General features: G+C 58.8%; 106 protein-coding genes (1 of these 106 cut by a window edge). 59 read left to right on the top strand and 47 right to left on the bottom strand.

The window, feature by feature from the left end; translation table 11 throughout:
- A protein-coding gene (locus tag HY2_RS00530; RefSeq protein ID WP_034823600.1) for an NAD-glutamate dehydrogenase crosses the window boundary here: on the top strand, positions 1-4,546 show its 3' portion. The gene continues 179 nt to the left of window position 1, outside the view; only the last 4,546 of its 4,725 coding nucleotides appear in the window; its start codon lies beyond the left edge, outside the window; the stop codon is at positions 4,544-4,546.
- 101 nt (positions 4,547-4,647) lie between these two features.
- Here the strand turns inward: HY2_RS00530 and HY2_RS00525 are convergent, their stop codons facing one another.
- Positions 4,648-7,380, bottom strand: a complete 2,733-nt coding sequence (locus HY2_RS00525; RefSeq protein ID WP_034823598.1) for a M1 family metallopeptidase — start codon at positions 7,378-7,380, stop codon at positions 4,648-4,650.
- A 122-nt stretch (positions 7,381-7,502) separates the two neighbouring features.
- On the opposite strand from HY2_RS00525, the gene HY2_RS00520 reads away from it, so the two are divergent.
- The 3 genes from HY2_RS00520 to mtgA are packed head-to-tail and all read left to right on the top strand — an operon-like array spanning position 7,503 to position 10,360.
- Positions 7,503-8,177 carry a glutathione S-transferase family protein gene (locus tag HY2_RS00520; protein ID WP_034823596.1) on the top strand — a complete coding sequence of 225 codons (675 nt, stop codon included), beginning with the start codon at positions 7,503-7,505 and terminating at the stop codon, positions 8,175-8,177.
- Between the two features lie 3 nt (positions 8,178-8,180).
- Positions 8,181-9,293, top strand: a complete 1,113-nt coding sequence (gene queG / locus HY2_RS00515) for a tRNA epoxyqueuosine(34) reductase QueG (protein ID WP_051594568.1) — start codon at positions 8,181-8,183, stop codon at positions 9,291-9,293.
- Positions 9,293-10,360 (top strand): monofunctional biosynthetic peptidoglycan transglycosylase, encoded by a 1,068-nt coding sequence (gene mtgA / locus HY2_RS17070; protein ID WP_081814855.1) that lies wholly within the window; start codon positions 9,293-9,295, stop codon positions 10,358-10,360. Before queG ends, mtgA begins: the two co-directional genes overlap by 1 nt.
- A 37-nt stretch (positions 10,361-10,397) precedes the next feature.
- On the opposite strand, the gene HY2_RS00505 is transcribed toward mtgA, so the two are convergent.
- A complete protein-coding gene (locus tag HY2_RS00505; protein ID WP_051594567.1) occupies positions 10,398-11,930 on the bottom strand; it encodes a mechanosensitive ion channel family protein in 1,533 nt (510 codons plus the stop codon).
- Between the two features lie 15 nt (positions 11,931-11,945).
- The gene (locus tag HY2_RS00500) at positions 11,946-12,863 is read right to left on the bottom strand and encodes an SDR family NAD(P)-dependent oxidoreductase (protein WP_034823593.1); all 918 of its coding nucleotides are present in this window, start codon (positions 12,861-12,863) and stop codon (positions 11,946-11,948) included.
- A gap of 101 nt (positions 12,864-12,964) precedes the next feature.
- Between HY2_RS00500 and HY2_RS00495 the strand changes: the two genes are divergently transcribed.
- The 4 genes from HY2_RS00495 (at position 12,965) to HY2_RS00480 (ending at position 15,372) form a co-directional block, all read left to right on the top strand.
- Positions 12,965-13,615, top strand: a complete 651-nt coding sequence (locus HY2_RS00495; protein ID WP_034823591.1) for an HAD-IA family hydrolase — start codon at positions 12,965-12,967, stop codon at positions 13,613-13,615.
- Complete coding sequence (locus HY2_RS00490; protein ID WP_034823589.1) at positions 13,602-14,195, top strand: hypothetical protein; 594 nt, start codon at positions 13,602-13,604, stop codon at positions 14,193-14,195. The genes HY2_RS00495 and HY2_RS00490 overlap by 14 nt, the downstream gene beginning before the upstream one ends.
- 3 nt (positions 14,196-14,198) lie before the next feature.
- The gene (locus HY2_RS00485; protein WP_034823586.1) at positions 14,199-14,492 is read left to right on the top strand and encodes a 4a-hydroxytetrahydrobiopterin dehydratase; all 294 of its coding nucleotides are present in this window, start codon (positions 14,199-14,201) and stop codon (positions 14,490-14,492) included.
- 106 nt (positions 14,493-14,598) lie between these two features.
- Positions 14,599-15,372, top strand: coding sequence for an SDR family oxidoreductase (locus HY2_RS00480; RefSeq protein WP_034823585.1), 774 nt, complete (start codon positions 14,599-14,601; stop codon positions 15,370-15,372).
- Positions 15,373-15,388: 16 nt separating this feature from the next.
- Here the strand turns inward: HY2_RS00480 and HY2_RS00475 are convergent, their stop codons facing one another.
- Positions 15,389-15,625 (bottom strand): hypothetical protein, encoded by a 237-nt coding sequence (locus HY2_RS00475; protein ID WP_034823798.1) that lies wholly within the window; start codon positions 15,623-15,625, stop codon positions 15,389-15,391.
- Between the two features lie 230 nt (positions 15,626-15,855).
- On the opposite strand from HY2_RS00475, the gene HY2_RS00470 reads away from it, so the two are divergent.
- Positions 15,856-16,227: a VOC family protein gene (locus HY2_RS00470; RefSeq protein WP_034823584.1), complete on the top strand. Its 372-nt coding sequence runs from the start codon at positions 15,856-15,858 to the stop codon at positions 16,225-16,227.
- A gap of 6 nt (positions 16,228-16,233) precedes the next feature.
- On the opposite strand, the gene HY2_RS00465 is transcribed toward HY2_RS00470, so the two are convergent.
- Positions 16,234-16,719 (bottom strand): hypothetical protein, encoded by a 486-nt coding sequence (locus tag HY2_RS00465; protein ID WP_034823581.1) that lies wholly within the window; start codon positions 16,717-16,719, stop codon positions 16,234-16,236.
- Between the two features lie 88 nt (positions 16,720-16,807).
- Positions 16,808-18,052 carry an MFS transporter gene (locus HY2_RS00460; protein WP_081814842.1) on the bottom strand — a complete coding sequence of 415 codons (1,245 nt, stop codon included), beginning with the start codon at positions 18,050-18,052 and terminating at the stop codon, positions 16,808-16,810.
- Positions 18,053-18,212: 160 nt separating this feature from the next.
- Between HY2_RS00460 and HY2_RS00455 the strand changes: the two genes are divergently transcribed.
- The 4 genes from HY2_RS00455 to HY2_RS00440 are packed head-to-tail and all read left to right on the top strand — an operon-like array spanning position 18,213 to position 19,920.
- Complete coding sequence (locus HY2_RS00455; RefSeq protein WP_034823579.1) at positions 18,213-18,506, top strand: YggT family protein; 294 nt, start codon at positions 18,213-18,215, stop codon at positions 18,504-18,506.
- Positions 18,507-18,509: 3 nt separating this feature from the next.
- On the top strand, positions 18,510-18,791 hold the full coding sequence (locus HY2_RS00450; RefSeq protein WP_034823578.1) for a DUF167 family protein: 282 nt from the start codon (positions 18,510-18,512) through the stop codon (positions 18,789-18,791).
- Positions 18,788-19,675 (top strand): bifunctional methylenetetrahydrofolate dehydrogenase/methenyltetrahydrofolate cyclohydrolase FolD, encoded by an 888-nt coding sequence (gene folD, locus HY2_RS00445; protein ID WP_034823577.1) that lies wholly within the window; start codon positions 18,788-18,790, stop codon positions 19,673-19,675. Before HY2_RS00450 ends, folD begins: the two co-directional genes overlap by 4 nt.
- A complete protein-coding gene (locus tag HY2_RS00440; protein WP_034823576.1) occupies positions 19,672-19,920 on the top strand; it encodes an HNH endonuclease in 249 nt (82 codons plus the stop codon). Before folD ends, HY2_RS00440 begins: the two co-directional genes overlap by 4 nt.
- Here the strand turns inward: HY2_RS00440 and HY2_RS00435 are convergent.
- Entirely contained in the window at positions 19,917-20,657 is a 741-nt protein-coding gene (locus tag HY2_RS00435) for a LytTR family DNA-binding domain-containing protein (protein ID WP_051594566.1), read from the bottom strand. The two genes, HY2_RS00440 and HY2_RS00435, sit on opposite strands and share 4 nt — an antisense overlap.
- 165 nt (positions 20,658-20,822) lie before the next feature.
- On the opposite strand from HY2_RS00435, the gene HY2_RS00430 reads away from it, so the two are divergent.
- From HY2_RS00430 to odhB, 8 genes are all read left to right on the top strand, one after another.
- Positions 20,823-21,242, top strand: a complete 420-nt coding sequence (locus HY2_RS00430) for a DUF2141 domain-containing protein (protein WP_034823575.1) — start codon at positions 20,823-20,825, stop codon at positions 21,240-21,242.
- A gap of 22 nt (positions 21,243-21,264) precedes the next feature.
- Positions 21,265-21,822: a DUF2306 domain-containing protein gene (locus HY2_RS00425; RefSeq protein ID WP_233346658.1), complete on the top strand. Its 558-nt coding sequence runs from the start codon at positions 21,265-21,267 to the stop codon at positions 21,820-21,822.
- 69 nt (positions 21,823-21,891) lie between these two features.
- Entirely contained in the window at positions 21,892-23,061 is a 1,170-nt protein-coding gene (locus HY2_RS00420; RefSeq protein ID WP_034823573.1) for an alkaline phosphatase D family protein, read from the top strand.
- Between the two features lie 34 nt (positions 23,062-23,095).
- Positions 23,096-24,346, top strand: a complete 1,251-nt coding sequence (locus tag HY2_RS00415; RefSeq protein ID WP_034823571.1) for an MFS transporter — start codon at positions 23,096-23,098, stop codon at positions 24,344-24,346.
- Between the two features lie 124 nt (positions 24,347-24,470).
- Entirely contained in the window at positions 24,471-25,667 is a 1,197-nt protein-coding gene (sucC, locus tag HY2_RS00410; protein ID WP_034823569.1) for an ADP-forming succinate--CoA ligase subunit beta, read from the top strand.
- Between the two features lie 17 nt (positions 25,668-25,684).
- Entirely contained in the window at positions 25,685-26,587 is a 903-nt protein-coding gene (gene sucD / locus HY2_RS00405; protein WP_034823567.1) for a succinate--CoA ligase subunit alpha, read from the top strand.
- Positions 26,588-26,752: 165 nt separating this feature from the next.
- Positions 26,753-29,761: a 2-oxoglutarate dehydrogenase E1 component gene (locus HY2_RS00400; protein ID WP_034823565.1), complete on the top strand. Its 3,009-nt coding sequence runs from the start codon at positions 26,753-26,755 to the stop codon at positions 29,759-29,761.
- 29 nt (positions 29,762-29,790) lie between these two features.
- A complete protein-coding gene (odhB, locus tag HY2_RS00395; protein ID WP_034823563.1) occupies positions 29,791-31,332 on the top strand; it encodes a 2-oxoglutarate dehydrogenase complex dihydrolipoyllysine-residue succinyltransferase in 1,542 nt (513 codons plus the stop codon).
- Here odhB and HY2_RS00390 read toward each other — a convergent pair.
- Positions 31,329-32,033, bottom strand: coding sequence for a class I SAM-dependent methyltransferase (locus HY2_RS00390; protein ID WP_051594565.1), 705 nt, complete (start codon positions 32,031-32,033; stop codon positions 31,329-31,331). The genes odhB and HY2_RS00390 overlap by 4 nt on opposite strands.
- Positions 32,034-32,201: 168 nt before the next feature.
- Between HY2_RS00390 and HY2_RS00385 the strand changes: the two genes are divergently transcribed.
- Positions 32,202-32,546 carry a chorismate mutase gene (locus HY2_RS00385; protein WP_051594564.1) on the top strand — a complete coding sequence of 115 codons (345 nt, stop codon included), beginning with the start codon at positions 32,202-32,204 and terminating at the stop codon, positions 32,544-32,546.
- Here HY2_RS00385 and HY2_RS00380 read toward each other — a convergent pair.
- Positions 32,507-32,887 carry an Hpt domain-containing protein gene (locus HY2_RS00380; protein ID WP_051594563.1) on the bottom strand — a complete coding sequence of 127 codons (381 nt, stop codon included), beginning with the start codon at positions 32,885-32,887 and terminating at the stop codon, positions 32,507-32,509. The two genes, HY2_RS00385 and HY2_RS00380, sit on opposite strands and share 40 nt — an antisense overlap.
- Positions 32,888-33,068: 181 nt before the next feature.
- Between HY2_RS00380 and HY2_RS17235 the strand changes: the two genes are divergently transcribed.
- Together HY2_RS17235 and HY2_RS00375 are read left to right on the top strand one after the other, a co-directional pair.
- Positions 33,069-33,212, top strand: a complete 144-nt coding sequence (locus HY2_RS17235; RefSeq protein WP_155836531.1) for a hypothetical protein — start codon at positions 33,069-33,071, stop codon at positions 33,210-33,212.
- Between the two features lie 75 nt (positions 33,213-33,287).
- Positions 33,288-35,537, top strand: coding sequence for a coiled-coil domain-containing protein (locus HY2_RS00375; RefSeq protein WP_034823558.1), 2,250 nt, complete (start codon positions 33,288-33,290; stop codon positions 35,535-35,537).
- 10 nt (positions 35,538-35,547) lie between these two features.
- On the opposite strand, the gene HY2_RS00370 is transcribed toward HY2_RS00375, so the two are convergent.
- The 3 genes from HY2_RS00370 to HY2_RS00360 all read right to left on the bottom strand — a co-directional run bounded on the left by HY2_RS00370 (position 35,548) and on the right by HY2_RS00360 (position 38,910).
- Positions 35,548-36,441: a DMT family transporter gene (locus HY2_RS00370; protein WP_034823552.1), complete on the bottom strand. Its 894-nt coding sequence runs from the start codon at positions 36,439-36,441 to the stop codon at positions 35,548-35,550.
- A gap of 29 nt (positions 36,442-36,470) precedes the next feature.
- Positions 36,471-38,012, bottom strand: a complete 1,542-nt coding sequence (locus tag HY2_RS00365; RefSeq protein ID WP_034823551.1) for a 2-isopropylmalate synthase — start codon at positions 38,010-38,012, stop codon at positions 36,471-36,473.
- 127 nt (positions 38,013-38,139) lie between these two features.
- Positions 38,140-38,910, bottom strand: a complete 771-nt coding sequence (locus HY2_RS00360) for a TVP38/TMEM64 family protein (protein ID WP_051594562.1) — start codon at positions 38,908-38,910, stop codon at positions 38,140-38,142.
- A gap of 138 nt (positions 38,911-39,048) precedes the next feature.
- Between HY2_RS00360 and bioB the strand changes: the two genes are divergently transcribed.
- Positions 39,049-40,050, top strand: a complete 1,002-nt coding sequence (gene bioB / locus HY2_RS00355) for a biotin synthase BioB (protein ID WP_034823784.1) — start codon at positions 39,049-39,051, stop codon at positions 40,048-40,050.
- Here the strand turns inward: bioB and HY2_RS00350 are convergent, their stop codons facing one another.
- From HY2_RS00350 to HY2_RS00340, 3 genes are all read right to left on the bottom strand, one after another.
- A complete protein-coding gene (locus HY2_RS00350) occupies positions 40,051-40,824 on the bottom strand; it encodes an SDR family NAD(P)-dependent oxidoreductase (RefSeq protein WP_034823550.1) in 774 nt (257 codons plus the stop codon).
- 90 nt (positions 40,825-40,914) lie between these two features.
- Entirely contained in the window at positions 40,915-41,505 is a 591-nt protein-coding gene (locus tag HY2_RS00345; protein ID WP_158533968.1) for a fatty acid desaturase CarF family protein, read from the bottom strand.
- Between the two features lie 202 nt (positions 41,506-41,707).
- Entirely contained in the window at positions 41,708-42,070 is a 363-nt protein-coding gene (locus tag HY2_RS00340) for a YbaN family protein (protein ID WP_034823548.1), read from the bottom strand.
- A gap of 168 nt (positions 42,071-42,238) precedes the next feature.
- Here HY2_RS00340 and HY2_RS00335 point away from each other — a divergent pair, with 168 nt between their 5' ends.
- The 3 genes from HY2_RS00335 to msrA all read left to right on the top strand — a co-directional run bounded on the left by HY2_RS00335 (position 42,239) and on the right by msrA (position 50,089).
- Positions 42,239-47,215 carry an alpha-2-macroglobulin family protein gene (locus HY2_RS00335; RefSeq protein WP_034823547.1) on the top strand — a complete coding sequence of 1,659 codons (4,977 nt, stop codon included), beginning with the start codon at positions 42,239-42,241 and terminating at the stop codon, positions 47,213-47,215.
- A 3-nt stretch (positions 47,216-47,218) separates the two neighbouring features.
- The gene (gene pbpC / locus HY2_RS00330; RefSeq protein WP_034823546.1) at positions 47,219-49,276 is read left to right on the top strand and encodes a penicillin-binding protein 1C; all 2,058 of its coding nucleotides are present in this window, start codon (positions 47,219-47,221) and stop codon (positions 49,274-49,276) included.
- A gap of 159 nt (positions 49,277-49,435) precedes the next feature.
- Complete coding sequence (msrA, locus tag HY2_RS00325) at positions 49,436-50,089, top strand: peptide-methionine (S)-S-oxide reductase MsrA (protein WP_034823545.1); 654 nt, start codon at positions 49,436-49,438, stop codon at positions 50,087-50,089.
- Here msrA and HY2_RS17670 read toward each other — a convergent pair.
- Positions 50,086-51,804 carry an ArnT family glycosyltransferase gene (locus tag HY2_RS17670; protein ID WP_034823544.1) on the bottom strand — a complete coding sequence of 573 codons (1,719 nt, stop codon included), beginning with the start codon at positions 51,802-51,804 and terminating at the stop codon, positions 50,086-50,088. The genes msrA and HY2_RS17670 overlap by 4 nt on opposite strands.
- 261 nt (positions 51,805-52,065) lie before the next feature.
- Between HY2_RS17670 and HY2_RS00315 the strand changes: the two genes are divergently transcribed.
- The 3 genes from HY2_RS00315 (at position 52,066) to aguB (ending at position 57,314) form a co-directional block, all read left to right on the top strand.
- Positions 52,066-55,383, top strand: a complete 3,318-nt coding sequence (locus HY2_RS00315; protein WP_034823543.1) for a TonB-dependent receptor — start codon at positions 52,066-52,068, stop codon at positions 55,381-55,383.
- Positions 55,384-55,471: 88 nt separating this feature from the next.
- Entirely contained in the window at positions 55,472-56,455 is a 984-nt protein-coding gene (locus tag HY2_RS00310) for an agmatine deiminase family protein (RefSeq protein WP_034823542.1), read from the top strand.
- A 19-nt stretch (positions 56,456-56,474) separates the two neighbouring features.
- Positions 56,475-57,314 (top strand): N-carbamoylputrescine amidase, encoded by an 840-nt coding sequence (aguB, locus tag HY2_RS00305; RefSeq protein ID WP_034823781.1) that lies wholly within the window; start codon positions 56,475-56,477, stop codon positions 57,312-57,314.
- Here the strand turns inward: aguB and HY2_RS00300 are convergent, their stop codons facing one another.
- Entirely contained in the window at positions 57,315-57,869 is a 555-nt protein-coding gene (locus HY2_RS00300) for an EF-hand domain-containing protein (RefSeq protein WP_158533969.1), read from the bottom strand. It lies immediately after the preceding gene.
- A 199-nt stretch (positions 57,870-58,068) separates the two neighbouring features.
- Here HY2_RS00300 and HY2_RS00295 point away from each other — a divergent pair, with 199 nt between their 5' ends.
- Entirely contained in the window at positions 58,069-60,519 is a 2,451-nt protein-coding gene (locus HY2_RS00295) for a sensor histidine kinase (protein ID WP_233346094.1), read from the top strand.
- A 117-nt stretch (positions 60,520-60,636) separates the two neighbouring features.
- Positions 60,637-61,509, top strand: a complete 873-nt coding sequence (gene yghU, locus HY2_RS00290; protein ID WP_034823540.1) for a glutathione-dependent disulfide-bond oxidoreductase — start codon at positions 60,637-60,639, stop codon at positions 61,507-61,509.
- A gap of 6 nt (positions 61,510-61,515) precedes the next feature.
- Here yghU and HY2_RS00285 read toward each other — a convergent pair whose 3' ends face one another.
- Both HY2_RS00285 and HY2_RS00280 read right to left on the bottom strand, forming a co-directional pair.
- Complete coding sequence (locus tag HY2_RS00285; protein WP_051594561.1) at positions 61,516-62,307, bottom strand: class I SAM-dependent methyltransferase; 792 nt, start codon at positions 62,305-62,307, stop codon at positions 61,516-61,518.
- A 25-nt stretch (positions 62,308-62,332) separates the two neighbouring features.
- Positions 62,333-63,304 (bottom strand): oxidoreductase, encoded by a 972-nt coding sequence (locus tag HY2_RS00280; RefSeq protein ID WP_034823775.1) that lies wholly within the window; start codon positions 63,302-63,304, stop codon positions 62,333-62,335.
- Between the two features lie 156 nt (positions 63,305-63,460).
- On the opposite strand from HY2_RS00280, the gene HY2_RS16505 reads away from it, so the two are divergent.
- Complete coding sequence (locus tag HY2_RS16505) at positions 63,461-64,060, top strand: tetratricopeptide repeat protein (protein ID WP_051594560.1); 600 nt, start codon at positions 63,461-63,463, stop codon at positions 64,058-64,060.
- Here the strand turns inward: HY2_RS16505 and HY2_RS00270 are convergent.
- On the bottom strand, positions 64,054-64,608 hold the full coding sequence (locus HY2_RS00270; protein WP_034823535.1) for a bactofilin family protein: 555 nt from the start codon (positions 64,606-64,608) through the stop codon (positions 64,054-64,056). The two genes, HY2_RS16505 and HY2_RS00270, sit on opposite strands and share 7 nt — an antisense overlap.
- Before the next feature lie 266 nt (positions 64,609-64,874).
- On the opposite strand from HY2_RS00270, the gene HY2_RS00265 reads away from it, so the two are divergent.
- The gene (locus HY2_RS00265) at positions 64,875-65,456 is read left to right on the top strand and encodes a GH25 family lysozyme (protein WP_162173269.1); all 582 of its coding nucleotides are present in this window, start codon (positions 64,875-64,877) and stop codon (positions 65,454-65,456) included.
- 73 nt (positions 65,457-65,529) lie between these two features.
- On the opposite strand, the gene ilvC is transcribed toward HY2_RS00265, so the two are convergent.
- The 5 genes from ilvC to miaA all read right to left on the bottom strand — a co-directional run bounded on the left by ilvC (position 65,530) and on the right by miaA (position 70,992).
- Positions 65,530-66,549 (bottom strand): ketol-acid reductoisomerase, encoded by a 1,020-nt coding sequence (gene ilvC / locus HY2_RS00260; protein ID WP_034823533.1) that lies wholly within the window; start codon positions 66,547-66,549, stop codon positions 65,530-65,532.
- 52 nt (positions 66,550-66,601) lie between these two features.
- Positions 66,602-67,258 carry a hypothetical protein gene (locus HY2_RS00255; protein WP_034823531.1) on the bottom strand — a complete coding sequence of 219 codons (657 nt, stop codon included), beginning with the start codon at positions 67,256-67,258 and terminating at the stop codon, positions 66,602-66,604.
- The gene (ilvN, locus tag HY2_RS00250) at positions 67,255-67,827 is read right to left on the bottom strand and encodes an acetolactate synthase small subunit (protein WP_034823529.1); all 573 of its coding nucleotides are present in this window, start codon (positions 67,825-67,827) and stop codon (positions 67,255-67,257) included. Before ilvN ends, HY2_RS00255 begins: the two co-directional genes overlap by 4 nt.
- A 262-nt stretch (positions 67,828-68,089) precedes the next feature.
- Entirely contained in the window at positions 68,090-69,868 is a 1,779-nt protein-coding gene (locus tag HY2_RS00240; protein ID WP_034823525.1) for an acetolactate synthase 3 large subunit, read from the bottom strand.
- A gap of 173 nt (positions 69,869-70,041) precedes the next feature.
- Complete coding sequence (gene miaA, locus HY2_RS00235; protein WP_034823523.1) at positions 70,042-70,992, bottom strand: tRNA (adenosine(37)-N6)-dimethylallyltransferase MiaA; 951 nt, start codon at positions 70,990-70,992, stop codon at positions 70,042-70,044.
- A gap of 53 nt (positions 70,993-71,045) precedes the next feature.
- On the opposite strand from miaA, the gene serB reads away from it, so the two are divergent.
- Positions 71,046-71,966, top strand: coding sequence for a phosphoserine phosphatase SerB (gene serB / locus HY2_RS00230; protein WP_233346092.1), 921 nt, complete (start codon positions 71,046-71,048; stop codon positions 71,964-71,966).
- Positions 71,967-72,001: 35 nt separating this feature from the next.
- Here the strand turns inward: serB and HY2_RS00225 are convergent, their stop codons facing one another.
- The 4 genes from HY2_RS00225 to hflK form a co-directional block, all read right to left on the bottom strand.
- The gene (locus tag HY2_RS00225) at positions 72,002-73,459 is read right to left on the bottom strand and encodes a Do family serine endopeptidase (protein WP_034823521.1); all 1,458 of its coding nucleotides are present in this window, start codon (positions 73,457-73,459) and stop codon (positions 72,002-72,004) included.
- 81 nt (positions 73,460-73,540) lie between these two features.
- Positions 73,541-73,738 (bottom strand): DUF2065 domain-containing protein, encoded by a 198-nt coding sequence (locus tag HY2_RS00220; RefSeq protein WP_034823520.1) that lies wholly within the window; start codon positions 73,736-73,738, stop codon positions 73,541-73,543.
- 18 nt (positions 73,739-73,756) lie between these two features.
- Entirely contained in the window at positions 73,757-74,647 is an 891-nt protein-coding gene (gene hflC, locus HY2_RS00215; protein ID WP_034823518.1) for a protease modulator HflC, read from the bottom strand.
- A complete protein-coding gene (gene hflK / locus HY2_RS00210; protein ID WP_034823516.1) occupies positions 74,647-75,777 on the bottom strand; it encodes an FtsH protease activity modulator HflK in 1,131 nt (376 codons plus the stop codon). Before hflK ends, hflC begins: the two co-directional genes overlap by 1 nt.
- Positions 75,778-75,875: 98 nt before the next feature.
- On the opposite strand from hflK, the gene HY2_RS00205 reads away from it, so the two are divergent.
- A complete protein-coding gene (locus HY2_RS00205; protein WP_034823767.1) occupies positions 75,876-77,054 on the top strand; it encodes an Mrp/NBP35 family ATP-binding protein in 1,179 nt (392 codons plus the stop codon).
- A 13-nt stretch (positions 77,055-77,067) separates the two neighbouring features.
- Here the strand turns inward: HY2_RS00205 and HY2_RS00200 are convergent, their stop codons facing one another.
- Positions 77,068-77,976 (bottom strand): SMP-30/gluconolactonase/LRE family protein, encoded by a 909-nt coding sequence (locus HY2_RS00200; protein ID WP_034823514.1) that lies wholly within the window; start codon positions 77,974-77,976, stop codon positions 77,068-77,070.
- Positions 77,977-78,043: 67 nt separating this feature from the next.
- Complete coding sequence (locus tag HY2_RS00195) at positions 78,044-78,580, bottom strand: dihydrofolate reductase (RefSeq protein ID WP_034823512.1); 537 nt, start codon at positions 78,578-78,580, stop codon at positions 78,044-78,046.
- Positions 78,581-78,732: 152 nt separating this feature from the next.
- Here HY2_RS00195 and HY2_RS00190 point away from each other — a divergent pair, with 152 nt between their 5' ends.
- Positions 78,733-79,401: a hypothetical protein gene (locus HY2_RS00190; protein ID WP_034823510.1), complete on the top strand. Its 669-nt coding sequence runs from the start codon at positions 78,733-78,735 to the stop codon at positions 79,399-79,401.
- A gap of 80 nt (positions 79,402-79,481) precedes the next feature.
- A complete protein-coding gene (locus HY2_RS00185) occupies positions 79,482-79,838 on the top strand; it encodes a carboxymuconolactone decarboxylase family protein (protein WP_034823508.1) in 357 nt (118 codons plus the stop codon).
- A 9-nt stretch (positions 79,839-79,847) separates the two neighbouring features.
- On the opposite strand, the gene HY2_RS00180 is transcribed toward HY2_RS00185, so the two are convergent.
- On the bottom strand, positions 79,848-80,642 hold the full coding sequence (locus HY2_RS00180) for a thymidylate synthase (RefSeq protein WP_034823507.1): 795 nt from the start codon (positions 80,640-80,642) through the stop codon (positions 79,848-79,850).
- Positions 80,643-80,846: 204 nt separating this feature from the next.
- On the opposite strand from HY2_RS00180, the gene HY2_RS00175 reads away from it, so the two are divergent.
- Entirely contained in the window at positions 80,847-82,385 is a 1,539-nt protein-coding gene (locus tag HY2_RS00175) for a TadE/TadG family type IV pilus assembly protein (protein ID WP_146617135.1), read from the top strand.
- Here HY2_RS00175 and recF read toward each other — a convergent pair.
- From recF to HY2_RS00150, 5 genes are all read right to left on the bottom strand, one after another.
- Positions 82,382-83,494: a DNA replication/repair protein RecF gene (gene recF / locus HY2_RS00170; RefSeq protein ID WP_034823503.1), complete on the bottom strand. Its 1,113-nt coding sequence runs from the start codon at positions 83,492-83,494 to the stop codon at positions 82,382-82,384. The two genes, HY2_RS00175 and recF, sit on opposite strands and share 4 nt — an antisense overlap.
- A gap of 27 nt (positions 83,495-83,521) precedes the next feature.
- Positions 83,522-84,643 carry a DNA polymerase III subunit beta gene (dnaN, locus tag HY2_RS00165; protein WP_034823501.1) on the bottom strand — a complete coding sequence of 374 codons (1,122 nt, stop codon included), beginning with the start codon at positions 84,641-84,643 and terminating at the stop codon, positions 83,522-83,524.
- 195 nt (positions 84,644-84,838) lie between these two features.
- Positions 84,839-86,305 carry a DnaA ATPase domain-containing protein gene (locus tag HY2_RS00160; RefSeq protein ID WP_158533971.1) on the bottom strand — a complete coding sequence of 489 codons (1,467 nt, stop codon included), beginning with the start codon at positions 86,303-86,305 and terminating at the stop codon, positions 84,839-84,841.
- 545 nt (positions 86,306-86,850) lie between these two features.
- A complete protein-coding gene (gene rpsT, locus HY2_RS00155; protein WP_034823499.1) occupies positions 86,851-87,114 on the bottom strand; it encodes a 30S ribosomal protein S20 in 264 nt (87 codons plus the stop codon).
- Between the two features lie 140 nt (positions 87,115-87,254).
- Positions 87,255-88,037, bottom strand: coding sequence for an enoyl-CoA hydratase (locus HY2_RS00150; RefSeq protein ID WP_034823498.1), 783 nt, complete (start codon positions 88,035-88,037; stop codon positions 87,255-87,257).
- Between the two features lie 257 nt (positions 88,038-88,294).
- Here HY2_RS00150 and HY2_RS00145 point away from each other — a divergent pair, with 257 nt between their 5' ends.
- The 8 genes from HY2_RS00145 (at position 88,295) to HY2_RS16490 (ending at position 97,135) form a co-directional block, all read left to right on the top strand.
- Positions 88,295-89,656 (top strand): ABC1 kinase family protein, encoded by a 1,362-nt coding sequence (locus HY2_RS00145; RefSeq protein ID WP_034823497.1) that lies wholly within the window; start codon positions 88,295-88,297, stop codon positions 89,654-89,656.
- Between the two features lie 22 nt (positions 89,657-89,678).
- Positions 89,679-90,098 carry a GFA family protein gene (locus HY2_RS16500; protein ID WP_051594558.1) on the top strand — a complete coding sequence of 140 codons (420 nt, stop codon included), beginning with the start codon at positions 89,679-89,681 and terminating at the stop codon, positions 90,096-90,098.
- 131 nt (positions 90,099-90,229) lie between these two features.
- Positions 90,230-90,706 (top strand): PaaI family thioesterase, encoded by a 477-nt coding sequence (locus tag HY2_RS00135; protein ID WP_034823496.1) that lies wholly within the window; start codon positions 90,230-90,232, stop codon positions 90,704-90,706.
- A 264-nt stretch (positions 90,707-90,970) separates the two neighbouring features.
- Positions 90,971-92,452 (top strand): histidine--tRNA ligase, encoded by a 1,482-nt coding sequence (gene hisS, locus HY2_RS00125; RefSeq protein ID WP_034823493.1) that lies wholly within the window; start codon positions 90,971-90,973, stop codon positions 92,450-92,452.
- Positions 92,449-93,579 carry an ATP phosphoribosyltransferase regulatory subunit gene (locus HY2_RS16495; RefSeq protein ID WP_051594557.1) on the top strand — a complete coding sequence of 377 codons (1,131 nt, stop codon included), beginning with the start codon at positions 92,449-92,451 and terminating at the stop codon, positions 93,577-93,579. Before hisS ends, HY2_RS16495 begins: the two co-directional genes overlap by 4 nt.
- Complete coding sequence (gene hisG, locus HY2_RS00115; protein ID WP_034823491.1) at positions 93,576-94,286, top strand: ATP phosphoribosyltransferase; 711 nt, start codon at positions 93,576-93,578, stop codon at positions 94,284-94,286. Before HY2_RS16495 ends, hisG begins: the two co-directional genes overlap by 4 nt.
- Before the next feature lie 432 nt (positions 94,287-94,718).
- Positions 94,719-95,906 carry an aspartate aminotransferase family protein gene (locus HY2_RS00110; protein WP_034823489.1) on the top strand — a complete coding sequence of 396 codons (1,188 nt, stop codon included), beginning with the start codon at positions 94,719-94,721 and terminating at the stop codon, positions 95,904-95,906.
- On the top strand, positions 95,894-97,135 hold the full coding sequence (locus HY2_RS16490; protein ID WP_081814836.1) for a S41 family peptidase: 1,242 nt from the start codon (positions 95,894-95,896) through the stop codon (positions 97,133-97,135). The genes HY2_RS00110 and HY2_RS16490 overlap by 13 nt, the downstream gene beginning before the upstream one ends.
- Positions 97,136-97,158: 23 nt before the next feature.
- On the opposite strand, the gene HY2_RS00100 is transcribed toward HY2_RS16490, so the two are convergent.
- A complete protein-coding gene (locus HY2_RS00100) occupies positions 97,159-97,827 on the bottom strand; it encodes a cytochrome b/b6 domain-containing protein (RefSeq protein ID WP_034823758.1) in 669 nt (222 codons plus the stop codon).
- A 116-nt stretch (positions 97,828-97,943) separates the two neighbouring features.
- On the opposite strand from HY2_RS00100, the gene HY2_RS00095 reads away from it, so the two are divergent.
- Together HY2_RS00095 and HY2_RS00090 are read left to right on the top strand one after the other, a co-directional pair.
- Positions 97,944-98,450, top strand: a complete 507-nt coding sequence (locus HY2_RS00095; RefSeq protein ID WP_051594555.1) for a helix-turn-helix transcriptional regulator — start codon at positions 97,944-97,946, stop codon at positions 98,448-98,450.
- Positions 98,451-98,517: 67 nt separating this feature from the next.
- Complete coding sequence (locus HY2_RS00090) at positions 98,518-99,342, top strand: carbon-nitrogen hydrolase family protein (protein WP_034823487.1); 825 nt, start codon at positions 98,518-98,520, stop codon at positions 99,340-99,342.
- A gap of 36 nt (positions 99,343-99,378) precedes the next feature.
- Here HY2_RS00090 and HY2_RS17065 read toward each other — a convergent pair whose 3' ends face one another.
- The 5 genes from HY2_RS17065 to HY2_RS00070 all read right to left on the bottom strand — a co-directional run bounded on the left by HY2_RS17065 (position 99,379) and on the right by HY2_RS00070 (position 103,033).
- The gene (locus tag HY2_RS17065; RefSeq protein WP_112063269.1) at positions 99,379-99,717 is read right to left on the bottom strand and encodes an excalibur calcium-binding domain-containing protein; all 339 of its coding nucleotides are present in this window, start codon (positions 99,715-99,717) and stop codon (positions 99,379-99,381) included.
- Positions 99,718-99,799: 82 nt separating this feature from the next.
- The gene (gene nspC, locus HY2_RS00085; protein ID WP_034823485.1) at positions 99,800-100,945 is read right to left on the bottom strand and encodes a carboxynorspermidine decarboxylase; all 1,146 of its coding nucleotides are present in this window, start codon (positions 100,943-100,945) and stop codon (positions 99,800-99,802) included.
- Between the two features lie 53 nt (positions 100,946-100,998).
- On the bottom strand, positions 100,999-101,394 hold the full coding sequence (locus tag HY2_RS00080) for an acyl-CoA thioesterase (RefSeq protein WP_034823483.1): 396 nt from the start codon (positions 101,392-101,394) through the stop codon (positions 100,999-101,001).
- A 70-nt stretch (positions 101,395-101,464) separates the two neighbouring features.
- The gene (locus HY2_RS00075) at positions 101,465-102,679 is read right to left on the bottom strand and encodes a saccharopine dehydrogenase family protein (protein WP_034823481.1); all 1,215 of its coding nucleotides are present in this window, start codon (positions 102,677-102,679) and stop codon (positions 101,465-101,467) included.
- 162 nt (positions 102,680-102,841) lie between these two features.
- A complete protein-coding gene (locus HY2_RS00070) occupies positions 102,842-103,033 on the bottom strand; it encodes a hypothetical protein (RefSeq protein WP_034823479.1) in 192 nt (63 codons plus the stop codon).
- 212 nt (positions 103,034-103,245) lie between these two features.
- On the opposite strand from HY2_RS00070, the gene argF reads away from it, so the two are divergent.
- Positions 103,246-104,184: an ornithine carbamoyltransferase gene (gene argF / locus HY2_RS00065; RefSeq protein ID WP_034823477.1), complete on the top strand. Its 939-nt coding sequence runs from the start codon at positions 103,246-103,248 to the stop codon at positions 104,182-104,184.
- Positions 104,185-104,187: 3 nt separating this feature from the next.
- Here argF and HY2_RS00060 read toward each other — a convergent pair whose 3' ends face one another.
- A complete protein-coding gene (locus HY2_RS00060; protein WP_034823475.1) occupies positions 104,188-105,501 on the bottom strand; it encodes an MFS transporter in 1,314 nt (437 codons plus the stop codon).
- A gap of 225 nt (positions 105,502-105,726) precedes the next feature.
- Here HY2_RS00060 and HY2_RS00055 point away from each other — a divergent pair, with 225 nt between their 5' ends.
- Complete coding sequence (locus tag HY2_RS00055) at positions 105,727-106,377, top strand: TerB family tellurite resistance protein (RefSeq protein ID WP_034823474.1); 651 nt, start codon at positions 105,727-105,729, stop codon at positions 106,375-106,377.
- A 65-nt stretch (positions 106,378-106,442) separates the two neighbouring features.
- Positions 106,443-107,378 (top strand): radical SAM protein, encoded by a 936-nt coding sequence (locus HY2_RS00050; RefSeq protein ID WP_034823472.1) that lies wholly within the window; start codon positions 106,443-106,445, stop codon positions 107,376-107,378.
- On the opposite strand, the gene HY2_RS00045 is transcribed toward HY2_RS00050, so the two are convergent.
- Positions 107,375-107,587 (bottom strand): hypothetical protein, encoded by a 213-nt coding sequence (locus HY2_RS00045; RefSeq protein ID WP_034823470.1) that lies wholly within the window; start codon positions 107,585-107,587, stop codon positions 107,375-107,377. The two genes, HY2_RS00050 and HY2_RS00045, sit on opposite strands and share 4 nt — an antisense overlap.
- Positions 107,584-107,931, bottom strand: a complete 348-nt coding sequence (gene yidD, locus HY2_RS00040; RefSeq protein ID WP_051594554.1) for a membrane protein insertion efficiency factor YidD — start codon at positions 107,929-107,931, stop codon at positions 107,584-107,586. Before yidD ends, HY2_RS00045 begins: the two co-directional genes overlap by 4 nt.
- A 173-nt stretch (positions 107,932-108,104) precedes the next feature.
- Between yidD and HY2_RS00035 the strand changes: the two genes are divergently transcribed.
- Together HY2_RS00035 and HY2_RS00030 are read left to right on the top strand one after the other, a co-directional pair.
- Entirely contained in the window at positions 108,105-109,037 is a 933-nt protein-coding gene (locus tag HY2_RS00035; RefSeq protein WP_034823469.1) for an Hsp33 family molecular chaperone HslO, read from the top strand.
- Positions 109,038-109,092: 55 nt separating this feature from the next.
- Positions 109,093-109,746: a CDP-alcohol phosphatidyltransferase family protein gene (locus HY2_RS00030; protein WP_034823468.1), complete on the top strand. Its 654-nt coding sequence runs from the start codon at positions 109,093-109,095 to the stop codon at positions 109,744-109,746.
- Positions 109,747-110,137: 391 nt separating this feature from the next.
- Here the strand turns inward: HY2_RS00030 and HY2_RS00025 are convergent, their stop codons facing one another.
- Positions 110,138-110,611, bottom strand: coding sequence for an NUDIX domain-containing protein (locus HY2_RS00025; protein ID WP_034823467.1), 474 nt, complete (start codon positions 110,609-110,611; stop codon positions 110,138-110,140).
- 261 nt (positions 110,612-110,872) lie between these two features.
- Here HY2_RS00025 and HY2_RS00020 point away from each other — a divergent pair, with 261 nt between their 5' ends.
- From HY2_RS00020 to HY2_RS00005, 4 genes are all read left to right on the top strand, one after another.
- A complete protein-coding gene (locus HY2_RS00020) occupies positions 110,873-111,862 on the top strand; it encodes a calcium/sodium antiporter (RefSeq protein ID WP_034823466.1) in 990 nt (329 codons plus the stop codon).
- Positions 111,859-112,611 carry an SDR family oxidoreductase gene (locus HY2_RS00015; protein ID WP_034823465.1) on the top strand — a complete coding sequence of 251 codons (753 nt, stop codon included), beginning with the start codon at positions 111,859-111,861 and terminating at the stop codon, positions 112,609-112,611. The genes HY2_RS00020 and HY2_RS00015 overlap by 4 nt, the downstream gene beginning before the upstream one ends.
- Positions 112,612-113,634, top strand: a complete 1,023-nt coding sequence (locus HY2_RS00010) for a threonine aldolase family protein (protein WP_034823464.1) — start codon at positions 112,612-112,614, stop codon at positions 113,632-113,634.
- A gap of 152 nt (positions 113,635-113,786) precedes the next feature.
- Positions 113,787-114,455: a DUF2959 domain-containing protein gene (locus HY2_RS00005; protein WP_051594553.1), complete on the top strand. Its 669-nt coding sequence runs from the start codon at positions 113,787-113,789 to the stop codon at positions 114,453-114,455.
- Positions 114,456-114,472 lie beyond the last annotated feature (17 nt).

The following is a 114,472-nucleotide window of genomic DNA, read 5'->3' as shown; positions in this document are numbered from 1 at the left end:
GGATGCTCAGGGTGCAGAGGGAAGCCTGTCCCGCTCTGTTCTGGAGGCTGTCGGGCCGGACATGCCGTTCCTGGTAGACTCGCTGCTTGGCGAATGCGCTGCGCAGGGCTTTGAAGTGCGCACCTTGTTCCACCCGATTGTGCACACGGGGCAGGGGCGGATGATTTCCGTCATACAGGTGCACCTGCCAATGCTGACGGCGGATGAGGCCAAGCGTCTTGAGGCTGGTGCGCGCCGGGCACTGTCTGACAATGCGCTTGTGGTGGACGATTTTGAACCCATGCGCCAGCGCATGAAATCCGAAGTGGAGCGCGTGGCAGAGCTGGAGCACCTCAAACCGGCAGACCGCGAAGAGGCTGTGGCGTTTCTGAAATGGCTGTCCAAGGAGCATTTCGTCTTTCTGGGGTGCCGTGAATATGAATTCGAGACCGATCCGGACGGGCATGTTCTACCCGAAGAGCCGATCATGGTTGAGGGGTCCAATCTGGGCCTGCTGCGCGATGAGGATCTAAACGTCCTGTCGCGTGAGGCCGAACCTCTGGTGCTGACGCCCGAGATCGGCGCATTGTTGGCTGAACCTTTCCCGCTGATCGTCGCAAAGTCCACGCTTATGAGCCGTGTGCATCGCCGCGTTGCCTGTGATTATGTAGGCGTAAAAAAATATGACGCACAAGGACGGGTGAATGGCGAGGTGCGCTTTTTGGGACTATTTACCGCAGAAGCCTATGACGAACCCGCGCGCGCCATTCCGTTTATCCGACGCCGCGTCGCCAAGATTATCCAGGCATCTGGTGCTACGCCGGGCGGCCATACAGAGAAGGCCTTGGCGAACCTGCTGGAGACCTGGCCGCGCGATGAGTTGTTCCAGACGCAATCGCGTGTTCTGGGCCCGATCATTATGGGCGCGCTGCACCTGATCGGTCGTCCGCGCACCCGTGTGTTCATCCGGCGTGACCAGTTTGACCGGTATGTCACCGCCATTGTTTATATCGCACGGGAAGCCTATGACACCGCGCTGCGCCAGAGGATCACGGACGAACTCGTGAAAGCTTATAAAGGGCGGCTGACGCGCTTCCGTCCGTATTTCGATTCAGAGACGCTTGTGCGGGTACATTTTGAGATCTGGCTGAACCAGGGACACCCTGAGCCTGATACGCAAAGCCTTGAAGACCGTATTGCGAATCTGGCGCGCACGTGGGATCAGGGATTCCGTACTGCGTTGATGGGTGCAGACCTGTCCAGTGATGTGCACAAGGGCGCGCGGTCTTTTATCGGTGCTTTCAATGCGGCCTATCGCGAGGCCTTCAGCCCGGAAGAGGCGGTGCTGGACATTGCCGCTATGGCAGATTTGACAGCGCACCACCCAATTCTTGCCCGGGCCTTCCGGGAGGAAAGTGCCGAAGCTGATACGGTCCGTATCAAGATTTACGCCCGAAATGGTTCCATCCCTCTGTCGGCATGTGTGCCAATCTTTGAGAAGATGGGCCTCTATGTCGACTTCGAGACGGGATATCCGGTACGCCCACATGAAAAGCCGGTCGAGGATGCTCCGGAAACCTACTGGATACATGACCTGTCGATGCGGTCTGCCTCTGGTGCGCCGTTGCTGATTGAGGACATTCGCACGGCGCTGGAAGATGCCTTTGTTGCTGTCTGGAGCGGACGTGCGGAGAATGATGGCTTTAATCGTCTTGTCCTGTCTGCCGGGATGAACTGGCGCGAAGCTGCGCTGATCCGCACGCTGGCAGGTTATCGCCGCCAGAGCGGCATGGAGCAGCCACAGGATGTTCAGGAGACGGCGCTTTCCACGCATCCGCAGATTGCTCGACTGTTGCTGGAAATGTTTGATGCAAGGTTTGATCCCTCTCGAGGCATGACGCTTGAGGCGCGCACCGAGAAGGCGATGACACTGAGAGCTGACATTGAGGAGGCCCTGCGTAATGTGTCTGCCCTGGCGGATGATCAAGTTCTGCGCCGTCTGGCAGATTTGATCCCCGCCGTGCAGAGAACGAATTACTATCAGACACGCGAGGACGGCGAGCCGCATGACTTCATCAGCCTGAAGATTGCCAGCCGGGAGCTGGAAGACCTGCCGGAGCCGAAGCCCTATCGGGAAATCTTCATGTCCAGCCCCCGAGTTGAGGGGGTGCATCTGCGCTTCGGCCCGGTTGCCCGTGGCGGCCTGCGCTGGTCTGACCGGGCGTCTGACTATCGCACCGAAGTCCTTGGCCTCGTAAAGGCTCAGCAGGTGAAGAATGCGGTGATCGTGCCGGTTGGCTCCAAGGGCGGATTCTATCCCAAGCAGCTGGCTGACAGGTCTGATCGCAATGCCTGGTTCGAGAGCGGTCGCGATGCGTACAAGGAATTCATCCGCTCCCTTCTGGGGCTCACGGACAATCTGGTGCATGGTGATCTGGTGCATCCTGCCGACACAGTGATCTGGGACGGAGAAGACCCGTACTTGGTCGTTGCGGCGGACAAGGGCACTGCGACCTTCTCTGACACTGCCAATGCGATCAGCGAAGAGATGGGTCACTGGCTGGGCGATGCCTTCGCCTCTGGTGGCTCTGCAGGCTATGACCACAAAAAGATGGGCATTACCGCACGCGGTGGCTGGGAAGCGGTCAAGCGCCACTTCCGCGAGATGGGTCGCGACATCCAGACTGAGCCGTTCACGGTGATCGGTGTGGGCGATATGAGTGGAGACGTTTTTGGCAATGGCATGCTGCTGTCGCCGGAGATCCGCTTGGTCGCAGCATTCAATCACATGCATATCTTTATTGATCCCGAGCCGGACGATTCTGCGCGTAACCTTTCCGAGCGTGAAAGACTCTTCAACACGCCAGGTTCAAGCTGGGCCGATTATGATATGTCGCTTATTTCTGAAGGCGGCGGTGTCTTCGAGCGGAGTGCGAAGTCGATCCATCTGACGGATCAGATCAAGTCGCTGACGGGCCTTTCCAAGGACGCCGTGACTCCGGATGAGCTGATCCACACCTTGCTGAAATCCCAGGCAGACCTGCTCTGGTTCGGCGGGATTGGCACCTATGTGAAAGCGGCACATGAGAGCCACGCCCATGCAGGTGACCGCTCCAATGATGCCATCCGTGTTGATGCCAATGACCTGAAGGTGAAAGTTATCGGGGAAGGGGCCAATCTGGGCATGACCCAGGCCGCCCGGATCGAGTTTGCTCTGGCAGGCGGCCGGGTGAACACGGACGCAATCGACAACTCCGCCGGGGTCGATTCCTCTGACCACGAGGTGAACATCAAGATCCTGGCTGCTGAGGCGATCCGTCTGGGGCAATTGAAGTCAGAAGACCGCAACGCGTTGCTGGCGGAGATGACGGATGATGTGGCGGCGCTGGTGCTACGCCACAATTACAACCAGACCTTCGCGCTGACGCTAGCCGAGGCAACTGCCACATATGACCATGACGCGTTGGAGCGCCTGATGGTCTATCTGGAAGGGCGGGGGGTTCTGAACCGTGAGCTGGAGGTTCTTCCGGATACGGGAGAGATGAAAGTTCGCGCCGAGAACGGCCATGCCCTGACACGGCCGGAACTGGCCGTGCTGCTTGCCTGGTCCAAAATCACGCTATTTGACGACATCGTCGCCTCGGACATTCCGGATGATCCGTATTTCGAGCAGGTGCTGAAGGGATACTTCCCGAGCCCGATTGATGGCTATGACGAGGCAATGGAAAACCACCGCCTCAAGCGCGAGATTATCGCGACGATCATTGCCAATCTCGTGATTGACATGGCGGGGCCGGTGGCATTGCTGCGCCTGAGGGAAGTGTCGAATGCAGATAATGCCACGGTCACACGTGGCCTGGCAGCAGCCCATGCCGTACTGAATTTCGACAGCTTCCAGAAGGAAGTAGATGGCTTAGACAATACCGTTCCGGCTGAGGTGCAGACAGATCTGAGGCTACTGGCCTCCAGTGCCATGATCGAAGCTGCGGTCTGGTTTGCGCGAACCTATCCATCGCTTCATGTTGGCGAGATGGTTGCCAAGACCGAAGCACCGTTGAACGAGTTCAAGGTAGCCCTCGCCTCTATCCATTCGCCATTCCCGGCGGCGCGTATCGAGCGGACGGCCCGTGGGCTGATGAAACGCGGTGCGCCGGAGGATCTGGCACGCTGGGCATCGGCCATGGGCCATTTCGCGCAAGGCCTGCTGGTGGTCGATATGGCCGAGGGCAAACCCTATGGCGTGAAAGAAGCGGGAGAAGCCTTTTACATCATCGGTGATCAGCTACGCATTGACCGCCTGCGGGCCTCTGCCCGTGAGGGCCTGAAGAAGGGTGGTTACTGGGATCGTGTGGCAGGACGTCGGCAGATTTCCGAACTCCTCCGTATGCAGGCCGAGGCGGCAGAGACGGCGCTGGAAGTGGGTGGACCCCATAAGTGGCTGGATGAGCGCAGTGATGCTCGCAAAGTATTGCTGCAGGAACTGGCGGCACTGGGCAAGGACCGGACCTGGACCTTTGCGCGCTTTGCTTTGGCAGCGGATGCCGTGCGCCAGTTCATGCGTGGTTGACCTAGAGGCTTCAGTTCATAAACAAAAACGGCGCCTGTCTCGTGACGGGCGCCGTTTTCCTTTGGAGGGGCCCCTGCCCAGTGAAGGGCAGGGGACGGAAATCAGTTGTCTTCGAAGGCGGCTTTCACGTCTTCGGCTCTCTCTGCCTTAAGCGCGCTGCAGAGTTGGCTGCGCTCAATCCCCTGGGCCAGGGACCGTTCATAGCCGGGGATCTGATCGGCATGGGATTCGAAGAAGGCACGGGCCGCTTCGGTTTCTTCCGCCGTGCAGAAGCTGCCCGTTATACCCGCAATCTGAGGCTTCCGGATTTCCGGAATGAGTGGCAGGACATTGTCGAAGCTGGCCTGGAACAGGCTCCAGGCCGTCGCGCGATGCTCTCCATTATACATCGCGCTTGTCATGACGGTGTAAACCTCGTTTCCTGAAAAGCCATTGCCCTGAACAGCTTTCATGATGTCTGCCAGACCGCGTTCATCGCTCTCGCTGGCGATAGCGCGCAGGATGGTGGCGCGTTCGGTCTGGTTGGTGGAGTTCTGGAGATAGGTAAGGGCTGCGTCATAGAATTCCTGTCCACCTTCCTGCACGCCTACTATCATTGCGGCAGAGAGGTCTTCCGGCGCAATGGCTTTCGGGTCAGGCTCTCCATCCACGCCAACATAGGCTTTGGCGCGTTCCAACAGAACAGCACGTTCCTCCGGACGATCACCATAAGTCAGCAGCAGGCTGTAGAGTTCGTCGCGAAGCAGGATTTCCTTCGGATCCAGCGCTGTGGCCTGCTGGGATTCGAGACGATCTGCCCGCGGGCCGAAAACACTCTGTACCCATGCATGTAGGCTGGCCTTGTCCTCGGTGGCCAGCAGGCTGTCCAGGGTCGGGATTATATCTGCCGCCGTGGCGACGGCATAGGGGTGTCCGTCAACCGTCGCCTCGATCCCATCCAGAAGGTTCTGCGTGCTGATCTTGCCAGCCTTGAAACCAGAGGCGAGGGCATCGGCAAACATGATTTGCTCGCCGCCAGACAGCGTGGTGAGGTTTTCCGTCAGGGCGGCAAGGTTTTCAGGATTGGTGTCAAATCGCCAATAGCCGGTGCCACCCGCATTCGGCATGACCCAGTCTGCGCAAGCGCCATCCAGCGGGATCTCCGTAGTCTGACCGACCAGAATTTGCCGTACAACGCCATCGCCTGATGGGCTGCTTACGCGCGCGGCGAAGGGGATGTTCCAGGTTTGGGCATCCGCGTCGATTTGAGAGCCGAGGGGTGCATAGCGTTTCTGCGTGACCGTAATGAGGCCCGCATCCGGGGCTTCACAGGTCACTTGCACGTCTAGTGCAGGAATGCCTGGCTGGTTGATATAGCTAGTGAATGCATCAACCACGCCTGGCTGGCCGGAACCGTCTGCCAGGCTTTGCATGAAGTCATCCGCATCGGCGACACTGTCCGCAAACCGTTGCATGTGCAGGCGGATACCATCCCGGAAGGCGTCTTGCCCAAGATAGGTCTCGAACATGTTAAGCACGCTGCCACCTTTGCGATAGGTGATGGCGTCAAACGCATCCAGAATATCGCCATTGGCATTGATCGGGTTGCGGATCTGGCGGGCGGTAATGAGGCTGTCTGTTCCCATGGCGGTCAGGCCCGTCATGATGGGGGCGAGTTCCCAACCGCCTTCCGGATCAACGCCATTCATGGTTTTCAGGCTAATCCATGTCGCGAAGGCTTCATTCAGCCAGATGTCGTTCCACCATTTCGGCGTGACGAGGTTGCCGAACCATTGGTGGCCCAATTCGTGCGCATGCGTGGTATAGATGCCGCGGCGATGGCTGAGGCTGGTCTGATCATCAATCAGCAGGGCCGCTTCGCGATAGATGATGGCGCCCGCATTTTCCATGGCACCATAGGCAAAATCCGGAACGGCGATAAGGTCCAGTTTTCCATAGGGGTAGGGATAGTCGAAATAGGATTCCTGCCAGAGGACCATCTCATCGGTGATATCGACGGCGCCTGCCAGCTTTGCGCTTTTACCGATTGGGGCGAAGGCGCGGAGCGGGACAGGCTCGCTACGCAGTTTCGTGGCTGGAATGGGATCGCCGGTCACCATCTCATAGGGGCCGACGGCAAGCGCCAGCAGGTAGCTCTGGATCGGGCGGGTGGTGGCAAAGGTGTGACGGGTCCAGCCATCACCCAGTTCTTTCGTTTCTGTCTCTGCCCCGTTGGCAACCACGGCCATGCCAGCCGGTGCAGTGACGGTTACGGTCCAGGGAGTCTTGAAGCGCGGCTCGTCAAAAGAGGGAAGCATGCGACGGGCGTCGATAGGTTCCATCTGGGTCGCCAGATAATCCGTGTCGGACTGAACCGCTTTATAGAGACCGGCGAGGCCCATATTGTAAGGTGCGGTATAATCCAGCTCCAGCGTCACCTTGCCGACTGGCAGGGGATTTTCAAAGTCCAGGCGCGAGACACCGCCCGGGGCCTGATCCCCTGTAAAGGTCGCTGGAATGATTGTGCCATCAGCCAGAACAGCCTGCGCAAGCAAGATGTCCTGATCAACAGAGTGCAGCCAGATCCGGCTGTGCGGGGCATTGAGGTCAACATCAATCTCGACTGTCCCGGAGAAGCCTATTTCCCGTGGGTCTGTCTTCAGATCCAGGCGGTAAGCTGTCGGGGTCACTCCCGCTGGCAGCTGGCCGGCAGGCGGTGTCTGCTGGCTGACAGGCAGAACGACCGGTGTGGGCGTCAGGCTGGCCTTGGCACCGCTCGTATCATTTCCGCAGGCAGCAAGGGCAATAACCGAGGCAGCGCCTAACAGAGTAGCGCCAAATCGAGAAAATCTCATATCAATAATCCTGTTGTCTCTGGAATATTCTTTCAGTTGAAACACAAGCCGGAAAAAACCAAAAGTACCCGGCACATATGAATTTAACAGCGTCTTCAGCCCTGCTATGAGAAGGTGCGCACATGAAACGGCTTTACCATTGGCCTCTTGATCCGGCCGGCCGGCTGGTCCGCCTCGCCCTTGGCGAAAGGGGAGAGGCGTTTGAGACATTGGAATCCCTTCCTTGGTCGCCACATCCGGACATTTCCAGGCTGGCGCATGGTGCAGTAGCACCCGCAATTGTGGACCTGAATACAGAGCCGCGCATGTTCGCCTGTGGCACGCGGGCCATTTGTGAGCATCTGGCGGAAACAGGCGATGGGACGATGCTTTTGCCGGATGATGCGGCAGAGCGGGCCGAGGCCAGACGCCTGTGGGCCTGGGTGGAGGCGGCGTGCGAGGAAGTCACCGATACGCTGCTGACTGAGCGCGTGATGCAATGGGTGCGACGGGACCGCCAGCCGGACTCCGCGCGTTTGCGACGGGGTGCGCACGCCCTGCGCGGGCGGTTGACTTTCCTGAACGGGATGGTCGAGATCAATGGCTACCTGGCCGGACGACAAGTCTCTCTGGCAGATCTGGCTGCGGCCGCTCACTTGTCTGCCTATGACTATTTCGGCGATGTGGAATGGAACGCTGTGCCTGACCTCAAGGAATGGTATGCTCGGCTGAAATCGCGGCCCAGTTTCCGCCCTCTATTGACAGACCGTCTGAAAGCGGTGCGCCCGGTGGCGCATTACGCAGATCTGGATTTTTGAGTTTTGTCCGATCCCTTGCACATACGCGTCAAGGACCTGGCCCGGTCTCTTGGCTTCGATGCGGTGGCGATCACCCGCGCGGATGAGCCGTGGCAGGCAGGCGAGCGGCTGCAAGCTTTTGTCGAGGCAGGGCACCATGGCTCCATGGAATGGATGGAAACAACGCTCGAGCGGCGCAAGGCTCCCACAGCGATGTGGCCGGATGCCAAGTCAGCCGTCATTGTCGCGCTGAATTACGGGCCAGATCATGATCCGCTGGAGACGCTGCAACACAGGGCGTTGGGCAATATATCCGTTTACGCACGGGGGCGGGATTATCATGACACGCTGAAGAAGCGCCTGAAGCAACTTGCCCGTGAATTCGTGGCTGAGAGTGGCGCGGAGGTGAAAGTGTTTGTCGACACTGCGCCTTTGATGGAAAAGCCGCTGGCGCACAAGGCCGGGCTTGGCTGGCAGGGCAAGCATACCAATCTGGTCAGCCGCGAACTAGGGTCATGGTTCTTTCTGGGCGTGATGCTGACGGCAGCAGAGCTGGAGCCTGATCTGCCGGAGACGGATCATTGCGGCAGCTGCCGGGCCTGTCAGGATATCTGCCCGACAAACGCTTTCCCTGCCCCCTACACGCTGGATGCGCGGAGGTGTATTTCGTATCTTACGATTGAGCATTCCGGGCCCATTCCGCAGGAGTTTCGCGCGGCCATGGGCAATCGCATCTATGGCTGCGATGACTGCCTCGCCATCTGTCCATGGAACAAGTTCGCCGAGGCAGCCAGTGAAGCGGCGTTTCATGCGCGCGCCGAACTGAAAGTGCCGGGCCTTGATGAACTGGCCGCGCTGGAGGATGCGGGGTTCCGGGAAGTGTTTTCCGGCAGCCCCATCAAGCGGATCGGGCGCGACAGATTTGTGCGCAATGTCTGCATCGCGATCGGCAATTCGGGAGAGGGGTGGCTGATTTCCAGTCTGTTGCCTCTGCTGCGGGATGAGGCGCCTGTTGTACGGGGGGCGGCGGTGTGGGCGCTGGCGCGCCTTGATGCCGCCCGATTTGCTGAAGAAAAGGCGGCCTGGATGGATCGGGAGACCGATCCGGGCGTTCTGGCCGAATGGATGATGGATTGATGAGCGGGTTTCTGACCTTTCTGACATGGACCGCGCGCATATTGGCGGGCATTTTCGTTGCGTTCCACGTCTATGCCCTCGCGCTGATCTGGTTGCCGGTGCCGGGAACTGTGCTGATGATGCAGCGTGCCGCAGGCGGAGAGACAGTGCGGCGGGATGCCGTACCGCTCAGCCGGATTTCGCCGCATCTTGTCCGTGCCGTGATCGCCGCAGAAGATACGCGATTTTGCGGGCATGACGGCATCGATATGGAAGCCATCGAGAAAGCTCTTGAAGAGCGCCGCGAAGGCAAGGGCACGCGCGGAGCCTCCACGATCACGCAGCAGACCGCGAAGAATGTCTTCCTGTGGAATGGTGGCGGTGTGCCACGCAAGCTCGGCGACATGTGGTTGGGCGTTTTCATCGACCAGTTCTGGGGCAAGGCCCGGGTCATGGAAGTCTATCTGAATGTTGCCGAATGGGGCGATGGCCTGTTTGGTGCTGAAGCAGCCGCGCAGGCGCGCTTTGGCAAATCTGCGGCGGACCTGACCGAGCGTGAGGCGGCCTTGCTGGCAGCCGTTCTGCCGAGTCCGAACAAATGGCGGGTCGACCCGCCGGGGTCATATGTGAGCCGCCGGGCCGGCACGCTGCAGGCGCGCATGCGCGTGGTGCGCAGCCAGGGCCTCGCCGCCTGTGTGCTGGGCGCGTCAGAGCCACAGCCCGCACCGTCGCAACCGCCCCAAAACCAGCCAGCTCCTGAGCCGGAGCCTTTACCTGATTTGCCAGCTGCACCGGAAACCGGTCCGGAATCTGATGAGATCTCCGATCAGCAGGTGGATATGGCGCCGGAGCGTGATGCCGCTGACGGAGATGACTTCGACACCTTCCTGGAAGGTGCGCAGGAGCGGTTTGGCGAAGCGTCCGATGAGCCGGTTGTGACGGATGAAGAGCCAGAGCCTATGTCTCCGGAAGCAGAAGCGGCGCAATCGGAAGCCATGGATGGCGGACCGGTTGAGCTGCGCCCACGCGATGTCGAAGCGGAAGGCCTGACTGAGCCGGAACCGGATGACGATACGCCGGAATTCTGAGCCGTCCGCAAGGGCGGGAGCCTCAAGGTTTGTTGTGTTATTCCTTGCTGGTCTCTGTGTCTGGCTCTGTAGCGGGTTCAGGCTCAGGCTGTTTTGAGGCGGTACGTTTCGGCCTCGCGATCTCCACCTTCAGAGATGAGTCCGGCTCGATATACAGCTCTTTGCGGCGCAGCGGCACGGACATGCCATTCTCGGTGAAGCGCTTCCAGACTTCGCGCAGAATGTTCGAGGCGACATTGGCGGTGCCGTTTTGCGGGTCCACGATCCAGAAACGCATTTCCAGCACGATGCACTCATCAGTGAAATCCTTCACGAGGCAATTCGGGCTGGGCCAGCTGATGACGCGGTCTGTCGATTTGGCCGCCTCGATGACGATGTTGATCGCTTCCTCAAGGTCTGACGTATAGTCGATGCGCAGTTCCTTATGGATGCGCACGCGCTTGTTGGAAAAGCTCCAATTGATCACCGTATCGGTCATCAGCTTTTCGTTCGGGATCAGGAATTCCTTGCCTTCCTGGGTGGTGATGGAGGTGTAGCGTAGGCCGAGCGACTCCACGACGCCAAACGTCTCGCCCACTTCGATCACGTCCTGCGGCTTGATGGAGCGTTCGGACAGAAGGACGATGCCCGAGACGAAGTTCGACACCACTTTCTGCATGCCGAAGGCAAAGCCGAGACCGATGGCACCGGAGATGACCGTCAGCGCGCCGAGGGGGATGCCGAGCCCGGCCAGCGTCAGCAGCACAGCCGCGACGAGGAACACAATCTGAATTGCATTGCCGATCAGGATGCGGATGGAGGGTTCCACCTTGGGCAGGTGATTGACGCGTTTCTTCATCGACTTGGCGGCGCGGTTGGCCACGAATAGCAGCACGGCCGCAGTCATGATGGCCTGGAAGATGAAGACGGGGCTGATCCGCCGCTCGCCAAAGGGTGGGCCGATGCCGGACAGCCAGTTGATAACATCCGGCAAGACGCCCAGGGCAAAGAAGATCGCGAATGTCCAGGTCAGGACGGATGCATAGCCGCGCAGTTCTTCCGGCAGGAAACTCAAGGAGACACGGATCACCAGCCATGCAATGGAAAGCGACAGGGCTGTCCGGACAAGGATGAGCGGATGGTCAATCGTACCGAGCAGGGAGACTGCCAGCGCCAGCATGATGGACCACATGGCTGGCCGTACCGCCTTTTGCAGAACGTCTAGGCCTTCCCGGCGTGGCGGTTCCACGAAGCGGCGCAGGGTGACGGTCACCGCGCGCTTGACCAGAGGGGTCAGCAGCGCGCCCAGCGACAGCGCCGCAATGATGCAGGCGAACTGGATGGCTATGGGGTAGAGAATTTCAGGCTGTTGCGCCTTGGTCTGGAGCCAGCCTACCGGATCATCCAGAAACGGACGAACTGGCTCAAGCCATTTGAGGATTGGGTTGACGATGTCCTCCACGGGCGGAAGTATATCTTCGGTAGGCGCCGTGGCTTGCCCGGTTGCCTGCGTCGCCTCAACCGGACGACAATAGAGTTTCCCATCGCCGCCGGTGATGCACTTCTGATAGATGACGCCATCTTCTTCCAAGCAAGTCTCCGCCGATCAGACCGGATCGTAGGGGAAGACGCTGGCCGAGGCACCCATGTCGAAGAAATTCGCCTTCATGGCTGGCAGGGCCTGATCGAGTAGGCTTTCCGGGGTCCAGCCCTCAAGACGCGCTAGGGATTTTACCGGCCGGGGCTGGTCGAAGAGGAGCACTTCATTGCCTCGCACGGCAAAGATTTGGCCAGAGGTTTCCTTCGCCTTGTCGGCGCAGAGGGCAACGGCCAGCTGGGCGACCTGGTCTGCGCGCATGCCGTTCTTCATCCGCTCGACACGCTCGGCCCCGGCTTCGTCCTTCACCGGGATTGAGGCGATCATGCGCGTCCAGGCGAACGGTGCGATGACATTTGAACGGACATTCTTGCGGACACCTTCCATGGCAATTATACGCGACAGGCCAACAATGCCCATTTTGGCCGCGGCATAGTTTGCCTGGCCGATATTGCCGATCAGGCCGGACGTGGAGGTAAACAGCACGAAGTTGCCCTCTTCCTTCTCGCGGAACATTTCGATGGCGGCGCGGGTGACGTTGAACGTGCCACGAAGGTGTACGTCGATCACGCTGTCCCAGTCATCTTCGCTCATCTTGTGGAACATGCCGTCCCGCAGGATGCCAGCCGGGTTGATGATGGAGTGCAGATCTCCGTACGTATCCTTGGCCTGCTCGATCATGCCTTCGACGGCTTTCATGTCGGTGACGCTGTCAGAGTTCGAGACAGCCTCGCCACCGGCATCACGAATTTCCTTCGCGACCGTTTCAGCCGGCCCTGCGCTGCCTTCATCGGCGCCGGTCAGGCTGCTGCCCAGATCGTTGACGACGACTTTTGCGCCTTCGCGTGCGGCCAGCAGGGCTGTTTCCTTGCCAATGCCATTGCCCCCGCCGGTAACGAGGACCACTTTGCCTTCCAGAACGCCCATGGACGAAACTCCCTGTAATTTGTTGCAATCGCCGCCACCCTAGATGCGGGCTCGCAATGTTCAAGGTTTGAAAACGCTGCCGGCCCGGTTACAGGACATGCATGAGCAAGACATATAAAGCTATTATCTGGGATTTCGGGGGCGTTTTTACCTCCTCACCCTTCGACGCCTTCAATGTTTACGAGGCTGAGCGCGGACTGCCGAAAGATTTCATCCGCACCGTCAATGCCACCAATCCGCTGGACAATGCCTGGGCCAAGCTGGAGCAGAGTCTGGTCACGGCGGCAGAGTTCGATGCCATGTTCCGCGAGGAGTCAAAGGCGATGGGACATGAGGTGCCTGGCGGAGAAGTGCTGAAACTGCTCTCCGGAAGTTTGCGCCCGCGCGTGGTCAAGGCACTGGAAGTCTGCAAGCAGCATGGCAAGGTTGGCTGCATCACCAACAATGCCCCGGTCGGGAAGGGTGCCTCCATGACCAATGATGAGGCAAAGGCAGAGCAGGTGGCGAAAGTCTTCACCATGTTTGACCATGTGATCGAAAGTTCGAAATTGGGAATCCGCAAACCGGATCCGCGCATTTACGCTCTCATGTGTGAGGCGCTCGATGTCGACCCGGCAGAATGCGTCTATCTTGATGATATCGGACACAATCTGAAACCTGCCAGGGATATGGGCATGACAACGATCAAGGTGCTCAGCGAAGACCAATTGCTGGCAGACCTGCAGGCCGCCACAGGTTATGACGTGGTCTAGGGCTGCAGTCGGCGCACTGGCCGGGGTGGGGTTGGTGCTGCTGGGGGCATGTTCTCCGGAAAAGGGCAGGCCGCAGCCTGTGCTGCCGGAAGACAGCCTGACGCAACCCCCTCATGAACGTCAGCCGGTTGTGCTGACTGAGGCAGCCGCAGAGACGCGGGATGAATTATTGTCCTATGCGCAGGCGGGCTCTCTGACACGCCTGTCTCGCAAGGCCAATGAGTATGAGGATTTCGTCTCAAATTTTGGCGGCACACCGCATCGCGAATTCTGGGACCTGATGCGCCGAACAGGGGTGGACCCGAACCTTAGGCTGCAAGCACTTTTTGATCAGCCGCCAGGTATGCGGGAGATCGATGGAGAGATCTGGTTCGTCTGGCCGGATCTGGCGGCACGCGATGCGGGTGATTTGATCCCCGAGAAGCTGACCTTCCAGGAAAGGCGGCGTTTAATGGAACTGATCGGAGATGACGGGATTGAGAAGATACGCATGGGCGAAGGATATCCCGGAATGCGCACCGCCATCGCTGGCAATGGGCGCTGGATTTACTACGTCCTGGCACAGGATGGAGAGGATTAGATCATGACAGACAAGATTGGCGCAGATGCCGCCCTGGCAAAGCTGACGGGGTGGGCCAAGGGTGAAGGTGACCGCGACGAGATCACCAAGACCTTCAAGTTCGATAACTTCAAAATGGCTTGGGGGTTCATGTCCTCTGTTGCGATGAAGGCTGAACAGATGGACCACCACCCAGAATGGTTCAATGTCTACAACAAGGTGGAGGTCACACTGACCACCCATGATGTGGATGGGGTTTCGCCCAAGGATCTTGAACTCGCCCAGTTCATGGATGATCTGGCAGGCAAGCTCGCCTAATCCGTAGAGATCTGCAGCAAACTTCCCGTAGGGGCAGTCTAGGCGGCTTGCCAACGCGCTGATACGGGTAGGCATACCTATCAGATATCAGTTGGAGGAGCCGCATATGGGCCGTGTATCAGGAAAAATGGCGTTCATTACGGGCGGAGCCCAGGGCCTCGGCGAAGCCACAGCGCGCATGTTCGCGCGCGAAGGTGCCAAGGTCACCGTGACCGATATAAATGGGGCAGGGGCGGAAGCCGTCGCAGCCTCCATCAATGAGGCCCATGGAGACGGCACGGCCTTTGCCTGGCAGCATGACGTGACGGATGAGACCCGCTGGCAGGAAGTGTTGAAAGCAGCCCATAACGCTATGGGAGGGCTCAATGTGCTGGTCAACAATGCCGGGATCGGATCGCTCGGCTCTGTCGAAGACGAGAATTACGAGACGTTCAAACATGTCCAGACAGTGGACGTGGATTCCATCTTCCTGGGCTGCAAATACGGCATTCCCTTAATGCGCGATCATGGTCTCGGTTCGATCATCAACATCTCGTCGATTGCCGGTATCATCGCCAGCGCAAACTATGTGTCCTACAACACGGCAAAGGCTGCAGTACGCCATATTTCAAAATCGATTGCACTACATTGCGCCAAGACTGGTGGTCAAATCCGTTGTAACTCCGTGCACCCCGTATTCATCAATACGCCAATCCTTGACCGGACAAAGGAAATGTTCGGCGAGGAAGAGGCGCTGGCCAAACTGGGCCGTCAAATCCCGCTCGGCCGTGTCGGGGAGCCTGACGATATTGCCTATGCCGTGCTTTATCTGGCCTCGGATGAAAGCAAGCTGGTTACGGGCATCGAGCTGAAAGTGGATGGCGGCATCAGCGCCATGTAGCTTTCAGCACTTGCCTCTACGCCAGATGGCGTTTGCGCGCCATGCGGCGTTGGTGACGGGCTCTCAGCATTGGGGCGATCTTCCAGGATAGGGGGATCGCCACAATGATACTTAGCAGCACGGCCAGAGGGATAAAGATGGCTGCGTTTGCTTTCAGAATGGGAACGTACAGAACAGCCAGCAGGATCACGCCAAACAGCACGCCCTGTACCATCCCGTAAATGAGCAGGGATATTGCCGAACGATTGGTCATGGTGCCTTCCTCCATATGACTATGTTCAATTAATCCGTGAAACGGGTGCCGGTTCCGGGTGCAATAGGGCATGTCTGGCGGGCGTGGCATGGATACGCAGTATGCAGGTCCAGTGCGTTTTTCTGAGGAAAGCTGCCGGGCGGAATTCAACAGGTAATTTAACCGGCAGACTTGCTGCGAAATATGTTCATGATATGTTCCTATTTGTCCGCAGCAAGGAGGGACGATACATGATTGGATATGTAACGCTTGGCACAACAGACATGGCCCGCTCGGCCAAGTTCTACGATGCTATCGCGAAGGAAATGGGAACAGGCCGGATGATGGAAACAGATACCTACATCGCCTGGGGCACACCGGGCGGCTCAGCCGGTGTAGCCGCAACGCTGCCCTATGATGGCCAGCCTGCCAGTGTCGGAAATGGCACCATGGTTGCACTGGAGGCAAAGGACCAGGATCAGGTTCAACGCCTCTATGACATCGCCCTTGCCAATGGCGGAACGGATGAAGGTGCACCCGGCCCGCGCGGGGAGGGCGGTTTCTATGCGGCCTATTTCCGTGATCCGGATGGCAACAAGCTGAATGTCTTCACTATGGCATAGGCCGTTTTATTGGGCCTGCCTGGCGCGTGAATAACTGAGCGTGTTGCCACGGGCGAGGTAGCTGAGCACGAGTTTGCTGTCGCTGATCTCCAGCACGCTGTAACAGAGTGCTTCGCCATCTCCCGATGTGGTTTTGATCAACGGGATATCTTTTGTGGCAGTTGTTGCACCGCATGTCTCAACGATATCAAGATGCTCTGTGTTCAGAGTTCCTCCGCCATAGGTCATTTCGAGTTGGTCTCCGGTGATGATCATGCCCGCTTGCGGATCATCATCGGAAATCCAGCGTCCTGACAGAGCTTCCAGCTCTGGCTGGTCTGGTGCCGGGCGAGTCTCTTGTGACAGTGTGGGAGTATCCTGCCGGAGTGTCGGCGATTGCGAAGGCGATGTTTCAGTTGTTGCGGAGGCTGGCGCTGCCGGGGCCTGCTGACCGCAGGCGGCCAGCAGGGAGAGGGCCATCAGGCAGGCTGCGGCAATACGTGCTGCGGGCATGGGCAATTTCCATATTATACATGCTTTGTAGTCAATTTTTCAGTTGGACAAAGGCGCTCTTGCTATATGCGCGTCCCGCTCTTGGCGGTCATATGGGTGTCAGAGGCCGACGAGACGTCACCAGAAGGGCATAGATCGCTAATAAGCTCATTACGCCTGCAGCGGTGTAAAGCGGCAGGGATGGCAGGAGGGAGTAAAGGGTCGCGCCCACCAGCGGCCCGAAGATAAATCCCGAAGGCGGCGCGGCGGCCAGCAGGGCTGCAGCAGATCCCTGTTCATGGCGCTCCACCGAGAGGCTGCCCAAGGCATTGGCCGCCGGCACGGCAAGGGCCGCGCCGCAGCCAATCGTGAAAAAGCTGAGCGCAAGGCTCCAGAACGGGAAGAAGAAGTCCGCACAAACATAGCCGGTCGCAACAAAGGCCAGCCCCACGGGCAGAATCTTGCGCGGGTCCGGTCTGCGCGGCTGAACAAACCCAAATTGCATGATGATCATGCCTGCAGCGAGACAGGCAAAGGCAATCCCTGTGTGCAATACCACTGCCTCATCGGCAGTGCGGGTGGCGGTGCCGGTAAATTTGTAGCGGTCCTCGATAAACCAGCTCATCGTTTGCTGCACCATGCCGATGGCGAAGAAATAGCAGAACAGGAAGGCCAGGTGCGGGAAGACACGCGAGTCTCGCACGGCGAGTGGCTTGGGGCGTGTGCTTGATTTCGGGCGCTTGCGTGTCGGCGGCAGGGCAAAGGCCAGCAGCAGTCCGGCGGACAGATTGAAGATGATCGAGCCCCAGATCGGCATTAGTGCCCCATATGGGGCAAGCACTGTCGCCCCGGCCGGCCCGATGATGGAGCCAACACTCATGCAGGCCCCCAACATGCCGAGGCCGCCGGCGCGGGTCAGGGGCGTCGTCGCATCTGTCATCGCGGCCATGGCAGCAGGCTGCAGACCCGGCGCCAGCAGACCAAACCAGAGCCGGACAAAGGCGAGCAGAAAGAAGGTGGACAGACCGGTGACCAAACCTGCCAGTGCTGCCTTCAAGGCCAGTACGAATATCATGTTCGTGAGACCCATGGCGAACATGGAAAACACCATCACCCGCTTGCGCCCAAACCGATCTGCCAGGCGCCCCCAGGTCGGGATGAGAAGGGCGTAAAGCGCAGCAGACAGGGTGAGGATACCGGCAACTTCAATCTCGGTCAGGCCAGCCTTGCGCGCGAGTGGTGCGACAACCACAAAATTGATCGTCATGCCGGCGCCCATGGCTACCATGGCCATGCCGATAATTGCCTGCTGGAAGGCGCTGAGTGGCAGAAGAGGCTTGTCGGTATCTTTCATGCCTTGAATGCCCCTTGCTGCAGATCGCCTGTGTGTTTGGCGTTGAGCTGAATGTCAAACCCTACCCCTGTTCGAGGGAAAGGACAGGCCAATCTCTTGCGCAGGGTAGGGGCATCACCCTAAGTGAAGGCAATGAAAGAAATTATTGGAGCGTCGCCCTATGGCCGCCATTCTTGATCTGGTTCTGCTGATCCTTCGGATTGTTACATTTATTATTATTGTCCAGGCCGTGCTGTCCTGGCTGGTCGCGTTCAATGTGCTGAGCATCCAGAATCCGACCATTCGCAACATCTGGAGCGGTTTGGAGAGAATCACGGAACCGGTTTACCGTCCCATCCGCAACATCCTGCCGCCGATGGGCGGGCTGGATCTGACCCCGATGGTTGTGCTGCTCATCATTTTCTTCCTGGAACGCGTGATCATTCGGTACGGCTATTCTGTTGTTCCGCTATAGGTCATGCACCGGTTGACCGTTCGCGTGCAGCCAAACGCTTCGGCTGACCGGGTCGAGACCTGGGAAACCGATGCGGCCGGGCGAACCTATCTCAAAGTCCGCGTGCGCGCCGTTCCCGAAGGGGGCAAGGCCAATGCCGCCGTGGAAAAAGTGGTCGCGAAATGGTTGGGCGTCCCAAAGTCTGCGGTCCGGGTGGTGACGGGCGCGAAGAACCGGTTAAAAGGCCTCGAGATAGACGGGCCGCCCGATCTGGCGGCGAAACTTGCCGGGGATGCAGAGCCATGAGCGCCAGCGTGATTGATGGAAAAGCGATTGCGGCAGATGTCCGCGCCAGTGTGGCAAAGGCCGTCAGCCAATTGCCGGGCCAGCCTTCTCTGGCTGTTGTACTGGTTGGCGAAGACCCGGCCAGCCAGGTCTATGTCCGCAACAAGGTACGCCAGACAGAAGAGGCAGGCATGGTGTCTGTTCATCACCGCCTGCCTGAAACGGCCAGCCAGCAGGATGTCGAGAGCCTGATCACCGAATTGAACGCGGATGACAGCGTAGATGGTATCCTGCTGCAGCTGCCGTTGCCCAAAGGGCTGGATGCGGATGCCGCTATTGAGAAGATCGCCCCCGACAAGGATGTTGACGGCCTGACGGAAGTGTCCGCCGGGCGTTTGACCCTTGGTAAGCCGGGCTTGGTAGCCTGCACGCCGACGGGATGCGTCATCCTTGCAAAACGTGCGCTGGGGGCGGACCTCTCCGGCAAGCATGTTGTCGTGATCGGTCGCTCCATTCTGGTCGGCAAGCCGGCGGCGCTACTTTTTCTGGCCGAGAATTGCACGGTGACGATCGCACACAGCCGCACGAAAGATCTGCCGGCGGTGTGCCGTGCGGCCGATATTCTGGTGCCGGCTGTGGGCCGTCCGGGAATGGTCAAGGCGGACTGGGTGAAGCCCGGCGCGGCGATCATCGATGTCGGCATCAATCGCGTGGATGCGCCTGAGAAGGGTGAGGGCAAGACCAGGCTGGTGGGGGATGCAGACTATGCCGATTGTGCAGAAGTGGCGGGCCACATCACGCCTGTGCCGGGCGGTGTCGGCCCGATGACCATTGCCTGCCTGTTGCGCAATACGGTTCTGGCGGCTTGCGCCCGGCGCGGCTGGAACGTTCCGGAAGGGCTGTGAGCCAGTCCTTTCTGCCTCCTGATACGCCGCAATTCCGGCGGTTGTGGGAGGCGCAGGAAGGTTTGTGTGCCCTGTGCGGAAAACCCATGCCCGGCAGCCGGGCAGAAATGGCTCATGCCACGCTGTGGAAAAAATGGCGCCCGACCTATGATCACATCATCGCGCTAGCGCGCGGCGGGGCGGATCATGAAAGCAATCTGCAGCTGGCGCATGCCATGTGCAACAAGCGAAAGGGCATGGGCTAAGTGAGCCCTGCCGCGCGGACATTCGGCTGGTAGGTGCGTGAGACTGGCGCTTTCTTCCCGGATTTGAGCACCAAGTACAATTTGCCATTCTCACGCCGGGAATCGGCCACGCCCTGTTTTGCCACCCACCATGAGCGATGGGTTTGCAGGCCATTGTCCTCTCCCAATTCGCGGATCGCGTCGGCCAGGCGCATCAGAATGAGTTCCTCGCCGCGGTCTGTATGCACGCGCAGATAATGATCTTCTGAAGAAATGGCCCAAAGGTTAGCGCCGCGGAACCGCACCGGCAGGCGCTGAAGAAAGCCTGCGATCCGGTCTTCCGGTTCGGCACCTTCCAGTTCCGCCAAGCGGCGTGCGCGATCAAGCAGGAAGCCGCCGACAGTGATGACAAGGCTGACGGCAAAGACATAGCCGAATTGTATTGGCACCAAGGCAAGTGGAAGCGGGTTACCTAGCACCAGCATGAAAAGCATCAGCGTGATCGTAACCGGCACAGACAAGAGAGCCGAGGCCACGATGATCATCAGGGCAGGGTGGGCATTCTTCATCTTGGCGTGAAAGACAAACGGCACGACAAAGAGCGAAGAGACGGCGCCGACCAGCATGGTGATGAACCACATCAGGAAGCGTAGCCAGACACTGCCCCCGCTGCCGTAGACGCCGAACCAGGTGAAGCCGGCGGCCAGCAGCGTCACAATGGCGAGTGTCTTCAGTGTCTCCCTGAGGGCTACAGGCATACGGAATCTCTATGTATTTCACGCTTCGCGAATGACACTGGCCGCATTTGGCGAAGGTTTCCACCCTCTCCGCGCAATCCATGTGGCGGCCCTGAACCGGCCGGGCAAAGCTCATCTCCATCAACCCACACGGGGCATCGGCCCTCGATTTTATGGAGACCCAACATGATCCGCAACACACTGATTTCCGCCCTGTTTGTCTCATGCCTTCTGCCAGAGACGGCTGCGGCTGCTGACCTGTCTGTGGACATAAAGGGTATTCGCAAGGCTGAGGGTCAGCTGCATGTCGCGCTGTTTGAAGAAGCCGGCTGGGGAGACAATCAGGCTGCGCAGACAAAGGTAATCCCCTCAACGGGTGATGACGTGACCTTCGTCTTCGAAGGCCTGCAACCGGGCCGGTACGGCATCAAAATGTTTCATGATGTGGATGGGGATGGCGAACTGAAGCGCAGCATGATCGGCATTCCAGTGGAACCCTATGGCTTTTCCAATGACGCGCCAGTGCGCTTCGGCCCACCTGACTTTGACACTGCCGCGTTCGAGGTGACCGAAGACGGCGCCGTTCAGACCATCACGCTTCGCTAGGTCAAGACAGAGGAGACACGACATGCATAGCCCTGAACTGAGCTTGAGATCTCGCCTTTGGCGTATTCGTCTTGACCGCCCATCCAATCGTATTGTGATCGGTGTCGCGCTGCTTGCCTACCTGCTGATCAGCTGGATGATCCTGAAGGCAAATGGCAATCCGCCCATCCATTTGCATTTTGATGCAAGCCAGCTGGTTGATGCTTCCATAGCCATCAAGGTGCATGTCGCCGGGGCCCTCAGCGCTTTCGTCATCGGCACCATGCTGATGCTGGGTGTGAAGGGCAGGGGTCTGCACAAGACGCTCGGCTATAGCTGGGTGGGGGCGATGATGGTGACGGCTCTCAGCTCTTTCTTCGTGGTCGGGCTCAACGGGAATCATTTCAGCTGGATCCACGGTATCTCCGCCTGGACGGTGATTGGTCTGCCGATGGGGATTACCGCAGCGCGCAGGAAGAACATTGCGTCTCACCGCAAACAAATGACCGGCATGTTCGTTGGCGCGATGCTTGTGGCCGGATTATTCACCTTTCTGCCCGGGCGGATGATGTGGTCCATTTTCTTTACCAATGGAGCGTGATTGCCCTTACTGCCCTCTCCAAAGCCCGCTACTGATTACACAGGCGGTGAATTTTGGAGGAGGGCAGTCATGAAACGGATCATAGCTTTGGGGGTGGTTGCGGGGTTCGCAGCGTGTCAGGCGCCAGGGCCTATTTCCATTCCAGGCATCACGCGGGCACCGCAAAGTGCGGAAGAGGCTTTGGAGGCCTATTATAGAACTCTGCCGGATGATTTCTATCCCGTCGCGCCAGCGGGGCTGCCGCTGCCAGCAGAAGACACAGTTCTGTCCCGCATTCTGGTGGCGTCCTGTCATGATGAGGAACTTGGCGACACGCCGGCGCTGCGCAGTATTGCCAAGGAAGATGCAGACCTGTTCCTGATGATCGGGGATAATGTCTATGGCGACAGGGATGGTCCGGCATATGCCGTGAATGAGGCGACGCTCGATGAGCTGCGGGAGAGCTTTACCGATCTGGCAGCCCGCGATGATTTCCGCTCAGTGCGCGCCCACCTGCCGATGATGGTGGCATGGGATGATCATGATTATGGCGCGAATGATGCGGGGCGGGAGTTTCCCTTCCGCCGCTTGTCTGAGCGCATTCATGAGCGCTTCTGGGGCCTGGACAGCAAGGATGTGGGTGCATGGCCCGGCACCTATTATGCCCGCACATTCGGACCGGAAGGTAAGCGCACGCAGATCATCATGCTGGACACACGTTATTTTCGCTCTCCACTGACGCCAACGGATGAGCCGGGCGTTGTGGGCAAGGAGCGCTATGTTCCATCAACGGATCCCAATCAGGACATGCTGGGCAATGATCAATGGACATGGTTGGAGAACCAGCTGCAGAAGCCTGCAGATTTGCGACTGATCGTTTCTTCCATTCAGGTGCTGCCTACGGACGGGCATGGCTGGGAGGCATGGTCTCGTCTGCCGGCAGAACAGCAGCGATTGTATGATCTGATCACCGAAACTGCTGCAAATGGTGTCGTCTTTGTCTCAGGCGATCGCCACACCGCATTCCTCTATCGCAAGGATGGGATCCTACCTTATCCGGTCTATGAGCTGACGGCCTCTTCCCTCAACAAGGCATGGGCGGAAGACTCGCCAGAGAAAGACAGCGCCCAGATCGGCGCGGGATATCCGCCTGAGAATTTCGGTGCAATCAACATCGATTGGGAAACCGGGTCTTTAGACCTTGAAGTTAAGGACGAGGCAGGAGAGACGGTTCGTCATACAACCGCCAAATTCAGGTAGCTAAGCCACGGCACTGAAAAGGCTGCCGGTAGACATGACTGAAACGCGTAACGTACTTGCACTCATTATTGCTGTGATGATCCTGCAGATCGCAGGTGGGCTGATGAGCGTGCTGACACCTCTTGGCCTTGAGGCCCTCGGCACGCAGCCTCAGACAATCGGTATGATTGCAGCCCTTTACGCGTCCGGCTTCATGCTGGGGGCGTGGACTGCGCCGCGCGCCCTGGCCACCTTTGGCAATATTCGCCTGTTTGCTGCTGCCGCGGCGGTTACCTCTGCCGGGGCGTTGTCCCTGTCACTCTGGTATAATGAGGGCTTCTGGGCTGTCGTACGTGTCATACAGGGCGTAAGCTTTGCGTACATGTTTACCAGTGTGGAAAGCTGGCTCGGGGTTGCTGTGCCTGACAAGGCGCGAGGCAATGTCATGGGGATCTATCATACCGGTGCGAAGCTTTCGCTGATGATTGGTCCATTCTTTGTGGCCGGCCTGTCTCCGCTGGATAGCCGCGCCTATAGCTGGGCCGCATTGTTTCTGACCCTGGCGCTGGTGCCTGTCTGCCTGACCCGGCAGGAGCAGCCCGCGCCGCCGGGGCGCTCTGCCATGCCGCTCGGGCGGCTCTATACGCTTGCGCCTGCGGCCGTGATCGGTGTGGCGCTGTCCGGCGTCATCAATACCGGCATGACGGCGCTGATCCCTATTTACTTCGAAGGCTTCTCGATGGGTGGTGGTGGCACAACCGCAGCAGCTATCGCTGGCGCCGCAGCCTGGATGGGCGGTTTGATTGTGCAATGGCCCGCCGGACGCCTCTCAGACCGACTGGAACGCCGGATGGTCATTGCGGTTATGTGCGCCGTTTCCGGTCTCGCTGCTCTGGGTATTGCGGTGTTCGGCCGCAGTCTGGGAGAGACAGGTGTGATTATTGTTCTCAGCGTCTGGGGGGCTGGGTCACTGTCCTTCTATGGCCTATGTGTTGCTCACGCGATTGACCGCACGCCTAAAGCCGCCATTCCGCAGGTCATGTCCGGGCTTCTGTTTGTCTGGGCAGGCGGCTCTATTGTCGGGCCACTGTTATCCGGTTTCGCGATGCGCGGGGCAGGGCGGATGGGCCTCTTTGGACTGGCGGGAATCCTGCTTGTGATTCTGGCCATGATCATGGTTTGGCGGGTCAGCAAACGGGCTGCACCGGAGGAGGGGCAGCAAGAAGACTGGAGCCCGATCCTGCCAACACCGCTGGCCAGTGTGGAGCTCGACCCGCGCAATCCCGAACGGGATGCCGAAGCCTGAGTCTCTGAATAGATACCCAGCTGGTTGCGACTGCTGCTGAGACTGATATATAGCCACCACAATCAAACCGGGGTGGCTGGCATGCTGACCCCTCCACCAAGCCAGGGCAAACAAGGCAGTTTACATGAACATTCACGAATACCAGGCCAAGGCCGTGCTGAAATCCTTCGGCGCACCTGTGGCAGAAGGCGTACCCGTTCTTTCGCTCGACGATGTACAGAAGGCAGTTGATACCCTGCCGGGCCCGCTCTGGGTCGTGAAATCCCAGATTCATGCCGGTGGTCGCGGTAAAGGCAAGTTCGTGGAAGCCGAGGCTGGTGAAAAGGGCGGTGTCCGCCTGGCTTTCTCCAAAGAGGAAGTTTTGGAACATGCCAAGGCCATGCTGGGCCACCACTTGGTCACGGCGCAAACCAGCGCTGAAGGCAAGCAGGTCAATCGCCTCTACATCGAAGACGGCGCAGACATCGACCGCGAACTTTATCTCTCCCTGCTGGTTGATCGTGCCACAGGCCGTCCGGCTTTTGTCGCATCCACCGAAGGCGGCATGGACATTGAGGAAGTCGCTCACGAGACGCCGGAAAAAATCCTGACCCTTCCGATCGACCCAACCACGGGCGTGACGGACGCTGACGCCGCAAAGCTTTGCGATGCGCTGAAGCTGGAAGGCGATGCCCGCACGGACGGCATGAAACTCTTCCCCATCCTCTACAAGGCCTTCACCGAGAAGGACATGTCGATGCTGGAGATCAACCCGCTGATCGTCATGGAAGATGGCCATCTGCGCGTCCTGGACGCGAAAGTCAGCTTTGACGGCAACGCCCTGTTCCGTCACCCGGACATCGTGGAACTGCGCGACACGACTGAGGAAGACGAAAAGGAAATCGAGGCCTCCGAATGGGACCTCGCCTATATCGCCCTCGACGGCACCATCGGCTGCATGGTCAACGGCGCAGGCCTCGCCATGGCGACGATGGACATCATCAAGCTATACGGCGAAGAGCCGGCAAACTTCTGTGACGTTGGCGGCGGTGCCAACAAGGAAAAAGTGGCTGCTGCCTTCAAGATCATCATGAAAGACCCGAACGTGAAGGGCATTCTGGTGAATATCTTCGGTGGTATCATGAAGTGTGATGTCATCGCGGAAGGCGTGATTGCCGCCGTGAAGGAAACCAACCTGGCTGTGCCGCTGGTCGTGCGCCTCGAAGGCACGAATGTCGAGATGGGCAAGAAGATCATTGCCGAATCCGGCCTGAACGTCATCCCGGCCGACGATCTCGACGACGCCGCCCAGAAAATTGTGAACGCCGTTAAGGGCGCCTGAGGAATAAAGCTGAAATCATGTCCATTCTCATCGACAAGAATACCAAAGTCATCGTCCAGGGCCTGACCGGTAATACGGGCTCGTTCCACACGAACCAGGCGCTGGAATATTACGGCACGAAAATGGTTGCCGGTACGCATCCGAAGAAAGCTGGTCAGAAATGGGTTGCCGACAATGGCACCGAACTGCCGATCTTTGCGACGGCCGGTGAAGCCGCAGAAGCAACGGGCGCTAACGCCTCCGTCATCTACGTGCCGCCAGCAGGCGCTGCAGCAGCCATCGAGGAAGCCATCGATGCGGAGATCCCGCTGATCGTCTGCATCACTGAGGGCGTCCCGGTACTCGACATGGTGCGTGTTAAGGCGAAGTTGGAGAAATCCAAATCCCGCCTGATCGGTCCGAACTGTCCGGGTCTGCTGACACCGGAAGAGTGCAAGATCGGCATCATGCCGGGCAAGATCTTTCAGAAGGGCTCAGTAGGCGTCGTGTCCCGCTCCGGTACGTTGACCTATGAAGCCGTGTACCAGACATCTCAGGCCGGTCTCGGCCAGACCTCAGCTGTCGGCATTGGCGGCGACCCAGTCAAAGGCACCGAGTTCATCGACGTGCTGGAAATGTACCTGGCTGACGAAGAAACCAAGTCCATAATCATGATCGGTGAAATCGGCGGTACCGCCGAAGAGGAAGCTGCTCAATTCCTGATCGATGAGGCCAAGAAAGGCCGCAAGAAGCCAATGGTTGGCTTTATTGCAGGCCGGACTGCACCAAAAGGGCGTACGATGGGCCATGCCGGTGCTATCGTTTCCGGAGGTCAGGGTGATGCCGAGAGCAAGATTGCGGCGATGGAAGAAGCGGGTATCCGCGTGTCTCCGTCACCTGCGCGTCTCGGTACGACCATGGTCGAGGTATTGAAGGGCTAGCAGTCCGCACAACATATAAGCCAGGGCGGCCTTGGCGGGCCAGTCTGGCGAGGCCAGCATCTGTCCCCGTTCAGGCCGTCCTATAGATCATCAGCCCCGGTAGGAACCGGGCAAGTATTTTATCCCTATTGTATGGGGTTTGGGTCCTAGAGGACGGAAATTGAAATGGCAGACGACGGCAGCCCGGTAAAAGGTTCGCGCAGTTCAGGTAACAGCGCGATGCTGGAAACAGCCTTCCTGTATGGCGGCTCAGCCATGTGGCTTGAGCAGATGCAGGCGGCCTATGCAAAGGATCCCGCGTCAGTTCCCGAGAGCTGGCGCGACTTCTTTGCCGAGCTTGGTGATGATTCGAGCGACGCAGAGCGCAATGCTGGCGGTGCCAGCTGGAAACGTGGTGACTGGCCACGCCCGCTGAGTGATGAACAGGTTGCCGCTTTCGATGGCAACTGGGCTCTGGTCGAGCCTAAAATCGAGAAAAAGCTGAAGCAGGCAAAGCCTGGCGCGTCAGAGGCAGAAATTGCCCAGAACGTGAAGGATTCGATTCGCGCGATCATGATGATCCGCGCCTATCGTATGCGGGGTCACCTCGCCGCGCAGCTGGATCCGCTATCTCTCGATACGCCGGAAAAACAGCCTGAGCTTGATCCGGCAACCTATGGCTTCTCCAAGGAAGACATGGATCGCAAGATCTTCATCGATGGCTATCTCGGCCTCGATTATGCCTCCGTCAACGAGATGCTCGACATTCTGAAGCGGACATATTGCTCCACGCTCGGCATCGAGTTCATGCATATTTCCGATCCGGAAGAAAAAGCCTGGCTACAGGAACGCATCGAAGGCCCGGACAAGGGTGTTGCCTTCACGCAGCAGGGCAAGAAGGCCATTCTGGCCAAGCTGATCGAAGCGGAAACCTTTGAACGCTTCCTGCACAAGCGTTATCCGGGCACGAAGCGTTTCGGTCTGGATGGCGGTGAGGCGGCTGTTCCGGCGCTGGAGCAGATCATCAAGCGTGGCGGTGCCCTCGGTGTGAAGGAAATCGTGGTCGGCATGCCGCACCGCGGCCGCCTGAACATGCTGGCTGCCGTGATGGGCAAGCCTTACGAGCAAATCTTCCACGAATTCCAGGGCGGTAATACGCAAGGTGCGGGCGAGTTCGGCTCTGGCGACGTGAAATACCATCTCGGCGCATCTTCCGACCGCGAATTTGACGGTAACAAGGTGCACCTGTCCATGAATGCTAACCCGTCTCACCTGGAGGCGGTTAATCCGGTCGTTCTGGGCAAGTCCCGTTCCAAGCAGGAGATGCGTCACCGAGAAAGCGGCACGCTGAACCGCGCAACGGTTCTGCCTCTGCTGCTGCACGGCGACGCCGCGTTTGCAGGGCAGGGGGTTGTGTCCGAGTGTTTCGCCCTGTCAGGCCTGACAGGCTATCGCACGGGTGGTACCATCCACTTCATCGTGAACAACCAGATCGGCTTCACGACCAGCCCGATCTATTCGCGGTCTTCTCCGTACCCGTCCGATGTGGCTCTTATGGTTCAGGCCCCGATCTTCCATGTCAATGGGGATGATCCGGAAGCCGTGACCTATGCTGCCAAGGTGGCGACGGAATACCGCCAGAAGTTCCATAAGGACGTCGTCATCGACATGTTCTGCTATCGCCGCTTCGGGCACAATGAAGGCGATGAGCCGATGTTTACCCAACCGGTGATGTACAAGGAAATCAAGGGCCATCCGTCCACACGCGAAATCTATGCGGAGCGCTTGGTCAAGGAAGGCATTCTGACTTCTGAGCAGGTGGAGCAGCAGGTTTCTGATTTCGAAGCCTATCTCGACCGCGAATTCGAGGCCGGCAAAACCTTCAAGGCCAAAAAAGCCGACTGGCTGGATGGCGAATGGAAAGGCCTTGGCCTGCCGGATGATGACGAGCGCCGCGGCAAGACCGGCGTTTCCAAGAAACGTCTTCAGACGCTGGGTGAGAAAATCACCACGGTTCCGGAAGGTATCGACATTCACAAGACCTTGGCACGCGTCATTGATGCGCGGGCGACGGCCATTACTAAAGGTCAGGGTTTGGATTGGGCGACTGCGGAGCATCTGGCTTTCGCAACCCTGCTGGATGAAGGCTTCCCGGTACGTCTTTCCGGCCAGGATTGTGGCCGAGGCACGTTCTCGCAGCGCCACAGCCATATTGTCGACCAGACAAATGGCGACCGTTATACGCCTCTCAACCATTTAAGTGATGAGCAGGCGCATTACGAAGTAATCGACTCGCTTCTCTCCGAGGAAGCCGTGCTTGGCTATGAGTATGGCTATTCGCTGGCAGACCCGAACACGTTGACCCTGTGGGAAGCCCAGTTCGGTGACTTCGCCAATGGCGCGCAGGTGTTCTTCGACCAATTCATTTCCTCAGCTGAGCGTAAATGGCTGCGGATGTCGGGTCTGGTTGTACTTCTGCCGCATGGCTATGAGGGTCAGGGCCCGGAGCACTCGTCTGCCCGCCTAGAGCGTTTCCTGCAGATGTGCGCTGAAGACAATATGCAGGTCTGTAACCTGACAACGCCAGCGAACTATTTCCACGCGCTGCGCCGCCAGATCCACCGCGACTTCCGCAAGCCGCTGGTGATCATGACGCCGAAGTCTCTGCTGCGGCACAAGCTGGCGACATCTGCCCTGGATGATCTGGGGACGAAGTCTTCTTTCCACCGCGTTCTGTGGGATGATGCCGAGACGCCTGGCCGTGAAGGTAAGGTGAAGCTGGTCAAGGATAACAAGATCCGCCGCGTCGTGATGTGCTCGGGCAAGGTCTATTACGACCTCTTCGAAGCACGTGAGGAAGGCGGTCAGGATGATGTCTACCTGCTGCGTATGGAGCAATTCTATCCGGTGCCACGCAAATCGCTGATTGCTGAACTGAAGCGCTTCCCGCAGGCAGAACTGGTCTGGTGTCAGGAAGAGCCGCGCAATATGGGCGGCTGGACCTTCATTCGTGACGAGATTGAATGGTGTGCCAACCAGGCAGGCAGCAAGTCTTCGCGTCCGCACTATGCGGGCCGCCCACCGTCTGCGGCTACGGCTACTGGCCTTCTTTCGAAGCACAAGGCTGAGCAAGATGCTCTCGTTTCCACAGCCCTTGGCGCAGACCCGGTCGACGATAATATCGTCGCGACCTGATTACTGATTTTAATGAACGGACTGATTTCATGACCGATATCACAGTGCCCACACTTGGCGAGAGCATCACGGAAGCCACCGTTGGCCAATGGCTTAAAGCCAAAGGCGATCAGGTTAAGAAGGATGATGTGCTTGTAGAGCTGGAAACGGACAAAGTGTCCGTTGAAGTTTCTGCCACGGAAGACGGGGTTCTTTCCGAGATTATTGCAAAGGAAGGCGACACGGTTGAGATTGGCGCGATCCTCGGCAAGCTTGGCGAGGGCTCTGGCGCAGGCACGGCAAATGACAAACCCGATACGGCAGCCGATGCGTTGCCAGAACATGGCGGCCCGAAAGAGAAGGGCGGCGTACCCGGTAAGGAAGACAAGGGCGAACTGATGGACGTTGAAGTTCCAACAATGGGAGAGAGTGTTGCAGAGGGCACGCTCTCCACTTTCCTCAAGGCTCCAGGCGATGCCGTGAAGAAAGACGAAACGATCGCTGAGATCGAAACCGATAAGGTGGCACTGGAAGTGCCGTCTCCGGCAGATGGTGTGCTGGCTGAACTCCTGGTCGCCGAAGGCGATTCCGTGACGCCAGGCTCTGTCATTGCGCGCATTGATGCAGGCGCTTCTGCGCCAGAAAAATCTGCGGCGTCAGCGGCTTCCGCGCCAGCCGCCAGAACGTCTGCGCCAGCGGCTACGGGTGATCGCCCGGTTGCGCCGTCTGTACGCCGCATCTCTTCGGAAGCGGGCGTCAATCCGTCAGACATTCCGGGCACCGGCAAGGATGGCCGCGCCACCAAGGCCGATGCAATGGAGTATGTGAACTCTGCTGCCAAGTCTGCGGCCTCGTCCGCGCCGACCCAGGCAAAAGAGTCTCGCGATATTGGCCCACGCGAAGAGCGCGTACGCATGACGCGCCTGCGCCAGACCATCGCACGCCGCCTGAAAGAGGCCCAGGACACGGCCGCCATGCTGACGACATTTAACGACGTCGACATGGGCGCCATCATGGATCTGCGTAAAAAGCATCAGGACGCTTTCGTGGCCAAGCACGGCATTAAGCTGGGATTCATGAGCTTCTTCGTGAAAGCGTGTGTGAATGCTCTGAAAGAAGTGCCCGCTGTGAACGCAGAGATCGACGGCCAGGACATCATCTACAAGAATTTCTACGATATTGGCGTTGCTGTCGGCACCGAGAAAGGCCTGGTGGTGCCGGTCGTGCGGGACTCTGACGACCTGTCGCTGGCAGGCATTGAGAAGGCGATTGCCAATCTCGGCAAGAAGGCACGTGACGGTGAACTCACCATCGGAGACATGCAGGGCGGTACGTTCACCATCTCCAATGGCGGTATCTATGGCTCCCTGATGTCCACGCCAATCCTGAACCCCCCACAATCCGGGGTTCTGGGCATGCACCGCATTGAGCAGCGCCCCGTCGCTGTGAACGGCGAAGTTAAGATCCGCCCGATGATGTATCTGGCGCTGTCCTATGACCACCGGATCGTCGACGGCAAGGAAGCCGTGACGTTCCTGGTGCGTGTCAAGGAAGCTCTGGAAGATCCGGAACGGATGCTGCTCGAAGTCTAAAGCCTGTGAGTGATCCAGCCACGGATCAATCCAGCCTGAAAACATTGTACGGGGCGGCCAAATTTGGCCGCCCCGATCATTTTTTCGACCTCCGAAGGATCGTGAGTGGCAAAGAGCGTCCCAAACGATTGCCGATAGTTCTGCCCGCCTTCGTCCGTCATGCCAGCCAAGTTCATCAGTCCAAGCCAGACCTCCATTTCCGTTTCGAAGATCGTATCGTAACGATTTCCGCAAAGCGCGGCCTCGAACAATGGTGCGCTGGGCTGCAGGCGCTCGGCAATCGAGCGATAATAAGCTGTGCGGTCTTCCTCCTCGTTCAGGAAATGTGAGACAAGCAGGCTGGTTGCGGCATCAAATTGTGTCTCTGGCAGGCTTGAAACATAACCTGCATGGAATGTGCACCTGTCGGCAAAGCCTTCTTGGTTCGCGTGCTGCCAGGCGATTTCAAGCATCGCGTCTGCCGGGTCGGCCAGCGTAAAGTGCCAGGACGGGAAGAGGGGGGCTAGATGGCGGACATCTGCTCCTGTGCCAGCTCCAGCGATAAGGATGTGGGCATTGTCCGGCAAGTGGGCGAATTGCGACTGTATGACAAGGTGCAGCAGGCTGTTGATGGCTGACAGCTTGCTGAAGCGCTCATCATAGGTCGCGGCTTGCTCTGGGCCGAAAGCGTCCAAGATATTATTCGGCAGCGAGGGGGACATGTAGACACCACAATGTTATATTGTAACTGATCGTTGTATCTAGCTACCTGTCAGGGCAAACACAAGAGGTTTCACCGAAGGATTGCGGGCTGTTCGTCGCAGCTGCATTATTGCCGAGACCGTTGCGCTCATATATTCGCGAACGACTGGCAACAGGGCATACCAAGCATGACGACTTATACTTCAGACCAGCGTCACCAGACGGCAGAGACATGCGAGAGCATGGAGCAGGTTCGCTACGAGATTGACCGTATTGACCGCTTGCTGGTGGAAATTCTGGCTGAACGCCAATCCTTCATGGATGCTGCCGCCCGCATCAAGGGCGACCGGAGCATCGTGCATGACCGACCACGGATCGAAGATGTCGTTGAAAAAGTGAAGGCTGCCTGCACTGGCGCCGGCCTATCCCTGGCGATTGCCGAGCCTGTTTGGCGAACTCTGATAGATCGCTGTATTGCCTACGAATTTGCAAGCTATGACGCCTTGAAGGCCCCTGAAGATTCCAATTCGTGAAGCGTTTTTGCAGCCTCTTCCAAGGTGTTGCCCAGCACATCCTTGACATCTCCCAATAGAACCGCCGCCGCCGTCAGGCTGGGGGGCGTTTCTGCGCGTCCCGCTTTCTCTGCCTTCTCACATTTTGCAGCTAGGCGAATGGCGCCAATGCCCAGGGCTGAGCCTTTGAGCGTGTGCGCGGCGTCGGCCCATTGTTTCGGATCTGTTTTCGGGTCCAGCATGCGTGACCAGATTTCAGCCTGATGCTGGAAGAGCTCGATGATCTCTATAGCAAGCCCTGGATCATTGCCCGTCATTGATTTCAAATGATTGCGGTCCAGCAAGGCGAGGGGGGCAGTCATGGGCATGGGCTCCTGAGCTTGCTGTCACCTTGGCACGTTCGGCCCTTTGCATTCGTTAATCGCCAATCCGACATTCCGGAAAACATGGATGTTTTTATCGATTGTCGAATATCTGGAAATCAAGTAACATGCATCCGCGTATTGCTAGGGAAATGCGCCAAAGTCTTACTGGGGAAGTCCGATGATGAGCTTTATCTCGCTCGTTCGCAATCTTGCCATTGCTGCCATTCTTGCATGGCTGGGCTTGGAGTTTGCGCCGGATCAAAAGGACTCATCCGAGCAAGCCGACACCGGCACCGTTTCCGTCCTCGCTGTCGGGCGCTAAGACGACTGCTATAAAAGCCCAGATTGGCCTTATTCTGGTCTCGCGCCGGGCGAATTGTCACGGTATACTCTCCTCATGACAGAAACGCCTGCCGCTCGCCCGTCTGGCCGCGATCTGCTCGTCAGGCAAGAGGCGTCTCATAACTTCGAGCTCGCCCGCCATGGCGGCAGCTGGATGGTTGTGACCGGATTCATCGTCGCATTTTGCTGGATTGTAGGTGCCGCTGGCATCGCGCTGGGCCTGTGGGGTGTCGATGGCCTGAAGGAGTTGCCAACTCTCGCGCTGGTTGGCGGTGCCCTGGCGGCCCTCGTTCCGGCCCTTCTGATGATTATGGCAGGCTATATGGGACGGACAAACCGCCGGGCTGCTGCGTCCAATGCCTTGGTGATGGAGGCTGCCGTCCGTCTGATGGCACCCGCGCGTGAAGCGGGAACGGAGGGCATCACCTTTGCCGAACAGATGAAGCAGGCCGCCGCCGAAGTAGACCGTGCCATGGCGCATGCGCTTTCTGCGATGAAGGCCATGGCCGGGGAGATTGGCGATGAACGACTGCGTCTCGAATCTGTCGCCTATGCGAGTGCGGACAATGCCCGGGAACTGACCGAGCGCTTGGGCGCAGAGCGCCTTGCCCTGGAAGGGTTGGCGCGAGATCTGCGCGCGCAAATGCAATCCCTGAATGAGGCGATCCCTCGTCAGGCACAGATGATGGTGCAGGCTGCCCGTGAGGCAAGCGAGGAAGTCTCCCGTGCCGATCATGCGCTGGAGACACGGCTCCAGGACATGCAGATGGCCGGTCGCTCGCTCTCTGAAAAACTCGTTGAGCTGGATGGTCTTGCCAGCGACGCGGCCACCCGCACTGAAACGCTGACCTTCGCGGTTAGCCGCATTGAAGAAAAGCTGGACCAGTCTCGCCGCACAGTGGATGCCGCTGTAAGGGCAGGGGAGATTGCTGCCGCAGCGGCCATGACGACAGGCGATACGCTCAATGATGCAGTATCATCTGCCCTTGAATCTGCGCGTCTTGCCAATCGGGAAATCAATCAGTCCACGCGTTTAGCGGCTGAACAGGCCGCAAAGGCCCTTGCGCAATTGAAGGAGGTGGGCGAGCAGGCTGCTGCTGCGATCCGCTCCGCAGAGCATGCTGCTGAAGCTGATACCGTGCGCCTTGCGCAGAAAGTGAGGCAGCCAGAGGCTTCCATTGATCCTCAACCTGTCGCCGCGCATCAAGATTATGCCGCAAGGGCGGTTGAGCGTGAGGTGGAGCCACCTCTTGTACCTGCCCGGCCGCCAGAAGCGCCAAGGACTTCGCCATACTCTACGCCACGGCCACCACAGTCCACGCAACCCCCTTCGCCGCAGTCCACCCCTCAGCAGCCGGAAAGAGCTGTTCGGGAGACTGTCTCAAATGGCCATAGTACCGGCCATCGGAACGGTTTTCGCCCTGAAGGGCGCAACGGCCACACCCCGGAGCCGCCTCGTTCTCCTGCGCCATCCGTTCGTCGGCCGAGCATGGAAGACGAATTGTTCGATGCGGCGGCGGATGCGCTGGCGAATGCTGCGCTGACAGAGGACGAGTCGGAACAATCCACGCCCACTCAGAAGCATGAGGCAAGCGAGGATGATGGCGGACACTGGGAGCCGGAACGTCCGGCTGCCCGTGATCCGATGCCGCTGCACCGCCGGTTTGATGATCCGCAGCCTTCGGAGCCCGCGCCTCCTGAAACCCCGCGCCGTCGGGCGACGGACTTCCCGCAGAGACAAGCGCCACAGAGCCCGCCAACTGTGCGCCAACAATCGCCTGCTGCACCTCCGGTTTCTCCCCCCCCTTATGTGACGCAGCCTGAACGGCCGACACCTCCACCTGCCCAGGAGGCTTTTCTTCACGGCGGCGCACTTGTGCCTGCACGCCCGTCTTCCCACTCACCAGGGCCTGAGATGGGGTGGCGCGACATCATTTCCGATATGAGCCGGGAAGATTCCCCGCATCGTGATCGTGAGGAAGTGGCAGAAGAGCTGCTCGAACGTCTGCAAAGCACCGGCATCCTCCTGCCCGAAACATTCCGTCCGAAAGCCAAGCGTAAAATCGCCGAGGCGGCACGACGGGGAGAGCGTGAGCGCAAGACCGCCATCATCGCGCAGGCTGGCCGCCAGGTGGATCGTGTTACTCAGCGTCTGCGCAATGATCGCGAATTGTTGCAGCTGGCGCGGGAGTTCATCTCGCTTGAAGAAGAGGATGCTCTGGCCGCTTTGGAGCAAACTCAGAAGACAGGCCGCAATGCAAGCCCACGTCTTGCTGCTTACCTGCTGATCGATGCGGCTCTTTAAGTCGCCTCTTCTAACCTGCAGCCAGTACCAGAACGATCACGCCTAGCGTTACCAGCATGATGCCTGTGATCTCTCGTACGGTCAGCGTCTCCTTGAAAACAAGGAGTGACGCGCCAACAGTAAAGACAATGTCGATCTGACCTAGCGCCCGCACATAAGCTGCATTCTGGAGCGTGAAGGCCGTAACCCATCCGAGAGAGCCAAGCAGGCCTACCAGCCCGACAAGGCCGGTCATGCGCCAGGCCTTGAACAGCTTCATGATCTGGCCAGGCTCGCGAAGCCACATCCAGAACAGAACGGCTCCAGCCTGAAAGAAGGTGACATAGCTGACAGTGACCGCTGCGCGGAGCAGGGCGTCCCCGTCAGAGAGGGAGAGAGAGGCACCCCGAAAGGCGACTGCAGAGAGACCGAACAGGCCGCCAGACAGAATCCCGATCCAAAGGGCACTATCCGGTTTCCACTTCGAGGCCGCCCCTTTGGGAATGGATATCAGCATGACGCCTGCCAGACTTATCATGATGGCAAGGGTCATGAGAGGGGAGAGGTGGTCTCCGAGCAGGATGATGCCGAAAAGAGCCGTTTGTACGGGTTCGGTTTTCGTGAAGGCCGTGGCAGCAGAGAAATTCGCCCGGCTGAACAGATGGATCAGCAAGCCTGTTGCCACGATCTGACAGAGACCGCCTATCGCACTATAAAGATAGAATACCCCTGGTGTAATGGGCAGGTTATCGCCCCGCGCTTGCACCAACCCCCAAGTGAACAGTACAGCGAGCGGAGCAGCGAACACGAAGCGCGATGCTGTCGCGCCCCATGTGCTGAGCTGCCCCTTCAGCTGTTTCTGCAACACAGAGCGAAGGTTCTGGCAGAACGCAGCTGCCAGCGTGATGGGGATCCACAAATCCATGTTTCAAGCCCTGAGGGCTAAAAGCGTGATCAGGCGGCGTGGGTGCGCTTGGCTTTGCGCGCTTCCAGCTTGTTCACGGCATGGAGGTAGGCTTTTGCACTGGCGACCAGCGTGTCCGGATCAGATGAGCGCCCCGTCGACATGATGCCCTCACAGTTCAGGCGCACGGATACAGTCGCCTGCGCGTCTGTTCCACCAGTGACAGCGTGCACCTGATAGAGTTCCAGCTTGCCATCATGCGGGACGATCTCGCGGATGGCATTGAACACGGCATCGACCGGGCCATTGCCGCGGGCGATCGCGAACTTTTCGTCGCCATCGACTACCAGATCGATCTCAGCGGTTTGCGGGCCATCCGTGCCGGCGACAACACGCAGACGCTTGAAGACAATTCGCTCGCCTTCTGCGGCCAACTGGTCATCGACCAAGGCAATGATGTCATCATCGAAGACGTGTTTCTTGCGGTCGGCCAGCGTCTTGAAGCGTTTGAACGCATCGTTCAAGGCGTCACCTTCCAGCACATAGCCAAGCGCTTCCAGCTTGTCGCGGAAGGCATGGCGGCCGGAATGCTTGCCCATGACGAGGGATGTCTTGGCAACGCCGACATCTTCCGGCCGCATAATCTCATAGGTTTCGGCATTCTTCAGCATGCCATCCTGGTGGATGCCGCTTTCATGCGCGAACGCGTTCTTGCCGACGATCGCCTTGTTGTACTGCACCGGAAACCCGGTGATGCGGCTAACCATGGCAGATGCTTTGGAGAGATAGGCCGGCTGGATATTGGTTTCGAAGGGCAGGGTGTCGCCGCGCACCTTCATCGCCATAACGACTTCTTCCAGCGCAGCATTACCCGCGCGCTCGCCCAAGCCGTTAATGGCACATTCCACCTGGCGAGCGCCATTGGCAACGGCATTGATGGAGTTGGCTACAGCCAAGCCGAGATCATTGTGGCAGTGCGCAGACCAGATCACCTTGTCGGAGTTCGGAACATTTTCGATCAGGCGGCGGAATAGAGCGCCATACTCATCTGGATGGGAATAGCCGACCGTATCCGGGATGTTGATAGTAGTCGCGCCGCTGGCGATGGCCACATCGATACATTTGCACAGAAAGTCGAATTCGGTGCGGGTCGCATCTTCCGCGCTCCACTCCACATCATCGGTGTGGTTGCGGGCCTGGGCGACAGAGCGGCCGACAGCTTCCAGAACCGCATTGGGGCCCATTTTTAGCTTGTGCTTCATGTGCACGGGGCTGGTGGAGATGAAGGTATGTATGCGCGGACGCGCCGCCTTGCGGACGGCCTCTGCGCAACGCTCGATATCGTTTGGCGTGGAGCGTGCGAGGCCGCAAATGATGGCAGATTTTGATTGCTCGGCAATCGCGCTGACGGCGGCGAAATCACCTTCCGAGGCGGCGGGAAAGCCGGCTTCGATGACATCCACGCCCATGGTTTCCATCAGCTCAGCCAGTTCGAGCTTTTCATTGTGGGTCATGGAGGCGCCCGGCGATTGTTCGCCGTCGCGCAAGGTGGTGTCGAAAATACGGATAAGAGGGTTTGAAGACGTGGACATTTTCTGCGGGACCGATCTGGGGGTGAAAAATCAGGCTAACTTGAACCCCTGACCGCGCGACTGCCCCAGCTGACCTTAGGCAGTCGTCTCCGGCCAGGGGCCGGTAAGCAGTAGCTGAAGAGGCAAATTATTCCACATGAGGGGTTACATCGTCTGCCTGCGCGTCGGTGTCAACCTCATTCTGCCCTATCAGTGCAACAGATTGCCTGTTTTTGCGCATTCGGGCACGCGCATATGTGGCAATGGCGATATACACACCAATTGCTGCGCCGGCCGCTGCGATGGCCGTCAATGGATTACCCTTGAATGCAGCGAAAAGGCTTTGGCCTGCAAATGCAATGAGGGCGATCTTCGGAATGATCCCTACGGCCATGCCGGCCCAGTAATGCAGGAATTTCGCATGGCTGACGCCGAAAGCCATATTGACGATCAGCGCAGGGCCCGCGGGAACATTACGCACTATAGCGCTTGTCATCATGGCATTTCGGCCCACAAATCCAGACAGGCGATTGGCCGTTTCACCCGCATAGCGCCTGAAAGCCTTTTCGCCAGCCAGACGGCCTGCATAAAAGGTCACTGCGCCAGAGACCATGTTGGCAATCCAGGCCATGAATGCGCCGAGCCATGGGCCGAAGGCCGCCACGGCAATTGCAACCAGTGCGAATTGCGGTACGCCGATAAAGGCGCCCAGTACAAATAGCACGATAATGGCAGGCAAAGCCCATGGGCTGCTCGCCACATTATCCATGAAGGTCTGCAAGGCTGTTGCATCGACAATGTTCGCCATCTTTCCGATCACAAACAGCCCTATGATAACCAGCAGGGCAATCAGGCCGATGACTGCGCCACGCTTTGCGTTCGCATCAATGACTTTCCGGGGGGCGGGCTGTGTGTCCATATGGGCGCTCTGGAGGGTCCGCAGCTGACTTACGTCATACCGGCATATGCCGCAAAGTTAATTTCTACAGTAGTTGATCCGCAGGGAGCACGCCGATACCAAGCCTCAGCTATATAGTATATGAACAAGGATCTCCGGATGACTGAGCTTTCACCCCGCCACAACTGGACCCGTGACGAGATTGCCGATCTCTACACTTTGCCGCTCGACAGCCTTATGGGTAAGGCACTGAGTGTGAAGCAAGCGAACTGGCCGGATGGGAAACTTCAGAAGTCGCAACTTCTTTCGATCAAGACGGGTGGCTGTGCTGAGAATTGCGGCTATTGCAGCCAGTCGGCGCATTTCGATACTGGACTTGAAGCCTCAAAGCTGATGCCGCTGGAAGAGGTGGTGAGCGCCGCACGCCGCGCAAAGGAAAATGGCGCAGATCGTTTTTGCATGGGGGCGGCGTGGCGCAGCCTTAAAGAACGCGATGTGCCCAAGGTCGCCGCGATGATCGAGGCGGTGAAAGCCGAAGGCCTCGAAACCTGCGTCACGCTTGGCATGCTGGAAGAGGGGCAGGCGGAGGCCCTGAAAGCAGCGGGGCTCGATTATTATAATCACAACCTCGACACCTCGCCGGAATATTATGACACCGTGGTATCCACCCGAACCTATGATGACCGCCTGAAAACCCTGGGCAAGGCGCGGGGGGCTGGCCTAAAGCTCTGCTGCGGCGGGATTCTGGGCATGGGAGAAAGCCGGGAAGATCGTATCGGCCTGATCCATGAGTTGTCAAAACTGACACCGCATCCAGAAAGTGTGCCGGTCAATATGCTGGTGCCGATCGAAGGCACGCCGCTAGGTCAAAGCCCTGCGATCTCTGTCATTGAGATGGCGCGGGCAATTGCGGTCTGTCGCATCGTGTTTCCGAAAAGCTGGGTGCGCCTGTCCGCAGGCCGTGAGGGCATGACGGAAGAGGGGCAGGCGCTGTGTCTGCTCGCCGGGGCGAACTCCATCTTCGTTGGGGACCGGTTGTTGACCACCGACAACCCCGAAATTGATGAGGATGAAACCCTGATGGGGCAGATGGGTATGGAAGCCGCCGGCCGGAGCGAAATGGAAGCCCCGGCCCGGCGGGTCACACTGATCGGATCCTGATCAGCGGGTCTGGCCGCCATCCACCGGCATGATCGTGCCGGTGACAAAGCTTGCAACAGGGCTGAGGAGGAAGGCGGCGGCGCTGCCGATTTCTTCAGGCTTGCCAAAGCGGCGCAACGGCACTTCACGCTTGATCCAGCGTTTCCAGGCGTCGCCGCGCTCTCCATTGACGCGCTCTTCCCACTCGCCATCCGGGAAGATGATATTGCCCGGCGCTATGGCGTTGATGCGCACGCCGTTTGGTCCGGCGATGCGGGCGAGTTCCTTGGTCATATGGTTCATGGCGGCTTTAGACGTGCCATAAGTGAGCGGCGTGCCCAAGCCGGTCAGGCCGGCAATGGATGAAATCATCAGGACAGAGCCTTCGCCGCGCGCGTCCATCCGGCGTAGCGCAGAGCGGGCCAGATAGAAAGCAGAATTGAGGTTTTGCGACAGGCCTGCGTCCCACGTTTCGTCGTCCACTTCAAAACCTGGCGGGCATGGGTGCAGGCCGACATTTGCGACTGCGCCCCAAAGCGGGCCCATTTCCTCTTCAATGGCGGCAATCATGTTCTCGACGACATCCGGATCGCGCAGATCGCCTGCACGGGTCCAGACAGCCTCCTTACCATAGGTCTCTGCCAGGCGGGCGGCTTCCTGCTCCAGCTTCTCTTGTCCACGGGCCGCCATGGCAACGCGCGCGCCCTCGGCGAGGCAGGCCTCAACAATGCCCAGTCCGATGCCGCGGCTTGCCCCTGCGACGAAGATGACTTTTCCGGTCAGTTCCAAATCCATTTGAGCGTTTCCTCTTTCTTATGCGTGCAGACACTAAGGCCTTTGAGAGTGAAGAACATCCCCGCCCTCAGGGAAGGGCGAAGTGGGAGGTCAGGCGGCTTTACGATAGCGCGGATTCACGCTTTCATCGAGGCGCGGCACCTTGCCGGTGATGGTCCTGATTACGCGCTCAAGCGCCGGGAAGAGGCCGATGCGTTCCAGCACAGGGTTGGTGTAATTCGTGATGACGCAGTAATGCGTATCCTTGCCTTGGCGATGGTGCGCGGCGTGATGCTTGAAGGACTGGGCGAGGCCTGTCTTATGTAGCAGTGTTATGAGACGGCCATTCTCCTTTGGACTGCGATGGGCCGCGCGGTGAAATTCGTTGGCAAATACACCAAAGAAGACAGCCGAGCCCGTAAATAGGTTCAACGTTGCGGTTCCCCAGAACAGGGCAAGAAAGATGGTGCCAACAACCACCACTTCGCGGTTGCGTGTGAAGAATGTTCCTTGAAGAAAGGCGCGTGGTTTGAAGTGATGCTCCTGATTGGCCCGGATCGTTTGCCCAAGAATAGGCCATTTCGGATTGCCATAGCGGTCCTCAAACCAGTGGATGAGACCTGAAATCAGGTCCGCAAAGAACAGGCCTCCCAATATGGAAGCCAGTGATTTGGCGATAGTCAGCGTGATCGTGACGGGCATGGGACCGCCTCCTTCTTGCATGTTCTCTTGATAGGCATCTGCCTTATTGTTGAGCGAATGATTGCTCACAAAATGAGGCGGAAATTTGGCGAGTGATCAATCAGTCACTAATTTTTGTAAATTGCTGGGTTATGTAGGATTTTGCTCAATTATGCACGCTGCTGCACCAAGGCATGCCGAGTTCCCTGAAGGAGGGGAGGGGTTATTCCGGGCGGATTGGTTTACGCGTGATGACGTAAAGCGCGCCAATGCCGATCAAGCTGAGGCCGCCTGCCATAAGCCATCTGTTATCATGGCCGAATCCGACGATAAGGCCTGCTGCAATTGCCATTCCGCTCAGCGCGGCAATTTTAGCCTCGCGCGCCAGCGCACCTGTTTCCAGAAACGTCTTGATGGGCGGCCCGATACCCGGCTGGCGATAGATCCATTCTGCCCAGTTGGGATTTGACTTCGCAAACGCCAGGGCAGCGACAATCCAGAAAACGGTTGTTGGCCAGACAGGCAAAACCAGTCCAATGGCACCCAGTGCGAAAGCAATTATCCCGACGGTTCGCCAGAGCCACATGAGTGATCCATTCCCTGTCCCATGACGCCTGGCAAGTGCCTGACCATGTCTGTAAACCAATTGAGGCTCGAATTTAGGCGTTTTTCTTTGATTTGTCTCAATCGCGCCCTGTTCGCGCCCCCCGGAAGATGTGTAAGAACTGTAAGAAAGCTCAAAGGAGAGGGTTTCATGTCGCATAAACAATCGGGCAAGTGGGGTTCGGGCCGGGCGGTGGTTGCCGCTTTTATGATCGCCATGCTTGCTGCGTGTGGTGGCGGCAAGGAAAAGGCCGGACCTGATCCGGCAAAATCGGATGAAGGCAGTGTCGTTACACGCTCTGCGGCGGACAATGTGGCTGCACGCCAACGTGAGGCCCGACGCCAGAAAGCCCGCGAGACAGCAGAGCAGGACTTTACCTATTTCAGATATCGTATCGACACCGCAACGGAACAGCCACTGGCGTGCTTTGTCTTCTCTGCACCGCTTGATCCGCAAGCTGATTACTCTCCTTATGTCGAGTTCCGACCGGCTTTCCGGCCGGCATTGAGCGTGGAAGGGCGTGAGCTGTGTGTAGGCGGCCTGACCTTTGGCAGTGAACGCACAGCGAAGCTGTTGTCCGGTTTACCCGCTGCAGACGGGCGCACGCTGAAGCGGGACGAAACAATCCCGATCGATTTTGCGGATCGCCCGCCTTATGTCGGCTTCAAGGGTGCGGGCATCATCTTGCCGCGCGAAGATGCAGATGGCCTGCCGATTGAAACCGTGAATGTGGATGAGGTGAAAGTCACCGTATCCCGCATCAATGACCGCGCACTGGCCTTCAAGAATATTTCCGAAGGCGAGACAACGTCGCAAGGCCGCTACGCCTATACTTGGGGTGAAGATGACCCGAGCGATGTGGAAGAAGAATTGTTCAGCGGCAAAATGCAGATCGCGAATGAGCAGAATGCGCCGGTTGTGACAGTCTTCCCCCTACAGGACGTCATCGGCACACTGGAGCCGGGTGTCTATTATGTAAATGTGGAAGATGCTGCCGAACTGAACAGCGCGGAGGGGCCACCAGCCTCTTCCAGCCGCTGGATCATGATGACGGATCTGGCCATTACTGCCTATCAGGGGGGCAATGGCCTGGACCTGACGCTGCGTTCCCTGAAGGATGGTCGCCCCGTTCCGGACACGACGGTGCAACTCGTCGCCATGAACAATGACATTCTGGCAGAGGCCCGCAGTGACGAAATGGGCCGAGTTACCTTTGATGCTCCGATCACGAATGGTCAGGGCAATATGTCTCCCAAGCTCGTTATGGCCTACAGCGCCAAGGGCGAACTGGCGGTTCTGGATCTGACCCGTGCGCCTGTGGATCTCTCTGAATATGCCGTTGGCGGACGCCGGGCGCCGAGCCTTATTGACGCCTATGTCTATTCCGAACGGGGCATTTATCGCCCAGGTGAGACGGTGCAGCTGACAGCCATGCTGCGCGACCGTACTGGCAAGGCGATTGAAGACCGTTCTGGTTATCTGGTGATCTACCGTCCGAATGGCCTGGTTGCGGACAAGTTCAGATTCAATGATCCGGAAGCGTCTGCCGTGCTGCACAGCTATCAACTGGCCAAAGGTGCCTCACGTGGGCAATGGCGCGCAACGCTGGAAGTTGACGGCGTATCGGGCGCATCCGGTTCCGTTAATTTCGCTGTCGAGGATTTTGTCCCGCAGCGCATCGCCGTAGATCTCGAGACGGACAAGGATACGCCGCTGAAGCTGGGCGAGACTCGCGCTGTGGAAGTGTCCTCACGCTTCCTCTATGGCGCGCCCGGCGCAGGCCTGACGGTCAAGTCGGAAGCCCGGGTGGAAGCGGCGCCGAATCCTTTCCCGGATTTCAAGGATTTCAGCTTTGGCCGCCATGACCAGACCTTCCATGAACGTATCCTGGAAATGGATGATACGACGACGGACGGGGCAGGGGTGGCAAATGTTCAGATCGCCCCGGGCAACGCAGGCAGCAATGCCGGAAGGCCGCTGCGCATCAATGCTGTCATCAGCGTGCTGGAGCCAGGTGGTCGCGCCGTCACGGAAAGCGTGCGGATTCCGTATCGTCCTGAACGGCTCTATGTCGGCCTGAAGCCCGGTTTTGATTACTCAGTCGAAGAGGGCAAGGACGCTGCTTACGAAGTTGTCGCCATCAATGAGGCCGGAAAGGCGATTGCCCAACGGCTGACCTGGAAACTGCTGGCAGTCGACTATCACTATGACTGGTATCGGGATGGGGATCGTTGGCGTTGGCGTCGGTCACGTACCGTGACGAAGGTCAATGAAGGCATAGTGACGACTCCTGAAGGAGGCTCGGCAGAGATCCGCGTCAGCGGCCTCGACTGGGGCAGCCATGAGCTGGTTGTGGAAGGCACTGAGGCGCATTCCAGTATTTCTGCCAGCGATGATTTCTATGTCGGCTGGGGCGGCCGTGTGTCGGAAGACGGGACGGAAGCCCCGGATCGCGTGCGTGTGCTTGGTCCTGACAAGGCACCAGGGCCAGGCAAGAGTGCCGACATCACAATCATTCCGCCTTATGCGGGGCAGGCCCAGATTGTGGTGGCTACGGACCGCGTTCTGTCCGTGCAGAATCTGGCCGTCAGTGATCAGGGCACGAATGTGACCCTGCCCGTGACAGAGGATTGGGGAGAGGGTGCGTATGTGATGGTGTCGGTTTATACTGAGCGTGATCCCATCCTTCAGGCCAAGCCTCGGCGCGCGGTGGGTGTCACCCATATTCCCGTCAATATGGAGTCGCGCACATTTGGCATGACCATCAAGGCACCCGATGTTGTGCGTCCTGTAGGCGAGCAAGTGGTCGAGGTGGAATTTGAAGGCGGGCCACGTGAGCCTGTCTATCTCACCCTGGCGGCCGTCGATGAAGGCATTCTGCGTCTCACCAAGTTCAAGAGCCCTGATCCTGTCAGCTATTATTATGGCAAGAAGGCGCTGGGCGTTGAGATGTATGACGACTATGGCCGTTTGCTGGATCCGAATATGGGGCTGCCGGCCGAGGTCCGCTCGGGCGGTGACCAATTGGGCGGCGAAGGCCTCTCCGTTGTACCGGTGAAGTCTGTCGCCCTTTTCTCCGGTCTCGTGGATATTGGCCGCTCCGGCAAGGCGCGTGTCCGGTTCGACTTACCCGAATTCAATGGCGAATTGCGTCTTATGGCCGTTGCTTGGTCGAAATCAGGTTTGGGATCTGCCGAGTCCAGCATGGTTGTGCGCGACAAGGCGCCCTCAGACCTGATCATGCCGCGCTTCCTGGCGCCAGGTGACGAGGCGATGATGACGGCCAGCATTGACAATGTGGAGCTGGGCAATGGTGAGTTCTCCGCGACGATCACGGAGGAAGGCAGTGTCAATGTTGCGGATGGGCGGCTGACGCGCACACTGGAAACAGGCAAGCGCGCCGATGTGCCGGTCCGCATCGAAGCGGAAAGCGAAGGCATTTCCACTGTGATGCTTTCCGTGGAAGGTCCTGACAAATACTCGACGGAGCGTACTTACCAGATCCAGACGCGGTCTCCGTATCTGCCTGAAACCCGCGTCACCAAACAGTTGATGCAGCCTGGTGAGACGTATGCGGTCAGTGCAGACCTTATGCAGGGATTTGTGCCAGGATCGTCTAGCGTCAGTGTCGGTTTTTCAACTCTGCCGATGGACCCGGCCACGCTCTATGCGTCTCTGGACCGTTATCCCTATGGCTGCACCGAGCAGACGACCAGCCGCGCCTTGCCGCTGCTGTATTCTGAGCAATTGGTGTCCATGGGTGCCAAGGGCTCAAAGGATGATGCGACTACGCGCGTCCAGGAAGCTGTGAACACGGTGCTGAACCGGCAGAGTTCGGATGGTGCCTTTGGCTTGTGGCGGGAAGGGGATGGCTACGCCTCCCCATGGCTAGGCGCCTATGTGACGGACTTCGTCTACCGCGCACAGCAGGCTGGATATGCGGTCCCGAATGAAGCGCTCGACCGGGCCTATGGCGCCCTGCGGGCCATCTCAACCGGCGATGCATGGCGTGTCTATGGCTATGACACGGATGTTTATGAGAGCCGTTATTCGAACGACACAGCGGAAAAGATGATGCAACGGTCTTCGGCCTACGCACTCTATGTGCTGGCCAAGGCGGGAAAAGCTGATATTTCCCGTCTACGCTATCTACATGATCGTGAGCTGACGAATATCGATAGCCCGCTTGCACGGGCCCATATTGGCGCTGCTCTGGCCATGATGGGTGACCGTGCCCGGGCTTCGTCCTCCTTTAAGGCCGCCATGGACGGCATCGGCTATGACAATACAGGCGACTATTACCAGACTCCGCTGCGGGATGAGGCCGCCATTCTGGCGCTCGCCTCTGAAGCGGGCATGTTGGATGCCGTTGAAAGCCTAGCCGAGAAGCTTGGCGAGGATGCTCCGGACCCGAGCCGGATGACAACCCAGGAAAAGGCGTTCGCCTTGCTGGCCGTCGATGCCTTGAACAAGGGGGCAGACGGGTTCAAACTGGGTGTGGAAGGTCTTGGCCGCGGCAACAATAATGAGCGTCAATACGCTCTGACCGAAGCCCAGGCGAGCGAAGGCGTTACCTTCAAACTGGAAGGCAAGGCCCCGATGTTCCGCACTGTACTGGTGACGGGTGCGCCCAACTCAGCCCCACCTGCTGCGTCGTCCAGCCTGCGGGTGGACAAGACCTATTACACGCTGACTGGCGGTAAGGTTGACTTGTCACGGGTGCAGCAGGGGGATCAGCTGGTCGTCAGCATGCGGGTTACTCCGCAGGAGCGGCGGTTGAACCCTGTGGTCGTGGCAGACTTGCTGCCGGCTGGTTTCGAGATCGAAACAGTGCTGCGTCCGGCGGATGGAGAGCAGGAGTATGGAAACTCCGGGGCCTTTGCGTATCTCGGCCGGTTGGCGCGCACACAGACAGCTGAGGCTCAGGATGATCGCTATGTGGCCGCAGTGGATGTCTATGGCGACGCCGTGACGCTGGCTTATGTCGTGCGGGCCGTAACGCCAGGTGACTTTGCGATGCCGGGTGTTGTGGCTGAAGACATGTACCGTCCGGAAGTGTTTGCACGTTCCAAGGCGGGCCGTGTCACCATCAGTGCGGCCCCAGGCTCCATGGGAGGAGGGCAGTAAGTCATGCTTACGCCCAGGCGCCTTTTGGCGGGGATGGCCGTACTTTTCTGTACGGTGATCCTTGTCGACTGGCTGCTTCCGCCGCCCATTGAGCGTGCGGAAGAAGTTTCTGCCTTGGTGACAGACCGGGAAGGAAAGCCACTCAGGGCTTTCCCAACCCGGGATGGCCGCTGGCGCTTCCATGGCGATCTGGACAAGATTGATCCGGAATTCATTGAGGCGCTGGTACGGGTGGAGGACAAGAACTTCTATTCCCACCGTGGAACGGACTGGGGCGGGCTGGTGCGGGCGGCATTCGACTCTGCGAAGGCCGGGCACATTGTATCAGGCGGCTCTACCATCACGATGCAGACCGCCCGCATGCTGGAGCCGCGCGACAGGAATATTGGCTCAAAACTGATCGAGATCGCGCGTGCCTGGCAAATCGAGCGTCGGCTATCCAAGGAAGAGATTCTTGAGCTGTATCTGACGCTAACGCCCTATGGCGGAAATCTGGAAGGCGTCCGCGCTGCCAGCTGGAGCTATTTTGGCCATGAGGCGGATCGACTCTCCGATGATGAAATCGCACTTCTGATCGCACTGCCGCAATCGCCGGAAGTACGCCGCCCCGACCGCCACCCCGAACAGGCGGAGCGAGCCCGCAACTGGGTAGCGACTAAACTGAACTGGTATGGCGTCTTTAGCGAAGAGGATGTCGCGGATGTGGCGGCATCATCCGTTCCCGGACGGCGGCGTGATTTTCCGATGCGCGCCTGGCATGGCACCGAAAAGGCATTGGCCAGCGGGCCCTATATGGATGTGCGCTCCACACTGGATGCAGGTCTTCAGGCCGAACTTGAAGCGATCGCCTTGCGCCGCGCGGAACAGGAAGGGCCTAATGTACAGGTCTCTGCAATCGTTGTGCACATCCCGACGCGGGCCGTGCGTGGCCTTGTCGGTTCGGCATCACGTGACCGGGCGGGCGGCTGGCTGGATCTGACAGCGCAGGCGCGTTCGCCGGGCTCTACGCTGAAGCCCTTTATCTATGCCATGGCCTTTGATGATGGGCAGGCCGCTCCGGACACCCGCATTGCCGATTTGCCCAAAAGGTTTGCATCTTATCAGCCGGAGAATTTTGACCGTATGTTCCGCGGGGATGTACGGGTCTCCGACGCGTTACAGCACTCTCTGAACGTGCCCGCGGTTTTGATGCTGGACCGCGTAGGCCCGGAACGGTTCGCGGCTCAGCTGGCCCTGGCTGGTGCGCGTCCGCGTATCAATGGCGGCGCCAGTCATCAAGCGGGCCTGGCCCTTGCGCTTGGCGGCGCTGGCCTGACCGCGCGGGAACTGGCAATCCTTTATGCTGCGCTGGGTGATGGCGGTGTTGCCAAGCCGCTTATCTGGCGCGCAGATGAGGAAGCCGCAAGTTATGAGCGAATGGGTCACCGTTTGATCAGTTCGCAAAGTTCGGATGAGGTGATTCGTATACTGCAAAATGCGCCGATGCCGGAAGGGCGCATGCCCGGTCGACTGACGGCGAATGCGCCGCAAGTCGCCTTCAAGACGGGAACGTCATACGGCTTCCGTGATAGCTGGGCGGCTGCCGTGTCTGGCGAGCACGCAATTGTCGTTTGGGTCGGACGTGCAGATGGCGCACCGCGCCCTGGCAAGACGGGACGTGAAGTCGCTTTGCCCGTCCTGTTCGAAATTGCCGACCGTACAGCCCACCATCTGCAGGATGAGGGGGAAGCCCGCACGCGCTTCAGCACTAACCGTCGGCTGGATACAAAGGGTGCGTTGCGGACGTTCACGCCTGAAGCCCCCCCGGAAATCCTTTTTCCGCCTATCAATGCTGAACTTTGGGCTGGTGAGGTGAATGGTAAACCGACACGCGGCTTTGTTCTGGCGGGTAGGGGAGAGGGAGAGCTCAGCTGGTATGTTGATGGCCAGGTCTGCGATGTGGATGATGCGGGCTCTCCGGTCTGGACACCACAAAGACCGGGCTTCTACTCGGTGACCGCCGTAGATGATGCCGGTCGATACAGTACGGTCAAGGTTCGTGTGCTGACAGGCCCTGCATGACATTTTGGTAAGTCGCGCCTGTTGACGTATTTCGGCAACACGCACTGTACACATTTGTGTTAGGCCTGCGCTTTGTGGCTTCTCCTGACGGGCCGCTACGCCATATGGAAAACACAGGCGCGTTGTTTTCTGCCTGTGTAATCCGAGTATCGAGTTGTTATGCGTACACCTTCTACCCCCACAATCGCTGTCATAGCTGGCCTGTCGGCCATGGCGCTTGCCTTTCTCTCCAGTGCAGGCGCTCAGCAGGATTCCCCGCATCAGGATGCTGCCAGCAAGCGCCTGTCTCAGGCTGTTTTTGCCGGTGGGTGTTTCTGGTGTGTCGAGGCAGACTTCGACAAGCTGGATGGGGTCGTTGATACAGTTTCCGGATACACTGGCGGCCATGTGTTCAACCCTACCTATGAGCAGGTCTCTCACAAGGGCACCGGCCATTATGAGGCTGTCCGCGTGACCTATGATCCGGACGTGGTGAGTTATGACGCGTTAGTCAGCTATTTCTTTCAGCATGTAGATCCAACGGACCCGGACGGCCAGTTCTGCGACAAGGGTGACAGCTATCGCACGGCCATCTTCGTCAACACCGATGAAGAGCGCGAAACCGCCGAAATGGAAATCCACGAGATTGACGAGTCTGGTGTGCTGAAGGCCGCTGTTGTAACCAAGGTGCTGAAAGCGGAAACCTTCTGGCCCGCCGAAGAATATCATCAGGACTATTACAAGAAGAACCCGCTGAAATATCGTTTCTACCGCACCACATGCGGCCGGGACGATACGGTTCGGGATATCTGGGCGAAAGCCGACGACCACTAATCGTCTTTTGCCGGGCAGGGCGGGGCTTCAAACTCTGACTGCCCGTCATAGCGGTCTTCCCATTCCTGTGTCCGCGCCTGAGGCTGATAGCCTGTTCCCAGATACAGCTGGAAACGTCTGACAATCGGGCATCCATTGCTGCGCGTGCCAAGCGGAATGGTGATATCTCCCAATGACTCGAAGGTCTGGAAATCCCCGCGTAGCCTGGGCCGCATGGAAGCATGTTTGGAGACGACCAGAACACGCTGGGCCATCGGTCCTTCCAAAGGGACACTTTCGGAAAAGCTTTTCGGTCCAGCGTAGCGCCGCCAGGAAATCAACGGGGTGGCACGCTCGCGCGCATAATAGTCCAGCCCGTGCCAGACTTCGCGCTCATCCACCAGAACCGCAGTAGCTCCTATGTCCTGTGCGCGGGAGAAGACTTGTTCGGCGGTTTGCTCCCATCCACGCGTGCGTTTAAGGGCGTTGTCAAAGCCAAGAGCCGTGGACGTTGAGGCAGGTAAAAGGGCGATGGTCATGAAAGATATGGCCAGCACGGTGTGAAGTGTCAGACTGGTCCAGAGCAGGCCGGAAGGGGCGTGCTTCACGATATGGTCAAAGCCCAGAATGGAGAGGGCTGTCACCGTGCCGATGGCAAGTTTGGCAATCAGTGACATGTCGGGTGCAAACAGGAAGGCGGTGAAGCATATCCCGGCGATCCAGTACCAGAGGCTGCGATTTGGCCGTGCGCGTGTCAACCACGCGGCAACCAGAACGCAGGCACCAGGATAGGCGGTTGCGGCCCAGTTGGCATTGGCGCGTGAGAGGACGGCCTGAGCCAGAATAATCAGAAGGACGGGCAGGATAAAGCACAGCAGCCAGCGATCGCGGCCCATGATGCCCTGATCCTGGGTGCGCATGACGAATACCCCAAAGATCAATGCAAGGAAGCTGATCGGTCCGAAGACACCCAACTGGTCTACCAGGAAAGTGAGAGCGTGTTCCGGGTTCAGTAGATCTCCGCCCAAATTGGCGTTATCCACCGTGTGGCTGACGGTCTTGAAGTCATTGGCGGCATTCCAGGCAAGATGCGGTGCGAAGATGGTGAGCCCCGTCAGCAGGGCGGCGAGGCCTTTCCAGGTCAGCAGGGCGCGCCTGCTATCGGCATCGATGATCAGAATCAAAGCTGTCCCGATCAGGAAATAGACCATCGCATATTTGGACAGGAAGCCGAGCCCCACCGCAGCGCCCAGGCCAATGGCGCTCGCCCAGCTGCCGGTGCCGCTGCGCAGACGCCACAGGGCCCACAAGGCGGCGCACCAGAAGGGCATCAATACGCCATCTGTAGAGATAATTGCAGATGACAGAATAACTGCGGGCATCAGGGCATAGCCAATGCTGGCAAACATGCCGGTGCGCGCGCCGTACATGTCGCGGCCGAGGAAGTATATGATGAAAGCACCGATCGTGTGCAGGAATGCGGCAGGCAGACGAATCGCCCATTCTGCGTTTCCAAACACGGCTGTGAACGCATGGATAATCCACGCGATCATTGGTGGTTTGGAATAATACCCCCAGTCCAGCGTATGCCCCCAGCGCCAATACTGGGCTTCATCTGCGTAGAGATCCAGCGGGGAGGCAGCATTGAAAACCACCCGCACAACCAGTAACGCGATCAGGGCGAAGAAGGTGAAAGACCGCCAGTTATCAGGCGAATCAGCAGTGTGATCTGTCATCGGCAGGCGATTCCCTATTATCCTGAGACTTATGCCGTTCAGCCTGGGTAGAATATACCCCCGACTGCACAATTCCTGGTAAGTGTCGTTCCCAGAACCGTGTCTTTTTTGCATCGCAACAATATGATCACCATCAAACACGGAATTAACTGCTGAACCTTCAAGTTCTTGTCACTATTCTGTCATCCGGAGTCGTTATGCGACCCGGAAACCAGTCGCATGCAAGGGCGTGGCTGGCTTTAGCCGACTAGGGGAATAGTCATGACAAATTGGACCACTTTCGGGCGCGGAGCAGCTGTATCTGCTATTGCGCTTCTAGCCGTTTCTGGCGCTGCATTTGCGCAGGTGACCTCATCCAACCTGAACGGACAGGTGACGGATGAGACAGGCGCTCCAGTAGCAAATGCTACTGTTACAGTCACTCACACACCAACGGGGACGTCGACAACGCAAACGACCTCTGCAGGTGGTGTCTTCTTCGGATCAGGCCTCCGCGTAGGCGGTCCTTACACGATCACGATTGAGACATCTGAAGGCAAAACCACACGTGAAAACGTGTACCTTCAGCCTTCTTCCAACTCGCTTGCACTTACAGTGTCTCCTGAAGGCGAGCGGCAGCTTGAGCGCGTTGTTGTCATCGGTAGTGCTGGTTCGCGGCTTGACCTTAATGGTGGTGTGGGATCCTCCTTCACAGAGGATGATATACTCAACCAGCCGTCCACAGAACGTGACCTGATCGCGACTTTGGTTCGTGACCCACTCGCCTTCTCTTCAGGTGAGGGCATCATGTCCATCGCTGGCGCGAACCCGCGCTTCAACGCTCTGGCCATTGATGGTTCACTACAAGGTGATGATTTTGGTCTGTCTTCTTCCACATATGCCACCGCTCGCGCGCCAATTTCTCTCGATGCGATCGAATCTGCGTCCGTGGTTGCCTCTGACTATTCTGTCAAGTCTTCTGGCTTCACCGGTGGTCTCGTAAACGTCGTAACCAAATCCGGTACGAACGAGATTGATGGCTCTGTGTATTATTATCGTCAGGATGAAGACTATTACGGTAATTCAGCATTCGATCAGTATGTAGCGAAGGCCCCATTCACGGAAGAAGAGTACGGTGTGTCCCTTGGTGGACCGATCATCAAGGACAAGCTTTGGTTCTTCGGAACTTATGACAAGTTTGAATCAGGCTCTTCCTCGAACTTCACGCAGGCTGATATCGATGACGATATCAACCCTGCACTTTATGCGGGTTTGAATGACCTGGTTCAAAGCGTTTACGGCTTTGATATGGGCGGACGTCCGGACGTTGTTTCACTCCCTGTGACGTCTGAGCGTTTCCTCGGCAAGATCGACTGGCAGATTAATCAGGATCACCGCGCTTCCTTCACCTATCAGAAGACTGAGGAAAGCGGCGTTTCCAACGTTGGCCAGACTAATTTCCAGTCTGCCTATTACGCGACGCCAACGGAACTCGACGCTTACACGGTTCAGGTCTATTCTGACTGGACGGACAAGCTGTCCACTGAGTTCCGGGTCAACTATAAAGACTACTCACGTAGCCAAGACTGTAATGCTGGAAACGGCGTCGGTGAATTTGACATCCGCCTCAGCGAAGCTGACCTCGTCGGTACGCCGTTCGAAGGCTATCTTGATGATGGTGATGCTGACACCGCAGAAACGAACGATGTGTTCTTCGCGACGGGTGGCTGTGATATCTATCGTCAGGGCAATACGTTCGATGATGAGCGGCTGCAGATTTACGGTGCTGCCAATTACGTTCTTGGGGATCACTTCTTCACCGTAGGCGGTGAGTATCAGCACTACGAGCTGGACAATTTGTTTGCTCAGCGCTCCGTTGGTGAATTCGTCTTCAATTCGATTGATGACCTGCAAAACCAGACTGCAAATGTTTCGGTGCTCCTGCCTGACACTGGTGACCGTGAAGATATCCGCGCCGCATGGGGCTACGATAAGCTCGCCCTGTTCGCTCAAGACAGCTGGCAAATGCGTTCCGACTTCCGTCTCGACTACGGTCTGCGAATGGAAACTTTCATCCAGGACGATAAACCGCAGGAACGTACCTTCTTTGAAGCTGCTTACGGACAATCCAACACGGAAAATCTCGACGGCGATACTCTGGTCATGCCGCGTGTCGGCTTTGAGTACACGCCGTTTGACCGTACAAAAGTGACGGGTGGCTTTGGGCTCTTCGCCGGTGGTGATCCGCAGGTCTGGACCTCTAACGCATTTACCCCGCCAGTGTTCTTTGCAAGTGCAAGAGACCTGACAGGTGTTAACCCGGCAAACGGTACACCAGCGTCTCTGATTGAGGCTGTCAAAGCGAACGATGCTAACGATCCAGGCCCGATCGATATTATCGATCCTGATTTCGAAACGCCGTCTGACTGGAAAGCCAGCTTGCGTCTTGACCAACGCTTCGACCTGAACTTCGATCAGTTCGGCGTGCACCTCGGCGATGACTACTTGGTCAGCCTGCAGGCTCTCTATGCTGTCACCAATAATGGCTTCCGTTGGGTAGACCTTGCGCAAACAGATCTGGCCGCGGCTCTACCCGCAGGTGTTGCCCCAGATGGCCGTCCAATATATGCGGATCTGGAAGACTTGGGGATCAACAACGCTATCCAGCTGACCAATTATGACGATGGTTCTTCCCTGACGCTTACTGCAGCGCTTAGCAAGCAGTATGATAACGGCCTCGGCTTCTATGCGTCCTATGCACACCAGGACATTGAATCCGTAACTCCGGGTAGCTCTTCTCGCGGTGTATCGAACTTCCGTTCGATAATTGACTTTGACCGTAACAACCCTGGTGCCTATACAGCGCCTTACCAGACAGAGCACGCCTTCAAAGTGAACCTTTCCTACGAGAAAGAAATCTTTGGAGACCTAAACTCTCGCTTCAACCTGTTCGGTCAAATCTACTCTGGCGAACCGTTCTCCTACACCTTCGATATCAGTAGCTCTAATGCTCTGTTCGGTCGTCCGGGTGATGGTGAAAGCCCGTACGATAATGACCTGCTCTATGTGCCGGCCATTAGCGGCGGCGCAATTAACGATCCGGGCGTCGTGGTGGCGAGCGGTTTTGATGAGCAGGCCTTCATAGAGTATGGTCAGTCACATGGCTGGGATTTCGGATCCATTCAGAAGCGGAACGACGACGAGAGCTCGTGGACTCAGCGCTGGGACTTCCAGTATCAACAGGAGCTGCCGTTCTTTAATGATGCCGCCGCGAAATATGTCGGTGAAAACCGCCTGAAATTCGTACTCGACATCAAGAACGTGGCGAACCTGCTGAATGATGAGTGGGGCACGCAGTATAGCGGCTCGAGCTATGATGAAGTTCACACGGTTCAGGCTGATATTGTCTCAGCTGCAGACGTGGCTCTAAACGGCATTGACGGAGCGACAGCTCTTAGGGGCGATGCTCCGCGCACGACCTGTATTGCTTCTGGTGACTGTGTCTATCGTTTCAACGATTTCGATGCTGATCCGACAAGCTTCCGCAGCCTGACTCAGTCGGTCTACGAGATCCGGATCGGTCTGCGTTACGAATTCTAAAGCCCGCTGGCTTTATTGAAATTCGGGAAGGGCGGTCTTGGGAGAGGCCGCCCTTTTCCTTTAATGAAAGCTGTGGCATGGCGCGCAAATGACTGAAGAGACGACACATCTTTTGCCCGAATGGGCTCCGCATGCTGCCCTGTGGGTGGGCTGGCCTCGCCTTGCGCAGGAGTGGGGTGGAAACTTGACAGGTCCGCGCGCCGAAATTGCGTCCTTTATCAAGGCGGCGTCAGAATATGTGCCCGTACGTGTCGCGGCAGGCTCGGATGAGGCAGCGGCCTCAGCGGCTGATACCCTTCAGGGGGCGGGCGAGATCGTTCGCATCCCGACAGGTGACATCTGGCTGAGGGATACTGGCCCCATTGTGACGGGCAGCGGGGCAGGCCGGACAGCACAGGCCTTCCGTTTCAATGGCTGGGGAGGGAAATACCTGATGCCCGGCGATACAGAGACAGCGGGAGCTGTTGCTGCGCATGAAGGCCTGCCTGCCATCAAGCACGATCTGGTCCTGGAAGGGGGCGGCATTGATGCCGATGGGGCCGGCCGGTTGCTGACCACGCGCCAATGCCTGCTTAACCCAAACCGCAATCCTGATCTTGATCAGGACGCGATCGAAGCGGCCATCCGCTCTGCGCTGGGTGTGTCAGATTTCATCTGGCTAGGAGATGGCTTGCTGAACGACCATACTGATGGTCATGTCGACAATATCGCCCGTTTCATTGCGCCGGGACATGCGCTTTGCCAGCACACCTCTGGCGATGACGATCCGAATGCAGAAGTCCTGACGGAGATCGAGACAAGCCTGCGCCGGGCCGGACTTGCAGTCTCCACGATACCTTCACCGGGTTTGATCAGGGATGAGGATGGAAATCCCGTTCCGGCAAGCCATATGAACTTCACGATCACGAACGGGGCCGTACTGGTTCCGGTCTATGAGGATCATTACAGTCTTGTGGCCCTGGCTGAGCTTCAGGCTCTGTTTGAGGGACGGAAAGTGATCGGGCTGCCCGCGCGTCACATTCTGAATGGGGGCGGAAGCTTCCATTGCATGACAAGAGAAATTCCCGCCTGATTTGCAGCAGGAGCCTGACATGCGTAAACTTACCCTCGCGGCCATCCAATTCACGCCATCTGATGATGTGCAGGAAAATATCGACCGCGTTGCTGATTATGTGCGGGACGCGGCCAGTAAGGGCGCGGATGTTGTTCTGCCGCCCGAATTGTTCTGCGGCTATTATTTCTGCAAGACTCAAGAAGAAGAGCACTTTGCGCGGGCCTATCCCTGGAATGAGCATCCAGCTGTGGTGCAATTGGCAGAGCTGGCTGCTGAATTGGGCGTCGTTATTCCGGTCTCGATTTATGAGAAAGACGGGCCGCATTATTACAATTCTCTGGTCATGCTGGATGCTGACGGTGCGGCGCTTGGCGTTTATCGGAAAAGCCACATTCCTGATGGCCCAGGCTATCAGGAGAAGTATTATTTCCGCCCAGGCGATACCGGGTTTCGCGTCTGGGAGACGATGAAGGGTCGGATTGGTGTCGGGATTTGCTGGGACCAATGGTTCCCGGAGGCGGCACGCTCCATGGCCCTTATGGGCGCGGATGCGCTTCTGTACCCCACGGCAATCGGCTCAGAGCCGCAGGATAGTAGCCTGGATACGGCGGCGCGCTGGCGCCGCGCCATGCAAGGGCATGCTGTCTCCAACACCATTCCGGTGGTGGCTGCCAATCGTGTCGGGAATGAAGAGGGCCAGATCTTCTATGGAACCAGCTTCATTGCGGACCAGACCGGCGAAATCGTGACAGATTTCGACCGCGCAGAGCAGGGGGTACTGCTTGCAGAGTTTGATCTGGATGACGTTGATCGCGAACGCGCTGCCTGGGGGTTCTTCCGCGACCGGCGCACAGACCTTTATGATGGTCTTGTCTGATCAGTTCCCAAGAGGTTCGTCTGGCATCAGGCGAGACATTTTCCTGCGTTCCCGGTCCTGCTTTGGCGCGTGGAGGGATTTGACGAGAATTTCGCCGGTTTCTTCCGCATAATCCTCGGCGAGCACATTGATAACATGCATGAATTCTTCATGGCTGACCATGCGGTCGAGGTTCGGGTCAAAATAGGCTGGGTTGCTTAGCGTATCATCGCGAATGATCAGGGTTTCAGCCCAGGATATCTGCTCAAGGGCGCTGAGGAAGCTGTCTTCATTTGTGTCAGCCACCAAGAATGCCGCTTCCGCGCCAGATTTCAATTCTTCAGGGGTGATAATCCCATCTTCATTCTTGTCAAAGCTGACAAACAGGCTGCCGCCGGGGACAAGCCGTTCGGTCTTTTGCCGCTTGTCCTTCCCTGGTCGCTCGCCACTGGTGCGCATCACGCCTTGGCCGGGAAGGCGCACGATTTCATCCGGATCCTCGCTGGCTTGGGCATATATCGGGGCTGGTATGCAGAGCAAGGCCGATACGGCAAAGGCTAAAACCCGATTTCGCATAACTGACTCCATCGCCATTCGAGACCTCAGAGTAGGCCTGTGTGTCGTTTTGGCAACATGACGTTTCAGTTATCTTGTGTGGACAGCCCTGTGGCATTAGCCTCTTGTTAACGCCGCCTTAACGCAAAGGGAGCAATCCGTTAACCAGTTGCGGCCGCTGAACAGGTGGCTGATTCGCACGAGTTGGATTGAAAACGCTATGGCGATTACGGCGGACCAGGTACCTATCATCATGTCGGCCGGCGCGACGGCGCTGGGCTTGGCGGCGCTGTTGTGGGCCATGCGCGTGTCAGATGGCGCACGAGGCGCAGCGCGAAAGTACAAGGACCGGTCTTCCGATCTTGAGACGACCTTGGCCGAGCATCGCTCCATCCTAGGCGCCCATCCGGGCGTGATCCTGGTCTGGCAGGGCGATGCGCTGGAAGCCGATGATGTGGAAATTACACCGCCGGAGCTTTACGGCTCGCCTGTTGCTCTTGCGGGTCTGCTCAGCTTTACCGATGACGCTATCTCGCCCGACCCTGCGGTACGCATCATTGAAGGCTTGGCGGATCTTGAGGCTCGCGACAGCTCCGGACAGGACACGACGCTCCGCATTCGCCTGCGTGAACTGCGTGAAACAGGACAGGCCTTTTCTCTAACGATCATCGGTCCATCTGGTCGCTTTCTTGAAGCTGACGGACGCACTGCCGGCGCCCGTGCTGTGGTCTGGGTCACCGATACAACCATCAAGGGTCTGGAAGAAAGCTCTGCCCGCGGCAAGCTGGAAGAAGCCCGCCAGGTTATCGCGCGAGACCCCACAGCCTTCCTCGACATGCTGGGCAAGGCCCCATTCCCGGCCTGGCGCGTGTCCGGCATGGGCAAACTGCAATGGGTTAATCCAGCATATATTGAAGCGGTGGACGGCGTAAACCTTGACCGCGTACTGGACCGCCAACTTATGTTGGACCAAGCCTCCTCGGACCAGGCGCGCAAGACGATTTCCGAAGGCGCCGATATTGATGAAACCCGGCACATGATCATTGACGGCGAGCGCCGCGCGATGCGTGTGCTGACATTCCCGCTGTCTGGCGGCGCAGGTGCCATGGCCTTTGATGTCACTGAGCAGGAGAATGCCCGCGAGGAACTGAACCGACATGTTCGCGCACATGATGAGACCCTGAACCATGTGGCGGACGCCGTTGCCATCTTCGGTGCGGACCGGAAGCTAACCTTCTACAATAAGGCCTTCCGCGACATGTGGGATCTGGATGAAAGTTTCCTGCTGGATCGTCCAAATCACGGCCAGCTGCTGGACCGTCTGCGCGAGCGTCGCAAACTGCCAGCCCGGACGAACTATGCCGAATGGCGTGCGGAGGAGTTGTCCTACTACCTGGATATTGACGGCGTAAAGGAAGACACCTGGTCTTTGCCTGATGACCGGACCCTATCCGTTACGCGCCAGCGTCACCCAATGGGCGGCTTGCTTCTTCTGTTCAAGGATATCACCGGCGAGTTGGACCTCAAGACCAAGTTCAACGCCATCGTCAAAACCCAGGCGTCCACGCTGGACAATCTGCATGAGGCGGTTGCCGTGTTTGGCGGCGACGGACGTCTCAAACTATTCAACAGGGCGTTCGAGCGCCTCTGGAATCTTGATCATGATCGGTTGAAGGACCAGCCGGATTATGCCGATGTGATAGAGGAATGCGTACCGCTTTTCCACGATCTGGAGATCTGGGACAGCATCAAAGGACACATCACGGATCCTTCCGCGCGCGCGCGTCAGTCCACCACGGGTGAGATGCGACGGTCAGATGGCTCCATTCTGACTTATCTGACGCATCCGCTGCCGGACGGTAATACGTTGATTGCGTTTGCGGACGTTACCGCAACCCGCCGGGTGGAATCTGCCCTACGCGACCGCGCGGAGGCTTTTGAGGCAGCTGACCGTCTGAAGACGGAGTTTGTTCGCAATGTATCCTACCAGCTGCGCTCTCCGCTGACGGTGATCTTCGGCTATGCGGAATTGCTGGAAACCCAGCGCAATGGCGACTTGACCGAGCGCCAGGCGGATTATGTCAGCGCAATCCTCTCTGCCTCCGACCACCTCTCGAAGCTGATCGAGAACATCCTCGATCTGGCGATGATCGAGGCTGGCCGTATGGATCTAGACCTCAAGGATGTCGATCTGCATCGTGTGATCGATGAGAGCATCGACATGGTCGTTTCCAAGGCAGAAGATACCGAGATTGCCGTGCGGGCAGATGTAAAAGGCTCTCTTGGAGTTATCCATGCGGACGAGCGCCGTATCCGTCAGGTGTTGTTCAACCTGATCTCCAACTCCCTGCGCTTTACGGATTCCGGCGGCGAGATCACGATTTCTGCCCAGCGTGTCGGTGACATGGTAACCCTGTCTGTCCGCGATAATGGCCGCGGCCTTGAGGCTGACAAGCGGGCAACGAGCTTTGATAGCTTCGTCTCCGGAGACCAGCGTGGCGCCGGACTTGGGTTGGCTCTTGTGAAGCACTTTGTAGACCTGCACGGTGGCACGGTGGGAATGCGCCCGGTTGATGGTGGCGGCCTTGAAGTGACCTGCTGGCTACCCGTTCAGGCGGCGCGCAATGTTCACAATCAGGAGCTTTTGCTGACCGAGGGGATGTCAGCCTGACGGGTAAGCGAGGTTTTATTCCACCCGTTGTTTAGGAATTCTCACAAAGAAGTTTGCTGACAATCCGCTATCCACTCCTACATGTTTGCAAGAAACGCAAAAGGAAGGACGCAACACATGGCCGATGATACTTACACACCCCCAAAGGTCTGGACCTGGGACAAGGGCAGCGGCGGTCGGTTTGCGAATATCAACCGGCCCATCGCCGGCGCGACGCACGAAAAGGAACTTCCCGTCGGCGAGCATCCGCTTCAGCTCTATTCGCTGGGCACGCCCAATGGAGTGAAGGTTACCATCATGCTGGAAGAGTTGCTGGCAGAGGGGCATGAAGGCGCGGAATACGATGCCTGGCTGATCAATATTGGGGAAGGGGACCAGTTCGGGTCCGGCTATGTTGAACTGAATCCGAACTCTAAGATCCCCGTCATGTTCGACATGACCACGGAAACCCGCGTATTTGAAAGCGGCTCAATCCTGCTCTACCTGGCTGAGAAGTTTGGCGCCTTTCTTCCAACCAAACATAACAAACGTACAGAGGCCCTGAACTGGCTGTTCTGGCAAATGGGCTCCGCCCCTTATCTGGGCGGCGGCTTTGGTCATTTTTACGCTTACGCGCCGGAGAAATTCGAATATCCGATCAACCGGTTCGCCATGGAAGTGAAACGCCAGCTGGACGTGCTGGATCGTAATCTGGCCGACCGCGAATTCATGGCTGGGGATGAATACAGCATTGCGGATATGGCAATCTGGCCATGGTATGGCGCACTGGTAAAGGGCCTTGTCTATGACGCGGGTGAGTTCCTTCAGGTGCAGGAATACATGAACGTTATCCGCTGGACAGACCAGCTTGCCAAGCGCGAGCCGGTCAAACGAGGCCGCATGGTCAACCGCACATTTGGCGATCCGGCATCGCAGCTGCGCGAGCGGCATGATGCGAGCGACTTTGACACAAAGACGCAAGACAAGCTGGAGGGGGCATCCTCTAAATAGTCCTTGTCAGGGCTTTTCGAATTTCAGCACATAGCGGTCAGTGTGTCGGCGGATGGCAGGATCGAACACGTTCAGGGTCCGATCATCCGCAGGATTGGCCAGCATGTCACTTTCCTCAACCAGTTCGAGGCCAGTGTCTTCTGCCATTTGAACGAGGATCTCCTTGGCCAGGCGGTGCGTTTCACCGCCAGTCGTCGCTGGGGCACCGTCGGGGGCATTGTGGTCGATCACCACAAAGTGTCCGCCAGGTTTGAGCACACGGGAAATTTCAGAAAAGGCTGTGATAGGATCGCCCAAGTCTCCCGGCTGCATGCCTTCCGGCGTGTACCAGAGCTCATGTGGCCCTAGCAGCCAGGTAACAAGGTCTGCCTGCTGGTCACCGACAGGTTCAAGATCATCAAACGGCACTTTGATGTGGGTGACATTCATCAGACGCCCATCCATGCGCTTTTCCACAGAGTCGCCCAGGAAGACATCAAAGGCGGGTGGATTCTGGAGAAAGACGCGGCCCTCTTCACCAACAACGCGTGAGAAAAGCTCCGTATACACGCCTCCACCTGCTTCAAGGTCTACTACCGTCATGCCAGGCTGCACGCCCGTAAATTCCAGAACTTCAAGCGATTTTCGGATCTCGTATTGTTCATAGTCGCCTTCCGGACGATCATCCTTCACAAAGACGGACGAATAATCGTAGGCAGGCGTCACCGTTTCCATGGCTATGGAATCTTGAGTGGCTGCATTATGCGCGCATCCTGCTAGCAGTGTGGCAGAGAAGGCCAGAAAGGTGATCTGCTTCATCGTTTCAATTCCCGTTTTCAGCGCCTTAAAGGCTCTGCAGCATTTTTTCGCTCATCTCCCAGAGACGCTCGGCTTTTTCATCATCACAGATCCAGGGGCGTGCATGCTCCCACCGCTGACTGTCCTCTGTTGCCAGTTGCGCGATGTCGCAATCTTCGCAATAGACGCCGCCTTTGCCTTCCAGCTTGGGGGAGGTGGCCACCCATACGCTGGTTGAGGCGCCTTGTTCGGGCGTCTTGAATATGGCCTGCACTTGCGGTGGGATAGTACCGTCAGAATTTTTCCAGCCAAGCGCCGCCATTTCCTCATCGCTGAGATGGCGTTGCAGGGGCGTGAAAATCCCGCCGGGGTGGACGGAGAATGCGCGAATACCAATGTCGCGACCACGTCGATCAACGCCCAGGGCAAACAGGGCGCATGCAGACTTTGACTGCCCGTATGCTTCCCATTTGTCATAAGGATGAGAATTGTAATTCGGGTCGTCCCAGATGACATCCGAGCGAACATGTGCCGTCGAGGAGAGGGCTACCAGTCGTGCCGCTTCGGCGCGCTCAAGGGCAGGAGCAAGTGCCATGCTCAGTTTCATGTGCGCCAGATGGTTCACGCCGAACTGCCGTTCCCAGCCAGGGCCGACCCGGGCCTCAGGGCAGGCCATGATGCCGGCATTATTGATGAGAATATCGAGGGAGCGCCCCGTCTCTTCATAGTCGGCGGCGAATTTGTTGACACTGGAAATGTCTTCAAGGTCCATCGCGGCAATTTCAACATTACCGGCAATGTCCGCGAGCGCCTGTTCTGCAGCATCCATCCGGCGGGCAGGTACTGTCACACGCGCGCCCGCGGCTGCCAAAGCTCTCACTGTTTCCAGGCCGATGCCTGAATAACCGCCGGTGACGATGGCATTCTTCTCTGAAAGATCAATGTTCTCAAGAACCTCACTGGCCGTCGACTTGGCGTGAAAGCCTGATCCGATCGGTTTTTGGTCTTCCTGTGCCATCTCCATCCCCTTCACTGTTGGTTCAGCTGAATAATCCGAGTGTGCCCTTCAGTCGGCAGGCCCGCAAGTTTCACCTTACTGAAAGGTAAGTCGGCTGTTGCATGGACGGGGCATAGCGCGCCACTTATATCAGAAGCATATTGAGGGAGATGACCCATGCGTATCGCAGCAACAGCATTATCCATTCTGGTTCTGGCTGTTGCAGCTTTGCCAGCCACGGCGCAGTATGGAGACGTAAAAAGAACCCAGGCAGAGATTGCACTGGAAGAGGCGAGGTCTAGCCTGGAGGGCAATCGAGCCGCGCGCAGCGACGCTCTCACGGCGTGTGCCAGCCGCGACTATGATGCCTGCTTCCGTCTTGGAGATATGTATCGCCGGGGCATGGGCGGCCTGCAAGATTATGAGAAAGCCGCAGAAGCCTATCGTAAATCGTGTAATGGCAAGAATGGCGAAGGGTGTGCCGGGCTGGCCTATCTCACCACACATGGCCGCGGTGTTGATGCTGACCCGGTCAAGGCGCGTGTTCTTTACGAAAAATCCTGCGATTATGGCGAACTGAGTGGCTGTGCCGCCTACGGCAACATGCTCTATACGGGGCAGGGCGGCAGCAAGAATGTCGCCAAAGGCCAGCGTCTGCTGCAGGATGCGTGCGATCGGGATTATGAGTGGGCTTGCGACCGGCTCACAGGCCTTGGCGCGTATCAGCCTGACGATGATACTTGGCAGCGCCTGAAGGATGCAAAATCCCGCTACTGATTTTCGTTCATTGCGGCCAATCTTCGGGCGAGGTTGGAGCCTGGCAGAGGGCTGGAGGAACGTTGAGGTACTGCGGGTGGCACTGGGGTCTGCTCTTCAGTAGAACTTGCCTCTTGTGACAGATCCAGACGTTGCTCCGGTAGGACTTCAGAGATTGTAAGGTCAGCTGTTAGCAGGGACCCTTCATCAACGCGGATACTGCGTGTGTGAACATTGCCGCGTACATCCGAGCCTGCCCAGATTTCCATGGAGTCTGTCGCCAGTGCACTGCCGTTCAGTTTGCCGTGTACGATGATGATGGCCGCATCCAGAATGCCATCAATCATGCCCTGCGTTTCGACGATCACCATACCATCGGATTTGATCCGCCCTTTCAGACTGCCAGCGACGGTCAGAGGACCGGAGAATGTGAAATCTCCTTGCAGATGACATCCAGCGGCTATGAAGCTGCCCTCTCCAGAACGCATCTGACGGCTGTTCTCAGCCCGGTCTTTCTCGATTTTAGCCATCACACGGTCTTTTCTTGTCTCGGCCCGAACCACCAGCATACTGCATCATTCCACAGTGTGACAGGTCAGGCACTTGATTTCATTGTTTTTATTGCACGCTGCCAACTGAAGTAGGCGTGTATGCTTATGATATGGTGCAAGTTTCGGGCAATTTCTGCTCGCGTCCATGCCATATTTCAGTGTTGAAACAAGGGATGAAGTGGATTTGCCTTCTCCTTTGTCTGTCGCTCGCCTTGATGGGCTGCGAGCGCTCCGCCAGCTTATCGGGCGCGCCGTCTGCTGTCTTGCGGCCAGGTTATGTCGGGGTGGATCTGTCCCACCACAATGGCCGGATCGACTGGAATCAGTTGGAAGAGGCACCGATTGACTTCATCTATCTGAAGGCCACGGAAGGTGGCGACTGGAAAGACCCACGCTTTCTGGCACATTGGCGTGAAGCTAAGGCACGCGGCTGGCTGGTTGGAGCCTATCACTTCTATCGTCTGTGCCGACCGGGCTATGAGCAGGCGCAGAACTTCATCCAGACCGTGGAAGTGAGACAAGGCACATTACCGCCTGCCGTGGACCTTGAATACGCGCACAATTGCGAGCCCTATGGCTCAGCGCAGGAGACCCTGGCGGATCTGGACCAGTTCCTGATCAGCCTCGAGGCGGAATATGGCATGCGCCCTGTTCTGTATACGACCAAGGAGTTCCATGCAGACTGGCTGGCTGGGCGGTATGATACCTATCCGCTCTGGCTGCGGGCGCTGGGAGACGAAGTTCCAGAAACACGCGATCATCGCCAGGTCGACATCTGGCAATATACGATGTCCGCTCGTGTGCCTGGCATAGAGGGCAAGGTCGACATGAACAGGGTGCCGGGTGTTCGTGCCGATAATAAGTAAGTGTGCTGATGTTCATGAAAAAGCCCCGGACCTTATGGCCGGGGCTTTCGCATGAATCACAATAAAGGCGTGACTAGTTACGGGATTTGTCGACCAGACGGTCGTTCTGGGCCCAGTGCATCATGCCGCGCAGTTTTTCACCGACTTCTTCAATCGGGTGGCTGTTCATGCGCTGACGCATGGCGTTGAAGCCCGGTGCGCCAGCCTGATTTTCCAGAACCCAGTTACGCGCGAAGGTGCCGTTCTGGATGTCTTCCAGAACCTTTTTCATGTTTGCCTTGGCTTCGGAGTTCACGACACGTGGGCCGGAAACATATTCGCCATATTCGGCCGTGTTTGAGATCGAATAGTTCATGTTGGCGATGCCGCCTTCATAGATCAGGTCGACGATCAGCTTGGTCTCGTGCAGACACTCGAAGTATGCCATTTCCGGGGCATAGCCTGCTTCGACCAGCGTCTCGTAACCGGCCTTGATCAATTCGACGATGCCTCCGCAAAGAACGGCCTGCTCGCCGAAAAGATCGGTTTCAGTCTCTTCACGGAAGGACGTTTCGATCACACCGGCGCGTGTGTTGCCGATGGCCTTGGAGTAGGACAGGGCAACTTCTTTTGCGGTGCCGGTTGCATCCTGATGGATCGCGACGAGGCCCGGTAGGCCAAAGCCCATCTGATATTGCGCGCGCAGCGTGTGGCCAGGGCCTTTGGGGGCAGACAGGGACACGTCAACATCGGCGCGTGGGCGGATGAGGTTGTAGTGTACATTGAAGCCATGACCGAACATAAGGTGCTGACCGGCGCGCAGGTGCGGTTCGATCTCGTTGGCGTACAGAACGGCCTGCTTTTCGTCCGGGATCAGGATCATGATCACGTCGGCCCATTGAGCGGCTTCTGTGGGCGTGACAACTTCCAGACCTTCGGCTTCAGCTTTCTTGCGGCTTGGGGAGCCTTCATACAGGCCGACTTTCACATTCTTCACACCGCTGTCGCGCATGTTCAGAATGTGGGCGTGGCCCTGGCTGCCATAACCGATGACGGCGACTTTCTTGCTCTGGATGAGGGAGAGATCCGCATCCTGTTCGTAATATATTTTCATGGGCCTATCAGTGCTCCGCTAGAGAAATTATTTGTGGGGGGAGTTTTCCAAGTCAGTTGGTGTTGCACAGCCAACCATCTGAAAAATTGGCGACGCCGATCACGCTGCGATTGAGATCGGCAATTTTGTCCGTGGCGTCGGCATGACGCGAAAAGTCCCGCGGGCCTTCAACCGTTTCGATACGGGTGATGATGTCATGAGAGGACAGCAGCAGCTCATAGCTGCGCGACCCATCCGCGTTGACGATCATTTTCTGCCGTGTGCCATAGGCGGGTACGGTCGGCTCTGCGGCAGAGAGCAGGGACAGCGCCGCCTTGTTGGCAACATTGTCCGGCAACTGGATCTGCAGACGGCAAGGTGGAACAGGACTTGCGGTCTCGCGAGTACCGGGAACAGAACGCGCATCCAGCATCATTGTGCCACCCGCGTCCGAGATGTCATAGACATAAGCCGTCCCGCTGGGGGACTGAGTGTCGACAATTGTGATAATGGGGGAGGGCGAGGGACCGAAAATATCACGGGCTCGCGCAGAAACCATCTGTGCCCGGTCAATGTCGCACTGCAGCTTTGCGTCATCTCCCTTGTAGGGCACAGCCATTGCGCTATTGCCTGACATTATCAGGCGGCAGCTTTCAGGCTGCTCTTCAAGAGCATTCGCGGCACCGGCCGTCAGCGCAAGACTGATCGCGAAGAGGGAGGCGAGTCTCATCCTTTCTCCTTCCCACGCTTTATGGACAGAACACCTGTCCGGCTGACTTCCACGAGGCCAAGCGGACGCATCAGGTCAACAAATTGCGTAATCTTGTCAGATGCGCCCGTCAGCTCGAAAATGAAGCTCTCATTTGTCGTATCTATCACATTTGCGCGGAAAATTTGAGAGATGCGCAGGGCTTCAACCCGAGCTTCGCCTTTTCCAGCGACTTTAACGAGGGCCAGTTCACGCTCGATGCCGCGTTTGGACTTCGTGATATCAATCACTTCTCCCACCGGAACAAGACGTAGCAGCTGGGCCTCGATCTGTTCCAGAATATGCGGCGTGCCCTCGGTGACGATGGTGATGCGGGATTGATGCTGGCTGGCATCAACTTCGGCCACAGTCAGGCTGTCGATGTTGTAGCCCCGGCCAGAAAACAGACCAACGACACGGGCCAGAACGCCCGGCTCGTTGTCTACCATCACGGCCAGTGTACGGCGTTCAATTTCCTCGTCTGCATGAGAGAGGAAATAGGCCGATTTCGGATTACCCTGCGGTGGGCTGCCTGCTGATCCGTCGCTCATGGGCGTATCTCCGTATGTGCCTGTCTTGCCTGGCTCCCTTCTATAGAAGGGACTGGCTGGCGGGAAAGGTGTTTTGCCGTCTGCCTGGATGGGCGGCGGATGGCCTGTGTCTGTTTCCGGGGCACGGGGAAGGGGCTAACCGGCGCGAGGCACATGGTCGCAAAGACCTGGCCGAGATCTGCGTACTGCCTCGTGAAGATGTTATCCAGGCCCATCATGGTCCTTACCCAACTTCCATACCCAACCGGCACTCTTTGGTGCCCTAGACCAGCTTCTTGCCAGCCTCTCCGATTTCGTTACCCATAATTTCGCCGAGGATCATCTCATTATGTGCAGAGCCTGACGGGATCATGGGCAGGCAATTTTCCGCCTTTTCCACACAGCAATCGAACAGGACCGGGCCCGGATGGTCAATCATCTCGCGGATCTTGTCGTCGAGTTCGGCTGGATTGTCGCATCGGATGCCATGACCGCCCAGTGCTTCAGCAAGTTTCACGAAGTCCGGCAGGCTCTCCGAATAGGAGTGCGAATAGCGCTCACCGTGCAGTAATTCCTGCCACTGGCGTACCATGCCCATCCATTCATTGTTCAGGATGAACACCTTCACCGGCAGTTTGTGTTGAACGGCGGTCGAGAATTCCTGCATCACCATCTGGATGGAGGCCTCCCCGGCTATGTCGATCACGAGCCCGTTCGGGTGCGCAGCCTGGACCCCGACGGCAGCCGGCAAGCCGTAGCCCATTGTGCCGAGGCCCCCAGACGTCATCCAGTGGTGCGGCTCTTCAAAATGATAGAATTGCGCGGCCCACATCTGGTGCTGGCCCACTTCGGTCGTGATGTAGGTCTCACGATCCTTGGTCAGCTCATACAGGCGCTCGACCGCATGTTGCGGTTTGATCACCTCATCCGAGTTCGTATAGGCAAAGCATTGCCGCGCGCGCCAGATGTCGATTTCCTGCTTCCAGCCCGACATGTCCTGCAGCTTTGCTTTGCGCGCTTTCAGCTCCTTGATGATTGCGGCCAGCGCCTCGGTGCAGTCAGATATAATCGGAATGTCCACCCGAACAATCTTGTTCACGGAGGAGGGGTCGATGTCGATATGCACCTTCTTGGACGTGGGAGAAAACGCGTCCACGCGGCCTGTCACGCGGTCATCAAAGCGCGCACCGACACACAGCATCAGGTCGCAATCATGCATCGCATTATTTGCTTCGAAGCTGCCATGCATACCCACCATGCCCAGCCAGTCGGGGTGGGATGCCGGAAACGCACCCAGACCCATCAGGGTTGAGGTAACGGGAAAGCCGGTCAATTCTTGCAGTTCGCGCAGCAATCTGGACGCTTCCGGACCGGAATTGATCACTCCGCCGCCTGTATAGAAGACAGGCCGGCGCGCCTGCAGCATCAGATCGACTGTGGCTGCAATCGCGTCTGGGTGGGGCGAAGTCCGCGGGCGATAGGTCGGTTTGTGAATGCCTTCCTTGCCGACATAGGTGCCGGTTGCGAACTGAACATCCTTTGGAATATCGATTACGACAGGACCAGGGCGGCCGGACCGCGCGATCAGAAAGGCCTCATGAATCGTGTGAGCCAATTCGTTGACATCTGTCACAAGGTAATTGTGCTTTGAACAGGCGCGTGTGATGCCGGTTGTATCGCACTCCTGGAAAGCGTCAGTGCCGATCAGATGCGTTGGCACCTGTCCGGTGATGACAACCATGGGGATGGAATCTAGCATCGCGTCGGCAATCGGTGTCACCATATTGGTTGCGCCCGGTCCGGACGTCACCAGACAGACGCCCGGCTTCCCGGTGGTACGGGCATAGCCTTCAGCGGCGTGGCCGGCGCCTTGTTCGTGGCGCACCAGAACGTGGCGGATATCCTTTGCGGAATAAAGAGCATCATAAATCGGTAGGACCGCGCCGCCGGGGTAGCCGAACATGACCTCCACACCTTGCTCGCGAAGGGCTTGAATGACGATCTCTGCACCAGTCATGGTGCGGGCGTCAGCTTCGGGCTTGGTCTGTGTCTGTGTGGTCATGTCTCTGGTCTCTGTTGGGGGCGATTTCTGGTCTGTAGCGGAAAAGAAAAAGGGCCCCCGGTGGAGACCCTTATGTGCGCGCACCCGCAACTGGCTTTCTCGAAGCCAGCTACGGGTGCCTAATAACGAGTACCTCTGCGATGCGCACGTAACGTTTCCTCCAACGTTGGGGCTTAGGAATAATCTGCCTCAACGGGCCTGTCAATCTCTCTGTAGAGGGCAAGAATAACCCTCATGCGCTCGTCTTGATCGGGTGAAGGTATGCGCGGCCAGAAGGGAAATTGACGACCAATCCACGTGAATTGGCGTTTTGCGTAGCGTCTTGTGTCGCGTTTCGCGTTTTCTGCGGCAAATTCTGCCGTTATCTCGCCCCGAGCGAAGGCTGCAAGCCACGGCATTCCATGTGCTTTCATTGCAGGAAGCTCAGGGTCAAGGCCGCGTTCGATCAGGTTTCTGGCCTCTTCCATTGCGCCCTGCATCAACATGCCTTCAAAGCGACGGTCGATCTTCTGGTAGAGTTTTGCGCGGGGAGGGGTCAGGGCAAAACCGATCCATTCGCCATCCTGCAGGACGGGCGGCTGGCGTTCCTTCTGGAATTCTGTAATCGGTTTGCCGGTTGCTAGGAAAACTTCATAGGCCCTGGCCAGACGCTGCCGGTCTCCGGTGCCGAGCCGGTCGGCGGTTTCGGCATCGACAGGGGCCAGTCTTTCACGCAGACCTTCTGCGCCCTCTTTTTCGGCAATCGTGCGCACATCGGCGCGCACCTCTTCAGGAACAGGGGGTATGTTGGACAGGCCCTGCGTCAGTGCCAGCAGGTACAGGCCTGTGCCGCCGACCAGGATTACTCGCTTGCCTTGCAATTCCAGCTTGCGAATGGTCGCTCGCGCCTCTTCGAGCCAGTCGCCTGTGGAATAGCGCTCTGCAGCGTCCACATGACCAAACAGGTGGTGCTGGATCCCATCCATCTCTTCTTCTGTTGGACGGGCGGAAATGACTTGCAGGTCCTGGTAGACCTGCATCGAGTCGGCATTGATGACTTCACCGCTCAGACGCTTTGCCACTTCGATGGCAAGGGCGGTCTTTCCGCTGGCTGTCGGGCCGTGAATGAGGATGGCTGGTTTCATGATACTAGACGTAAGGGCTTGTCATGGGAGAGGAAACCCGTGATGAGGCGGGAATGACTGAGAAATTGGAAACCTCGATGATACTTGTTGGCGCGGCCAAGGCCTCCCCGCAAGAGATTGGCGTCATGCTGGCTGCAGCGGCAGGGGCCTCCGGCCTTGAAGTCCCTCCGAATATTGTGCGCTCGCTTGGCGAGATGGAAGACATTGCCGGGGCAGAAATCCCGCTTGAGTCTGTAGATGCAGCGGTTGAAGGGGAGATTCTAGCCAATCTGGCAGGGCAGGGTATAGATGCCGCGTTGGTGCCCGCAGGCAACCGCCGCAAGCGGCTTCTGATCTCGGACATGGATTCCACCATTATCGGCCAAGAATGCCTTGATGAGCTGGCGGATTTCGCCGGGCTGAAAGCGGAAGTTTCTGCCATAACGGAACGTGCCATGCGTGGCGAGCTGGATTTTGAAGGAGCGCTGACTACACGGGTCGCCATGCTCAGGGGGCTTGCCCTCACGGCCCTGCAGCAGGCCTATGAGGCACGCATCACGCTGAACCCCGGCGCAACGACGCTGGTGCACACGATGAAGACGCATGGGGCCATGACGGTGCTCGTTTCTGGCGGGTTCACCTTCTTCACCCAGCGAGTTGCTGATGCTTCCGGTTTTTCTGCACATAGGGGCAACACGCTTATAGATGATGGCAGCGCGCTGACAGGAGAGGTGGGCTATCCCATCCTTGGGCGGGAAGCGAAACTATCCGCGCTGGATGAGTTTGCAGCTGGTGCCGGGCTTGGGCGTGAGGATGCGCTCGCCCTGGGCGATGGCGCAAATGATCTCGCCATGATCAAGGCTGCGGGCCTCGGCATCGCCTACAAAGCCAAGCCGATTGTCGCGTCTGAAGCCCATGCAGCGATTGCCCATACCGATCTGCGCGCCGCACTGTTCTTCCAAGGATACACCGCAAACGAGTTCGTCGAGCAGTAGACGGCCCGCATGCACCTCTTTCGAGGTTTGCAATATCAGGAATTAGTGAGGTCTATCGAGATGAACTGATCGAACCAGCCAGCATCGCCGCGGCGCTTCACGTGCAGCAGCAGGGGCTGGCGCGGCGTCGTCATGGCCTGCTCCACTTTTTCGATCGTATCCGTCACAGTGGCAACACGCTCGAAATTGACTTCGACCAGAACGTCGCCTCTGCGCAGCTTGCCAAAAGAGCGCCCCCGCGCGGACACTGTCGTTACCACGACGCCCTCGACATCCTTCGGGATGCCATAGCGGCGACGGACATCATCATCCAGGCTGGAAAGGTCAGTGCCCAGATCATTTGAACTGGCAGGTGTATCCAGCCCGGAACTGGTCTCGGCTGGTGTCTCTTCATCTTCAAGTTCGCCCAGCGTGACATTGATGGTGCGGGCCTTACCATCACGCACCAGCGAGATAGGCACTGTCTTGCCGATAGTGGTTTCGTTGATCAGGCGGGTCAGTTCACGCACACTGGTAACAGGCTTTCCCCCAAAGCGTAGCACGAGATCACCAACTTCAATATCTGCCTTGGCGGCAGGGCCCTCATCGGTGATGCGGGTGATGATGACGCCGCCCTTGCCAGTCGCCTTGTAGGCCTTGACCAGGTTTTCGTCCGCATCCTGCACATTGACGCCCAGCCAGGCCCGGCGTACGCGGCCTTCCTTGATCAGTTGGTTAGAAATGCGCTTGACCAGATTGGAAGGCACGGAAAAGCCAATGCCGACAGAACCGCCCGTGGGGGAGATGATCGCTGTGTTCACTCCTACCACTTCGCCGCCCAGATTGAACAGCGGCCCACCGGAGTTACCCCGGTTGATGGCAGCGTCCGTTTGAATGAAATCGTCCGAGCGTCCGGCATTCAGATCCCGGTTACGGGCAGAGATGATGCCGGCAGACACGGAGCCGCCAAAGCCAAACGGGTTGCCGATGGCAATCACCCAATCCCCCACTTCCGCCTTGTCGCTGTCTGCCAGATCGACAAAGGGCAGGGGGGTAGAGGATTTGACCTTCAGAACGGCCAGATCCGTATCCTTGTCACGGCCGACAAGATCAGCTTTCAAAACACGCCCATCGGCAAAATTGACGTCGATTTCGTCGGCATTCTCAATCACGTGATTATTGGTGATGATGTAACCGTCCGCGGAAATTACAAAGCCGGAGCCAAGCGAACCTTCGCGGCGAAAGCCGTCTTCGTCCCGGCCGAAGAATTCATTGAAGCGCTCCATGGGGGAGCCTTCGGGAAAGGTCGGCATGCCCTCTGGGGCGATGGTTTGCGATGTCGAAATGTTGACGACAGCCGGCATCAGGCGGCGCGACAGATCGCGAAAGCTCTGCGGCTGAACCTTCTGGTCAATACCGTCCACAGCTTTTGAAAGGCTCTCTTGCGCGACAACAGGCATTGCCATGGTTGCCGAAGAGATCAGGATAATGGCGGCAAGGGCCGGTATTCGCATGGGCTGCCGAGCCTCCTTTCGAAGCGCGTAATAGAATTGTCGTAACAAACTATGGCGCTTTGCGGGCGTGTTGCAACCGCTTCACAGCCACCGAACTGCAATGACGATAAGGATTGCGCCGATTGCGGCCGAGCCTATGCCAGCCAGGGCAATCTCGCGGCCGGGCATGCGGGACAGATAGTCTGCCATCCGGCGCATGAATTCGGGGGCAACCGCATAGATTGCCCCCTCAAAGAAGAACCAGAAGCCGATCCCGATGAGGATCAATTTCAAGGTCATGGTTGGCCCGCTCCGGACTTAACCGCCATTCTCGCGGGCGCTTTTGATGAACTCATCACAAATGCCCAGCCCATTAGGCCCCACCACCAGGCGCGTACCTTTCTGGATGGCTTTCTCGCAGGCAATAAGGGCCCTCTGGAAACGGAAGAATTCCGGATCGCGATTATAGGCCTGAGCGTAGATCTCCGTGGATTTGGCATCGCCTTCACCGCGGATTTTTTCTGCCTGCTCACGAGCCTGGGCTTCGAGAACGGTCTTTTCCCGTTCCGCTTGGGCGCGGATCAAACGGGCCCGCTCTTCGCCCTCGGCGCGGATACGCTGAGCTTCCTGCTTACGGGCCGTCTGCATCCGGCTGTAGACGCCATCGGCCACTTCATGCGGCAGGTCAGCCTGACGTATGCGCACATCAATGATGTCGATGCCATCATCGACGAGGCCGGTATTCACTTTCTCGCGGATACGATCCATCAGCTGGGCGCGTTGGCCGGAAATGATTTCCGGCACCCGAACGTCACCAAGCTCTTCGCGGATCGTGGAGGTGGTAATCCGCATCAGCTGGGCGCTGGCCGCGGTTTCTGTCCGAAAGCGCTGATAGAATTTCAGTGGGTCACTGATCCGCCAGCGGACAAAGGCATCCACCGTCAGACGGCGCTGGTCAGACGCAAGAACCTCAATATTCTCGATATCGAGGCCAAGGTTCTTCTTGTCGAGAATCTCTACCTGCTGGATCACAGGAATCTTGAGATAAAGACCGGCTTGATCCGTGCCTGGCGCGTTGCGGACCTCTTTCGGTTCGCCAACCTGCAGGACAAGGGCCTGCTCATCCTGACGAACAACATAGAACGAGTTCACGGCGACCAGGATCACGATCCCGGCAATGATTAGCGTAAGCCATCCGAATGAACGCATCAGTTCTGCCCTCCGCGATTGCTGGATTGAACGGAGTCGAGTGGAAGATAGGGAACTGCACCGGACTCATTGTCCAGGATCAGCTTGTCTGACCGCTCCAGCACACGTTCCATAGTTTCAAGGTACATGCGTTCCCGCGTCACGCGCGGTGCCTTGCGATACTCTTCATAGATCTGCTCGAAGCGAGATGCCTCACCCTGCGCATCGGCAACGATCTGATCACGATAACCCTCAGCTTCCTGTAGCAGGCGCTGCGCCGTACCACGGGCCTGCGGCACCACTTCATTGGCGTATTGTGTTGCCTGGTTGATGTTGGTCTCGGCGTCCTGTTCGGCCACGTTCACATCGTTGAAGGCCTCAATCACCTGTTGCGGCGGATCAGATTTGTCGATCTGCACGTTCAGAATGTCGATGCCGGCATTGTAGAAGTCCAGAAGGCTCTGGGTTTGCTCTTTTACTTCCTGCTGCACAACGTCACGTTCTGTCGTGATCACGTTCTGCAGCAGTGATTTTCCAACCACTTCGCGCATCACGGATTCAGACACCATCTCGACCGCCTTGCGCGGGTCCTTGACGTTGAGAATATAGTTCTGCGGCGCGTTGGATTTCACTTTCCAGAAGACCGAAAACTGAATGTCGACGATGTTCTCGTCCTGCGTCAGCATCAAGCTTTCTTCCATGGTTTGGCCGATGCGGGTTTCTTCGCGGCGTTCGGTATTGACCAATTGGTGCTCTTCAAACGGGGCAGGCAGGTGGAAGTGCAGGCCGGGTCCGAAATTTGTCTGCCATTTGCCGAATCGGAAGACTGAGGCCTGCTGGCCGGGGTCTACCATAACGACGCTGGTGGAAAGCCAGGCCAGAAGGGCAATGCCAGCTATGACGAGGAAGCCGAGCGGGCCGAAATTGGCACCACCGCCTCCTCCACCGCCGCTTCGGCGACCGCCGCCCCCCCCACGCTTGCGGAAGCGCTCCTGCATGCGGCGCATCTGTTCTTCCAGATCCTTGCCGCCCCCATTGCCGGAGCCACCAGGACGGTTCCAGGGGGAGCCGCCATCCTTGCCGCCTCCGCCATTGTCTCCGTCCCCGCCGCCCCATGGGCCGCTGGATTTAGTTTTGTCATCCCAGGGCATGTGCCCTCCCTGTGTTACTTTGGATGGGTTCTATATAGGTGCTTTGATGATAAGTGCATGCCTGTTCATGGGCATCAAGAGCTATGGGGTCGCAGAAGGTGTTTGGATCTAAGGAAAAAGCCCGGCGGAAACTGGCTGACAAGGTGGTGAAAAGCCTGGGTCAGCCAGTCTGGCTGGAATCGGTTTCAGTCGATGCGGATGGCCGGGCCATTCTGGTCATTTTGGCTAACCCTGCAGCGCCTGAAGCTGCCGAGGCGCGCCGCATTGAGGCAGAGGGCAAGGCAGAGCTGGTTTCCGGGGTGAAGTCAGTTACCACAGTGCTCACCGCAGAGCGTGCGAGTACGCCTGCACCTGCAGGTGACAAGCAGATCGGCCTGACCCCCGCGCCAAAGCGCGTGCGCAAGGGTGCACGGCTGTCTGATGAGGCCATGCAACAGGGCGCGCCCTCTGCGAATGCTGCAAAAAGCTCCATTCCGGGTATTTCCCGCATTCTGATCGTGGCGAGTGCCAAGGGCGGGGTCGGCAAATCGACCGTATCTGTCAATCTGGCCGCTGCGATGGCCAGGGTCGGCATGAAGGTCGGCTTGATGGATGCAGACATATATGGACCTTCCATTCCCACCATGCTGGGCACTCAGGACGCCGAGCCGGAAACAGACCCGAAGACAGGTCGCCTGCAGCCCGTTGAGGCGCATGGCATGAAGACGCTGTCCATCGGCTATCTGTCAGATCCCGATGCCCCAATGATCTGGCGCGGCCCGATTGTGATGTCGGCGATTACGCAGATGCTGAATGATGCAGATTGGGGCACACCGGAAGACCCGCTTGATGTACTGATCATTGATACCCCGCCCGGCACAGGTGATGCGCAGCTAACCATCGCCCAGCGTGTGCCCGTGACGGCGGCGCTGATTGTCACCACGCCGCAGGAAGTTGCCCTGGCAGATGTTCGCCGCGGGGCGGCCATGTTCACAAAGACGGCTGTGCCGGTATTAGGCCTGGTTGAGACGATGAGTTGGTTCGAAGACCCCGCCGGCAACCGCCACTATCTGATGGGGCAGGGCGGCGGCGCGGCAACGGCGTCCGCTCTGGGCCTCCCATTGCTGGCCGAAGTGCCCATGCTGCAAGTCATCCGTGAAGGCGGGGACAGTGGGAAGCCTGCGGCCCTTGCAGATGACACCGCAGGCGAGCTGTTCCACGAACTTGCTCGCCGGGTCGCCGTGGAGCTGGACTCGCTGGTCTCAAAGCCAGTCCCCGAAATCGTTTTCGAGGACTGAGCGTTTCGTGATATCAGGCGTTGAAGTTGAGTTTCAGGCCCGGCTCCGGCCAGCGGCATTTCACGAGATGCCCCGTGCTGGACAGCGTCAGATAGGCATCGCACATATCCTCGCCGCCAAAGGCGATATTGGTGACGACCAGATCCGGGAAGGCGGTGTGGCTGTGCGCGCCTTCGGGCGTAATCGTCGTGATGCCGCCATTGAAAATGGTCGCCACGCAGACATTGCCGGCAGCCGTCATGGCCAGGCTGTCAAAATATTGCAGGCCCGGCATCGTCGCGACAACGCGCCCACCATTGAAGGGAGAGGCGGGTGTGATGGCGCCAGGGCTCTCCAGGTCGAACGCCCACATGCGCCCCGTTAGCGTGTCGGCCATATAGACGGTCTTTTCGTCAGGTGAGAGGCCGACGCCATTCGGGCTGGTATAGTGAAAGTCCAGTTCCTTGGCTTCTGATGTGCCTTTGGCCAGGTAGAACAGGCCGCCAAAATCGCGATGCCGATTATAGGTCTTGCCATGGTCGGTGAAGTAGAGATTTCCGTTCTTGTCGAAGACCAGATCGTTCGGACCTTTCAGCGAATGGCCTTCTACCGTGTCCAGCACGCGCTCGACCTTGCCGGTGGCGAGATCAACCCGTTCGATCCGGCCACCATCATAATCCTCCGGGCAATTGCCCGGGATTAGCAGGCCATCCATTTCATGATAGATGAAGCCGCCATTATTGCAGACCCAGAGAGCCCCATCGGGTCCGATGGCGAGGCCGTTCGGGCCGCCGCCGGGTGTCGCAATCACTTCCTTCTTGTCATCGCCCCAGCAGCGCGTGATGCATTTCTTCTCGATCTCGACCACGATAATGCTGCCGTCTTCCATGACGACAGGACCTTCGGGAAAGCGCAGACCGCTTGCGACGACTTCATATTCCATTATGGGGGCTCCTCCTGAAACTTTTTCAGAAGGGTAGGCTCGCCGACAAAATGCAGCAATGCGTGACCTAGCGTGAGGCGTAGGCGTGTTCGCGGTCCATCTGGCGGATCGTGAAGGCAAAGTCGTTTCCATCACCTGCTTCAAAACGCTCAGCGGATGTTTCTTCCCATTGATCAGGATCAAGCTGCGGGAAATGGGCATCACCTTCAGGCTCTGCCTCGACATCTGTCAGGTACAGCCGGTCTGCCAGAGGCAGGCCCAGTCGGTAGATCGCTTCACCGCCAATCAGGAACACTTTGTCCGCCCCGTCGCGGGACGCAACCGCGCGGGCAGAGTTCACCGCCGCCGGAAAGCTGGAATAGACGCGCGCGCCCTCAGCCGCATATGCCCAGTCGCGGGTCATTACGATGTTCTCGCGGCCTTTAAGGGGCTTGAAGGGCAGGCTTTCCCATGTCTTGCGGCCCATCAGGATAGGGCAGCCAAGCGTGATTTTTTTGAAGAAGGCGAGATCGGATTTCAGCCGCCAGGGCAGCTGACCATCTGACCCGATGACGCCATTTCGCGCGCGCGCAGCAATCAGGCAAAGCTTTACGGAACCGGGCATATAACTTCCAGTCTTATTGCGTCGTCAGTGAAGAAGGGTATGCATTCCCTTCAACTTTGTTCGCATATGCTGAGCCGGGTTTCGCGGTTTATTGCAACCGGTATGCAACATTTCTACCGCCAAAAAAGACAGTCTTGTCAGGGGAACACGTGATGGGTGAGCTGGTCGATATTCTGACAAACGGAAACCCGGGTCAGTTTCCGCTGGCTTTGGGCGCGCTGGTTTTGACCTTTACGGCCATCTGGATGTTGCAGGGGCGCGGGTGGGCACTGGTCTATGTTGCGCTGATACCTTTTCTGAACTGGTCGTTCGGCGTCATTCCGGAATTCCAGGTGGTCCAGCCGACAGGCCAGGGCATGTTTGGCAGCGGTGTCTCACTGCATCCCATGACCATGGTTACCGGAATGGTTTTTGTCGTCCGGGATTTTGTCCAGCGAGAGATGGGCCACCGCGTCCTGCTGGTTATGGCAATGGCCGTTGCGTGGTCGTTCTATTATGCGTGGCCGGTCATCGCGCTGGCCAGCGGCATCGCCTTTGCGATTTCCGAAGGTGTGGACTGGCTGCTGTTCACCTTCTCGAAATACCGCTTGTCGACGCGCATCCTTCTGTCCAGCGCGCTCGCCGCGCCGGTAGATACGACCGTTTTTCTCTATGGCGCGGATCTGGCGAAACAGATTGAGCTGGGCGCTGCGCCGGGCAATTCGCTGCACTTGTGGAACTGGATCGTGTTCGTCATCGGCAAGATGGTCGGCGCGGTGATCGTCTCCGCCATCATCCGGCGGCGTGAGGATCTTGGCCTGACAGATCCTGCGGAGGCCTGACGCCTGCCTATCCGGTTACATCCTTATTGTTTGCCCTGATCTGTGCGATCATCTGATCAATCATCAGAGGAGGCTTGAGTATGGCAGACGGCAAGAAGGATTATGCGGCGATCACGGGTGCCATAAGTGAAGGTATTTCAGGCCTTCGGGGCACCGGCGCGAAAGAGACGCTGAACCAGTTCAACACCATGGCCAAGGCCGCCCTTGCGGACGGTGCGCTGGACACCAAGACCAAGGAACTCATTGCGCTTGCCATCGGTGTTGCGAAACAGTGCGATGGCTGCATCGGCTTTCATACAAAAGCCTTGAAGCGCCTCGGCGCAAGCGATGAGGAAGTTGCCGAAACCCTCGGCATGACCGTCTATATGGGGGGTGGCCCATCGCTGATGTATGCGGGGGATGCCTGGTCGGCCTGGTTGGCGCTGAAAGACAGCTAGGACGCGGCGTCAGACCGCCACAGGGGCCTTGATATGGGCGTGGGGGTCATAGCCTTCAACCGTGAAGTCTTCATATTCCCAGCCGAACAGATCGCTCTTGTCCGGATTCATCACCATGCGGGGCAAGGGGCGAGGCTCCCGGCTGAGCTGCAGTTCCGCCTGCTCGGCATGGTTCAGATAGAGGTGCGCATCACCGAATGTGTGTACGAACTCGCCCGGCTCCAGCCCGGTCGCGCGGGCCATCATCATGGTCAACAGCGCATAGGACGCAATATTGAACGGCACGCCGAGGAAGATGTCGGCCGAGCGCTGGTAGAGCTGGCAGTTGAGCTTGCCGTCCATGACGTTGAACTGGAACAGGCAGTGGCATGGCGGCAGCGCCATTTCGTTCACATCGGCCGGGTTCCAGGCCGATACGACCAGGCGGCGGGAATTCGGATTGGTACGGATTTCGTCCAGGACCCACTGGATCTGGTCAATCACACGGCCATCCGGTGCGGCCCAGCTGCGCCACTGCTTGCCATAGACCGGGCCAAGGTCGCCCTTCTCGTCAGCCCATTCATCCCAGATCGAGACCTTGTTGTCCTTCAGATATTTGATGTTGGTATCCCCTTTCAGGAACCACAGCAGCTCGATGATGATGGAGCGCAAGTGCAGCTTCTTGGTCGTCACCATCGGAAAGCCGTCTGCCAGATCAAACCGCATCTGGCGGCCAAAGACCGCGCGTGTGCCTGTGCCTGTACGGTCAGACCGTTCATTGCCATTCTCGAGGATGTCTCGCAGGAGATCCAGATATTGCTTCATGTCGGCCTCGGTCAGGGAATCGGTTTTGCGGGCCAGAATATCACGAAAGCCCGCTCATGGGGCAAGTCAGACAGCTGGCATAAAAAGTATGGTAAATGTCGGCTTTCATCCTGCAAGCCATTTCACCGCTGCATGTGAAGCCGGTGGCAAGGCATCTGACAGACAATTAGGCCCGGTGCTGATACCGGCAAGGGCTTGAAAAAAGTGACGAAATCAACCGGACATCTTTTCAGGCGGTTTGCCGCGAATGCGAACGGAAACCTTGCTCTCATGGGGGCCTTCATGATCGTAGCCGTCATGTCCGTTGTCGGGCTCGCGGTCGATTTTGAATTCACAATCCGTCAAAAGGAACGTGTCCAGTCTTCGGTGGATTCTGCCGTACTGGCCGGGGCCTTGTCGCGCCAGCGGGGCGAAACCGATGACGAGGTTACGGCAGATGTCCGGAAATATGCCGCAAGCCTGATCGAGACGGCCGGAGGCGGGCTGAGCTGCACACCGGTCACGGTCTCTTTCGATGAGGCTAGTGAAGACATTCATGGCCGTACCGTCTGTACCCAGCCGACCTTCATTTCGAGGATCATGGGGCAGAATGATTTGACGTTCAGTGTCTCGTCCACCTCCACTTTCTCCGTTGGCAAGGTGGATGTTGCCTTCGTGTTTGACGTATCCGGTTCAATGAACAGTGACAACCGGCTCAGCCTGCTCAAATCTGCGGCCGAGGTCGCGTTTGATGAATTGCTTCCTGACGATCAGGTGCGGGATGGCACGGTGCGTCTTGGCATCGTGACCTATAACAATGCCGTCAATGCGGGCCCGTATTTCAATGCCGTCACTCGCAGCGTGACCGTCCCTGTGGACACATCCAACGGTAACGGGTTCAGCAATTACAGCAGCTACAATGGCGCACGCATGTATGATCAGGCGAGCGGCAAGCGCTTCATGTATTATGAAACGGGCACCTGCCTGGAATACTATCCGTCAAACTGCGATCAGAATGGCGACTATGATTGGGACGTCGCGCGCTGGTATTGGGAGAATTCCTTAGCCACTGACACATGTGTCTATGAACGCACTGGTGCTTATGCGGCCAGCGATGTGCCGCCTGGCGTGTCTGCATGGATCGGCGCAGGCAATCCGCGCTGGAATTTCTATGATAGCGACCGCGATAAATATCGCGGAGAAAACGAGATTGAGAATGGCGGCGCGAATGGTTCTACCGGGGCGCTTGATTTCTATTACGCCCAGTGCCGTGATACTGGCCCTGTACCGCTTACCGAAGATAAGGATGCCCTGAAAGCCCATGTACAAAGCATGACGGCAAATGGCGGCACGGCGGGGCATCTTGGCGTTGCCTGGGGCTGGTATCTGATTTCGCCAAATTGGGCGTCTGTCTGGCCTCTTACCTCGAAGCCATGGAAGTATGATGAGGTGAATGCCACCAAAGTGGTCATTCTGATGACGGATGGTGACTTTAATGCAAACCATCCGACAGCGGGCAGAAGCTCTTTCCAGCAGGCGATGGATTTGTGTGATGCCATGAAGGCTGAGCCTTACAATGTCGAGATTTACACGGTCGGCTTCCAGGTTCCGACATCCGTGCAGAAAACGTCTGACGGAAAAACGATCCTGCAATATTGCGCCAGCAGCGCGTCCTATGCATTTGATGCCTCAAATGGCGATGAGCTGAAGGACGTGTACAAGAAGATCGCCCAGTCGATCTCGGATCTGCGGATCAAGGACTAGTCTTCCGCGACAGCCTTGCCGTCTTCCACGCGCACCCTTTGCGCGCGGTCGCCAAAGGCTTCGAACAAAAAGGACTCCGTGCCGGTCAGCCAGGCCTGGCCCCCGAGGGCTGTTAATTCATCAAATAGTGCTGCACGCCTGTTGGCATCCAGATGCGCGGCCGCTTCATCCAGCAGCAATAGGGGAGAGGGGCCTTCGCCCCCGGCGCGGAGCGCGGAAGCGCTTGCCAGGATCAGGCCGATCAGCAGGGCTTTTTGCTGCCCGGTCGAGGCGTCCTTTGCGGGTGCGCCCGTCGGGCGGTGGATCACGTCCAGATCTGTGCGGTGCGGGCCATCAATTGTGCGTCCGGCCGCAATGTCGCGTCGCCGCGTGGTGCGGAAGGTCTCGGCCAGGCTTTCAAAGATGCTCTTGAAATCATCTCCACGCAGGGCAGCAATTTCGGCTTTGCCCTCCAGCGAGAGATCCGCCTTTGGAAAATGGCCTTCGGGCCGTGTCTCGATAGCGGCCTGCAAGGCTTCCAGCACATAGGCGCGGTTGATTGCCATCTCCGCGCCAGCCTCGGCCATGCGGGCTTCAATAGCATCGGCCCAAGCAGGGTCGACGTGGCCACGCTCCAGCAGGGCATTACGCTCACGCATCGCTTTTTCATAGCGGCTTGCAGCGGTACCATGTGTAGGCATGTGAGACATGACCTGCCGGTCGAAGAAACGCCGCCGGTCCGAGGCGCTGCCGCGGAACACGCCGTCCATGGAAGGAGTCAGCCACACGATGCGGATCAGTTCCGCCAGATCAGACGCTGTGGCCGGGGCGCCATCAATCCGTACATTGCGCTTGGCGCTTGGGCCGCTGTCGAGCCCCACGCCAATCTTCTGCCCACTGAGCAATGTGGCCGAGACTGCCCAGCCGCCGGGGGCATCCTTGCGCGTCATTTCCTGCAAGGTGGCAGAGCGTAGGCCGCGGCCAGGGCCAAGCTGGCTGATGGCTTCCAGAAGATTGGTCTTGCCTGCGCCATTCGCACCATACAGGCAGACATGGCGCCCATCCAGCGGCAGGGCCAGCGACGCGTAATTGCGGAAATCCGTCAGGGTCAGCCGGGTTAGCGCAGTCATCTCTTCAGCGGGCTGTCCCGCAGATCATTATACCCGCAGCGGCATCAGCACATAGCGCGCGCTGTCATCGGACGGGTCGAGCACCAGGGCAGGGGAGGCGGGATCATTGAACATGAACTCCACATCCACCGCTTCGATCTGACCGGCAATATCCAGGAGGTATTTTGCGTTGAAGCCGATTTCCATCGGATCGGACGCATATTCAGCTTCTAGCTCTTCATTACCTGCGCCGGTTTCAGCATGGTTCACGGCCAGCACCAGCTTGCCCTCGGAGAGGGACAGCTTCACGGAGCGAGACCGTTCTGCAGAAACGGTGGACACGCGGTCTACGGCGGCTTCGAAGGATTTGTTGTCCAGGGTCAGCTTCTTGTCATTCCCTTTCGGGATCACGCGGCCATAATCCGGGAACGAGCCATCGATCAGTTTCGAGGTCAGCACGGCGCGCCCGGCGCGCACGACAATCTTCGTGTCGGACACTTCGATTTCGACGTCGCCATCAACCGTGTCGACCAGACGACGCGCTTCAGCGACAGCCTTGCGCGGCACGATCACACCTTCCAGGTCTTCCGATCCGGCCGGAGCAGGCACTTCCGCCAGCGCCAAACGGTGACCATCGGTGGCAACCGTGCGCAGCACAGCGTCGCCCTCATCTGTCTTTGCGCCATGCAGATAGACACCGTTCAGATAGTAACGGGTCTCCTCGGTCGAGATTGCAAAGCGTGTCTTGTCAATCAGGCGGGCAAAGTCTTTTGCGTCCAGCGCGAATTTCGTTGCGCCATCATCAGAACTCATCGTCTGGAAGTCGGCAGCGGGTAGCGTTGGCAGTTCAAAATGGGAGCGTCCGGCCGTGATCTGCAGGCGCGAGCTGGAGGGTTGAACCTCAAGCACGACCTCAGATCCTGCGGGCAGTTTACGCACCACGTCGAACAGCGTGCCGGCTGGTGCCGTCACCGCGCCTTCGCGTTCTACGGAGGCATCGGCGCTGTCGACCGCTTCGATGTCGAGATCTGTTGCGGTCAGCTTCAGTTCGCCATTGCCCGCTTCCAGCAAGACGTTGGAGAGGATAGGGATCGTGTTCCGGCGCTCCACCACATTCTGCACATGAGAGAGTGCGTTCAGCAGGTCGCCACGTTCAATCGTCAGTTTCATCGTCCGTTCCGTTCGTCGGGGGGACACTTGAAAGGGTGCCCGGAATTCTTCATCAGTCGGCTGCTTCTGTCCGGAAAAGGTGGTCCCGGAGTGGAATCAGCCCGCTCTCCTAGAAGAGCGGGCCGAGCACACTTACTCAAAGAGTCAAAAAAGCCAAGCGCTGATAGTGATTTCGGCTGGCTTTCTCGAAATCGCCTAGTTCATGCCAGCGGCCTGAAGCTCCAGGATCATTTCATTGACCTGCTTCACATGTGCCGCGAGTTCACGATCCTCTGCCAGGGCCTCTGCCACTTTGCGGTGGGCGTACAGGATGGTCGTGTGGTCCCGTTTGCCAAAGCTGCGACCGATCTGTGGGAAGGATTTCCCGGTCAGTTCTCGGCAGAGATACATGGCGATCTGGCGCGGATAGACCACATTCCGGGCCTTGCTGGGGCTCTCGATGTCCGTTTTCGAAATGTCGAACACTTTCATGGCCGCTTTCTTGACCAGTTCGATGGAGGGTTGGCGCACATCGCCTTCGGTCCGGCGGATAATCTTGCGCACCATGTCCATGGTCGGCGTGCGGGCCCCGAAGGAGGCCTCTGTGTAGAGATTCCAGATCGCGCCTGTCATCTCACGGGCTTGGCCACGAATGCCGGCATTGAACTCGGAAATCATATCGTCTGTGACGATGAACTCCGGATGACCGGTCTGAATGTGGTCAGCCAAGCGGCGCATGATCTCATGACGCATGCGGGCATCCGGTGCGCCAACTTCAACAGTTGTTGCACCTTTCAGCTCGCTGACCATGCGCGGGCTGAACCCGGTCACATCGCCGGGGGCCTTGTCGCCCGCCAGGATGACATGGCCACCATTTGCCGTGACTTCGCGGATGTTCTGGAACAGCTCGTTCTCGGTGCCCGGCTTACCACTGATGCGGTGCAGGTCATCAATCATCAGGATGCTGGCCGCGCGCAGGCGCTTCTTCAGCTGGCTTGTATCCTTTACCTTTACGCCATCGGTGTAAGAGGAGAGGAATTCCTCTGCCGTCAGATAGACGATGTGGCAGTCGGCATCACGACGCTCTGCCTCAGCTTTAAGCGCATGCAGCAGATGCGTCTTGCCGGTGCCTTGCAGACCGTAAAACAAAGTTGTCAGTGTACCGACAGGTAGGCCGCTGGCAATACGACGCGCCATCTCGAAGGCCAGTTCATTTGCCTCGCCTGTGACGAGGGTGTCAAACGTCATCAGAGGCGCGCCTGTGGAGGCCACTTTCTGTTCTGCTGGGGCCGCCTGTTCCTTGGGTTCCTGAGCCGGGGCAGCCACTTCCCACGGATCTTTCACAATCTCCAGAAGGTCCTGCGGCGCGGTGCGCCAGCAGACCAAGCGGATTGCCCGGCGCGCATGATCATGCTCACGCCAGATGCGCTGGATCGCATGGCGATGGGCGCCATTCACGCGATCAAAGGAGAGAGGGTCGCGTGCCGCAATGACCATCTCTCCATCCACTTCTGCCACAAGACGCAGATCATCAATCCAGCGATCATAGTCTGCTGCATTTAGAATGGTCGCCAGGTGCGCCTTGACGGTCAGCCAAATTTCCTGGCCTGGCGTATTGCGCGCCTTGTCAGAAGTGTTGAACTCTACGCCAGTTTTTGAATCAAAGAGTCTGTTCCCGTCCATGCCGAGCCCCATTTTCTAGTTATCGTTACACTCTGTCCAACTGGCACACAGCCTCTCTAACCAGATGAGAATCTGGCCCCGCGATACTCCGTGTAGAGAGAGCTTTTCGTTGGTGTATTCAAAGTACCGAACGGGGATTTTTCTGACAAGTGCAACTTTTTTTTGACAGCGGGTTTTGGCTGCTTGACTCTTTCCCGCCGTCGGCAAATCGCAATCAAATCAGTCGTTTGGGCAGTGGAATTTTTTTGTGAGTGAGTCGTTCGGTACTTTTGTTCGCAACTGTTCTGTCAACAGGGGATGGCCGCAATAGGCTGTGAAATTCTGGTCGAAATCGTTACCGTCAAACAGCCTAAAATTAAGTCAGCACATTCCTGCAAGGCTGGAATGTCGAGACGTTTCATTTTCGCAATTCCACGACCAAATATCCATGAGTCTGTATGGGTTGGAAAGCCCGGATACGAAAATTTGTAGGAGGATTTCGCGCAAGAAAAAACCCGCCGGTCGCCCGGCGGGTTTTTCAAGATCAGGCCCGGTTTATCCGGTGATCAGCTCATTGCCTTTACGCGGGCAGACAGGCGAGACACCTTACGAGCCGATGTGTTCTTGTGCATGACGCCTTTGGTGACGGCACGCATCAATTCGGGTTGTGCGCTGCGCAGGGCATCCTGTGCAGCAGACTTGTCGCCAGATGCAATCGCTTCCTCAACCTTGCGAACGAAAGTACGCACGCGCGAACGGCGGGCTTTGTTCACTTCGGTGCGGCGCGCAATCTTGCGGACCATTTTCTTGGCAGAACGGGTATTAGCCATAATAAACTCCTGTGGCCCGAAGGCTTCCCTTCAGACTGAAGGCGCGGAAATACATAAAGGGCGGGTTGGCGTCAACAGCGCATATGGGGACAAAGGCAGGAAAATGCAGGCTTGGCTGCACTCTTTCGGCCTTTATGGGCCTACTTGTCCTTAAAGTGTGCGGAGCGCTTTTCGATATAGGCGGCCATGCCTTCTTTCTGGTCATCTGTAGAGAACAGGGACTGGAACAGGCGACGTTCGAACTGAATACCCTGGCTCAGCGGGGTTTCGTAGGCAATATTGACCGCTTCCTTGATCATTAGCGCAGAGGCCAGCGGCATGGAGGCGATGGTGCGCGCCAGCTCGCGGGCGGCGTCCAGCAGGTCATCTGCCGGTACAACCCGGCTGACCAGGCCGCACATCTCCGCTTCCTTGGCTTCCATCATGCGGCCTGTCAGGCACAATTCCATGGTTTTCGACTTGCCTATCACGCGGGCCAGGCGCTGCGTGCCACCTGCACCGGGGATCACCCCCAGGCGCACTTCCGGCTGGCCGAAGCGGGCTGTGTCTGCCGCCAGAATGATGTCGCACATCAGCGCCAATTCGCATCCGCCGCCAATGGCGTAGCCGGATACAGCAGCAATGACGGGCTTGCGCATGCGGGCTGCGCGCTCCCAGTTCCTGCTGATGAAGTCTTCATAATAGGATTCCGGGAAGGTCTTGTCCTGGATCTCCTTGATGTCCGCGCCGCCGGAGAAGGCCTTCTTGCCGCCGGTCAGGATGATGCAGCCGATTTCCTCGTCGGCTTCAAACCGGTCGAGGGCATTGCTCAATTCATTCATCATCTCTTCGCAGAGGGCATTCAGGCTCTCTGGGCGGTTTAGGGTGATGAGGGCGATGCCCGCATCTTCGTCGACCTCAGTGAGGAGTGTTTTGTAAGCCATAAAAGAAATTCCTGCTGATCACGGTGTGGCGCTGACCTTCAATGTGTCGCGGCCTGTATAGTCCGGTTCAATCTACGCCCCGGTGCCCAATCCGGGGAAACTGTCGTGGGCATTCGGATTTGAGGCGCCTCTCTGACGCGAAGGCGCGCCATATACCGCAAACATGACATACCTGTCATCTGGTTCGAGTCACCTGACTGGCAAGTGCATACTATCACGTATTGGTTCTTTGCTCTCGGGCTGCCTATATCCCGTGCATGACAGATGATGCTCCCGCCTCCCAGGATCCCGAACGCAATCGCCTGACCGGCCGTCTTGCTCGCACGGCCAAAGTCGGGGCCAATCTCTCCGGCGCAGGCCTGACATTTGCCGCGCAATCCCTGTTCGGCGGGGACAAAGGGGACGAGAAGATCGCCCGCGCGCTGGCGGCAGCGCTGGGCAAGTCCAAGGGTCCCTTGATGAAGGTCGCCCAGATGGTCTCCACCATTCCGGATTTCCTGCCCCCGGAATATGCCGCCGAGCTGAGCCAGTTGCAGGCAGAGGCACCGGCCATGGGCTGGCCCTTCGTCAAACGCCGCATGCGGGCAGAGCTGGGGGCGGGCTGGCAGGACAGCTTTGCGGACTTTGAAAAGCAGGCCGCCCACGCCGCCTCGCTCGGCCAGGTGCACATGGCGACGATGCATGATGGCCGCCGGGTTGCCTGCAAGCTGCAATACCCTGACATGGCGAGCGCTGTGGAATCCGATGTCGGCCAGCTGAAAACGGTGCTTGGCCTGTTCAAGCGCATGGATGGCTCCATCGACCCGACCGCCATGGTAGACGAGATCACAGATCGTCTGCGCGAGGAACTCGATTATGCGCGGGAGGCCAAACACATGGCCCTCTATGAGCTTATGCTGAGGCAACATGACTTTGTGACCGTGCCGGATCCCGTGCTCGACCTGTCGACAGACCGCCTGCTCACCATGACCTGGATGGATGGCAAGCGGCTCACCGCGTTTGAGGATGCTCCGCAGGAGACCCGCAACCGTATCGCCGAAATGCTGTTCTGGACCTGGTGGGGGCCATTCAACTCCCACGCCGTCATTCATGGTGACCCGCATCTCGGCAATTATCAGGTGACGGGGGAGGGGACCGGTCTCAACCTGTTGGATTTTGGCTGTATCCGTGTTTTCCCGCCTGAATTCGTCAGCGGCGTGGTCGATCTCTACCGCGCGCTGTCGAAGGATGATTTCGACGCCACCTTTGCCGCCTATGAGAAGTGGGGCTTTGAGGGCCTGTCGAAGGAACTCGTCGAAGTTCTCAATATCTGGGCGCGCTTCATCTATGGCCCGCTGCTGGATGACCGCGTGCGCAGTGTCGCCGATGGGGTGACGGCGGGTGAGTATGGTCGGCGCGAGGCGTTCGAGGTTCGCCGCCTGTTGAAAGAGAAGGGCCCGGTCAAGGTGCCGCGTGAATTTGTCTTCATGGACCGCGCCGCGATTGGCCTCGGCGCCGCCTATCTGCGGCTGGGCGCAGAGTTGAACTTCTACCAGCTGTTCAATGAAAGCCTCGACGGCTTTGATATCGAGAAAGTTGCGGCCCGCCAGGCTGAGGCGCGCGCCGCTGTGGGGCTCTAGGAGAATCAAAAAGGGGGGCGCAATGCGTGAGATGACGGGCAGTTGCGCCTGCGGCAAGGTCACCTTCAGGGTCGTGGCTCCAAACACTTATGGTGCCTGCCATTGTGAGATGTGTCGGCGTTGGACCGGTGGCGTCTGGATGGGTGTCATCTGTGATGACATTCTCACCATTGACGGGCCGGTGAAAGAATGGAGATCATCCAAGATCGCGCGGAGGGGCTTCTGCGGCGAATGCGGATCTTCAGTCTGGCACAAGCCGAAGCACACCGCACACTTTACTTTCGGGCAGGGTCTTTTTGATGATCAGTTCGGCTGGACCCTTGCGCGCGAAATTTGCGCCGAAGACAGACCAGACCATTACGCCTTTGCCGACAAAGGTCAGCCCGCCTTCACCGCATGGGGAACCCTAATGGCGGTTTTCCTCGGTCGCCTGCCAAAGTAGAGCCACCTTAAGATGCATGTGCGGCGCAGTGGTGACGATAGCGAAGGGGAGTGCCAGGCGGGATTGTCCCTGAATGCTTTGCGCAACATCCGCACTGGCCTTTGCACCGGTACGGCGCTAATCCACTTTATATGAGTGACGATCTTACTAGAAATCAGACGGATGATTTGCCGGCTGGCTATACGACGCTGCCATGGCATCGGGGCTTTGGCCGTCAGGTTGGGCCATTGTTTGAAAAGCGGGATGAGAATGGTGTGCTGCGGCGCGCGTTCCGCGTCGAGGAACACCACACCAATGGCATGATGAATGCCCATGGCGGCATGTTGATGACCTTCGCGGATATGGCCTGGGGCGCAGCGGTCGAAAAGGATGAGGACACTTGGTGGGTCACCGTCCGCCTGATGTGCGACTTTCTCTCCGGCGCGCCACTTGGCAGCTTTGTTGAAGGGCATGGCATTGTTGTTGGCCGTCAGGATGATGTTTTCACAGTCGAAGGCCGCATATATACGGGCGACAAGCTGCTGATGCGAGGCACGGGCATCTTCAAGGTGATCGAGCGTCGGGAAGGCCAGGAAAAGCCGTTCACCCGGCCAGAAAAGGGCGCCTGATCCGGGCCGGCCGGTTGACTTTCCGGACTGCGCTCAGTATTCGGCACGGCAATGAACACGATGCTGCACCACCATCATCACCACGCATAACGCGCCGGCGAGGCGCGAACCGGTCCGGCTGCGCCTTCTTCAAAGTGTTCATTCCCCAGAACCAGAAAAGATGAGGTGAGCTGCTCCGGCTTCGGGCTTCTTCTGTGTGTTGTCTTCCCAATACGGCCGTCTCCGTCTATGCGAGGCGCGTCGGCAACCAGGATCTGAAGAGACATGAGTGACAAGGAATCAAAGCCCCTCACCGGCAAGCAACTTGCCCGCAAGCCGCGCGGCTTCCCTGACAAGCGTGAGGCCCTGATCCATTCTCAAGCGAAGCTGGTTGAGACGATCACCGGCGTTTATCGCAAATGGGGCTTCGAGGCTCTGGAGACCGGTGCGTTCGAATATGCCGACGCGTTGGGTAAATTCCTGCCCGATGACGACCGCCCGAATGCCGGCGTCTTCTCCCTTCAGGACGATGACGAACAGTGGATTTCGCTGCGCTATGACCTGACCGCACCGCTTGCCCGCTTCGTGGCAGAGGCCGGCCAGTCACTGGGCAAGCCGTTCCGCCGCTATGCTGCCGGGCCGGTCTGGCGGAACGAGAAGCCGGGCCCCGGCCGCTTCCGCGAATTCTGGCAATGCGATGCCGACACGGTCGGCGCGCCGGGCTTCCATGCCGATGCCGAGATGATCGCCATGGGCGCCGAAGCGCTCCGCGCCGTGGGCATGCAGACTGGCGAGTTCGTGCTGCGCGTGAACACCCGCCGCCTGCTGAACGGCGTGCTGGACGGGGTGGGGGCCTCCAGCGCCGAGACCCGCCTCGCCATCCTGCGCGCACTCGACAAGCTGGATCGCCTTGGCGCTTCCGGCGTTGCCGACCTTCTGGGGAAGGGACGCATGGATGAGAGCGGGGACTTCACCAAGGGCGCAGGGCTGGACGCGGACAAGGTGAAAGCCGTGCTCGCTTTCGCCGAAGCGGGTGCCGCAACGCGGGCTGAAACGCTGGCCAATCTTTCGAAGGCCACAGGCTCGACGGAAGAGGGCAAGGCCGGCCTCGCCGAACTGGAAGCCATCGCGCTGGCGCTTGATGCGCTCGGCGCACCGGAAGGCGATGTCGCGATCGACCCGTCGGTCGTGCGCGGCCTCGAATACTATACCGGCCCGGTCTATGAGGCCGAACTGCTGCGCGAAGTCACCGGCGATGACGGCAAGACCTATCGCATTGGCTCCATCGGTGGCGGCGGGCGGTATGACGACCTCGTCGCGCGCTTCACCGGCGAGACGGTTCCGGCGACAGGCTTCTCCATCGGCATCTCGCGGCTCGCCTCCGCCCTGCAGATCATGGGTGAGACCGGCAAGCTGGACGGTCCGGTTGTGGTGCTGAACCTCGACAAGGAAAATCCGTCCACAGCGCTCTCCATCGCGACGGATCTGCGCCGCGCAGGTATCCGGGCGGAGGCTTACATGGGCGCGTCCGGCATGCGTCCTCAGATGAAATATGCCGACCGCCGCAATGCCCCGGCTGTGGTGATCGTCGGCGAGGACGAGATCGCCAAGGGCACGGTCACGATCAAGGACCTCGAAATGGGGGCGCTGAAGGCGAAGGCCATTCAGTCCAATGAGGAATACCGCGAGGCCCGCCCGGGCCAGATGGAAGTCGCGCGCAGTGAGATGGTCGCAGCCATCCGCGCCATCGTTGAGGCCCAGGCATGACGCACGCCGCTATCGTAAGGGCGGCGCGGCGCGTGTTCGAAAGCTCCGGCGCCGAACCTGTCGACCCGTCCTATATCCTGCCGTCCGACATCCCGCTGGAACTGTCGGGGGAGGCGGTGCGGGCGCGCCTCTGCGTGTTTGCGGATCAGCGCGGCAACGAGATGGTTATGCGACCGGACCTGACACTGCCGGTGGCAGGTCTCGAAGCGGAGCGGCTCGCCTCCGGCGTCAATGGCCCAAAGGCCTATTGCTACGCCGCTGAGGCCTTCCGCCTGCCGGCGACGCCGGAAGACCCGATGGAGTTCACCCAGGTCGGCTTCGAACGTTTCGGCCGGGACTCATCGCCCTCCGAGGATGCCGAAGCCTTCGCGCTGGTGCACGAGGCCGTGCAGGCCTGCGACATTCGCCCGGTGGCCATCGCCACGGGGGACCTCGCTGTGTTTCCGGCGTTCATTGATGCGCTCGGCCTGCCGCGCGTGACGGGCGATCTGCTGAAGAGCGGTTTCCGCCAGGAGGGCGGCGTGCGCGGCCTGATCGAGGCGGCACCGGCGCCCATCGAAGACGACCTGCTCCCGACTCTGGAAGCGAAAACCCGCGAAGAGGCCGAAGCGGCCTTCCGCGCCGCGCTTGAGGCGCGGGGTATCCCGCTGATCGGCACGCGGAGCGTTGCGGAGATCATTGCGGGCCTTCGCGGCCGTGCCGCGGCGCAGGCGGCGGGCGGTGTTCCTCCGGAAGTCCGCGAAATCATCGGCGCGCTGGCGGCGGTGAACTGCACGGCCTCGGAAGCGGCCGACCAGCTGGATGCGATTGCCGTGCGGCATGGCCTCACAAAGGCGCATGAAGCCATCGACCGGGTCGCCCGGCGGATGGAGCTGATCTGCGAATTGCTGCCGGACGTGAAAGCCATTTGCGGGTTCCGCTCCGGCTTCGGGCGGCGCTTCACCTATTATGACGGCTTCCTGTTCGAGACTCTGGGCGCGAACCTGACCGACCGCCAGCCCATCGCCACGGGCGGGCGCTATGACGGTCTTGTCGCCGGCCTGTCGAAGGGCAGGGCGCATGCAACCGCCATCGGCAGCGTGATCCGGCCGGACCGCGTGCTTCGAGCAAAGGGGAGGGGCGCATGACCCGTCTGTCACTGGCGATCCCGTCCAAGGGGCGGCTGAAGGAAAAAACGGAAGACTGGTTCCGCGAGCAGGGCTTTCCTATTCGCCAGATCGGCGGGGAGCGCGGCTACCAGGCAGAGATTGACGGGTTGGGAGAGGTCGACATGCGTCTTCTGTCTGCGCGTGAGATTGCGCAGGGTTTGATCGATGGCACCATCCATGCTGGCGTGACCGGAGAAGACTTGCTGCAGGATCTGTCACCCACGGGCGACGCAGAGTTCCGGGTCGCAGAGCGGCTCGGCTTTGGCGGTGCAGACGTGATCGTTGCGGTGCCACAGGCTTGGCTGGATGTCGATACGATGTCGGACCTCGAAGCCGCTGGCGCCGCCTTCCGCAAGGCGCATCACCGTCGCCTGCGGGTCGCAACCAAATACATGCGACTTACCCGGCGGTTCTTCGCGGCCAAATCTGTCGGGGAATATCGCCTCGTCGAAAGCGCGGGAGCGACTGAAGCTGCGCCCGCCACCGGGTCTGCGGATGTGATCGTCGATATCACGTCAACAGGGGCAACCCTTAAAGCCAATGGCCTGAAAGTGTTGTCGGACGGGGTTATTCTGAAAAGTGAGGCGGTTCTTGCAGTCTCCACAGGTGCTGAATGGCCCCCGCAAGCGCGGAACTCGTTGTCTTTATTGCGCAGTGCAGCAAAGATTCTTGACCAGATTTGTTGAAAAACTTGAATTCATAATCTTGACATATCCGTAAACGCGCGGCCATATGACACAGCAAGTTTCTGGGAGGAAACGCTGCAAACGGTGGAAGGCGCGAAAGCTCGAATGAGGCTTTCGCGCCTTTTTGTTTCACTCAGGGAAATTCGGTAGGCCAAGGCAGTCCGGGACAATGGCTCAGGTGAGGTAGGGGGCGTTTTGAACATCACCCCGGTCCGCCTTGGCTTCATGAATATCAATAAACGATTATCGATAAACGTCAAGCATTATTATCGAATTTCGATTAATCTTTTTTAATGAGAACGATGAGATATCCTGCTGTCTCTGATGGATCAGTAAAATGCCCTACCGGGGCAGGCTGATGTGTTGACTCCGAGTCAGCGCCCGGCCATGCCTCTGATCAAATGTAATTCTTGCAGATCCTAGGGAGCCATCATGAGCGATCCGCGCCAGCACATCATGCCAGTCTACCGGCCACCGGAAGAAGTCTTCGAAAAAGGGGAGGGTGTCTGCCTTTTCACCGAGGATGGCACGCGATATCTGGACTTCATCGCTGGCATCGCCGTTAACGCCCTTGGTCATGCCCACCCGGCCATGGTCAATGCCCTCCGCGACCAGGCTGACAAGCTGTGGCACACCTCCAACATGTTCCGCGTGCGCGGGGCGGAAGAACTGGCCGACAAAATCTGCCGTGATACATTTGCGGATCGCGTCTTCTTCACCAATTCCGGCACCGAGGCGATCGAGTGCGCGATCAAGTCCGCGCGCAAATATCACTGGGCCAATGGCCGTGAGGAACGCATCGACATCATCACCTTCACGGGTGCCTTTCACGGCCGCTCGCTGGGCGCGATCAATGCTGGCGGAAATCCGAAATACCTTGAAGGCTTCGGTCCGGCCCTTCCTGGCTTCGTGCACCTTGAATGGGGCGACCACGACGCGCTGAAGGAAGCTGTCTCCCAGCCCACAGCCGCGGCCGTTCTGGTCGAGCCGGTGCAGGGTGAAGGCGGCGTGCGTGCCATGCCGGAACAATGCCTGAAAGGCCTACGCGAACTGTGCGACGAGCACGGCGTGCTGGTGATCTATGATGAAGTCCAGTGCGGCATGGGCCGGACCGGCAAGCTGTTCGCTCATGAATGGGTAGACGGCGCCGCGCCGGATATTCTGTGCTCTGCAAAAGGTATTGGCGGCGGTTTCCCGTTTGGCGCATGCCTGACGACCGAGGCATGCGGTGAACACATGCAACCCGGCAGCCATGGCTCCACCTATGGCGGCAACCCGCTGGCTATGGCTGTCGGCAATGTTGTCTGGGACATCATCTCCGATGAGGATTTCCTTGCCGAAGTGCGGCGTGTGTCCGGCACGCTGGCTCAGGGCCTGAAGAGCCTAGCTGACAGCCATCCGGACAAGGTGGAAGGCGTCACCGGCAAGGGCCTGCTGACCGGCCTCAAGATGAAGGCTGATCCGAAAGGCCTTCAGGGCGTCTGCCGTGACAAGCATCTGCTTGTCGGAGTGGCGGGCAACAATGTGCTGCGTCTTGCGCCGCCGCTGATCATTAATGACGAGAATGTCCGAGAAGCGACGGGCATCATCGATGCGGCGCTCAGCGAATGGGACATCTAAGACCTGGCCTGCTGCTGGCCAGTCTCTTTTTGGCAGGGTGCGCCCAGACGGCGCCCCTGTCGCACACGGCCACTATTACTCAGCCGGATATGCGTCCCGCTACGCTCGCCGCCGCTGAGGAGCTGTGCGCCTTGGTGCGCACCGAATACGCTTTCTATGAGTCCCGCCGCGACACTTGGGAGGCTGCCTGCGCAGACATTCCGGACATGGTCGGCTCCGTCGCCAGCAAGGCTGAGCAATTGCAGGTTCTGGAGACCTTGCTGGATGCGCTACATGATCCACATGCCAGCTTTGGCACGAATTCCGGACTCTCCCCGCGCCTTGTTCCGTCAGGGGCAGATTATTGGCTGACAGGGGATCAGGTCGTCGCCGTTCGGCACGGCAGCGCGGCAGCGCAGGCCGGCCTGAAAGTTGGTGACCGTGTCATCGCCATCAATGGCCGTCCGCTGGAAGAAGCAATGGAGACGCGCCTGCAGCCGAAAGGTGTTGTGTATGGCCCGGCCCAGAAAGCTTGGGCCCTGAACGCCGCTGCCGCAGGCTACCGCAATGAGCCGCGCTCTGTCACCGTCGCACGAGAGGGCGGTCCGGATACGCTCTCGCTTGACAATCATGAGATACCCGCGCCGCAGGAATTCGTGTCGGCTGAAATGCTGCCTGGCCGGATTGGCTACATCCGCCTCAACAATTCCCTGGGCGACAGCGACACGGTCGCGGCCTTTGACGCGGCCATGAAGCAGCTGAAAGGCGCTCGCGGCTGGGTGCTCGACCTTCGAGACACGCCCGGCGGCGGCAATACGGATGTGGCCGAGCCAATCCTTGGTCATTTCCTGAGTGAGCCGGCAAGTTATCAGCGTATCCTGCCCATGGATGAACCTGCCTGGGTCAAACAGGCGGCGCCCCATGGCCGCTGGACGGCAGAGGGACCGGTTGTCGTGCTGGTAGGCCGCTGGACCGGCAGCATGGGCGAAGGACTGGCCATCGGCTTTGACGGGGCCCGGCGTGGCGACGTCTTTGGCAGCGATATGGCACGCCTTGCCGGCGGCGTCGAAGACTACATGCTCAGCCGCGTCGGCATTCCCATTCGTCTGCCCGCCTACAGCCTTGCCCATGTCTATGGTACACCGCGCCATGAATGGACGCCGCCACATCAAGTGATCGCTGACAATGGCGATGGGCCGGACCTTGCTCTTGAGGCCGCGCTCGACTGGCTGGGCGAGTTCAGCATGTAGTTCCGGCTCTGGCGGTGCCTGCCTCAGGCGTCGCCATGCTCTGCGTCATGCGCCTTCTTGTGGCCGGTCACCATGGCGCGGGCAAGATTTTCCTTATGGACAAGGCTTGAGGCGACCACACCGGCAAGGTGCAGGCCGACCAGAGCCAGCGTGATGTAGACGAAAGCCTTGTGCACGCCTTCGAGCAATTCTTCGGCGCCGGATTCCTCATGGCCACCGTCACGCTCATGTTCCTCTTCCTCTTCGTTTTCGCCGAAATTTGCCGCCAGTGGCGCGAACGTCGCTTCGGTCACAATCCCGGCCAGTGGTCCTGCATTGTCCTCAACGGCATACAGCGCCATGCCTGCAGATGTGGTCATCGCCAGGCTGAACAGCAGGGCGACCACCATGGCGCCGCCTGCCGGATTGTGCCCGGCATAGTCTGGAACCTTGCCCGTGAAGAGACCGCGCAGATAGCCGAACACTGCGCCCGGACCGCGGACAAAATCCGCAAACCGAGCATGCCGCGTGCCGACGAGGCCCCAGACGATGCGGACCACCACATAGGTCGCCACGACATAGCCCGCCCATGTGTGGATGTTGAACAGGTCATCACCAGCGAAATAGGCGGTGAAAAAGGCGATAACGAGGGTCCAGTGGCCGATCCGCACAAGCGGGTCCCAGACGGTCTGTCGCGAAGATGATTGGTTCATATTGTGGGCTCCATGCTGCAGGGGTGGCATGGGCGTAAAAGTGCGCCGCGGGGCTGGGCCCGGCTACCCGCCACATGACGCATTCCCATTCCGGCGGGTTTGGGCAAGATGTGTTTATGTCAGATGACGTATCCGGACGCAGAGGCCTTCTGGGCATAGCCGCGCTGTTTGGCGCGATCGCGCTATTTATTGGCGTAGACCTTCTTACCGATCGCGGGGAGGGGGTTGGCGTGGCGCATCTTGCAGCAGAGATGATCGTGTTGGTCGCGGCGTCCTTTGGGCTCGGGGCCATGTTGTGGCGTTTCGGCCGATTGCGCCGGGCGCTGGCCGATGCCCGTCAGGATGCTGGCCGCTGGCAGGAAGAGAACCGCGCGCTGGTTCAGGGCCTGGGCCTTGCCATCGCACGGCAGTTTTCGGCCTGGGGTCTGACAGATGCGGAATCCGATGTCGGCCTGCTGCTGCTGAAGGGGCTGTCCCTGCAAGAAATAGCCGATCTGCGCAAGACGAGTGAACGCACAGTACGCGAGCAGGCGCGGGCGGTTTACCGTAAAAGCCAGCTAGCTGGTCGCAACGCCCTGTCAGCCTATTTCCTGGAAGATCTGCTGCCCGGCACTGGCATCTGATCCTTGCAGGGTGGCGCCAAGTTGAACGGGGCTATCGCCTTGCCGCAGATCCGATAGGGTGCCTGCCATGACCCAATTACGTGCCGCCTGTATTCAGATGCGTTCCGGTGTGGAAGTCGCGCCGAACATTGCCCATGCCAGCCAGATGATCCGCGAGGCGGCAGGGCAGGGGGCTCAGCTCATTGCTACGCCGGAGATGACCAATCTGCTGGATATCCGCCCCGGCATGGCTCGCCAGAAGCTGATGGCAGAAGTGGATGACCCGGCTCTCGCCGCATTGCGCGCACTGGCGGAGGAGCTGGCCGTCTGGCTGTTGATCGGGTCGATCGCCGTCACGGTGGAGGGGGAAGATCGCTTTGCCAATCGCTCCATCCTGATCGCGCCAGACGGCAGCATCCGTGCACGGTATGACAAGATCCACATGTTCGATGTCGAAGTTGGTGACGGGCAGAGCTATCGCGAAAGCCGCGCTTACCGGCCGGGGGAGCGCGCCGTGCTGGCCGAGACAGACTTTGCCACGCTGGGCCTCAGCATCTGCTATGATGTGCGCTTCCCGCATCTTTACCGAAAGCTAGCCCAGGCCGGGGCCGGTATCCTGACCATTCCCGCCGCCTTCACCCGTGTGACGGGGCAGGCGCACTGGCATGTTCTCGTCCGGGCGCGGGCCATCGAGACCGGCAGCTTCGTCATCGCGCCCGCCCAGGGCGGCACGCATGAGGATGGCCGCGAAACCTTCGGCCACTCGCTGATCATCTCGCCCTGGGGTGAAGTACTGGCCGAGAAAGCCGATGACATGCCTGGCATCCTTCTGGCGGATCTCGACCTTGACGCCATCGCCAAAGCCCGCACCCGCATTCCCTCCCTCGGCAATGAGCGGGACATTTTGATTTAGGTTTTCCCAGCAGACCCGAACCGGGTACGGATGGCTTCACTCGCAGCCTAGGCCGTCATTGTCGCGGTCGAGGTGGGGGCCATAGCCGGGTTCGCCCCTGCGGACCGGAGCGGCACCCGCTGCGCGGGCCTCTGTGCAATTTCGGAAGGTGCGGGTGGGTGAAACAGGCGAGGTCAAAGGCTGGATGCGATCTGCCGGGCTGGTACGTTGGGGCCTTGGGGCAGGGGAGGCTGAGGATGAACTACGGTGACAATGATAGTCACCGGTCTTGCGGTTTGTGTGGCAGCCCTGCGCATTCAGACCGCCCCCATGGGCAAGGGCTGGTCCCGCATTCAGCAGGAATATCAACAGGATTGCCGCGGATGGTCTGCGCATGGGCCATTTCCTCCGAAAGCGGAGAATAGCTCGGCTGGTGCAAGGACCGGTTAAGATCGGAGCGTGAATTTCCCTGTCCGGATTAGCGCCCCAGGCGGTGGCGGAAGTCTTCGTAGCCGAAGTCTGACAGCATCTCGACAATGCCGTCTTCCCAGCGCACGGCCAGATTGGCCAGCGGTGTGCCGTTGAACGTGTTCGTCTTGACGAAGGAATAGTGCATCTGGTCGGTAAAGATCAGCGTATCACCTGGCTTCAGCGGGGCATCGAAGGAATAGTCGCCAATCACATCGCCGGTCATGCAGGTTTTCCCGCCAAGCCGATAGGTGTGTGCCTTCTGCCCTGGCTGGCCGGCGCCGATAATGTCCGGGCGGTAAGGCACTTCCAGAACATCCGGCATATGGGTGGAGGCAGACGCATCCAGAATGGCCAGGTCCATTTCGTTCCAGTGCAGCGCCAGCACGCTGGCATACAGCTCGCCCGTATTCACGACGAGTCCCGCGCCGGGCTCCAGTACGACTTCGACGCCAAACCGTGCCTTGAAAGCCTTGATCGCATTGATCAGCTGGCTGACATCATAGCCGTCCTTGTTCAGGAAGTGGCCGCCGCCAAAATTCACGGCATTCACCTGCTCGATATACTGGCCGAAATTGTCCGCCACATGATTGATCAGGCCAACAGAGCCTTCATGCAGGCTCTCGCACAGGGCGTGCACATGGAAGATGTCGACGCCAGACCAGTCAACCTCGTCCAGCTTTGACGCGACTTCGCCAAACCGGCTGCCGGGGGCGCAAGGGTTATAGAGGTCTCCTCCCAGCGTAGCATTGGAATAGCCGGGATTGACGCGCAGGCCCACTTTCGCACCCGCATCGCGGGCAATGTCGCCAAAGCGCTGCAGCTGTTCATTGGAGTTGAAATAGATGTGCTGCGCCACCTCCGTCAGACGGCGGACTTCATTTTCCGTATAGGCCGGGGAATAGACATGCACTTCCTTGCCAAAGCTTTCATGGCCCATGATGGCTTCATGCTCGCCGCTGGCCGTAGTGCCGTCCAGATAGTCCGTCATCATCGGAAACGCCGCGGGCAGGGAGAAGGCCTTGGTCGCCAGCAGGACCTTGCAATCGGCTTCCTCCCGAACGCGCTGCGCCGCCTCCAGATTCTTCCGCAGGCGCGCCACGTCCAGCACGAAGCAGGGGGTGGGGATGTGATCTGGCAGAGGGGACGGGGTCATGAGGGATCAGTCCTTGAGGTATCTGGCCTTGAGGTATTGGGCCTTGAAGTATATCAGGCCGCGGGGCCATCCACGGGCCGTGGACGACCATCGCTGTCGACGGCGACCATGGTAAAGCGCGCTTCGGTCACCTTGTCACGCTGAGAGGACAAGGCGCGTCGCGCCCAGGTCTCCAGACGTATGACGATAGATGTGCGGCCCACTTTTTCAACTTCGGTGTAAACGCACAGCGTGTCACCGACATGTACCGGCTGTTTGAAGATGATCTCGTTCGCCGCGACCGTCACGGTGCGTCCATTGCAGCGCTCATTGGCACGTACAGCGGCGGCAAGGTCCATTTGCGACATCACCCAGCCCCCGAAAATGTCTCCAGAGGCATTCGCGTCCGCGGGCATGGCCAGCGTCCGCAGCGTCAGTTCCATCCCGGGCGGTGTGTTTGTCTCTGTCATGATGATCCTGTCGTTTTCTGCGGGTCTTGCGGGGCGCACGGATTGATTCGTGTCCCCGCAAAATCGTGACTTAGGTCTCTACCGCAAACAGGTCTTCCTGGTCGCCGCCATCGACATCGATGATGTGCCAGGGCAGGCCGCGTTTGGCGACATCTTCCAGGAAGGGCTTGGCCGGGAATTGCTCGACATTGAACACGCCGTGCCCGGACCATTCGCCCCGGAAGAACATCGCCGCGCCGGAAACCGGCGGCACGCCCGTCGTGTAGGAAACGGCCTGCGCGGAGACTTCCTTGTTGGTTTCGGCATGGTCGCAGACATTGTAGATCATCTTCGCCACCGGCTCGCCATCCTTGGTGCCGCGCGCGATGATGCCGATGGAGGTCTTGCCAGTATAGCCTTCCGCCAGTGAGCTTGGCGGCGGCAGCAGATCCTTCAGGAATTCCATCGGGATAATGTCCATGCCCTTGTGCTTGATCGGCTGCAGACCGATCAGGCCGATGGATTTGAACACTTCCAGATGCTTGATGTATTCGGCACCAAAGGTCATCCAGAAGCGGATCTGCTTCAGGCCCTTGATGTGCTTGACCAGGCTTTCCTCTTCCTCGTGATAGATCAGGTAGGAGGCCTTCGGTCCGACTTCCGGATAGTCGATCATCGTCTTGATGGAGAGGGCGGGGATCTCGATCCACTCGCCATCTTTCCAGTATTTGCCGTCCTGCGTCACTTCACGAAGGTTGATCTCCGGATTGAAGTTCGTCGCGAACGTCTTGCCATGATCGCCAGCATTACAGTCCACGATGTCGATATATTCGATCTCGTCGAACAGAAATTCCTGGGCATAGGCGCAGAAGATGTTCGTCACGCCCGGATCAAATCCGCAGCCCAGAATGGCGGTCAGGCCGGCTTGCTTGAACTTGTCCTGATAGGCCCACTGCCAGCTATATTCGAACTTCGCGACATCGCGCGGCTCATAGTTTGCCGTGTCCATATAGTTGCAGCCCGCTTCCAGGCAGGCATCCATGATCGGCAGATCCTGATAGGGCAGGGCCATGTTGATCAACAGGTCCGGCTTTACCTTGTTGATGAGGGCGACAACCTCCTCGACATTGTCGGCATCCACCTGGCTGATCTCGATCGGCGTCTTGCAGAGCGCGGCGACCTTCTCGCAACTTTCGATGCGGCGAGAGGCGAGGTGGATGTGTTTGAAAGTGTCGCGGTCCATCGCGCATTTCTGTGCGACGACGGATCCGGCGGCACCGGCACCAATGATGAGGACGTTGTCCATATGTCTTTAGTCTCCCTGACTGTCTGGGCGGCTGTTCTGCCCCGTGACATAGGGCAATCGCGGCCGGTTCGCCAGTCTGGAGATGAGACATGCCGCGACGCAGGAAGCGTGTTTCGGGGAGGAAACGGTGGGCACACGTCCTGCGCCGCGACAATTCGGGGATCAGGCGGCTTTCAGGCCCGGATCGAGACGGCTGATTTCCTCGCGCAGCCAGGTGCGATGCTGTTCCAGCCGGGTGATCATACTGATCGACGTTTCCGGTCGGCAGGTAAGCTCTTCGCGCCAGGCTTCCAGCACGGTGACCTGATTTTTCAGCCAGCACAGCATGGCATTATCATCAATCGGCAGGCACATGAGGCTCTCCATCTTGTTTGCGAGTCATTCTCAAAACTTGTGTCTCACACCCTATATGAGTTTGCAAGTCATTCTCAATTAGTTTTTTGTCATTTTCGCTGCGTGTCCTTTGCGAAGCCGTTTTCGGCCCGATTTCTCCTATCACTGGTGCTGCGGGCGAAAACGCGCTATGCCCCCGGCCTTCGCGAAGCCCCTGAAGGGAGTGAGACTGGATGACCGAGAAGACGAGCCCGCGCCATTTTATTGACCTCTGGCATCTGGAATCCGCTGAATTGCGAGAGATTCTGGATATGGCCCATGCCATGAAGAAGGCGCGTGCAGGCTGGCCGAAGGGCCGCGTCGATACGGGCGCGCCTCTGGAAGGGCACACGCTGGCGATGATCTTCGAGAAATCCTCCACCCGGACGCGTTTCTCCTTTGACATGGGCATGCGCCAGCTTGGCGGCTCGTCGATCACGGCGACGTCCAGCGACATGCAGCTCGGCCGGGGCGAGACGGTGGAAGATACCGCCCGCGTTCTGTCGCGTTTCGTCGATGCGGTGATGATCCGCGCGAACGACCATTCCGATGTCGAGGCCTTTGCCGCCAATGCGAGCGTGCCGGTCATCAACGGCCTGACGGATCGCTCCCATCCCTGCCAGATCATGGCAGACCTGCAGACGCTGGAAGAGAGCGGGCTGGAGCTGCGCGGCGCACGCCTCGCCTGGGTGGGGGATGGCAACAATGTCTGCGCCAGCTTCATTCATGCGGCGGCGAAGTTCGGATTCTCCCTTGCGGTTGGTACGCCAGCCCGGTTTGCGCCGGACGATGAGGATCTCGAGATCGCCCGCGAGTTGCAGGCCCGGATTGACCTTTACGACACGGCGGAAGAGGCGGTTGCTGGTGCTGACGTCGTGATCGCGGACACCTTCGTCTCCATGGGGGATGCCGATGCCGAGCGCCGTCTGGAGATTCTGGAGCCCTATGCGGTGACGGAAGAGCTGATGGAGTTGGCGAATGGCGACGCGAAATTCCTGCACTGCCTGCCGGCCCACCGCGGCGAGGAAGTCGACGCCGAAGTCATCGACGGCCCGCAGAGCCTGGTCTTCGACGAAGCCGAAAACCGCTTGCACGCCCAGAAGGCCGTGCTGCGCTGGTGTCTCAATAAGTAGCGTCTAGTCGCTGTCGTGCTGCACTTCAGCCAGGCTGAAGGCAGCGGGAATGGCCAGCGCGCTCATTACCGCCAGCAGGCCGATCACGACAGAATTGCCCGCATATTCCGCGACGAGGCTGAAGCCGCCGCCGAGCACGAGCAGGGTGCCAATGATCGTGTTGGAAAGGGCGGTATAGGCCGCGCGCGTCTCCTGACTGGCCATGTCCACCAGATGCGTCGAGCGGCCAAGGCGCACGCCCTGATAGGCGATCATCAGCCCGAACAGGACCAGCGGCAGCGCCCAGACCTGTTCCAGCAGGCCGCTGACATGCAGGGCAAGGGTCGCCGCCAGCGCAATCGTGGCGGCTGCTGCCGTCAGGATAAGCACTTTCCGGCTCGACCGGTCTGCCAGCCGTCCCCAGACATAGGAGCTGACAAGGCCCGCCCCGGCTGAGGCGATGACGAGCAGGCCCAGCCCGCCAAACATCTGGCCGGCCTGATCCTTGTCGGTGCCGAGTGGCACCATAAAGGGCGGCGCGAGGGCGGTAGAGATCAACAGGCCCCGCGTCAGGATGAACCGGCGCAGCTGCTTGTCCTCTGCCAGCAGAGAGAAATTGTCCTTGAAGGACTGGATTGGATTGCCGCCACCTTCGGTGGAGCCTGGCTCCTCCTTCAATGTGGTGAACAAGAGGGCTGCTGCGACCCATAGCCCGCCTGCCAGAAACAGGCCGGTGGTGACGATACTCATCCGGTCAATCAGGCCGAGGCTGAGCAGACCGCCATAGGCGAGCACGGCGGCAGCCCCAATCGTACTGGCCGTTCCGGTCGCCGTGCCCCGGCGCGATTTGGAAACTGTCTTGCCCAGCACATCCTTATAGGTGACCGAGCAGACAGAACGGGCAATCGCCAGCACGGCCAGTGCGCCGAGAATGACAAGACCCGCCGTGCGCCCCTCCAGCGTCAGCGCCGCGAGGGCCATGCACGCAGCCGACAAACCCTGCACGGCAGAGCCGACAGCCCAGGCCCATTTACGCTGGGGCAACTGGCGCAGCGCCGCCGCCGTGAAGAGTTGCGGCAACAGGGCACCAGCCTCCCGCACAGGCACCAGCAAGCCGATGATGAAGGCTGGTGCGCCGAGCGTTGTCAGCAGCCAGCTCAGCACCAGTTTCGGGTCAATCAGCCCGTCGGAGATCTTGCTCGCAGACAGGCTGGTAATATGTTTCAGGAAATTGCCGGATTCCTCATTGCATGCGCTTTCGGGGATATCCTTGCACACCCGGCCCTCATCGCCGGAGGTGAGCATTTGCATAACGGTCTTGCGCGTATTTTCAGGCATGACGGGCTAAATAGCGTAGCTTACGAAATCGGCAATGTTCACAATTGGGTGTCTGGCAGGCAAAAGCGCTGGAAGCGCTTTGTGAGCCGTCAGGATTCACGCATGAAAGACAATCTCGGAGGCGCAGCGGTGTGAAGGCACATTTCGTCTTGTGCCGGGGCTTGCATGCCGATTGAGATAGAGGCAGGATTCCATGCTGGATTGACGCAATCTAGGGGACGCAACATGATTATCTTCGGCACCAAGGCCACACGCAAGCTGCTTGATAGAGGCTCGTTCGATTGCCCGCAGTGCAACAATACCACCAATTTCGAGAAGCGCCGGGCGCGGACCTGGTTTCACCTCTATTTCATCCCAGTCATCCCGATGCAGACCTATCCGCCCTATGTGGAGTGCGGAGCCTGCAAAGGCACTTTCGTGGAGGGTGTGCTGAATGCCTCCACCGGCGCGACCTCCGATGCGATCCGCGCCGAATTCGAGACGGCAGCGCTGGCCATCCTGGTCCGCATGGCCTGGGCCGACGGCAAGATCGAGGCGGAGGAAGTGGATGCCATCGAAGACGTCGTGAACCGTATGTGCGCGAAAGACTTTACCCGTTCAGAGATCGAGGCGGAGATCGTCGCGGCGAAGGACTCGCTGGACGATGCGCTCTCGGTCGCCACCCGCGTCGGGAATATGCTGAATGATGAGGGCAAGGAGCTGATCGTGAACGCCGTGTTCCAGATCGCGGCCGCTGATGGCGATTTCGCCCGCGAGGAAGAGGATACGTTGCTGGAAATCGGCGCCGGCCTTGGCCTGCGTCCGGCGCATGTGCGCGGCCTCGTCCGCGATCTGCTGGAACAGGCGCAGCGGCCGACGGACCAGCCCACCTACTGATCAAGTCTTTGTCAGAACAGCACATACCAGCTGGTATGCCCTTCGCGAGCCGCTAGGATGTTCGCATGGCTGACTCTGCATACCCACCCGCGAAGTTTTCTGATCCCGATGTGACCGCCAAGGGAGAGACCCGTGCCAGTGTTAGCTGGACCGGGCTGAAGACGCTGTGGCTGAACACCGGCACGCTTTGCAACATTGAGTGCGCTAATTGCTATATCGAAAGCTCACCCACCAATGACCGCCTTGTCTATCTGACGCGCGATGATGTGCGCCCCTTCCTGGAAGAGATCGGCGGTACGGTCGAGATCGGCATCACAGGCGGCGAGCCTTTTATGTGCCCGGAAATCCTGGACATTATGGAGGATGTTCTGTCACGTGGTCACAGCCTCTTATTGCTGACCAATGCAATGCGCCCGATGATGCGCCCGCGTCTGCAAGAAGGTCTGGAGCAGCTGGCCGCGCACTATGGTGACCGCATGGTGCTGCGCGTCTCGCTAGATTCGCATGACCCGGCGATCCATGATGCCGAGCGTGGAGCAGGGGCCTTTGAAGAGGCCTGCAAGGGCCTCCGCTGGCTGGGTGAACGCGGCGTACAGGTTGCGCTGGCAGGCCGTCAGGCCCTGAATGAGGATGACACCGCCGCTCGCGCTGCCTATGGCGCGCTGGCCGCTTCGCTGGGCCTGAAGCTGAACCCCGCCGACACGAAACAGCTGGTCCTGTTCCCGGAAATGATCGCCCGCGATGACCCGCCGGAGATCACCACGGCGTGTTGGGGCATCCTCAACACATCCCCGGACGACATCATGTGCGCCAATCAGCGCATGGTGATCCGCCGCAAGGGCGCGGGGCGGGCCACCGTCACCGCCTGCACGCTGCTGGTGGATGATCCGGCCTTTGAACTGGGAGAGACGCTAGCCCAGGCGACCGCCGATCCGGTCAGGCTGAACCATCCCTGGTGCGCCAGCTTCTGCGTCCTCGGCGGCGGCAGCTGCTCCGCTTAATTCAGCGGCGGGCTGTCCGGCTCAACCTGCTCGAAGATGGCCAGATAGGTGATGGTTGGTGTTCCAAGACCACCGCAGCCCGGCTGCTGGACCTCCATCACGCTGTGAAAGCGATAGCCCTTTTCATGGGCATTGTTCAGCTTGGTCTCCAGGGTCTTGATGGCCTGATCGGAAAACTCCTTCCCGATGGCCTGAACGCGGTATTTCATGATGGCAGCTCCAGCTCTGTTAGATCCGTTCCCCCCTTGCCGGGCTTGCAGCGGCAAAGACGCTTATAAGTGAGGCGAAATGCTGTGAGGGGCGGCTTGGTGCGGAAGGCCAACTCGCTGTAACGCGAACAGCTTGGCTCATAGCCGCACCGATTACCGATGATCTCCGGACGGAGACGGCGATACAGCCTCAGCAACGCGACAGGCAGGAAAGTGGCGCTTGTCATGCGCGGGCATGGCAAGCGGTCGATCGTCTGGTCCATGACAGGACGCAGTCCCATCCTGCGCATGGCCGACGGACGAAGTTCCTCCGGAACATCAAACTCGACGTCATCAATTTGCATGAAGCCCCCCGGCCATCCCTGCTTTGCCTATTAAGGCGGCGACGAGAAACGATGTCAATTCTCTGGATTGGGAGATGCCCCCTTCCTGCAAGGCTCGCGGGGTCTGACACACCCGCCTCTTGCGATAGGGGCGAGGCGCTGCCACATGGGGGCACCAATTCGAGGTATTTGCCATGTCCGACGCAGCCTATGCCGTCACCGATTTCGTCACGAACTTCCAGATCGTGGATCGCCCCGTTCGCGGGCGGGCCGTGCGCATGGGGCAGGGCAGCCTGTCGGGCATCTTACGCCGCCACGACTATCCCACCAATCTGGCCCGTATCTTGGGGGAGGCGGTGACTCTGGCCACGCTGGTGGGCGCGTCCTTGAAGTTCAATGGCCGCCTTCTTGTGCAGGCCGAGGGCGATGGCCCGGTCTCCATGCTGGTCGGCGAGTATCGCACCGATGGCGGCGTGCGCGGCTATGCGCGCTTTGATCCCGAAGCCTGGGCGCATCTGGACAAGGTGAACAAGGGCGCGGCCCCGCATATGCCCCAGCTGTTCGGCCCGAATGGCCGCCTTGGTCTGATCATCATTCAGGACAATCCGGCGGTCCAGCCCTATCAGGGCATCGTGCCGCTGGAAAAAGGCACGCTGTCGGAATGTGCGGAAGACTATTTCGCGATGTCTGAACAGGTGCCGACACGGATCAAGCTGTCGGTGGCCGAGCTGGACCGCAAGGGCGAGCCCGGCGTCTGGGTGTCCGGCGGCATGATGGTGCAGAAAATTGCCAATGATGACGCCCGTGGCGATACCGATGATGCCTGGCGCGAAGCCGATGCCTTGTTCGCAACGCTGACGGATGCAGAGCTGGCAGATCCGGATCTGCCGATGCAGGACCTGCTGTTCCGCCTGTTCCACGAACGCGGCGTGACGATGGAGACTCCGCAGGCGCTGGATGACAGGTGCACCTGCAATCAAGAACGGCTGATGGAAACACTGCGCCAGATGCCGGATGCGTCCCTGCAGGAAATGGTCGAGCCCGATGGCACGCTGGCCATCGACTGCCAGTTCTGCAACCGGCACTATTCCATCCCGATCAGCGATGTGACCGGCAATCCGAACTAGAGCTTAGCAATGTAGGTCATTGCGCGTTGGTGCGGGCGCTGGCAGAGGGGGAGTCATGAATCTCAAATGGCTTCCCAATGCGCTGACGATAGCGCGCTGCGTTTTTGCCGGTCTGTTGCTGCTCGGCTTCTGGCAGGCGCTGAGCCTGGACCCGGCCGAGGCGGGCCTCAGCGCGGATGACTCCGTCGTGCGGGCGACGCTGCAACAGCTCTGGTACCAGTTTGCCTTTCTGGCCTTTCTCTCCGGTGCGCTGACGGACTTTCTGGATGGCTGGCTGGCGCGGCAGCTGAACGCGCACAGCCGGTTCGGTGTCTGGCTGGACCCGATTGCCGACAAGCTGCTGATCGCGGCGGCGCTGATCTGTCTGTCGATCCAGTTCCGCAGCTGGCTGATCTATATTCCGGCCGCGATGATCATTGCGCGGGATGTGTTCATCACCTGGTTCCGGGCGACGCCAAAGGGCAAGGCCGTGATCGTGCCGTCCAATATGGCGAAGTGGAAAACCGGGTTCGAAATGGCTGCCATCATCGGCATGATGCTGCCGCTGGCCGTGCTGGCGCCAGACCCGCAGCGCCTTCAGGGTGAAGAGTTGTCGCTGGCCGTGCTGGCCATCGTGTTTGCTCTGGTCGGCCTGCTCTGGGTGGCGGCGATCCTGTCTTGGCAGACGGCTTGGCAATACATGAAAGCTGCGCTGCGCCCGCAGGGCTGAGGGACTTTCAGAACCTCTATATAAAAGGGAACGCTGGAGGCCCAAGGGGTGAGGCAACCAGCGTTCCAAGCTGTCACTTCCGCGAGCCCGACAAGGGGTAACAGACCCGCGGAACAGGCGTCTGATGATTGGGCCAGGAGAGAAGGACTGTCCCACCACCGCGATTCGAAATGCCCGGTGCGTGGAAAGGTTCCCGCGAAATTTTGCGGCGGCATTGAGGCTGCATTTCCATGATTTCTCCGGAAGTCGGCCTGCGTTCGGACTCAATCGCGGGCGACAAGGGAGTCATGAGATCACGAACGAGCCCCACGACGAAACTTGTGACCGTGCTGTTGGCAGGGTTGCTGTTCCTGTGCCTGCCGGCCTTCCTGGCGATGGCCGGGGCCTGATCTCAGGGCTTTTGCCCGCCCCAATAGGGGGAAGGGGTAGCGCCGTGATAGACTTCTTCCAGACGTAGTCTTGTGCCGGGGGTTGTGCCGTCCGGCAGGTCAGCGGGCGAACACCAGCGGGCCTCGGCAATCTCGGCATGGGCGGTGGCCTTGCCTGTCTGCCAGATATCCGGCGTGACATGGTAGAGCAGCACATGATCATTCGGGAAGGAGACATGATTGGAATAGGCGCCGATCAGGCGCGGAGTGCCAGTCATGATGATGCCGCCTTCTTCCAGGATTTCCCGGCGCAGGGCCTCTTCGCAGGGCTCGGCCCGCTCAACCCCTCCGCCCGGCATGTGCCAGCCGCCAATATAGGTGTGGCGCACCAGAAGAATGTCGCCCGTTTCATTCTCCACAAGCGCGCGCACGCCCAGCGTCATCGGGCGCATCAGGCGGGCATAGACATGGAAGAGGCGGGTTCTCAAGGACGGCATGGGACTTCCCTCATAGGGTAAATTATTGTCCGGAGTGCGTATATTTCCCGGCAGGATGTAAAATTTTCCTGTGGTTTAAGGCTCGCCAAGCTGCGCAACGCGCGCTATGGGAGGGCCAAAGCATGGAAATGCTAGAGAGAACAACAGCGAGACGGCACCATGATCCATCCTTCCCTGATTGCCATTGCCGCGATTGTGATCGTGTTCGGCATCCTTAATTTCATTGAATACAAGCGCTTGGACTAGGAGTTTTCCTGGTAAATGCCTGATCTTACCCTGATCGCCGCCCTGATCGGGGGGCTTGTCATCATGGCGTTTGCAGGGGATTTCCTTGTAAACGGCGCGGTGGCTATTGCCAGGCGTCTTGGTGTTTCCCCCCTGATCGCTGGCATATTCATTGTCGGCTTCGGTACATCTGCGCCGGAAATGATCGTGTCGCTGAACGCTGCGCTGGAAGACCGCGCGGGCCTCGCGATCGGCAATATTGTCGGCTCCAACATTGCGAACATCTTCCTCGTGCTGGGCGTGCCTGCGCTGATCATGCCGTTTGCCGCAGGCGGACGGGGGCAGGGCCGGGCCCTGATCGCCATGCTGGTGGCGACAGCCGTTTGGATGGGCATGACCGGGTTTTCCGAGCTGACGCCGCTGACGGGCATATTGTTCCTGATGATCCTGCTTGGCTATTGCGGTGTGACGCTGATCCAGGCCCGCCGCGCGGTGGCGAGCGGGGAAGACCCCGGCGTGGAGCTGGAAGAGGCTCCGCATATCAGCGTCGCTCGCGCGCTGGCCTATGTGCCGCTGGGCATTGGCGGCCTGGTGCTGGGCGCCCATCTCATCATCGCTGGCGGTGTCGGCATCGCGACCTTCTACGATGTGCCCCAGGAATGGATCGGGCTGACTTTGCTGGCCATCGGCACCTCCTTGCCGGAGATTGGCGCAGCCATTGCTGCGGCCCTGCGTCGGCATGGCGAAGTGGCTATCGGCAATGTGCTCGGCTCCAACATTTTCAATATTCTGGGGGCGGGCGGCATTATCTCCTTCTTCGGGCCGATTGAGATTGCGCCCACTTTCACGCAGTATGACCATTGGGTCATGGCTTTCGCCGCACTGCTGATCGGTGTCTTCATCATGATCCATGCGCGCCTTGGCCGCCTGATGGGAGTTCTGATGCTGCTGATCTATGCAGTCTACATCTACGGTCTGATCAGCGGGTTCAATTTGCTGGGCCTGGTCCAGCCCTCTGCAGCATGAAACCGGGCGCGGCGCTTGTTACCGGGGCCGGGAAACGGCTGGGCCGCGCCATGGCGGAAGCGCTGGGCACCGATGGCTGGCATGTAATCGTCCACTACAACAGCTCTGCTGAGGGGGCGGAAGAGACCGCTGCCGCGATCCGCGAAGCGGGCGGTGAGGCGATCACCCTGCAGGCGGATCTGACCGATGAGAGCGAGACCGGAGACCTGATCCTGAGGGCGGCCGAAAAGCTGGGCCGTCCGGTGACTCTGCTGGTCAATTCTGCCTCTCTGTTTGAGGAAGACACGGCGCTGACCCATACCCGCGAGGGATGGGACGCGCACATGAACGCCAATCTGCGCGCGCCGGTGCATCTGGCGCAATGCCTGGCCGATGCCCTGCCGAAAGGCGAAAGCGGCCTCGTCATCAACATGCTGGACCAGCGTGTCTGGAAGCTGACCCCGCAATTCTTCACCTATACGCTGTCCAAGGCCGCCCTCTGGCAGGCAACGCAGACACTGGCCCAGGCGTTGGCGCCGCAGGTGCGCGTCAATGCCATCGGGCCGGGTCCGACGCTGCGCTCAAAACATCAGAGTGAGGAAGAGTTCGCCGCCGAGAAATGCGCGACTCTGACGGGGCAGGGCTCCAGCCCCGAAGAGATTGTCCACGCCATGCGCTATCTGATTTCCGCGCGCAGCGTGACGGGACAGATGATTGCCAGCGATGGCGGGCAGCATTTAATGTGGCAAACTCCGGATACGCAGGTCTGAATGAATTTCTCTTCCGATACCTCCGCCCCGGCGCATCCTTTGGTACTGGAGGCAATGGCCGCCGCCAATACAGGGCTGGAGGCAAGCTATGGCAATGACACGGTTACGCGCCGCCTGCGCCAGCGGTTGGGCGATGTGTTCGGCACGGCGGATTTCGATTACTGGATGACGGCGTCGGGCACGGCGTCCAACGCGCTGGCGCTATCATGCTTTTGCCCGCCGACCGGCGCGGTGCTGTGCCATGCGGGCGCGCACATTGCAGTGGATGAACGCGGCGCGCCGGAATTCTTCTCCGGTGGTGGCAAGCTGCAACTGTTGCGCGGGCAGGATGGCAAGATCGGCAGCGAGCAACTGGACGAGGCGCTGGCGGGGATCAATCATGATTTCGTGCACGAGACGCCTGCCCATGTGCTGTCGCTGACGAATTTGACCGAGAATGGCACGGCCTATAGCATTGCTCAGGTTGCGGACTATGCAAAACGGGCCCATGCCAAAGGCCTGATCGTGCATATGGATGGCGCGCGCCTTGGCAATGCGCTGGTCGCCACTAGCGCGACCCCGGCCGAAATGACGTGGAAGGCGGGGGTGGATGTGCTGACCTTCGGCCTGACCAAGACGGGCGCGATCGGGTGCGAGATCATCCTTCTGTTCGGCAAGGCGCGTGAGAAGAAGCGGGAACTGGAAGCGCGGGCGAAACGCGCTGGCCACATGCCGCCCAAGATGCGCTTCATCGCGGCGCAGGCCGAAGCGATGCTGGAAGACAATCTCTGGATGGAGCTGGCGACACAGGCCAATGAGGCCGCCCGGCGCCTGGCCGAAGGCCTGCAGCGTAAGGGCGTGAAGCTGGCCTTTGCGCCGGAGGGCAATGAAGTGTTCGCGCTTTTGTCTGAGGATCAGGTGGCGCGCCTGCATGCTGCCGGGGCCGTGTTCTATCCCTGGATGGGCGGCAGCCAGCGGCTGGTCTGCAGCTGGAGCACGCGGGTCGAAGAGGTGGATGCGCTGCTGAAAGCGCTGAAGGCCTAGTCTGGCCGCTTGTGGGCCGCCTGTGGACTTGGCCGGGCGCTGAGGGTGTGTTTTTCCGGGGTGCGACAAGGTTTTTGCGTCTGATTGCTGGACTGCAGCGGCGGCGCACGGCAGACAGTGTCCAGTCATCGTTGCGGGAAGGGGTTGACGTCATGATCATTCGTTTGCGTGCTGCAATGCTTGCAGCGTTTCTTGCCACATCGAGTGTCGCGGGATGCTCTACGGCCTATTACGGCGCGATGGAGCAGTTCGGCTATCAAAAGCGCGACCTGCTGGTCTCGCGCGTGAATGATGCCGCCGCCGCGCAGGAAGAGGCAAAGGTGGAATTCAATGACGCGCTGGAAGCCTTCCGCTCCGTCGTCGCGCTGGATGGGGGAGAGTTGGAAGCCTCCTATGACCGCCTGTCGAAAACCTATGATCAGGCCGAGGACAAGGCCCAGAAGGTGCGCGACCGTATCAAGAGCATGAAGGGCGTCTCCCGTGACCTGTTCGTGGAATGGCGCAAGGAGCTGGAAGAATATTCCGATCCCGAGCTGCGCCGCGTCTCGGCCCAGCAGCTGGAAGATACGCGGGAGCGCTATGGCATTCTTGTCAGCAAGATGGATCGGGCGGCGGAATCCATGGATCCGGTGCTGGCCGTATTCCATGATCGCGTATTGTTCCTGAAGCATAATCTGAATGCGCGGGCGATTGCGGCGCTGAGCAATGAGACGCGCGACATCGAGACGGACGTGGCCGATCTGATTGCGGAGATGGAGCGGTCGATTGCCGAGGCAGACGCCTTCATTCAGGAAATGACCGCAGGCAGCGTCGCCTCCTAGGTTTGCCCGCATTTCCA

Source organism: Hyphomonas pacifica, assembly GCF_000682675.1.
Lineage (GTDB): Bacteria > Pseudomonadota > Alphaproteobacteria > Caulobacterales > Hyphomonadaceae > Hyphomonas > Hyphomonas pacifica.
The sequence above is the reverse complement of the archived record's forward strand: the minus strand, read 5'-3'. Positions and strand labels throughout refer to the sequence as shown.

Bases quoted from the DNA above. Each gene is read 5' to 3' on its own strand.
- HY2_RS00525 (WP_034823598.1), bottom strand. From the start codon at position 7,380: ATGAGATTTTCTCGATTTGGCGCTACTCTGTTAGGCGCTGCCTCGGTT.
- HY2_RS00520 (WP_034823596.1), top strand. From the start codon at position 7,503: ATGAAACGGCTTTACCATTGGCCTCTTGATCCGGCCGGCCGGCTGGTC.
- mtgA (WP_081814855.1), top strand. From the start codon at position 9,293: ATGAGCGGGTTTCTGACCTTTCTGACATGGACCGCGCGCATATTGGCG.
- HY2_RS00500 (WP_034823593.1), bottom strand. From the start codon at position 12,863: ATGGGCGTTCTGGAAGGCAAAGTGGTCCTCGTTACCGGCGGGGGCAAT.
- HY2_RS00495 (WP_034823591.1), top strand. From the start codon at position 12,965: ATGAGCAAGACATATAAAGCTATTATCTGGGATTTCGGGGGCGTTTTT.
- HY2_RS00490 (WP_034823589.1), top strand. From the start codon at position 13,602: ATGACGTGGTCTAGGGCTGCAGTCGGCGCACTGGCCGGGGTGGGGTTG.
- HY2_RS00485 (WP_034823586.1), top strand. From the start codon at position 14,199: ATGACAGACAAGATTGGCGCAGATGCCGCCCTGGCAAAGCTGACGGGG.
- HY2_RS00480 (WP_034823585.1), top strand. From the start codon at position 14,599: ATGGGCCGTGTATCAGGAAAAATGGCGTTCATTACGGGCGGAGCCCAG.
- HY2_RS00475 (WP_034823798.1), bottom strand. From the start codon at position 15,625: ATGACCAATCGTTCGGCAATATCCCTGCTCATTTACGGGATGGTACAG.
- HY2_RS00470 (WP_034823584.1), top strand. From the start codon at position 15,856: ATGATTGGATATGTAACGCTTGGCACAACAGACATGGCCCGCTCGGCC.
- HY2_RS00465 (WP_034823581.1), bottom strand. From the start codon at position 16,719: ATGCCCGCAGCACGTATTGCCGCAGCCTGCCTGATGGCCCTCTCCCTG.
- HY2_RS00460 (WP_081814842.1), bottom strand. From the start codon at position 18,052: ATGAAAGATACCGACAAGCCTCTTCTGCCACTCAGCGCCTTCCAGCAG.
- HY2_RS00455 (WP_034823579.1), top strand. From the start codon at position 18,213: ATGGCCGCCATTCTTGATCTGGTTCTGCTGATCCTTCGGATTGTTACA.
- HY2_RS00450 (WP_034823578.1), top strand. From the start codon at position 18,510: ATGCACCGGTTGACCGTTCGCGTGCAGCCAAACGCTTCGGCTGACCGG.
- folD (WP_034823577.1), top strand. From the start codon at position 18,788: ATGAGCGCCAGCGTGATTGATGGAAAAGCGATTGCGGCAGATGTCCGC.
- HY2_RS00435 (WP_051594566.1), bottom strand. From the start codon at position 20,657: ATGCCTGTAGCCCTCAGGGAGACACTGAAGACACTCGCCATTGTGACG.
- HY2_RS00430 (WP_034823575.1), top strand. From the start codon at position 20,823: ATGATCCGCAACACACTGATTTCCGCCCTGTTTGTCTCATGCCTTCTG.
- HY2_RS00425 (WP_233346658.1), top strand. From the start codon at position 21,265: ATGCATAGCCCTGAACTGAGCTTGAGATCTCGCCTTTGGCGTATTCGT.
- HY2_RS00420 (WP_034823573.1), top strand. From the start codon at position 21,892: ATGAAACGGATCATAGCTTTGGGGGTGGTTGCGGGGTTCGCAGCGTGT.
- HY2_RS00415 (WP_034823571.1), top strand. From the start codon at position 23,096: ATGACTGAAACGCGTAACGTACTTGCACTCATTATTGCTGTGATGATC.
- sucC (WP_034823569.1), top strand. From the start codon at position 24,471: ATGAACATTCACGAATACCAGGCCAAGGCCGTGCTGAAATCCTTCGGC.
- sucD (WP_034823567.1), top strand. From the start codon at position 25,685: ATGTCCATTCTCATCGACAAGAATACCAAAGTCATCGTCCAGGGCCTG.
- HY2_RS00400 (WP_034823565.1), top strand. From the start codon at position 26,753: ATGGCAGACGACGGCAGCCCGGTAAAAGGTTCGCGCAGTTCAGGTAAC.
- odhB (WP_034823563.1), top strand. From the start codon at position 29,791: ATGACCGATATCACAGTGCCCACACTTGGCGAGAGCATCACGGAAGCC.
- HY2_RS00390 (WP_051594565.1), bottom strand. From the start codon at position 32,033: ATGTCCCCCTCGCTGCCGAATAATATCTTGGACGCTTTCGGCCCAGAG.
- HY2_RS00385 (WP_051594564.1), top strand. From the start codon at position 32,202: ATGACGACTTATACTTCAGACCAGCGTCACCAGACGGCAGAGACATGC.
- HY2_RS00380 (WP_051594563.1), bottom strand. From the start codon at position 32,887: ATGACTGCCCCCCTCGCCTTGCTGGACCGCAATCATTTGAAATCAATG.
- HY2_RS17235 (WP_155836531.1), top strand. From the start codon at position 33,069: ATGATGAGCTTTATCTCGCTCGTTCGCAATCTTGCCATTGCTGCCATT.
- HY2_RS00375 (WP_034823558.1), top strand. From the start codon at position 33,288: ATGACAGAAACGCCTGCCGCTCGCCCGTCTGGCCGCGATCTGCTCGTC.
- HY2_RS00370 (WP_034823552.1), bottom strand. From the start codon at position 36,441: ATGGATTTGTGGATCCCCATCACGCTGGCAGCTGCGTTCTGCCAGAAC.
- HY2_RS00365 (WP_034823551.1), bottom strand. From the start codon at position 38,012: ATGTCCACGTCTTCAAACCCTCTTATCCGTATTTTCGACACCACCTTG.
- HY2_RS00360 (WP_051594562.1), bottom strand. From the start codon at position 38,910: ATGGACACACAGCCCGCCCCCCGGAAAGTCATTGATGCGAACGCAAAG.
- bioB (WP_034823784.1), top strand. From the start codon at position 39,049: ATGACTGAGCTTTCACCCCGCCACAACTGGACCCGTGACGAGATTGCC.
- HY2_RS00350 (WP_034823550.1), bottom strand. From the start codon at position 40,824: ATGGATTTGGAACTGACCGGAAAAGTCATCTTCGTCGCAGGGGCAAGC.
- HY2_RS00345 (WP_158533968.1), bottom strand. From the start codon at position 41,505: ATGCCCGTCACGATCACGCTGACTATCGCCAAATCACTGGCTTCCATA.
- HY2_RS00340 (WP_034823548.1), bottom strand. From the start codon at position 42,070: ATGTGGCTCTGGCGAACCGTCGGGATAATTGCTTTCGCACTGGGTGCC.
- HY2_RS00335 (WP_034823547.1), top strand. From the start codon at position 42,239: ATGTCGCATAAACAATCGGGCAAGTGGGGTTCGGGCCGGGCGGTGGTT.
- pbpC (WP_034823546.1), top strand. From the start codon at position 47,219: ATGCTTACGCCCAGGCGCCTTTTGGCGGGGATGGCCGTACTTTTCTGT.
- msrA (WP_034823545.1), top strand. From the start codon at position 49,436: ATGCGTACACCTTCTACCCCCACAATCGCTGTCATAGCTGGCCTGTCG.
- HY2_RS17670 (WP_034823544.1), bottom strand. From the start codon at position 51,804: ATGACAGATCACACTGCTGATTCGCCTGATAACTGGCGGTCTTTCACC.
- HY2_RS00315 (WP_034823543.1), top strand. From the start codon at position 52,066: ATGACAAATTGGACCACTTTCGGGCGCGGAGCAGCTGTATCTGCTATT.
- HY2_RS00310 (WP_034823542.1), top strand. From the start codon at position 55,472: ATGACTGAAGAGACGACACATCTTTTGCCCGAATGGGCTCCGCATGCT.
- aguB (WP_034823781.1), top strand. From the start codon at position 56,475: ATGCGTAAACTTACCCTCGCGGCCATCCAATTCACGCCATCTGATGAT.
- HY2_RS00300 (WP_158533969.1), bottom strand. From the start codon at position 57,869: ATGCGAAATCGGGTTTTAGCCTTTGCCGTATCGGCCTTGCTCTGCATA.
- HY2_RS00295 (WP_233346094.1), top strand. From the start codon at position 58,069: ATGGCGATTACGGCGGACCAGGTACCTATCATCATGTCGGCCGGCGCG.
- yghU (WP_034823540.1), top strand. From the start codon at position 60,637: ATGGCCGATGATACTTACACACCCCCAAAGGTCTGGACCTGGGACAAG.
- HY2_RS00285 (WP_051594561.1), bottom strand. From the start codon at position 62,307: ATGAAGCAGATCACCTTTCTGGCCTTCTCTGCCACACTGCTAGCAGGA.
- HY2_RS00280 (WP_034823775.1), bottom strand. From the start codon at position 63,304: ATGGCACAGGAAGACCAAAAACCGATCGGATCAGGCTTTCACGCCAAG.
- HY2_RS16505 (WP_051594560.1), top strand. From the start codon at position 63,461: ATGCGTATCGCAGCAACAGCATTATCCATTCTGGTTCTGGCTGTTGCA.
- HY2_RS00270 (WP_034823535.1), bottom strand. From the start codon at position 64,608: ATGCTGGTGGTTCGGGCCGAGACAAGAAAAGACCGTGTGATGGCTAAA.
- ilvC (WP_034823533.1), bottom strand. From the start codon at position 66,549: ATGAAAATATATTACGAACAGGATGCGGATCTCTCCCTCATCCAGAGC.
- HY2_RS00255 (WP_034823531.1), bottom strand. From the start codon at position 67,258: ATGAGACTCGCCTCCCTCTTCGCGATCAGTCTTGCGCTGACGGCCGGT.
- ilvN (WP_034823529.1), bottom strand. From the start codon at position 67,827: ATGAGCGACGGATCAGCAGGCAGCCCACCGCAGGGTAATCCGAAATCG.
- HY2_RS00240 (WP_034823525.1), bottom strand. From the start codon at position 69,868: ATGACCACACAGACACAGACCAAGCCCGAAGCTGACGCCCGCACCATG.
- miaA (WP_034823523.1), bottom strand. From the start codon at position 70,992: ATGAAACCAGCCATCCTCATTCACGGCCCGACAGCCAGCGGAAAGACC.
- serB (WP_233346092.1), top strand. From the start codon at position 71,046: ATGACTGAGAAATTGGAAACCTCGATGATACTTGTTGGCGCGGCCAAG.
- HY2_RS00225 (WP_034823521.1), bottom strand. From the start codon at position 73,459: ATGCGAATACCGGCCCTTGCCGCCATTATCCTGATCTCTTCGGCAACC.
- HY2_RS00220 (WP_034823520.1), bottom strand. From the start codon at position 73,738: ATGACCTTGAAATTGATCCTCATCGGGATCGGCTTCTGGTTCTTCTTT.
- hflC (WP_034823518.1), bottom strand. From the start codon at position 74,647: ATGCGTTCATTCGGATGGCTTACGCTAATCATTGCCGGGATCGTGATC.
- hflK (WP_034823516.1), bottom strand. From the start codon at position 75,777: ATGCCCTGGGATGACAAAACTAAATCCAGCGGCCCATGGGGCGGCGGG.
- HY2_RS00200 (WP_034823514.1), bottom strand. From the start codon at position 77,976: ATGGAATATGAAGTCGTCGCAAGCGGTCTGCGCTTTCCCGAAGGTCCT.
- HY2_RS00195 (WP_034823512.1), bottom strand. From the start codon at position 78,580: ATGCCCGGTTCCGTAAAGCTTTGCCTGATTGCTGCGCGCGCGCGAAAT.
- HY2_RS00190 (WP_034823510.1), top strand. From the start codon at position 78,733: ATGGGTGAGCTGGTCGATATTCTGACAAACGGAAACCCGGGTCAGTTT.
- HY2_RS00185 (WP_034823508.1), top strand. From the start codon at position 79,482: ATGGCAGACGGCAAGAAGGATTATGCGGCGATCACGGGTGCCATAAGT.
- HY2_RS00180 (WP_034823507.1), bottom strand. From the start codon at position 80,642: ATGAAGCAATATCTGGATCTCCTGCGAGACATCCTCGAGAATGGCAAT.
- recF (WP_034823503.1), bottom strand. From the start codon at position 83,494: ATGACTGCGCTAACCCGGCTGACCCTGACGGATTTCCGCAATTACGCG.
- dnaN (WP_034823501.1), bottom strand. From the start codon at position 84,643: ATGAAACTGACGATTGAACGTGGCGACCTGCTGAACGCACTCTCTCAT.
- HY2_RS00160 (WP_158533971.1), bottom strand. From the start codon at position 86,305: ATGGACGGGAACAGACTCTTTGATTCAAAAACTGGCGTAGAGTTCAAC.
- rpsT (WP_034823499.1), bottom strand. From the start codon at position 87,114: ATGGCTAATACCCGTTCTGCCAAGAAAATGGTCCGCAAGATTGCGCGC.
- HY2_RS00150 (WP_034823498.1), bottom strand. From the start codon at position 88,037: ATGGCTTACAAAACACTCCTCACTGAGGTCGACGAAGATGCGGGCATC.
- HY2_RS00145 (WP_034823497.1), top strand. From the start codon at position 88,295: ATGACAGATGATGCTCCCGCCTCCCAGGATCCCGAACGCAATCGCCTG.
- HY2_RS16500 (WP_051594558.1), top strand. From the start codon at position 89,679: ATGCGTGAGATGACGGGCAGTTGCGCCTGCGGCAAGGTCACCTTCAGG.
- HY2_RS00135 (WP_034823496.1), top strand. From the start codon at position 90,230: ATGAGTGACGATCTTACTAGAAATCAGACGGATGATTTGCCGGCTGGC.
- hisS (WP_034823493.1), top strand. From the start codon at position 90,971: ATGAGTGACAAGGAATCAAAGCCCCTCACCGGCAAGCAACTTGCCCGC.
- HY2_RS16495 (WP_051594557.1), top strand. From the start codon at position 92,449: ATGACGCACGCCGCTATCGTAAGGGCGGCGCGGCGCGTGTTCGAAAGC.
- hisG (WP_034823491.1), top strand. From the start codon at position 93,576: ATGACCCGTCTGTCACTGGCGATCCCGTCCAAGGGGCGGCTGAAGGAA.
- HY2_RS00110 (WP_034823489.1), top strand. From the start codon at position 94,719: ATGAGCGATCCGCGCCAGCACATCATGCCAGTCTACCGGCCACCGGAA.
- HY2_RS16490 (WP_081814836.1), top strand. From the start codon at position 95,894: ATGGGACATCTAAGACCTGGCCTGCTGCTGGCCAGTCTCTTTTTGGCA.
- HY2_RS00100 (WP_034823758.1), bottom strand. From the start codon at position 97,827: ATGAACCAATCATCTTCGCGACAGACCGTCTGGGACCCGCTTGTGCGG.
- HY2_RS00095 (WP_051594555.1), top strand. From the start codon at position 97,944: ATGTCAGATGACGTATCCGGACGCAGAGGCCTTCTGGGCATAGCCGCG.
- HY2_RS00090 (WP_034823487.1), top strand. From the start codon at position 98,518: ATGACCCAATTACGTGCCGCCTGTATTCAGATGCGTTCCGGTGTGGAA.
- HY2_RS17065 (WP_112063269.1), bottom strand. From the start codon at position 99,717: ATGCGCAGACCATCCGCGGCAATCCTGTTGATATTCCTGCTGAATGCG.
- nspC (WP_034823485.1), bottom strand. From the start codon at position 100,945: ATGACCCCGTCCCCTCTGCCAGATCACATCCCCACCCCCTGCTTCGTG.
- HY2_RS00080 (WP_034823483.1), bottom strand. From the start codon at position 101,394: ATGACAGAGACAAACACACCGCCCGGGATGGAACTGACGCTGCGGACG.
- HY2_RS00075 (WP_034823481.1), bottom strand. From the start codon at position 102,679: ATGGACAACGTCCTCATCATTGGTGCCGGTGCCGCCGGATCCGTCGTC.
- HY2_RS00070 (WP_034823479.1), bottom strand. From the start codon at position 103,033: ATGTGCCTGCCGATTGATGATAATGCCATGCTGTGCTGGCTGAAAAAT.
- argF (WP_034823477.1), top strand. From the start codon at position 103,246: ATGACCGAGAAGACGAGCCCGCGCCATTTTATTGACCTCTGGCATCTG.
- HY2_RS00060 (WP_034823475.1), bottom strand. From the start codon at position 105,501: ATGCCTGAAAATACGCGCAAGACCGTTATGCAAATGCTCACCTCCGGC.
- HY2_RS00055 (WP_034823474.1), top strand. From the start codon at position 105,727: ATGATTATCTTCGGCACCAAGGCCACACGCAAGCTGCTTGATAGAGGC.
- HY2_RS00050 (WP_034823472.1), top strand. From the start codon at position 106,443: ATGGCTGACTCTGCATACCCACCCGCGAAGTTTTCTGATCCCGATGTG.
- HY2_RS00045 (WP_034823470.1), bottom strand. From the start codon at position 107,587: ATGAAATACCGCGTTCAGGCCATCGGGAAGGAGTTTTCCGATCAGGCC.
- yidD (WP_051594554.1), bottom strand. From the start codon at position 107,931: ATGCAAATTGATGACGTCGAGTTTGATGTTCCGGAGGAACTTCGTCCG.
- HY2_RS00035 (WP_034823469.1), top strand. From the start codon at position 108,105: ATGTCCGACGCAGCCTATGCCGTCACCGATTTCGTCACGAACTTCCAG.
- HY2_RS00030 (WP_034823468.1), top strand. From the start codon at position 109,093: ATGAATCTCAAATGGCTTCCCAATGCGCTGACGATAGCGCGCTGCGTT.
- HY2_RS00025 (WP_034823467.1), bottom strand. From the start codon at position 110,611: ATGCCGTCCTTGAGAACCCGCCTCTTCCATGTCTATGCCCGCCTGATG.
- HY2_RS00020 (WP_034823466.1), top strand. From the start codon at position 110,873: ATGCCTGATCTTACCCTGATCGCCGCCCTGATCGGGGGGCTTGTCATC.
- HY2_RS00015 (WP_034823465.1), top strand. From the start codon at position 111,859: ATGAAACCGGGCGCGGCGCTTGTTACCGGGGCCGGGAAACGGCTGGGC.
- HY2_RS00010 (WP_034823464.1), top strand. From the start codon at position 112,612: ATGAATTTCTCTTCCGATACCTCCGCCCCGGCGCATCCTTTGGTACTG.
- HY2_RS00005 (WP_051594553.1), top strand. From the start codon at position 113,787: ATGATCATTCGTTTGCGTGCTGCAATGCTTGCAGCGTTTCTTGCCACA.